The organism is Bradyrhizobium sp. A11 (assembly GCF_042077125.1).
GTDB lineage: Bacteria > Pseudomonadota > Alphaproteobacteria > Rhizobiales > Xanthobacteraceae > Bradyrhizobium > Bradyrhizobium japonicum_B.
This window is the reverse complement of record NZ_CP149509.1, coordinates 3078295-3193637: the sequence shown is the minus strand read 5'-3', so window position 1 is coordinate 3193637 and position 115343 is coordinate 3078295. Positions and strand designations below refer to the sequence as shown.

The window sequence follows — 115343 nt, the reverse complement described above, 5'->3', positions numbered from 1 at the left end:
CACGGGCAAGCTCAGCCGACGAGATATGGTTCTTGCGGGCAATGCTGGCGAGCGTGTCGCCGCGATTGACGAAATGAGTGCTCGGCGGCGCGGCCATGACGGCAACCGGTTTCGCAGCGGGAGCTGCCGCGACCGGAGTTGACGCAGGCGCCGGCGCAGCGGCCGTCGCCGGATGCGGAATGATCAGTTGCTGGCCGGGCGACAGCGCGCGCGGGCCCTTGTAGCCGTTGGCGGCCAGGATCGCCTGCGGCGTGACGCGATAGCGCTTGGCGAGCACCTCGAGCGTATCGCTGGTGCCGACGATGATCTTGGTCCCGCCAGCCGGCTGGGCAGCCGCGACCGAGCGCGGCGGCACGGTGGCCGTGGTCTCCAGATGCGGCTGCGCCGGCGGCGCGTAGGAGCTGACGCCACGCCCGCCTCCGGACACCCCGCCACCTGCCGCGACGGGATAGGATTGCGGGGCGGAGACCGCCGGGGGCGGCAAGGGCTGCGACTGATAGGCGCCGGCCTGGGTCTGCGGCCGCGCATATTGCGGCAGCTCGCGCTGCGGCGGCGGGGCCTGCTGCACCGTACCGGTCGCTTCGGAGGAGAAGGGATTGGAGAAATTCGACTGGGACAGTCGCGACGACATGTCGGCGCTGCACCCTGCGAAGCTGAAGGAGATCAGCGCCAGCACCGCGACCTGCGGTACGCGGCGCGAGTAAAGCAACTCGGCGACAGCGGACATGGTTACTCACTCGTACGCAACAGAACTGGTGTTTTAAGTAAACACGCGCCGAGTAAATAACGGCTTAACCCTCCCAATAAGATGTTGGCCGCACAGCCGATCCGGAAATCTACAGCTCCCGCGCCACCCCGGGCAGCGCCGGCACGAAGCGGACATCGACCAGTTCCTTGCGCTCGATCCCGGCCGCGCTGCGGGTCAGGCGGATCAGCGTCTGCACGCCCTGATGCGGGCCGACCGGCGCGATCAGGATGCCGCCAACCTCCAGCCGCTCGACCAGATTCTCCGGGATCTGCTCCATCGCGGCGGTGACGATGATGCGATCGAACGGGCCGATATTGGGCGGCAGGTTGAGGCCGTCGCCAAGCATCACCTCGACATTGTGACAGCCGAGCTTTTCGAGCCGGGCGCGCGCGGTGTCCGCAAGCCTGCGATAGCGCTCGACCGTCAGGACCTGGCCGGCGAGCCGCGACAGCACGGCGGCCTGATAGCCGGAACCGGTGCCGATCTCGAGCACCCGGTGCTGCTTCTGGAGCTGCAGCTGCTCGGTCATGTAGGCCACGACGAAGGGCTGGCTGATAGTCTGGCCGCAGGCGATCGGCAGCGCGCTGTCCCGGTAGGCGCCGACGCGGTCGGCCTCGTCGACGAATTGCTCGCGCGGCACCTCCTCCATGGTTCGCAGCACCGCCTGATCGCTGATGCCCCGACGCCTCAGCGTGAGCTGAAACATCATCTTTTCCGGCGGGTGCTGATGGGAGGTCATTGCCTGCTTGTACTGTCTTGGCCGGCCCGGCGGGCTCGAGCCCGGGCAGGAGAATCCATGTTCCTGCTCAGGAACTCGTGATAGCCTTCCTCTAGAGCATTTAACCACAGATTGGATTGCCGCGGACGAGCTGCGATGACCATTTTCAGGTATCCGTTGGCCGAAACGCGCATTGCGTCAATTCGCGTTATCTGCGAACGTTTTCGGCAATGGGCAAGGACTCAACCATGACCGCGACAGGGCTTTCCGGCCGCTCTGTATTCCTCGTCGAGGACGAGGTGATGATCAGGATGATGGTAGCGGATATGCTCGAGGAGCTCGGCTACAAGGTCGCAGCCGAGGCGGGCGACATCACCGAGGCCATGCGGCTCGCCGAGGCGACCGAGTTCGACATCGCCATTCTCGACGTCAACGTCAACGGCAAGGTCATCTCGCCGGTCGCCGACGTGATCAAGGCCAAGGGCTGCCCGTTCATCTTCGCCACCGGCTACGGCTCCTCCGGCCTGCCCGAGCAATACCGCGACCGGCCGGCGCTCCAGAAGCCGTTTCAGCTCGACGCGCTCGGCAAGACCATCGAAGCCGCGCTCCGCGGCGAATAGGCGCTATTTCAGCATCGCGCTGAGCTCTTCCGAAAACGCCTCATTGGTGCGATCGAGCCTCAGCGGCGTAACCGAGACGTAGCGCTCGCGCAGCGCCGCCAGATCGGTGCCGTCGGCCGGCGTGTCCATCATCGCGGCGCGCTCGAAGCCGATCCAGAAATAGGGATTGCCGCGGCCGTCCTTGCGCTCGTCGACTCGCAGGAAACCGAGATTGCGCTTGCCCTGGCGGGTGACGCGGATGCCGAGCACTTCCTCCGGCGCGCAGGACGGGAAGTTGACGTTGATGACGGTGTCCTTCGGAACGCCGGCGGCAATCACCTTGCGCAGGATGTCGGGACCGAACTTGCGTGCGGTGTCCCACGGCGGGCGCTCGCGGGTCTCGAGGCTGAACTCCTGCGACAGCGCGAACGACGGCAGGCCCAGGATGGTCCCCTCCAGCGCGCCGGCGATGGTGCCGGAATAGACCACGTCCTCGGCCACGTTGCGGCCCTTGTTGACCCCGGACAGCACGACGTCGGGCAGCTTGGGTCCAAGGATATGGCGCGCGCCCATGATGACGCAGTCGGTCGGCGTGCCGCGCACGGCAAAATGCCGGGGTCCGACCTCGCGCAGGCGCAACGGATCGTTCAACGACAGCGAATGCGACACGCCGGACTGGTCGAGCTCGGGCGCCACCACCCAGACGTCGTCGGACAGCGCGCGCGCGATCTCCTCGACGATCTTGAGGCCGGGGGCATGGATGCCGTCGTCATTGGTGCAGAGAATGCGCATGCGAAAGGTTCGATTCCGAAAAAGGGGGTCTGAGCCGTCTTATCCGGCTGGGGGCGATCAGGCAAACCGGGCGATTGCGGTCCGGCGGCAGGTTCCCGGCCGGGGCCCGTCAGCGGCGGATGCGCCATTGCGGCAGGAAGCGCGCCAGCCGGCCTTCCGCCCGCAGCTGCATCGCCGGTACGGCCGGGCTCACGACGGGGGCCTCGATCACGCCGAGCGCCTTCAGCTGCGCGACCAGCGGGTCGGACGCCGGCTCCTGCGGAAAGCGTTCGCGCGCCACCGTCAGCGCCTTGTCGAAATCGGCTGCATTCACGCCGGGCTTGGCCCGGCGGCTTTGCACGAGTTGGTCGTCCCAGAGCCGCGCGATCTCGATGTCGAGCACGCCGCGCAGGCGCTGATCGATCGCCTGGATGCCGGCCCCCGTCACCGCCCATTGTCGGCCGACCCAGAAAATGTCGCGGTGCAAGGCCATGAAGCGGAGGGTTCGCGTTGTCGAGGGGCCGGCAGGATAACCGGCCGCCCGGTCTTCGCAACGCGATTCTCGTCATGCCGCGTCTTCTTGACGCGAACCGGTATCCACTTCGCTCGAAAACGCTTTAGTCGCGCGCGATCACCTTCATCCCGCCCATATAAGGCTGGAGCACGTCGGGGACCGCAATCGAGCCGTCCTCCTGCTGATAGGTCTCCATCACGGCGATCAGCGCGCGGCCGACCGCGGTGCCGGAGCCGTTCAGCGTGTGCACGAAGCGCGGCTTGCCGTCGGGGCCGCGCGAGCGCGCATCCATCCGCCGCGCCTGGAAGTCGCCGCAGACCGAGCAGCTGGAGATCTCGCGAAACATGCCGCCCTCGCCCTGCCCGGGCATCCAGACCTCGATGTCATAGGTTTTTTGCGCCGAGAAGCCCATGTCCCCTGCGCACAGCGTCATCACGCGATAATGCAGGTCGAGCTTCTGCAGCACCTGCTCGGCGCAGGACAGCATCCGCTCCAGCTCGTCCCTGCTCACTTCCGGCGTCGTGATCGAGACCAGCTCGACCTTGGTGAACTGGTGCTGGCGGATCATGCCGCGCGTGTCGCGCCCGGCAGCCCCCGCCTCCGCGCGGAAGCACGGCGTCAGCGCGGTGAGCCGCATCGGCAGCAGCTTCTCGTCGAGGATGGATTCGCGCGCGAGGTTGGTGAGCGAGACTTCGGCGGTCGGAATGAGGCCGAGGCGCTCGGTCCTCAGCCGCTCCTGATCGGGCGCAACGAGAAGCTCGCCCTTGACCGCCCAGAACTGATCGTCCTCGAACTTCGGCAATTGTCCGGTGCCGAACATCACTTCGTTGCGCACCAGCAGCGGCGGATTGATCTCGGTGTAGCCGTGCTCGGTGGTGTGCAGGTCGAGCATGAACTGGCCGATCGCACGTTCGAGCCGCGCGAGGCCCTTCTTCAGCACGACGAAGCGCGCGCCGGAGAGCTTGGCCGCCGCCTCGAAATCCATGTAGCCGAGCGCGGTGCCGAGATCATCATGCAGCTTCGGCGTGAAGCTGTAATTGCGCTTGTTGCCGAACACATGGCGCTGCACGTTGCCGTGCTCGTCGACACCGTCGGGCACCTCGTCGAACGGAATGTTCGGGATCGCCGCCAGCTCTTTGGTCAGCTCGTCGTCGGCGGCCTTCGCGGCGGCTTCAAGCTCAGGCATCGTGGTCTTGAGCTCGGCGACCTCGGCCATCAGCTTGGCGGCGCGCGCCTCGTCCTTGGCCTTCTTGGCGTCACCGATCTCCTTGGACGCCGCGTTGCGCCGCGCCTGCGCCTGCTCGGAGGCGAGGATCGCAGCACGGCGCTTCTCGTCGATCGCCAGCAGCGAGCCCGACATCGGCTTCAAACCGCGCCGGGCGAGGCCGGCGTCGAAGGCTTGCGGATTGTCGCGGATCGATTTGATGTCGTGCATGGCTGTCTTCCCGTCATGGCCGGGTTTATCCCGGCCATCCACGTGTCTGCCGCCTTAGACCAAGTCGTGGATGCCCGGGTCAAGCCCGGGCATGACGAATCATGGGCCGAGCAGCGCGATGATAGAGCGAAAGCGCCCCTACTCCGCCGGATTGGCCGGCGTCGACACGTCGGTGCCGGTGGCCGCTTGCGAGGCCGCGGCCTTTCTCTCCACCATGCCGACCGCGATGATCGAGCCCTCGTAGAGCGCCATCAGCGGAAACGCCAGGGAGCACTGGCTGAGCACGTCGGGCGGCGTCAACACGGCGGCGATCACGAAGGCGAGGACGATGAAATAGCGGCGCTTCTCGCGCAGCATTTTCGAGCTGACGATGCCGATCCGCCCGAGCAGCGTCAGGATCACCGGAAGCTGGAAGGCGATGCCGAAGGCGAAGATCAGCGACATCATCAGCGACAGATATTCGCCGACCTTGGGCAGCAGCTGGATCTGCGCGGTCTCGTCGCCGCCGGCCTGCTGCATGCCGAGCGAGAAGCGGACCAGCATCGGCAGCACGACGAAATAGACCAGCGCAGCGCCGAGCACGAAGAAGAACGGGGTCGCGACCAGATACGGCAGGAAAGCCTGCTTCTCGTGCTTGTAGAGGCCGGGCGCGACGAACTTGTAGATCTGGGTCGCGATGATCGGGAACGAGATGAAGCCGGCCCCGAACAATGCGAGCTTGAGCTGGGTGATGAAATATTCCAGCAGCGCCGTGTAGATGAACTTGGAGTTCTCGGGGCCCGCGATCCACACGAACGGCCAGACCAGCACGTTGTAGATCTGCTTGGCGAAGAAGAAGCAGAAGATGAATGCTATGCCGAAGCCGAGCAGCGCCTTGATCAGCCGCGAGCGCAGCTCGATCAGATGGTCCATCAGCGGGGCTTTGCTGGCCTCGATATCGGCGTCGGTCATGACGCTTTGGCGTCCTTGATCGCTTCGGACGGGGCGGTGTCCTGCGCCACCTTTGCCTGCTCGACCTCACGGGTGATCACAAGCGGCTCGCTGGCTGCCGCATGCGCCTCGGCTTCCATGAAGGTTGCGGGCGTCGGCGCTTCCGGCGTGGTCGGCACTGCCGGCGCTTCACTTGAAGTCGGCGGCGCTTCACTCGAAGTTGCCGGCGGTTCGACAGCATTCGTCGTGGACGTCTCGGCCGGCTTGTCCAGCGCATCGACGCGCAGCGCGTCGCTGACGTCCTTCTGGAGCGAGGTCAGCGGATTGAATCCGGTGGCGGCTTCCTTGACCTCGTCGAAGCTCTTCTTGAGGTCGGCCATCTCGGCCTCGCGCATCGCTTCCTGAAACTGGCCCTGGAATTCGGCGGCCATCTTGCGCGCCTTGCCCATCCATTGTCCGACCATGCGCAGCACGCCCGGCAGCTCTTTCGGGCCGATGGCGATCAGGGCCACGACCCCGATCAGGACCAGTTCACTCCACCCGATGTCGAACATGAGGTCTTCCGTTCACGCGAAGCCGCAACCGGCCCAATCCCTTGCGCGCAGGATCGGGGCCGCCCTACCCACGTCTCGCGTGCTGCTCTCGGCTCAGACGGCCTTGCTGCCGACGTCGGTCCGCGCCGCGGTCGGAGCACCATTGTGCTCGATGGACTTGGCCGGCTCGGGCTTGTCGGCGGACTTGTCGTCGTCCTGCATGCCCTTCTTGAAGGCCTTGATGCCCTGCGCCACGTCGCCCATCAGGTCCGAAATCTTCCCGCGGCCGAACAGCAGCAGGACCACTGCGATCACCAGGATCCAGTGCCAAATGCTGAGTGAACCCATCCTGCAACCCTCCAAACGCGCATGGCCGGGGACCCGGCCGATCTTCACCGAAACCTAGGCTCGGCAGGCCGCAAAAACAAGGACCTAGGCAGCGCCAATTCGCTGTGAGCGCTACGTAATCTTGCTAGTGTTAACCGGTCGCAGGGGGCCCGTCAGCGGACGGTACGTCAGTCCTCGTTGCCGCCTTTGCTGCCGCCCTCGCCGTGTTCCTCATTGCCGGCTTCCGCGGTCGTTTCCGCAGTCTCGGGCTCGACCGCTGGCGCCAGCGCCAGATCGAGCTCGTCGCCCGGTTCCAGCGGATCCTCGTCCTCGCGCAGCGTCGGATCGTCGGACGGCGTCGGCACGCTGAATCCGGTCGGCAGGCGCGAATCCAGCAGGCCCGTGCCTTTCAGCTCCTCCAGGCCCGGCAGATCGCCGAGCTGTTCCAGGGTGAACTGCGACAGGAAGTCCTCGGTGGTTCCAAAGGTCAGCGGACGACCGGGCGTCTTGCGCCGGCCGCGCGGCTTGATCCAGCCGGTCTCCAGCAGCACGTCGAGCGTGCCCTTCGAGGTGACGACGCCGCGGATCTCCTCGATCTCGGCGCGCGTCACAGGTTGGTGATAGGCGATGATCGCCAGCACCTCGATCGCCGCGCGCGACAGGCGCCGGGTCTCGGTGCTCTCCCGCGTCATCAGCCAGGCGAGATCGCCGGCCGTGCGGAAGGTCCATTTGTTGGCGACGCGGACGAGATTCACCCCGCGCAAGGAATAGTCGGCCTGGAGCTGTTCCAGCGCGGCCTTGACGTCGACGCCCTCGGGCATGCGCTTGGCCAGCGTCGCGGTGTCCAGCGGTTCACTCGAAGCGAACAGCAGCGCTTCCAGCAGCCGCAATTCCTCGGGACGTGCCTGGGATTCGTTCTCCATCGGCTCGGCCTCTTCTACCCGCACTTCAGCCAGGCTTGCCATGGCAGATTCTCCTTCTTGCACTTAAGCGACCGGCGCATCAGGCGCAGGAGCTGCATCCGGGACCGGTTTCGGGCGCCCCTTCCGGAAATAGATGGGCGCAAACGCCTCTTTCTGATTCAGTTCCAGCTGACCTTCGCGCACCAGTTCCAGGGCGGCGGCAAAGCTCGAGGCGAACACCGTCGCGCGCTGGGTGGGATCGGCGACATGCCGGATCAGAAAATCATCCAGCACGCCCCAATCGTCCTGCTCGTTGAGGCTGCCGACCAGCCGCTCCAGCGTGGCGCGTGCTTCGGCGAGCGACCACACGGTGCGCTTGGCCAGATGCACGCTCGCCAGCACGCGCGATTGGCGCTGCGAGGCATAGGCGGTGAGCAGATCGTACAGCGTTGCGGTGTATTTCGGATGCTTGATCTCGGCGATCTGCTCGGGCTCGCCGCGCGGGAAGATGTCGCGCTGCAATTGCGGCCTGTTCATCAGCCGGTTGGCGGCTTCGCGAATGGCCTCCAGCCGGCGCAGGCGGTTGGCGAGCGCGGTCGCCATCTGCTCGGCGCTCGGGCCCTCCGCGCTCGGCGGCTCCGGCAGCAGCAGGCGCGACTTCAGGAAGGCGAGCCACGCCGCCATGACGAGATAATCGGCGGCAAGCTCGAGCCGGATCTTTCGCGCGGCTTCGATGAAATGAAGATATTGGTCGGCCAAGGCCAGGATGGAGATCTTGGCGAGGTCGACCTTCTGCTGCCGCGCCAGCGCGAGCAGCAGGTCGAGCGGGCCCTCATAGCCCTCGACGTCCACCACCAACGCCGGCTCACCCTCGGCAAGCTCTGCGGGCCGCCCGGTCTCGAACGATAGAATTTCTGCGGTCATGCGGATGCCGTGGTTGTCCGTGCGATCAATGCGTCCAGCTCTGCGCGTGCGGCCTCGCGGTCGAGCGGCTGCGGCGTCTTGCGCGCGCCGAGGGCGGCATTCGCCCGCTCCAGCGCCCGGCCGGACAGCACGGGCGTCTCACCGGCGACCGCACGCATCTCATCGATATTGCCGTTGCAATGCAGGGCCACATCGCAGCCGGCCGCGAAGATGGCGCGGGTCCGTTCGGCGATAGTCCCCGACAGCGCGTTCATCGACACGTCATCACTCATCAACAAACCCTGGAACCCGATTGCGCCGCGAATCACGTCAGCAATCATTGTCGCAGATGTCGTCGCCGGATGGGCGGGGTCGACCGCGCTAAACACAACATGTGCAGTCATGGCCATCGGCAGGTCCGACAGCGGCTTGAATGCCGCGAAGTCGGTCCGTTCCAGCTCGTCCCTCGGCGTATCCACCGTCGGCAGCTTGAAATGGGTGTCCGCAGTGGCGCGGCCATGGCCGGGAATGTGCTTGAGGACCGGCAGCACGCCACCCTGCTCCAGCCCTTCGGTGACGGCGCGCGCGATCGCCGCGACCTTGGCCGGTTCGGTGCCATAGGCCCGGTTCCCGATGACGGCATCGGCGCCCGCGACCGGCACGTCGGCCAGCGGCAGGCAATCCACGGTAATGCCGAGATCGGCCAGATCAGCGGCAATCAGGCGGGCGGACAGGCGCGCCGCCGTGAGCCCGAGGGCCGAATCAGTGTCGTACAAGGTCGAGAACACGGCGCCCGGCGGATAGACCGGCCAGTGCGGCGGACCGAGCCGCTGCACCCGTCCGCCCTCCTGGTCGATCAGGACGGGCGCGTCGGCAACCCCGACCGCGCTGCGCAATTCTGCAACCAATGCAGCAACTTGAGCTGGGGTGGCGACATTGCGCTTGAACAGGATGAAGCCCCACGGGCGCTGCTCGCGGATAAACTCCCGCTCGACGGCGGTCAGTTCCGTTCCGGATACGCCGGTAATGAAGGCCCGCGTGCTCATAACGGCCGATTAACCCTGACCCGCGAGGGGGTCAAGGAAACGGCCGTTAATTCCTCTGGACGAAGCAGGCGGACAGGCCGGCGGACTTCAGGCTGTTGCAGGCATGCGTCGCCTCCTCCGCCGAGGCGTAGGGACCAGCGAAGGCGCGGTAGACGACGCCCTTGCCCTTGTCGGTCAGGTCGACGCGCTTGATCACCGGCGAGCGCGAGCCGAGCACGCTGCCATACTTGCTCTGAAGCACGCGGTAGGACGCGGCGGCGCTTTCCTCGCTCTGCTGCGAGGAGACCTGCACGATGTAACCACCGCCGCTGCCGGCGGGCGCGATCTGGGTCGGAGTGGTCGCCGCCATCCGCTGCGGCGGCTCGGCGGCCGGCGCCGATTGCGGGGCCAGCGACATCGGCTGATTGGCGCTGGCATTGGCTGAGGTCGGCGGACTGCGCGGCGCGGCCGGTGCGGGCGCGGCAACAGGCTTCGGCGCAGCCGCGGGCTTGGCAGCGGCCGATTGCGGCGCGGCGCTGTCGGTCTGATCGCCCTTCACGGCGACGGTCCTGATCGGGCGCGGCGAATTGTTCGGCAGTGTGCCGTTGCTTGCGCCCGGCGGCGGCACTGCGGACGGCGACACGCTCGCGACCGATGGCGGGTTCGCATTCTGGTTCAGCGGCGGGAACACGACGCGGGGACCGCCTGCCTTGGCGTTGACGTCCACCGGCGCCTCTTCGCGCGGCACGATCTTCTCGGTGCCATCGCCGATCGCCATGCGATCCGGCACCTTGGCCGAGGAATCCGTCGGCGCAGGCACGATCTTGGTTGGCGTGTTGTCCGCCTTGATGATCGGCGGCTCGCCGCTGCGGGACGAGCCGATGTAGGTCTTGTAGGCGAAGGCAGCGCCAGTGCCGACCACGGCCAGCGCCAGGATGGCCGCGACCGTCATCATGCCGCCGCGCTGCTTCTTGGGCTCGTCGAGCTCCTCCTCCGGATACTCGCTCTGGTACGCGTAAGGATCGTCCGGATAGGCCGGCTCACGCTGATAGTCCTGCTCGCCCGCCTCGAGCCGGCCATACAGCGCATCGTCGTAGCGCGATGGATCGGGCTGCTGATACGCTTGCTGCTCGTAGGCCTGATCCTGCGGCTGGTAAGCCGGCCCCTGATGGGCGTGATCCTGATAGGCGTGATCTTGATAGGCTTGCGGCTGACGAAGTTCAGGCTCCGGCACCGCGGGCGGGGCCGAATAGCGATGCAACGGATGAACCGGATTGACGGTGACCGGATAGTCGGGCTCCGCGGGTGCCGGCTGCGGCTGCACATTGGCGCGCCGCATCCATGAGGGCGGTCCGGGCGGCGCAGGCTCGGCATAGTCCTGCCGATCATCGTCCTGCCGGTAATCGTCGTCCTGATAGCTCTGGGCGGGCGGGGATACTGCCGGCGGACGCGCACCGGGCCGCGCCTGCGCGGCGAAAGGATCGGTCTGTCCGATCAGGCGGGCGAGTTCAGCCAAGGGATCGCTGTCCGCCTTCCCATGCTGATCGCCACCGCGACCATAGTCATCGGAAGGAAACGGTCTGTCCTGATATCGTTCGGCCATCGTGATGATGCGTCCCTTCGGGAAAGCCGCGCGCCCCTCGACCAAGGCACGGCTTTCGACCCACAAGGCTTTCAACCAAGTCTAAGCGATCCGGCTTCTGCCGGTTACCCCCGAATTCCCCTTAAGTAGTTCGCCCCAAACTACCGCATCTCGTTCGGAGCATGGACGCCGAGGATGGCGAGGCCCGATGCCAGAACCGAGACGACGCCCTGGACCATGGCCAGCCGCGCCTTTGTTAGAACTGCATCATTATTGATAATGAAGCGTAAATAGGGCAAATCGCGCCCCTTCGTCCAAAGTGCATGAAATTCGCTGGCTAAATCATAGAGATAAAAGGCAATTCGGTGCGGCTCGTGGGCCGCTGCGGCGGCTTCGAGCATACGAGGATATATTGCGAGGCGCTTGAGAAGTTCAAGCTCGACCGGATCCGATAACCGTTCCACCGCCGACTCACTGAGCCAGGCGATTCGTTCGTCGGTCGCCTCGGGAAGCTCCGGGAACATTTCGGCCCGCGCGTTGCGGAAGATCGAGTGGCCGCGGGCGTGACCGTACTGAACGTAGAACACCGGGTTGTCGCGCGACTGCTCCATGACCTTGGCGAGGTCGAAGTCGAGCACCGCGTCGTTCTTGCGATAGAGCATCATGAAGCGGACGGCGTCCTGGCCGACTTCATCCACCACCTCACGCAAGGTGACGAAGTCCCCGCTCCGCTTCGACATTTTGACCGGCTCGCCATTCCGCAGCAGCTTGACGAGCTGGACGATCTTGACGTCGAGCGAGCCCTTGCCCGACGTCGTCGCCTTCACCGCCGCCTGCATGCGCTTGATGTAGCCGCCATGATCGGCGCCCCAGACGTCGATCATCTCGGCAAAACCACGGTCGAACTTGTTCTTGTGGTAGGCGATGTCGGAGGCGAAATAAGTGTAGGAACCGTCCGACTTGATCAGCGGACGATCGACGTCGTCGCCGTAAGCGGTCGCCCTGAACAGCAACTGCTCGCGGTCTTCCCAGTCCTCGACCGGGGCGCCCTTCGGCGGCGGCAGGCGGCCTTCGTAGATGTCGCCCTTGGCCTTGAGGAAATCGATGGTCTCGGCAACCTTGTTGTTGCCGCCCTCGATCAGCGAGCGCTCCGAGAAGAACACGTCGTGGCGGATGTTGAGGGCGGCGAGATCGTCCTTGATCTCATCCATCATCATCGCGATCGCCTTGGCGCGGACCGTCGGCAGCCACCCGGCCTCGCTCACCGCGAGGAGCTTGTCGCCGTGCTCCGTCGCAAGCGCCTGTCCGACCGGCTTGAGGTAGTCGCCAGGATAGAGCCCTTCCGGGATCGCGCCGATGTCCTCGCCGAGCGCCTCGCGATAGCGCAGGAAGGCGGAGCGCGCGAGCACGTCGACCTGGGCGCCGGCGTCGTTGATGTAATATTCGCGCGTGACGTCGTGGCCGGCGAACTGGAGCAGGCTCGCCAGCGCGTCGCCGAACACGGCGCCACGGCAATGGCCGACATGCATCGGCCCGGTCGGGTTGGCCGAGACGTATTCGATGTTCACCTTGGAGCCGCCGCGGACGCGGCCGTAATCGGCGGCCTCGCGCAGCACCGTCCGCAGCGCCTCGGCCCAGGCGGCCGGCCTCAAGGTCAGATTGATGAAGCCGGGACCTGCGACGTCGACCTTGGCGATCAGCGCGTCCCCCCGAAGCCGCTCTGCGATCTGCTCGGCGAGATCGCGCGGCTTTGCCCTGGCCTCTTTCGCCAGCACCATGGCAGCGTTGGTCGCCATGTCGCCATGGGTGGCATCGCGCGGCGGCTCGACCACCACGCGCGCGAAATCGATGCCCTCGGGCCAGCCTGCGTCCTTCGCAAGCGCGCGGCAGGCGGCGTGCACGCGTGCGAGCACGTCGGCGAACAAATGCAGTGCTGAGGATGTGTCGGGCATGGCCGCCGCCTAACGCAAATCCGGGGTCGAGTCAAAGAGCCGCTGGTGCTCGGTCAGGGCGAAACGGTCGGTCATTCCGGCAATGAAATTGCCGATCCGGCGCGCCCGGTCGCCCTCATTGTCCGTCTCGGCCCCGAGCAGCCATTCCGGCGGCAGTTCGCCAGGGGATTGCAGGTATTTCGCGAACAGGTCGAACAGGATCTCCTCGGCCTCCCCCATCACCCGCATCACCCGCTTGTGGCGGTACATGTGCTGGTAGAGAAAGGCCTTGATGGCGGCCTCTTCCTCCGCGACCTCGGCTGGGAACGCGACCAGGGCCCGGCTCTGCTGGCGGACGTCCTGGGCCGATTGCGGCTTCACCGCGGCAAGGTTGTTCTGCGCCTGCGCGAATACCGCGCCGATCAGATGCGAGATCAGCTCGCGCACCAGCTCGGCGCCGCGCCTGAAGTCTTCGAGGTCAGGGTAATGCGCGGAGGTCTCGGCGATGATCTCCGCCGTGAGCGGCATCACCTTGAGATCGTCGAGATGGAATAGCCCGGCGCGCAGGCCATCGTCGATGTCGTGGGCGTCATAGGCGATGTCGTCGGCGATGGCGGCGACCTGTGCCTCCAGCGAGGCGAAGCTCCACAATTCGAGATCGTAGGTCCTGACGTAGTCGGCGATGCCGACGGGAATGCCGTGCTCGCGATAGCGCCCGACCGGCGCGCCGCTGCGATCGGTCAGCGGACCGTTGTGCTTGACGATGCCCTCCAGCGATTCCCAGGTCAGGTTGAGCCCGTCGAACTCGGGATAGCGGTGCTCCAGCGAAGCGACGACGCGGAGCGTCTGGGCATTGTGGTCGAAGCCGCCGAACTGCTTCAGGCAGGCATCCAGCGCCCGCTCCCCGGCATGGCCGAACGGGGGATGACCGAGATCGTGGGCAAGGGCCAGGGTTTCGGTGAGGTCCTCGTCGAGGCCAAGCTGCCGCGCCAGTGCGCGAGCGATCTGCGCCACCTCCAGCGAGTGGGTTAGCCTCGTGCGGTAATGGTCCCCCTCGTGGAACACAAACACCTGGGTCTTGTACTTCAGGCGGCGGAACGCGGTGGAATGGATCACCCGGTCGCAATCCCGCCGGAACGGGCTGCGGGTCCGGCTCGGCGGCTCCGCGACCCGCCGGCCGCGGCTGCGGTCGGGATCGCAGGCATAGGGCGCGCGGGGAGCTGCCATTCCGACGGACACGACGAATTTAGTCCCTATCCATTTGATTCTGCGTATCCTTGCACTTAACTATGCCGGACGCGGGATACCAAATGAAATGGGTATCACGCGGGACGACCGGACTATCGGAGACCGACAATGACCACTGCCGTGACCATCAGCGATCGGGCCGCACGCCGGATCGGGGAGATCCTCAAGGGCGAAGGCTCTGGCGCGATGCTGCGCATCTCGGTCGAGGGCGGCGGCTGCTCGGGCTTCCAGTACAAGTTCGACATCGACCGTGCCCGGACCGACGATGATCTCGTGATCGAGCAGGACAATGCGGTGGTGCTGGTCGATTCCGCCTCACAGCCGTTCCTGGCGGGATCGCAGGTCGATTTCGTCGATGACCTGATCGGCGCCTCGTTCCGCGTCAACAATCCGAACGCCACCGCGTCCTGCGGCTGCGGCACCAGCTTCTCGGTCTGACTGGCTACGCGCCGGTCGCCTGCCTCTCCTCGTCCGTCCACTCCATCTCCATCGGCATCAGGTCCGGCTGGAGCGGCGCGTCGTCCGACATCACGTAGCCATCAAGCGCGCGCAGCAGGGCCGCGACCAGCGCCGGCTTGCGCAGCGGTTTGGCGAGGAAGTCCGACATGCCGGCCTCGCGGCAGATCCTGACATCCTCGGGGAAAGCGTTCGCGGTCAGCGCGACGATCGGAAGGCTTGCGAAGCGCCCGCCCTGCGCGCGGATCGCACGGGTGGCGGCAAGCCCGTCCATGTCGGGCATGCGCACATCCATCAGCACGACGTCGTAATTGCCCTCGGATGCCGCCGCGACGGCCTCGGCGCCATCGGTGACGACCCGCAGCTCGACGTCGAAGGCCCCTAGCATCTTGCTCACGACCATGCGGTTGACCGCATCGTCCTCCGCGACCAGCACCTTTAGCGGCCGATCGAGGCCGGCGATGCGGGCCTTGAGCACGTCGGCCTCGTCGCGCTCCGACGTTTGGTCGGATGCCTGCGCCTGGCTCCAGGGCAGCACCAGCGTGAAACGGAAGGTCGAGCCCTGCCCCGGCGTCGAGGTGACGCCGATGGTGCCGCCCATCTGCTCGATGATGCGCCGGGAGATCGCCAGGCCAAGGCCGGTGCCGCCGAAGCGGCGGCTGATCGAGGCATCGGCCTGCGCGAAGTCGCTGAAGAGCTGGCCGAGCTTTTCGGGGGCGATGCCGATGCCGCTGTCGGTCACCGCCCATTCCACGGTCGCGAGCAGGTCGCGGCGCGCCTGACAGGTCGCAGAGATCGTCACCTCGCCTTCGTCGGTGAACTTCACCGCGTTCGATGCGAGGTTGAGCAGCACCTGGCGAATGCGCGCGACGTCGCCGCGCAGCGTCGGCGGCAGGTTCGGATCGAGCTCGAGCCTGATTGCCAAATCCTTGCTCTTGCCGTTGCTCTTGACGCTCGCGCGCGCGACGTTGGCGACGGTCTCGACCAGCATCTGCGGGGTGAAATCGATCGCCTCGAACTGGAAGCGCCCCGCCTCGAGCTTGGACAGGTCGAGGATGTCGTTGAGGATGCGCTGGAGATTGTCGCCGGATTCGCGGATCGTGCTGACCGCCTCGCGCTGCTCCGGATCGAGCTTGGTCTCGAGCAGCATGCTGGCAAGCCCGAGCACGCCGTTCATGGGGGTGCGGATCTCGTGGCTCATCACCGCGAGGAAATCGGACTTGGCACGGCTCTCGGCCTCGGCCTTTTCCGCGCGCCAGCGCTCGGTCACGTCGCGTCCGAAGCCGCGATAGCCGAGGAACTGGCCCTCGCGGTCATAGGCCGGCTTCGCGGTCAGCGACCACAGCCGCGCCTCGCCGCCGGCGACGACCTTGAGGTTCATCTCGTGCAGCGGCTCGTTCTGCTCCATCAGGCCGACGACGTTGTAGGCCGCGCTCTTGTCCTCGGGGCAGAGCATGTCGAGCACGTCGGCGAAATACGCCCCCTTCAGCAGCGGCAGCGGCACCTGCGCGACGTCGGCGAAGCGGTCGGGCACATCGACCAGGCGCCCTTCGGCATCAGTCTGCCACAGCCAGTCGCTGGCGTTCGCCTGAAAATCCTTCAGCAGCAGCGAGATGATCTCGGTTTGCCGCTCCAGCTCGAGCTGGGCCTTGAGATTGCCGAGGAAGAGATTGCCCTGCGAGACGATGTTGCGCGCCATGAAGAATGCGAACAGCAGCAGGAACACCGCCGTCACCAGATAGGGCCCGGTGCCGCACAGCAGCAGCGCGCCGGCGCAGGCGACCGTCATGGTGGCGAGATAGACGAGGCCGGCGCGCGGGAAGGTCGAGAGCGTGAAGGCGCCGCCGGACATCATCCCGACCATCAGGCAGGCCAGGATCAGCTGGCTGGTCGGCTCGATACGGCTGAACAGAGCGAGCGGCAGCGCGCCCCAGATCGCGGCGAGGAAAAAGGCCTGCCGCAGCATCTGCCGCGCGGCGCGCGGCGAGGCCTCCTGCGGCGGGTTCTGATGCGATTTCCGCCATGAGCGCACCGCGAGCGAGGCGGTGGTGGCGAGCGTCAGACCCCAGATCGCGAGGAAATCGTTCCAGCCGCGGCCCCAGAACAGGATCAGCACGATGGCGACGTTCAGCATCGTCACCGCCATCGTCACCGGGATCAGCCGCGTCACGGCATCGATCTGCTTGGCGCGGATGCGGGCGATCTCGCGCTCGCTGAGACCGGCGGTCAGTCCATCCTCGATCTCGAAGCCGCCGAGCCAATACAGGAAGGCGCCGATCAGCCCGTCACGCAGCGCAGTTCGCTTCATCGACTTTGTCCGGCCAGCCCATCCGAGGAACCTGTTGACGATCAATGGCCTGCCGCCCGCTTAAGCCGGGTTAATTTTGTGGGAGATTTTGCGGCGTCCTTGACGGCCGCGTTTGCAGTTTGTTCTAACCATGGCCCCTGCCCGGAGCCCGCCGACATGACCATCAGAGTTGCCACCTGGAACGTGAACTCGGTCCGGCAGCGGATCGACCTGCTGCTGACCTGGCTGAGGGAGTGCCAGCCGGACATCGTCTGCCTCCAGGAGATCAAATGCGTCGACGAGGCCTTTCCGCGGCTGGAGATCGAGGCGCTCGGCTATAACGTGGTCACGCACGGGCAGAAGACCTTCAACGGCGTCGCCCTGCTCTCCAAGCTCCGTTTCGACGAGACCAAGTCGGGGCTTGCCGGCGACGACGAGGATGCTCATGCCCGCTTCCTCGAAGGCGTGGTGACGCTCAAGTCGGGCGTGCTGCGCATCGCCTGCCTCTATCTGCCCAACGGCAACCCGGTCGGGACCGAGAAATATCCCTACAAGCTCAAATGGATGTCGCGGCTTCTTGACTATTCGAAGGAGCGCCTCAAGACCGAGGAGCCGCTGATCCTCGCCGGCGACTTCAACGTCATCCCGAACGCCCGCGACGTGCACAATCCGGCCGCCTGGACCGAGGACGCCCTGTTCAAGACCGAGACGCGGGAGAGCTTCCAGTCCCTGCTCGGCCTCGGCCTGACCGACGCCTTGCGGGCAGTCACCGACGAGGGCGGGCTGTACACCTTCTGGGACTACCAGGCCGGGGCCTGGCAGAAGAACCAGGGGCTGCGGATCGACCATCTGCTGCTGTCGCCGCAGGCCAGCGACAAGCTCGCCAATGTCGGGATCGACAGCTATGTGCGCGGCTGGGAGAAGCCGTCGGATCACGTGCCGGTGTGGGCGGATCTGGATCTGGAGGCGGCGTGACGCACGCCGAGATGCCGCACCTGCGTAGGGTGGGCAAAGCGAAGCGTGCCCACCACCTGTTCCGATCATAACGAGATCGTGGGCACGGCGCTTTGCTTTGCGCCTTTGCCCACCCTACGGGACCGTGACTACTCCCTGCGCCCCTGCACCCACTGCTCCAGCATTTGCAGGGCCATGGCGCGGTCGTCGTCGGAGGCCTTGGCGAAGGCGCGGTTGTAGCTTTCCTTGATCCAGGTCTCTTCCGTGCCCGCGCTGTCACGGGCCAGGGTCAGCCACATCAGGCCGCGGGCAGCCTGCCGCGGCAGACGGTCGCCGTTGAACAGCATCTGGCCGAGCAGCGCCTGCGCCTGGTGCTGGCCCTTCTGCGCGGCGAGACCGAGCCAGCGCGCGCCGTAGCGGAAATCCTCGCGCGAGGCGTCCGGTGTCTTCAGATACAGCCGGGCAAGATCGTATTGCGCGTCGGCATTGCCGAAATAGGACGCCGCATAGGAGAACATCTCCCGCGCCCGCTCCGGATCCGACTTGATCTTCGAGTTCGGGATGCCGCTGAGATAGTAACGGCCGAGCGCGACGAAGGCATTGGCCACGATCTGCGCCTGCGGCGCCGACGGGCTGTCCTCGGCATGCGCGTTAGCGATCCGGCTGAAATATTCGAAGGCGCGCAGATCGTCCTGGGCGACGCCGTCGCCGTTGGCGTACATGCGGCCAAGCTTCCACTGCGCGATGGGGTGGCCGCCCTCCGCCGCATATTGCAGCGCACTGAGCGAGGTCTCCTGCGGCACGGCCGCGGCGCGATCTTGCCGCGCACCGTCGCCGCGGTTCCCGGCAAGTTGGTCACGACCGGAATGGTCGCGTCCTTCGGGTTGACCGGAGCGCCGTCGAAGGCAAGCGCCGGCGCGGCCAGCGCACTAGCCCCCAACACAAACGCAACTATGGCACGCCTAGATGTCCGCATAGCACTGTTTCTCGTGCGCGCCGCCCGGATGGGTCACTGCCCCCCCGACCGCTGGTCCAACCTGCTGAGCATACTTCCAGAGCGCACCCGACGTGTGGTTAGTCGCGCGAGCGCTCCATTTGGTCTTGCGCCGGGCGAGCTCGGCGTCGCTCAATTTTACGTTAAGGGTACCGGCGACCGCGTCGATCTCGATGATGTCGCCGTCCTCGAGCAGCCCGATCGGGCCGCCGATGGCGGCTTCCGGGCCGACATGGCCGATGCAGAAGCCGCGGGTGGCGCCGGAGAAGCGGCCGTCGGTGATGAGCGCGATCTTGCCGCCCATGCCCTGGCCGGTCAGCGCCGCGGTGGTCTGGAGCATTTCCCGCATGCCGGGGCCGCCCTTGGGCCCCTCGTAGCGGATCACGATGACTTCGCCTTCGCGGTAGGTGCGGTTCTGGACCGCCTCGAACGCATCCTCCTCACGGTCGAAGCACCTGGCCGGACCGGTGAACCTGAGGTTGGACATTCCCGCGACTTTCACGATCGCACCTTCTGGCGCCAAATTGCCCTTCAGACCGACCACACCGCCTGTCACGGTGATGGGCTTGTCTGCCGGGTGCACCACGTCCTGGTGCGGATTCCACTTCACGCTCTTGAGGTTTTCGGCGATCGTGCGGCCCGTGACGGTAAGGCAATCACCGTGCAGGAAGCCGTTGTCGAGCAGCGTCTTCATCAGAAGCGGTATGCCACCTACTTCAAACATGTCTTTGGCGACATAACGGCCGCCCGGCTTCAAATCCGCGACATATGGTGTCTTTTTGAAGATTTCGGCGACGTCGAATAAGTCGAACTTGATGCCGCACTCATGAGCGATCGCCGGCAGGTGCAGCGCAGCATTGGTCGAGCCGCCGGAGGCCGCGACCACGGCAGCCGCGTTCTCCAATGCCTTGCGGGTAACGATGTCGCGCGGCCGGATGTTGGACGCGATCAGGTCCATGATTTTCTCGCCCGCGGTCATGCAGAACGCGTCGCGGATTTCATACGGTGCCGGGGCACCGGCCGAGTAAGGCAGGGCGAGGCCGATCGCCTCGGAGACGGTCGCCATGGTGTTGGCGGTGAACTGCGCGCCGCAGGCGCCCGCCGAGGGGCACGCCACGCGCTCGATCTCGTCGAGGTCCTCGTCCGACATGGCACCGACCGAGTGCTTGCCGACCGCCTCGAACATGTCCTGCACGGTGACCTGCTGCCCACGGAACGTGCCGGGCAGGATCGAGCCGCCATAGATGAAGATCGAGGGCACGTTGAGACGGACCATCGCCATCATCATGCCGGGCAGCGACTTGTCGCAGCCGGCGAGCCCGACCAGGGCGTCATAGGCATGGCCGCGAACGGTGAGTTCGACGGAATCGGCGATGCATTCGCGCGACGGCAGCGACGAGCGCATGCCGTCATGGCCCATGGCGATGCCGTCGGTCACGGTGATGGTGCAGAACTCGCGCGGGGTGCCGCCGGCCGACGCCACGCCCTTCTTCACCGCCTGAGCCTGGCGCATCAGCGCGATGTTGCAGGGTGCAGCTTCATTCCAGCAGGACGCGACGCCGACGAAGGGCTGGTGGATCTGCTCGGTGGTCAGACCCATTGCGTAGAAATAGGACCGGTGCGGCGCGCGCGCAGGGCCTTCCGTCACGTGACGGCTCGGCAGCTTCTGCTTGTCAATCTTCGTGCGCATCGCAAACCAGTTTCCCCGGTCGACCCTTTCAGACCCGAAAAATCAGAGCCAAGATTTGAATCGACCTTGGGATTTTCCGGCGCCCCTTGGGACCGCCGCTGCCCTTCAAAAACTTAGAGTGATTTTATTCATGTTCGGGTGTGGCCAAAAAGCGGCGGTGATGCGAACCACCGGCGATGACGGTTAAATCCGGAATGAGTGTTGCGTGGACGGCACATTCGTTACCAGGAAGACACGGGTCGGCATACTTGGATACCTCGCAAGGAAGGCGATCCACAACCTCTGATTTCAAAACTCGGGAGGCGCGCCAGCGTGGCGCTGAATGACAGAAACAGACACAAAGTGAGTCGGCCTCTATCGCTCCGCCGTGTCCCGGACAAGCCGCAACGCGCAAGCGTTGCGGCGCAGAGCCGGGACCCAGAGCGACACGGTCCAATGCGGCGACATGAGATCTTCAAGAGGACACGCCTTCGCAGCCTCGCAGCTCAAATTCGCCCGAGCTTTGCTCGCGTCTCCACCCTCAAATCCAAGAGGGCACAGGGAAGGCCGGGTGCTGACAACGCACCCGCGGTCCGCTGCGCAAAATGCACACGCAGAAGAACCGCACAGCAGCATACAGGTGGTGCCGATCACTCGGCCTTCCCTGCGCGGTGGTCGGACGGCTTATGCCGTGCTCTCCCGGGAGCCGAACTTTCCTTCTGGCCTCCCTCGCCCCGCGAATTGGATGATGCAGTCTGCCCGGTTAGGCTCGCTCGCACCTCCGCGGAAGCTTGACCGTAGCAACGACGGCCAGGACCACACGGTTTTGCCGTACACACGGCCCGCCATGTCGCCGCAGTATTCCCAGGCCCAGTCGACGAAGCCGGAAACTTACGAGCGAGACGAAGCCTAGCAGCGCCGTTCGTCTGCACGCGGTTACGGACTCACAGGGACTACCCGCCCTGCCCGCACCTCTCGTGCCGACGCTGCCGCGTCCACCGCAAGCCCGGCTCGCGATCAAGACGACCTCGAGATCGCCCCTCCTGGATGAGCCGGGATGGGCGACACATACGCCATTTCCGAATTTCGGTAAAGTGGAATCTTTTCACGCGGGTGGATTGACAGGGCGCGACACAGGTCACCTGGCCCGCTCCGTCATCCCGTGAGCATGTGAATCCATTCGCCTTCCGCGATTCCTGCGTCTGTGCGTCCAAGTCAGAACGTGGCGCCGGCCTTGAGCAGATAGGTACGGCCGGGCAGCGGATAGGCACTGAAGCGGCCGTCCGTGAAGGTGCTGGCGATGGCGTAGTCGTAGTAGAGCGCATTCAGCAAATTGTTGACGCCGAAGGACCAGAAGTAGCGCTCAACCTGGCCGCTGAGCTTGAGGTCGATCGTGCCGCCGGCCGGGATCGGCTTCTGGGTGCCCGCCTGGTCGTTGTCCATGCGCCGCTCGCTCCAGAAGCGCGCGGTGGCATCGAGCACCAGGTAGTTCTGCCAGATGTTCCAGCTGACACCCGCACTCGCCGTATAGCGCGACACCAGCGGCACGTCGTTGCCGGCCCAGGCGCCTTCGCGGAAGACCGCGCGGGTATAGGTCACGCCGGAGCGCAGCAGCAGGGCGTCGTTGACGCGATAGGACAGACTGGTCTCCGAGCCGTAGCGCCGAGTCGGGTCGAGATTGGTGTTGTAGAACAGGACCGGGTTGAAATGGACCTCGTTGGTGAGGTCCATCAGATAGAGACTGCTCTGCAGCTGCAGACCGCCGCCCTTGATGCGCAGACCGCCCTCGATGTCCTGCGAGGTCTGGGTCTTGAGCTGGAACGTTTGCGGGATCGCGGCGAAAGTCAGGGGATCGAAGGACGGCCCCGAGGACAGGCGCTCGTCGACGTCAGGCGTGCGGAACGCGCGCGCGGCGCGAGCGAACAGCGAGACCACGTCGTTGAGACGATGCTCGGCTCCGAGATGCAGCGCGTATTGGGTCTCGTCGTTCGTCAGCGGCAGCGCACCGATATCGGCGTTGAACGGCGCCGCCGCGTCGAAATTGTCGCGTGCCGCAAGACGGACGTTCTGCATCCGCACGCCGTAGGAGACGTCGGTCGTGGGCAGCACGCCCAATGTGTGCTGGAAATAACCTGCGACCGTCTGCTGCCTCAGGTCGTAATTGTGCCAGGCGGCGAGCCCCTGCCCGGCGCCGCGGTTCTGCTCGAAGCTCGCATCGTAATAATCGATGCCGGTCAGCAGCTGCGACGGCAGGCCGAGCAGCAGGCTCTTCACGCTGAGCCGCGGCGTGATCGACCAATTCGTCAGTTGGGACTCGACATAAGTCGAGGTGAAGAAGGCCGGAACCGGCGTCGGGCTGGAGAAGAACGCACTCTGCTGCTTCTTGTCGCGCACACCGCCGTCGACGATGAGATCGACGCCATTGACCAGGGTCCTGGTAAACCCGGCCGTCGCGCTGAAGCCCTGCTGGTTGGCGGCATTGAACGGCGTGCTGGTGCCTCGGCGGTTGGTCCTGAGCTCGTCGAGGCCGATCGAGGGATCGACGGTGCGGCCGCCCGGCAGCCGCAGTTCCTGATTGTCGCCGGTGACGGTGAGAAACGCGCTCAGGCCTGGCGTGGTGTAGTTGAGATTGCCGACGCCGTTTTGCTGGGAATAGCGATTGTTGTCGCGATAGCCGTCGGTCCTGACGGCATTGCCGTAGAACGAGGTCGACCATGGCCCGGAATTGAGCGCGGTCGAGACGTTGCCGAGTTTGGTGTTGAACGAGCCGAAGCCGGCCTCGATGCGCGCAGTCACGGGCGGTCCGCCGGCGCCGGTCTTGGTGACGATGTTGATCACGCCGCCGACCGCGTTGTCGCCGTAGAGCACCGCGCCGGAATTGCCGCGCGTGATCTCGATGCGCTCGATGGAATTGAGCGGGATGGTGGAGAGGTCCACCTGCGCCATGTCGACGTCGTTGAGCCGCCGGCCGTTGACCAGCACCAGCGTGTTGGCGGTGGCAAAGGCGCCGAAGCCGCGCAGGTCCACGCTGGTCTTGGCGCCGATCTGGCCGCCATAGAACGTCGTGATCTGGGCTCCCGGCACCTGCGTGGCGATGATCTCGGCAAGCGCCTGCGACGGCGAATGCGCGATATCCGCGGCCGTGATCACGGTCGTGGCGGCCCCGACGATACCGCCGCCGCCGGCGACAGCCTCCGAGCCCGAGCCGGATGAGCCGGTGCCATCGCCTGGCGGCGCAACGTTCGCGGTGCGTCGCGGCCGCGTCGCCTCGCCCTCACCGGTCGCCCTCGCCCGCGTGCGGTTCTGATCGGCGGGCTTGCTCACCTCGATCGGCGGCAATTGCTCGGCAAGCCCCTGCTGGGCGAAGGCGGAGGATAGATCGAGCGAATGGAGCGAGACGGACGCGAGCAGGCCGGCGCTGAGGCGCCGGGCGGCAGAAACGAGACGGGACATTGTTGTAACCTCGGTATGACGTCAGTGGCACGTCACAGCGAACGAGGTTTCACGGCAGAGCGGCGGACTGCTCCGATGAAGCCAATGTCTGTACTCCCCGACCGACATCTTCGCGTGTGACCACGGCTGACGGCAGGTCTCCTGGCTCGCGGGTCGTGACCTTGCGTCGCCTTCCCAGGACCGAGATTCCCAGTGGCACAGGACGAAAGATTCACCGCTTACAGTTGCGGGGGCAGCCGTGGCGTTGGCATAGATCCCGGCATTGGGACATCCCGCACCACATTCCCTTTTGATCTCCGTGAGGAGAACCGTCGCCGGCCATTTACGTGTCGCCCCGGCAGCGTGTCAATCGACCGTTGGGCGGCGCTCAGGTCCGTCCGCGCGGACGTTGCGCCTGGGCCCAGGCGGCCGTGACATCGCGTGGCGGAACATCGACGCGCTTGACCGGGGTCAGTTCGCCGGAGGCCGAGACGATCGCGGTTTCCTCGCGGCGGCAGCGCGTGCAGACGAACCCGACCTCATGCGGAGACGCCGACCAGCTCGACCGCTTCACATTGGCGGCCATCGGCCAGGCCTCGCAATGCGAGCACGACACCAGAAATCGACCGGGATCGAGCATACCCATTTCCATCGGACTCCACGTCCTGCCGCCTCTTCAATGATTAACCCAAGTGAATCGTTCCGGTGCCCAAGCACCGCCGGTTGCGCGAGGCAGCTCCGGGGCAGCCGTCAGCGCGCGCCCTTGAGGGTGCAGGAGGTCGAGCAGGTGACGGTCGTGCCGCGATCGCATGCCTTGCAGGCGTTGACGCACTGGTTCATGTCGCGGGGATTGTAGCTGTAGTTCCGCAAGGGACAGGGCGGCGTCGAGCCGGTGATGTCCTGCTCCTGATCGCAGGCCGCCGTCATGAGCGCGATGATGATCACGGCAACGAGGCGCATGGGATGCCCCTGTCAGGCATGGCAAACAGGCATGGCAAATCACGTTCACGGGATACGCTGCATTGCAACGAACCCCGGCCTTCCCACCACGGGCATCACCTATCAGCGACGCCCGCATGCCATCAGGATGCGCGCCAAACCTTAAGAACGGATTGCAGCCGGCCTCAGGCCGCAGCCTCGGTCGCGATCGCCTGCCGCATGTCGACCGCCAACTGACGGTATTGCTCCGAAAGCTTCAGATAGAACTCGCGCTTGCTGCCATCGGTGGCGAGCTTGGCGATCAGCTCGCATTCGGCGGTGAGCGTCTCAAACCGTTCCAGCCTGTCCTGAAGTTCTGGCATCGGCGTGTCCCCATCAAACGCCTCAAGGACATTCAACCTAAGCCCGGGAAATAGGTCACGGCGAACATCGTTATCGAGCAGAAGCAATTTTTCCGGTGCGGGCAGCCTATTTGCTGTCGAGCCGCCAGGCACCGTCCCATGCCTCGTCGGGCGGGCTCGCCTCGAGCTGCGCGATGCGGCCGAGCATCGTGCGCGAGGGCCCGTCACCGGGAACGGCTTCGAGGGCCGCGTTGAATGCAGCGCGCGCCGCATCGAAGCGCCTGATACGATAGGCGGCAAGCGCCTCGGCATAGTGCGTGCGCAGGCTGGCTTGCGCATCGGTGAGCGCGCCCGCCCTCGCCATCACCTCGAAGATCGGCTGCGGCGCGCTCTGGCCGGCGACCGCCAGGCGATCGATCTCGCGCAGCTCGAGCCGCGATCCGATCGCCTCTGCGGTGGCCTGCGAGATTAGGATGCGGGTGCCGTAGACCTTGTTGACCGCTTCCAGCCGCGAGGCCAGGTTCACGGCATCGCCCATCACGGTGAAGCTCATCATCAGCTCGGAGCCGATGCTGCCGGTCAGCACCTCGCCGGTGGCGATGCCGATCCGCAAATCGCACGGCGCGGGCATGGCGCGGATGCCGAGCAGGTCGGGCAGCTGCCGCTGGAGCGCGGGCACCTGATCGGCCATCTCGATCGCCGCAATGCCGGCCAGGAGGGCCTGCTCGTCGTCCTCGATGAAGGGCGGCCCCCAATAGGACATGATGGCATCGCCGATATACTTGTCGATGATGCCGCGATTGTTCCTGACGGGTGCGGACATCACCGTGAAATAGTGGTTCATCACCTTGACGAGGCCGCGCGGCGTCATCCCCTCGCTCATCGAGGTGAAGCCGCTCATGTCGCAGAACATGATGGTCATGACCCGGCGCTCGCCGTCGATCGCGACCTCCGGCCGGTCGATCAGCCCCTGCACCACCTTGGGATCGATGTAGCGGCCAAAGGTCTCGCGGATGCGCTCGTTGTGCCGGAGCTGCTCGGTCATGCGGTTGAAGGCCGCGGCGAGCTCGCCGATCTCGTCCTGGGTGGAGACGGTGATGGTCTTGTCGAAGCGGCCTGCCTCGACCTCGCGGGTGCCGGCGAGCAGCAGCCGCACCGGGCGGGTGATGCCGCTGGACACCATCAGCGCAAAGACGAAGCCGACGACAGCCGCGAGCAGCGTCACCAGGCCCGAGACGACGATCGCCTGATGCTGGCGGCCGATCACCTGCGACGTCGAGAAGAAGACCTGCGTCAGCATGTCGGCGCGGATCGCATCGACCTTGCGGTTGAACTGGTCGCGCACCACGTCGATGTGCTCCAGCGTGCCGCGGGCCTCCGTCATCTGCCTGGCATCGACCTGCTTGAGCAGCTTCGCATGGTCCTCGTTCAGGTCGCGGCGCAGCTCGGTGACGGCGGTCTCGATGCGGATATCGATCCGTCCCAGCGCGGCATTGTCGGAATAGGTCCTGGGGTCGTCGATGATCGCGTTGATGAGCTTGCGTGCGGCCTCGGCGCCCTCCTCGATCTTGCGGTCGGATTCCTCGAAATCGCGAAGCCGCGCCGCATAGGCCTGCTCGTCCGATGGCGCCTCCATCTTGGTCATGACCATCCGCCGCAGCGCCAGCGCGCGCTCCAGCGAGTGGATGTTGGCGCGGGCCAGATGGCTGTAGGCCGGGATGTAGCGATTGGTCAGCTCGTCCAGCAGGATGCCGACCTGGCTCGACATCACCATCGACAGGATCGAGGTGACCAGCATCAGGACGATCAGTCCGAGGGCGATGCCGACGATCTTGTGCCGGATCGACTGGTTGAAAATCGGCATAGGTGCGGGCAAAGGCCAAAAGGATGGAAGGAGGGAACTCCATACACCCATCCGGCTACGGGAACACGCGCAATCTGGTTCCTTCCGGCGCCTTGAACCGCCCTCACCGTCGCGCAGGCCCGGATCGTTAACAAAGATTAAAGGGGCCAGCGCCTCAGTTCCCGGAGTTCCCGCAGCACATCCGTATTTCGCCGCATTGTTGCGACAGCGTGAGGAATGCAAGACGATGCCGTGGCATCGTATCCGGTATCTTGATTCTCAAGGCGCATGTCGTCGCGGACCTTGGTTTGTGGTGGTTTCGCAGGGGGACCATGGAATGAACCAGTGCCTACGCTCGCTCGCGTGTGTCGTTGCCGTGGCCGCATTGGCTCTCGTTCCCACCGGGCTGGCGGCAAAAAGCAGTCACAGATCGTCCACGCCGAAGAAGACGCATGAGGCGAAAGCCGGCAAGCAGCGTCACGCCGCGGCGAAGTCCTCGGCGAAGTCGCGCCACGGCAAGCATGCCGAAGCCAAGCGCAAGTCGAAGACCATCGACAAGCCTTCCAGCAAACCGGCGTTGCCGCCGCTGACCGGCGACCTCGCCGCGCTGAAGGACGTGATCGACCTCACGCGCAAGGGCAAGGGCGAGGATGCCAGCGCGGCGCGCGAGCGCATTGCCGATCCCGCCGGGCAGAAGCTCGCGGACTGGTTCATGCTGCGCCATTCCGAGAGCACGGCGAATTTCAAGCGCTACGCCGCGTTCCTCGCGGCCAATCCGGACTGGCCGAGCCGCACGCTGCTGCGCCGCCGTGCCGAGGCGCGGCTGTGGCAGGAGAAGAGCGACGCGGCCACCGTGCACAAATTCACCATGGACAGGCCGATCAGCGCCAAGGGCAAGTTCGCGCTCGCCCGCGTGCTGCGCGCTGAAGGCGATACCGACCGGGCCGCGCATCTGGTGCGCGAGGCCTGGCGCACGGACGAATTGTCCGAGCGCAGCGAGCAGGATTCCTACGACGCGTTCGGAGATCTCCTCACCGCGGACGATCATCGCGCCCGCATGGACAAGCGGCTCGGTGCCAAGGACTACGCGGCTGCGCGGCGCGCCGCGAAACGGCTCGGCGAGGACGCGCTCGCGATCGTCAAGGCCTGCGCAGCCGTAACCGGCAAGGCCAGCAAGGCCAAGGATTATCTCGAGGACGTGCCGGGCGAAGCGCGGCGCGATCTCGGCTATGTGCTATGCCGCGCCCAATGGCATCTCCAGAACGATCGCATCGACGATGCCGCCGAGGTGATCCTGGCCGCCGCGCCCGAGACCATGGCGGCGCAGGACACCGATGCCTGGTGGCGCGAGCGGCGCATGCTTGCACGCAAGCTGCTCGACCAGGGCAAGTTCAAAACCGCCTATGACGTGGTGCGCACGGCCGCGGTGCCGGACAAGGAAGTCTATCGCGTCGACTATCATTTCATGTGCGGCTGGATCGCGTTGCGCTTTCTCGATGATCCCAGGACGGCGATGGTGCACTTCGTCACGGTCGACGAGGGCTCGGCCAATCCGATCGCGCTGTCGCGCGCCCATTACTGGCGCGGCCGCGCCGCCGAGGCGATGGGTGCCGTGGCCGATGCGCGCATGAGCTATCGGGCGGCCTCGCGCTATCCGACCGCCTATTACGGCCAGCTGGCGCGCGCCAAGCTCGGCCTCGACCGCGTCGAGCTGCGAGCGCCCGCGCATGTCCTGGCCGCCGCCGATACGCCGCCCGCGGACGAGCGCGTGCGCGCCGCCGACATGCTCTACGGCATCGGCGAGCGCGACCTGGTGTTCTATTACGCCGAGGACTTTGCCAAGGAGAGCACCGACGTCGCCGCGCTCGAAGCGCTGGGCGAGCTCGCCCGGCGTCGCAACGATGCCCGCGTGATGCTGGAGGTCGGCAAGACGGCGCTGGCGCGCGGGCTCGCGCTCGACCATTACGCCTTTCCCACCATCGGTATCCCCGAGCACAAGCAGGTCGCGCCCGCGATCGATACCAGCGTGATCTATTCGGTGGCGCGCACCGAGAGCTCGTTCGAGCAGCGCGACAAGTCGCATGCCAACGCGGTCGGGCTGATGCAGGTGACGCCGGTAGCGGGACGCGACACCGCAAAGCGCTTCGGCCTGACTTACGATTGGGACAGGATGGTCTCCGATCCCGTCTACAACACGCAGATGGGCGCCGCCGAGCTCAGCGCGCTGTTCTCGGAATATCGCGGCAACCAGATCATGACCTTCGCCGGCTACAATGCCGGCCGCGGCCGCGTTCGCGACTGGGTGCAGGCGCGTGGCGACCCCCGGGATCCCAAGGTCGACCCGGTCGACTGGGTCGAGCGCATCCCGCTGTCGGAGACGCGCAACTACGTCCAGCGCGTGATCGAGAACGTGCTGGTCTATCGCGCGCGGTTCGAGGATAGCAGCATGGTCGCCGGCAAGAGCGACGAACGCGTCGTGACGCACGAGGCCGGAGCAACGGCACCCGTAGCGGCCGCAGCGCCCGCTCCCTAGTCGACGCCGCCGGGGCTGGACACGGGCGCCTGCAAGGTTGCGTCGCTGCGGCTTCCACGCGAGTGCAGTCGCGCAGCTAGATCTCTCCTCCTTCCGTTGCGATCCGATCGCGACCGTCCAAGTGGGCGCCGGTCGAGGCTCTTGCGAAGGTCCAGATAAATATCGTGCAGCTCCAGCACGAGACGGCAGTCATGACCGCCAACATCTCGATGATGTTGCCGGCGACGACCTCGAGGCTCGCCGTGGCCGGCTCTGTCAGCCACCCCGACCAATACATCGACCTCCTCACGAGTTCGCCTCGCCGGTAGCAATCGTGGTCACAGTAACGGAGCTTTGTCTGCACATGCCGGACATAGCCGGACCGGATCGACCGCGAGCAGGTGCTGCAGGTGGCCGGGCACGACGGCGGCTCGTGATTGACCACCACGAATTTCATGAAGCCGCCCTCACGTCATTTGTCGCGAGCGCCTGGCAGAACAGCGCGTAGCACTGATAGTCGCAGTAAGGCAGACGGGTAGCGATCTCGCGGAGATAGCTGCCGCCGATCGGCTCGCAGCACTGCATGCACCAGGTCTGCCGGAACGGGGTACGTTCGTTTACGAGCACGAACGCGAATCTCATGTGGCACCTCCCAAGGCGAAGCAGTAAACGCTGTCCAACGGAGACAGTGCGGGTGGTGGAGCGCAAAGATGGTTTCGGCCGTCCGGATTATCCCTGTTTCGCTCCACCTTTTGGGGTGGGACCAGAATGTATCTCCCGTCCTCCCGGCGCCGTGCATAGATCAGGCCGTCGATGTATTTGATATCGGTCGGATAGCAGTCAGCGCTGTTGCAGCAACTGACGCTCGGATTGTCCGGCATGTGCCAGGTCGAATAGAATTGTTCGTGCAGCGCCTGGTCCTGGGGTGGGTGCTGGCGATGGACGGCACCCTGTCCAATCTCCTGTGCTTGGACCGCAGTGGAGCCGAGGAGAATCATCGAGCACAAGAGCTTGCATGAGCGCTTCAACGCACGGGCTCCCGAGTCAGTCCTTCGGAACGAGGTCAGTTCTCCAATTCGCCTCAGGCAACCTGAGCCCGGAACAACCACCGGCGGTCGCGTTCGCGGCGGGTGCGGAAGCGATCGACACACTTCTTGGAACAGAGCGCGGTGCGCCAGGAATAGTAGCGGATCAGACCGAATTTGCCGCCGCACACGGCACAGCCATTGACCGAAGAGCAACGTTCGGACTCGGATAGGCGACGCTCAGGAAGTTGCGACGTATCGCACATTGTTCTCTCCCTCTCTTGCTTGCGCCAGTCGTTCCCTCGACTTCATGCGGGCCGTGAATTGCAGCGACGCGGCTGTCGAGAAATGAAGGTGCCCGTTCTTGGGTGTCGACACTCCCGATGGTCACGAGACTAGGTCCCCGGTACGATGCGCTCAATTGTACGGAGGTAAATGTGCAGCATGACTTGGAATGGAGCAGCTATACCTAGGTTTGCCCGGTAGTTGCGGGGACCAACGGCTTATTCCCGTTCAACGAGACGACGCACGATGCGCGCCTTGCACGGGCACCGCGAAAAAAATCGGCCTGGAACGGCTTGCTTGGCGCGTCGGAGTGCATCCTCCCGCGCGCAGTCGTTCAAAGGCGAAACGCCCCTCCCTGCCCCCCACTTTGGCCGGAATTGCTCCTCTCGCGGCAACGTGCTCTACTCGTGTGCACGCAGAGAGCGCCGGGAGCGTCTGCGATGAAGTCGGGCCGGGCAGCAACGTTCGGAAAGTCAGCCGCGCAATTCCTCATCGGCTGCGTCAGGCAGGTTGTCGCTGCCAGGCCTCGCACCGAGCCTGACGCTGGTCTGCTCGAGGCGGTCAAGCCGTGGCAGCAGGTCTTCGAACACAACCCGGTCATGTACTTCATGGTCGATCGGGCCGGAACCGTGATCAACGTGAACAGTTTCGGCGCGGCACAGCTGGGCTATACGGCCGCGGAATTGATCGGCCGATCGGTGATGGATGTCTTCTTCGAGGAAGATCGCGACTTCGTCCGATCGTGTGTCGCGCTATGCCTTAAGACCATTGATCAGTCACACACCTGGGAAATCCGGAAGGTTCGCAAGGACGGCTCGGTGCTATGGGTGCGTGAGAACGCCAAGGCCATGTTGCGGGCCGATGGCGAGCCGCTCGTGCTGGTGGCCTGCGAGAACATCACCGAGCGAAAGGAAGCGGAGAATGCACTGCGACAGAGCGAGGCTTACCTCGCGCAGGCGCAGGAATTGAGCCACACCGGGAGTTTCGGCTGGAGCGCCGCAACCGGCGAGATCACCTGGTCCAAGGAAACCTATCGCATCTTCCAATTCGAGGAGGGAACCAAGCCAAAGATCCCGCGCATGCTCGAGCGCATCCATCCCGAGGACCGGCCTGCGGTGCTCCAGACCACGGGTCGGGCGGCACGCGAGTGCAAGGATTACGATCACGAGTACCGACTGGTGATGGGCGACGGCTCGATCAAGTACGTCCGCGCGGTGGCCCGGGCGGCGCGGGATGCCAGCGGTCAGGTCGAATTCGTCGGGTCGGTGTCCGATATCACGGCGACCAAAGAGGCCGAGCGCAGGCTGCGTGACAGCGAGCAGCGCTTTCGCGATTATGCCGAAACCGCCTCCGACTGGTTCTGGGAGACGGGACCCGACCATCGCGTGACCCAGATATCGGAACACTCCGATACCATCACCGCGCCTGCGGGATTGATCGGACTGACGCGGTGGGACATTGCTCCGGACGCCGCTCTCGAGCCCGAGAAGTGGCAAGAACATCGCGCGGCGCTCGACGCTCACGTTCCATTCCGCGACCTCGTGTATCGCAGCAAGGATCGCAACGGCCAGCCGATCTATGTCCGGACCAGCGGCAAGCCGCTCTTCGGCGCCGACGGCACTTTTCTCGGATATCGTGGCGTCTGCACCGACGTGACCGCCGCCATCCGTGCCGATCAGGCGGAAGCGGCGCTGCGCAAGGCTCAAGCCGAACTCGCCCACGTGACGCGCGTTACGACACTGGGCGAACTGACCGCTTCGATTGCGCACGAGATCAACCAGCCGCTCGCCGCAGTGATAGCCAATGCTGACGCGTGCCTCGGCTGGCTGCAGCGCAGTCCGCCCGATCTCAAGGCGGCGCGCCGCTCCGTGGAGTGGATCATCGAGGACGGCACGCGTGCCAGCGACGTGATCCGCCGGGTTCGGGCGCTCGCCAAGCGGACCGAGGTCGAGATGGCTCCGCTCGACGTCAACGGCGTCGTGCGGGAGGCGGTCGCGCTCGTTCAGCGCGAGATGGCCAGTCACGCAGTGTCGATTCGAATGGAGCTGTCGTCGGCGCTGCCCAAGATCGTTGGCGATCGCATCCAATTGCAGCAGGTTCTGATCAACCTGATCATGAACGGGATCGAGGCCATGGAAGGCGTCAATGATCGCCCGCGCGAGCTGGCGATCCGTTCGGCAGCGAGCGGTGACGGCGCGATGCTGCTCAGCGTTTCCGACTGCGGCGTCGGCGTCTGTGAGCAGTCGATAGACCGCCTGTTCACGCCGTTCTTCACCACGAAATCGTCCGGCATGGGCATGGGGCTGTCGATCTGTCGCTCCATCATCGAAGCCCATGGCGGACGGCTTTCCGCCGCACCGAACCAAGGGCGCGGCGCGACCTTTCAGATCACCCTGCCGCTTGATCGAGAGGAAACGTCGTGACCGAGCGCGCGGGGCATTCCCCTCAGCAGGAGGACGGCGATGAGCCAATCGTCTTCGTGGTCGACGATGACGCTTCCATGCGCCGGGCGCTCACCAATCTTTTCGAGTCGGTCGGCCTCAAGGTCGAGGCATTCGGCTCGGCGCCGCAACTCCTTCAGGCGAAGCCGCCGGAAGTCCCCAGCTGCCTGGTGCTCGACATCCGCCTGCCTGGAGTCAGCGGCCTTGATCTCCAGGCCGATCTTGCCAAGGCAAATATCCACACGCCCATCATCTTCATTACCGGTCATGGCGATATTCCCATGACCGTTCGAGCGATGAAGAGCGGCGCGATCGATTTCCTGACGAAGCCGGTGCGCGACCAGGATATTCTGGACGCAGTCCAGGCCGCGATCGAGCGAGATCGCAAACGGCGCGACCTCAACAAGACCGTCTCCACGCTCAGATCACGCTTCGAGTCACTGTCCTCGCGGGAGCGGGACGTCTTGTCGCTGGTGACGTCCGGCCTGATGAACAAGCAGGTCGCCGCCAAACTCGGATTGGCGGAAATCACCGTCAAGATCTATCGCGGCCAGATCATGCGCAAGATGGGCGCGAAGTCGCTGGCAGACCTCGTGAGAATGAGCGAGGCGCTCGGAATCGGGCCGAACAAGTCCGACGTACAAACCTAAGTATGAGTTTCCAACGGTGACTGGCCGGTCCACCCTGGTTTGATGTCGGGCCATAGCGGCGGCGAGCGCAATCCCGGACGAGGAGCGGACGTCTTGTCAGCGGCTTCGGTCATTTCGGTGCTGGACGACGACCCTTACGTTCGGGCTGCGATCAACAATCTCCTGGAGTCGCGCGGGTACGTCGTCCGCACGTTCGCCTCAACCGAGGAGTTCTTGAGGTCGACCGATTCGAATGACACCTCATGCGTGATCGCCGACGTGCAGATGCCGCCGATAGACGGGATTGATCTCTTGACGCAGATGCGCGCGCAGGGTTCGGCTCCGCCGTTTATCTTCATCACAGCTTTCCCGGACGAGAGCGTTCGTGCGCGTGCGCTAAAAGCGGGCGCAACGTGTTTTCTCGCCAAGCCCTTCGCCGCCTCGGATCTGATGCAATGCCTGGACCATGCGCTGGCAGCAGGTCGCGAAAACCTGGAGTGATCGCCCGGCCGTGAGCGCCGGCGCGTGACAACAGCACCGCCCGCTTCAATCCACCTTGATGTTCGCCGCCTTGATGATCGGCCACCATTTTGCGATCTCGGCCTTCTGACGGGTGCCGAGCGCTTCGGGCGCGAGCTGGTCCTTCGGTGTCATCTCCAGTCCCTGGTTCTCCAGCTGCTTCCGCACGGCGGGATCGTTCAGCGCATCGACGGCCGCGGCGTTGAGCTTTGCTACGATCTCCTTCGGCGTGCCCTTCGGAACCCACATGCCCGACCACAGCGTCATATTGAAGCCCTTCAGGCCCGCCTCCTCCACGGTCGGGATCTCCGGCGCCGAGGCCAGGCGCTTGCTGTCGGTGATGCCGTAGGCGCGGATGGTGCCGGCGCGAACCTGACCGATCGAGTTGGAGGCCTGGTCGACCATGATGTCGATCTGGCCGGCGATCAGGTCGTTCAGCGCGGGCGCGGTGCCGCGATACGGCACGTATTGCAGCTTGACGCCGGAGACGCTTTCCAAATAGACGCCGGCGATGTGGCTGCCGGAGCCGGCGCCGGCGGTTCCCGCCGTCGGCGCAGAGCTACGCGATTTCAGCCACTCGATCAGCTCCTTCAGCGACGTCGCGGGCACCGCATTCTTGCTGACGACCATCATCGGATTGCTCGGCAGCAGCACCACCGGCTCGAGGTCGGCGACGAGATCGAATTTGAGCTTGTAGACGGCGCCGTTGGCGACGTGGGTGCCGAGATGGCCGAACGAGATGGTGTAGCCATCCGGCGGCGACTGCACGGCGCGGCCGACGCCGATCGAGCCGCCGGCGCCGGTGACGTTCTCGATCACCACGGGCTGGCCGAGCGGCACCCGCATGCGCTCGGCAAGCACGCGCGCCATTGCATCGGACGGTCCGCCCGCCGCGAATGGCACGATGATGGTGATCGGACGGGTGGGATAGTCATCGGCGCGCGCGGCGCCGACAGCAGCGAGAACAGCAACCAGCGCAGCCCAGACGGCCTTCGTCATTGTCTTCTCCCCAGCGATGTCTTTGTTGTTTTGGCCCTCTGCCCGCGTACGGGAAGAGGGATCGTGCGTAGCCTATCCCGCGCTAGAACTGCGCGTAATCGATCGGCTTGTGGCGGTCGAGCGTGCGGGTGACCGGCGGCAGCGGATATTTCAGGCCGGTGGCGCAGTTGAACAGCATGACGCGGTCCCCCTTCGAGACGCGGCCGTCGGCAAGGCTCTCCTTGTAGGCGGCGTAGGTGGCGGCGCCCTCGGGACAGAGCAGCAGCCCCTCCTCGCGCGCGACCTCGTTCAGCGCCGCCGAGATCTTGTCGTCGTCGACCGCGATGGCAAAGCCCTTGCTCTCGCGCACCGCGCGCAGGATCAGGAAATCGCCGATCGCCTGCGGCACGCGGATGCCGGAGGCGATGGTGTGGGCGTCCTCCCAGCGCGTCGCGTGCTCGGTGCCGGCCTCAAAGGCCCGCACCATCGGCGCGCAACCGGAGGCCTGCACCGCGACCATGCGCGGACGCTTTGAGCCGATGAAGCCGATCTTCTCCAGCTCGTCGAACGCCTTCCACATGCCGATCAGGCCGGTGCCGCCGCCGGTCGGATAGAAGATCACGTCCGGCACGTCCCAGCCGAGCTGCTCGGCGAGCTCGAGGCCCATCGTCTTCTTGCCCTCGATACGGTACGGCTCCTTCAGCGTCGAGGTGTCGAACCAGCCGACCTTGGCCTTGCCTTCGCCAACGATCTTGCCGCAATCATCGATATAGCCGTTGACGCGGTAGACGGTGGCGCCCTGGAGCTCGATCTCGCTGACGTTCACCTCGGGCGTGTCGGCCGGGCAGAAGATCGTGGTCTTGATGCCGCAGCTCGTGGCGTAGGCCGCCAGCGCCGCGCCGGCATTGCCGTTGGTCGGCATCGCCATGTGCTTGATGCCGAGCGCCTTGCCCATCGACACCGCCATGACGAGGCCGCGCGCCTTGAACGAGCCGGTCGGCAGCCGTCCCTCGTCCTTGACGATGATCTCGCCGCCGCCGAGCTTCTTAGCCAATTTGGGCAGCCGGATCAGCGGCGTCGTGACCTCGCCGAGCGAGACGATGTCCTGGCACTTGCGCACCGGCAAGAGCTCGCGGTAGCGCCACATGTCGCCCGGCCGCTGCGCGAGGGCGTCCTTGGTCAGCGCCTTCGTCACGCCTGCAAGATCGTAGCGCACCAGCAGCGGCTTGCCGGCCTTGGAGAGATTATGGACCTGGTCGGCGGCGTAGTGATCGCCCTCCATCGCGCATTCGAGATGGGTGACGAAGGTCGGGCGTTCGATGGTGAGGTTGTCGTTGTCGTGCATGCTGCTTCTTTCTTCTTGCTTGTTCAAACCGCTCTTTCCACGCGCCATTGCGAGGAGCTCTTGCGACGAAGCAATCCAGACTCTTTCCGCGGAGGCGGTCTGGATTGCTTCGCTTCGCTCGCAATGACGGCAGTCGTCATATGTTCAACACCCGTCCATACGCATCGAGCACGGCTTCCTTCATCATCTCCGACAGGGTCGGATGCGGGAACACGGTGTGCATCAGCTCCTCTTCCGTCGTCTCCAAATTCATGGCGACGACGTAACCCTGGATCAGCTCGGTGACCTCCGCGCCCACCATGTGGGCACCGAGCAACTGGCCGGTCTTCTTGTCGAAGATGACCTTGACGAGGCCCTGGTCCTCGCCGAGCGCGATGGCCTTGCCGTTGCCGACGAAGGGGAAGCGGCCGACGCGGATCTCGCGGCCGTTCTCCTTGGCCTTGGCTTCCGTCAAGCCAACGGACGCCACCTGCGGATGGCAATAGGTGCAGCCCGGGATCAGATTCTTGTCCATGGGATGCGGGTTGAGGCCCTTGATCGCCTCGACGCAGATCACGCCCTCATGCTCGGCCTTGTGAGCCAGCATGGGCGGACCCGCGACGTCGCCGATAGCGTAGATGCCAGGAACGTTGGTCTTGCCGTAGCCGTCGACGACGATGATGCCGCGGTCGGTCTTCACCCCGAGCTTTTCGAGGCCGAGATTCTCGATATTGCCGACGACGCCGACCGCCGAGATCACGCGCTCGAACTCGGTCGTGACGGGCTTGCCCTTGCCGTCGTCGATGGTGGCGAGGACGCTGTCGGCCTTCTTCTCGAGCTTGGTCACCTTGGTCGAGGACATGATCTTGATGCCCTGCTTCTCCAGCCGCTTGCGCGCAAGGCCTGCGATCTCGGCATCCTCGACGGGCAGGATCTGCGGCAGCACCTCGACCACGGTGACATCGCTTCCCATGGTGTGGAAGAACGAGGCGAACTCGATTCCGATCGCGCCGGAGCCGACCACCAGCAGCGACTTCGGCATCCGCTCGGGCACCATCGCCTCGAAATAGGTCCAGACCAGCTTCTTGTCGGGCTCGAGCCCCGGCAGCACGCGCGGCCGTGCGCCGGTCGCGACGATGATGTGCTTGGCCTGATAGCTCCCCTCGCCCAGCGCTCCCTTCGGCGCCTCGACGTCGGACTTCTTTACGGTGACCTTGCCGGGCGCGTCGATCGAGGCGGCGCCCCAGATCACGCTGACCTTGTTCTTCTTCATCAGGAAGCCGACACCGTCGTTCAACCGCTTGGAGACGCCGCGCGAGCGCTGCACCACGGCTTTCGGATCGAACGAGATCTTCTCTGCCGACAGGCCATAATCCTTGGCGTGCTGCATGTAGTGATAGATCTCGGCCGAACGCAGCAGCGCCTTGGTCGGGATGCAGCCCCAGTTCAGGCAGATGCCGCCGAGATAGGACTTTTCCACAATCGCCGTCTTGAAGCCGAGCTGCGCGGCGCGGATCGCGGTGACGTAGCCGCCGGGACCGGAGCCGATGATGATGACGTCGAAGGATGTGTCGGCCATGGCGGCTCCCGTTCAACTCAAAAGGCGCCGCGGGCGCGGCGCTTGAAGACAATCAATCTGACCAGCCATTCAATGATCCCGATCAGGACCAGAATGGCCAGCGCGCTCAACACGATCGGTTGAGCGATGTTCCGCGACAGCTGCTCCCCCGAGAAGAAAGCGGACCGAAGAAAATCGAGCCCGATCGGATTGAGCGCGACGACGGCGCCGAGCAGCAGAGATATCCATGGCCAGCGGGTCCGGACATGCAAGCTCGCCCCCTCTGCCGCCGCGTCAGACCATCATCATCACAGGGTTTTCGATCAGCTGCTTGAACGCGCCGATCAGCTCGGCGCCGAGCGCACCGTCGATGGCGCGGTGATCGCAGGACAAGGTCACGCTCATCATGTGCGCGATCTCGATCTTGCCGCCGCGCACGACGGGACGCTCCTCGCTGGTGCCGACCGCCAGGATGGTCGCATGCGGCGGGTTGATGACGGCGGTGAAGTGGCTGATGCCGTACATGCCGAGGTTGGAGACGGCGGTGGTGCCGCCCTGGTATTCCTCGGGCTTCAATTTGCGCGAGCGTGCGCGCGCGGCAAAATCCTTCATCTCGTTGGAGATGGTGGAGAGCGTCTTTGTTTCGGCCTTGCGGATGATCGGCGTGATCAAGCCGCCGGGCATCGCGACGGCAACGCCGACGTCGGAATGATGGTGCTTGACCATGCCGCTTTCGGTCCAGCTCACGTTGCAGTTCGGGATCTTCTGCAGCGCCACCGCCATCGCCTTGATGACGAAGTCGTTGACCGAGATCTTGTAGAGCGGCTTCTTCTCCTTGTCCTTCGGCGCGGCGGCGTTGATCTCCTCGCGGGCAGCGAGCAGCTTGCCGATGTCGCAGTCGATGGTGAGGTAGAAGTGCGGGACGTTCTGGATCGAGGCGGTCAGGCGCTGCGCGATGGTGCGGCGCATTCCGTCATGCGGGACGATCTCGTAGGAGCCCGGCTCGAACAGCGACAGGATCTGCTTGTCCGACATGGTGGGCGCGATCGACGGCGCGCCCGACGGGGTTGCGGCGGGTGCCTTGAGACCCTTGCCCGATTTGGCCTGCTCGACGTCGCGTGCGACCACGCGGCCGTGCGGACCGGTGCCGGTGACCATGCCGACGTCGATGCCGGCTTCCTTGGCGAGGCGCCGCGCCAGCGGAGATGAGAACACGCGGCCGCCATGGCCGTTCGCCTGCGCGGCCGGAGCTGCGGCCTGCGGCGCGGGTGCCGCGGCAGGCGGCGGAGCGGCCTTGGGCGCGGCTGGTGCGGGCGCGGGAGCTGGCGCAGCAGCAGGAGCTTCAGCGGGCTTCTCCGCTTTCGGCGGCGCGGCCGAAGCGCTCGGCTTGGCGCTGCCTGCCGCCTTCACGTCCTCGCCCTCGCCGGCAAGGACCGCGATCACATCGTTGACCGGGACGTCCTGCGTGCCCTCGGGCACCAGGATCTTCGCGATCGTGCCCTCGTCGATGGCCTCGACCTCCATGGTCGCCTTGTCGGTCTCGATCTCGGCGATGACGTCGCCGGACTTGACCTTGTCGCCTTCCTTCTTCAGCCACTTGGCGAGGTTGCCCTTCTCCATCGTCGGCGAGAGAGCGGGCATCAGGATGTTGATGGGCATGCTGACCTCAAGAAGAACTTTGCAAAACGTCGTCTTTCGACAGCGAAGACGACCAGGTTTAGTTGCCGATGTCGCCCTGCCACAGGCGCTCATTGGCAGGGATGGAACGCCAATTCTTCATCATGGTGATGGAGCGGTCGTCGGCAAGGTCGATCCAGGGGATACCGAACTTGTCGAGGATGTCCTTGGAGCCCTCGAAGGTGACGGATTCGCCGATCACCACCAGCTTGACCTTGAACAGCCCGAGCGCACCCGCGCACATCGAGCACGGCGACAGCGTGGTGTACATGACGGTGTCATGGAACGAGATCGCGCCGGCCTCGCGCAAGCAGCTCATCTCGCCGTGCAGGATCGGATTGTTCTCCTGCACGCGGTTGTTGTGGCCGCGGGCGATGATCTTGTTGTCGCGCGTCAGCACCGCGCCGATCGGCAGGCCGCCCTGCGCGATCGAAGCCTCCGCCTCGCGGATCGCCTCGAGCATGAAATCGAAATGAAAGGGCTCGATCGCCATGGTCAGTGTCCCTTGCCGCGCGGCGTCGTCGTGCCGGTGTCGGTGGGACGCTCGATCTCGGCCTGGAACATCTCGAGGATCCGGTTCAGCGCGTCCTCTTCGGTATATTCGCTCTCGCGCGCATAGGCGCGCGCGGCATGGCGGGCGAGATCGACGAGCAGGAGACCCCACATGTCGGGCTCCTCGAAGGCGCGCTGGAACGCCATCGACAGCCCGCCGTCCAGCACGAACACGCGCAGGATCTCGACCGCATCGTCGCGGGCCATGACGTCGGGCGGCAGTGGCTGCTCCTTGGGGCCCGCCATGGTCTACCTGTAGCAGACGGCTTTGGCGGCCTCGACGACCTCGGCCGCCGACGGCAGCGCGAGCTTCTCCAGATTCGCCGCATACGGCATCGGCACGTCCTTGCCCGAGACGCGCGTCACCGGCGCATCCAGATAATCGAAGGCGTTCTCCATGATGCGCGCGGCGATCTCGGCGCCGACGCCGCTCTGGGCCCAGCCCTCTTCCACCGTCACCGCACGCCCGGTCTTCTTCACCGAGTTGATGATGGTCTCGGTGTCCATCGGGCGCAGCGTACGCAGGTCGATCACCTCGGCTTCGATGCCGTCCTTGGCCAGCTCGTCGGCGGCCTTCAGCGCATAGGTCATGCCGTTCGACCAGGCGATGATCGTGACATGGCTGCCGGCGCGCACGATGCGCGCCTTGCCGATGGGGATGATGAAATCATCCAGCTTGGGGACTTCGCCGGTGTGGCCGTAGAGCACCTCGTTCTCGAGGAAGATCACCGGATTGGGATCGCGGATCGCGGCCTTGAGCAGGCCCTTGGCATCGGCGGCCGAATACGGCGCGACGACCTTGAGCCCGGGAACGTGCGAGTACCAGGCCGAGTAATCCTGGCTGTGCTGGGCCGCGACGCGGGCGGCCGCACCGTTGGGGCCGCGGAACACGATCGAGCAGCCCATCTGGCCGCCGGACATGTAGAGCGTCTTGGCGGCGGAGTTGATGATCTGGTCGATCGCCTGCATGGCGAAGTTGAAGGTCATGAACTCGACGATCGGCTTCAGGCCGGCCATCGCGGCACCGACGCCGACGCCGGCAAAGCCGTGCTCGGTGATCGGCGTATCGATCACGCGCTTGGCCCCGAATTCCTGGAGCAGCCCTTGGGTGACTTTGTAGGCGCCCTGATATTCGGCGACCTCCTCGCCCATCACGAACACGTCGGCATCGCGGCGCATCTCTTCGGCCATCGCATCGCGCAAGGCTTCGCGGATGGTCTGCGTGATCATCTCGGTGCCCGCGGGCACTTCCGGATCGGGTTCGGCAACGGCCTGCGGCGCCGGCGCAGCCTTGGGCTGAGGCGCCTTGGGCTGAGGCGCCTCGGACTTGGCGGCGGCGGGCGGTGCGGACTCCGCCGCTTTCTCCTGCTTCGCCGGCGCGGACGCCTTGGCGAGATCGGCCGCGCTCTCGCCGTCGGCGAGAATGGTCGCGATCGGCGTGTTCACCGCGACGTCGGCGGTGCCCTCGGGGATCAGGATCTTGCCGAGCGTGCCCTCGTCGGTCGCCTCGACCTCCATGGTGGCCTTGTCGGTCTCGATCTCGGCGATCACGTCACCCGACTTGATCGCTTCGCCCTCTTTCTTCAGCCATTTGGCGAGGTTGCCCTTCTCCATCGTGGGCGACAACGCGGGCATCAGCACTTGAATTGGCATATCTTCTCCAAGGAAAGCTTGCGCGCGTTCAGCGGTAGACGTCGGTCCAGAGCTCGGCGGCATCCGGCTCGGGATCATGCTGGGCGAAATCGGCGGAGGCGTTGACGATGTCGCGCACCTCGGCGTCGATCGCCTTGAGGTCGGCCTCGCTGACCTTGGCGGCCAACAGGCGGTTGCGCACCTGCTCGATCGGGTCCTGGTCGTGGCGGACCTTCTCGACCTCCTCGCGTGTGCGGTATTTTGCAGGATCGGACATCGAGTGCCCGCGGTAGCGATAGGTCTGCATCTCCAGGATGAAGGGCCCCTTGCCGGCGCGGCACCAGGCCGCCGCCTCCTCGCCCGCGGCCTTGACGGCGCGAACGTCCATGCCGTCGATCTGTTTGCCGGGGATGTTGAAGGACGCGCCGCGCTTGGAGAAATCCTGCTGCGCCGAGGCGCGCGACACCGAGGTGCCCATGGCGTAGCGGTTGTTCTCGATGACGTAGATCACCGGCAGCTTCCAGAGCTCCGCCATGTTGAAGCTCTCGTAGACCTGGCCCTGGTTGGCCGCGCCGTCGCCGAAATAGGTGACGCTGACATTGTCGTTGCCGCGATAATGATTGGCGAAGGCGAGGCCCGTGCCGAGCGAGACCTGGGCGCCGACGATGCCGTGGCCGCCGTAAAAATGCTTCTCCTTGCTGAACATGTGCATGGAGCCGCCCTTGCCCTTGGAATAGCCGCCGCGGCGTCCCGTGAGCTCGGCCATGACGCCGTTGGCGTCCATGCCGGTAGCAAGCATGTGGCCGTGATCGCGATAGCCGGTGATGACCTGATCGCCCTCCTTCAGGGCCATCTGCATGCCGACCACCACGGCCTCCTGGCCGATATAGAGGTGGCAGAAGCCGCCGATCGCGCCCATGCCGTAGAGCTGGCCGGCCTTTTCCTCGAACCTGCGGATCAGGAGCATGTCGCGGAGCGCCTTGAGCTCCTGCTCCCTCGTGAATTCCGGAGGCGAACCGCCGTCGGTCTTGTCCTGTGGAGGGCTTGCGGCGGCTTTCTTGGGTGCGGCCATAGGAATTCCGGGTCAGAGAAAACTTGTGCCCTCTCTAACCCAACTCAAACGCCCTTGGAAAGCACCGCGGCAGCATGCCACGACTTTCATTATGCCGCACTGCAACGTGGTCGAAATATTGGAAAATCTTTGGCGCCGATCGGGCAACAAACCTACGCGTCACGAGGCGGCGCTATAACCAGCTCAAGAACTATGCACCATGCCGATCCCAGTCGTCGAAGTGGACGGCGCCGGACATGGCGCCGCCCTCTCCGCATTCCCGATCAGAAGAAGCCGAGCTTCTTCGGGCTGTAGCTGACCAGGAGGTTCTTGGTCTGCTGATAATGATCGAGCATCATCTTGTGGGTCTCGCGACCGACGCCCGACTGCTTGTAGCCACCGAACGCCGCGTGGGCGGGATAGGCGTGGTAGCAATTGGTCCAGACCCGGCCGGCCTGGATCGCCCGGCCGAAGCGGTAGCAGCGGTTGGCATCGCGGCTCCAGACGCCGGCCCCGAGGCCGTAGAGCGTGTCGTTGGCGATCTCGAGCGCCTCGTCGTCGGTCTTGAAGGTCGTGACCGAGACCACGGGGCCGAAGATCTCTTCCTGGAAGATCCGCATCTTGTTGTGGCCCTCGAACACGGTCGGCTTGACGTAGAAGCCGCCGGCGAGATCGCCTCCGAGCTCGGCCCGTCCGCCGCCCGCGAGCACCTTGGCGCCCTCCTGCTTGCCGATGTCGATATAGGACAGGATCTTCGCCAGCTGCTCGCCCGATGCCTGCGCGCCGATCATGGTGGTGGCATCGCGCGGATCGCCCTGCGTGATCGCAGCGACGCGCTTCAAGGCCCGCTCCATGAAGCGGTCATAGATGTCGGCATGGATCAGCGCGCGGCTCGGACAGGTGCAGACCTCGCCCTGGTTCAGCGCGAACATAACGAAGCCCTCGATCGCCTTGTCGAAGAAATCGTCGTCCTCGGCGGTGACGTCCTTGAAGAAGATGTTGGGCGACTTGCCGCCGAGCTCCAGCGTGACGGGAATGAGGTTCTGGCTGGCGTACTGCATGATCAGCCGGCCCGTCGTGGTCTCGCCGGTGAAGGCGATCTTGGCGATGCGCGGGCTCGAGGCCAGCGGCTTGCCGGCCTCGAGGCCGAAGCCGTTGACGATGTTGAGGACGCCCGGCGGCAGGATGTCGGCGATGATCTCGGCCCAGACCATGATCGAGGCCGGGGTCTGCTCGGCCGGCTTCAGCACCACGCAATTGCCGGCGGCGAGCGCGGGCGCGAGCTTCCAGCAGGCCATCAGCAGCGGGAAGTTCCAGGGGATGATCTGGCCGACCACGCCGAGTGGCTCGTGGAAATGATAGGCGATGGTGTCGTGGTCGATCTCGCCGATCGAGCCTTCCTGGGCGCGCACCACGCCGGCGAAATAGCGGAAATGGTCGATCGCCAGCGGCAGGTCGGCGGCGCGGGTCTCACGGATCGGCTTGCCGTTGTCCCAGGTCTCGGCGATGGCGAGACGCTCCAGATTCTCTTCCATGCGATCGGCGATCCGGTTCAGGACCGCGGCGCGCTCGGCGACGCTGGTGCGGCCCCAGGCCGCCTTGGCGGCATGCGCCGCATCGAGGGCCGCCTCGACGTCCTGCGCGTCGGAGCGCGCGATCTTGCAGACGACCTGACCGGTCACCGGCGAGGCGTTGTCGAAATATTTGCCGGAGATCGGCGCGACGAACTTGCCGCCGATGAAGTTGTCATAGCGTTCGGCGAAGGGAACTTTGGTCACGCTGAGGAATTCCACCTTGTTCATTGATCACTCCCGTTGATTGCTGTTTGCGCAATTCGTCGCGTGTTCACGACTTGCGCCGACGATGTCGCGGGAGGGGTTCGCTGTCAGCCAGGGGGAAAGCGATGGCGGAGCGGACTTGTCGCAGTTCTGCGACAGGTCATGGACGCGGCGTCATCATCGTGTCCAGGACAAGCTGCAACGCGTCAGCGTTGCTGCGCAGAGCCGGGACCCATATGTGGACGGCCCCCGTGGCACAAGAGCTTTGTAAGGTTTGATCGGATCGCTTGCATCCATATGTCCGGCCTGTTGATGCGGCGTGTTGAACCGCGGGCCAAGATGGTTTTCGCGACGCGAGTTCCAATCAGAAGGGCGGTCTTGTTCGACCACTGGGTCCCACGGATTTGCTCGCATCTCGGAACGATCGATCGCACCATCTCCTCTGCTCTTGCAGCTCCGGTTCGGCCGGTGGGCGAGCCCGCCGGTCGGCCGAATCTCAACTACGCGGCGGCGGCCACTTCGGCATCGCTTTTGGCATCGAACCGCGCGCGGTCATAATCCTCTCCCGTCGCCATCAGCTTCCAGGCGATGCGTGCAGTCTTGTTGGCCAGCGCCACGGCTGCCTGCTTCGGCGTCTTGCGCTGGAGTAGGTCGAGCAGCCAGCGCGATCCACGACGGCGCTTCCCGGTCGCTTGCTTGACGACCGCGGTCGCCCCGACCACAAGAAGTTGACGTAATCTCTCGTCGCCGGCTCGGGTTATCTTGCCGAGCCTGGTCTTTCCTGCGGTGGAATGGTCTTTGGGCGTCAGGCCGAGCCAGGCTGCGAACAATCGTCCCGAACGGAAGGCGTGCGGATCAGGCGCCTTCATCACCAGCGCGGCCGCCGTCACCGGGCCGACCCCCGGGATCTGCGCCAATCGCCGGCTCGTGGCATCGGCCCGGTGCCAGGCCCGCAGCTTGGCCTCGATCGCCTTCAGCTCGGTCTGCACCTGGTCGTATTGCCGAGCAAGCATCACAAAAAGCTCGCGGGCCAGCACGGGCACACGTTCGTCCCGCTCGATCGCGGCCAGAAACGCAGCGAGCTTGTCCAGCCCCTTGGCCTCGGTCAGACCGAACTCCGCCGCATGACCGCGGATCGTGTTGGAGAGTTGCGTGCGACGCCCGACCAATTGCTCGCGGACGCCAAGCAGCATCAGTGCGGCCTGCTGCTCCGCCGTCTTTACAGGCACATACCGCATCCGCGGCCGGCTCGACGCCTCGCAAAGTCCCTCCGCATCGCGTCCGTCGTTCTTGTTGCGCGGCACGTAGGGCTTCACCAGTTGCGGCGCAATCAGCTTGACCGTGTGTCCCAGCCTGCCGAGCTCCCGTGCCAAGTGGTGAGCAGCCCCGCAAGCCTCAATCGCAATCACCGTCGGCGGCAGCTTAGTGAAAAACTCCAGCATCGCCTTGCGGGTCAGCCGCTTGCGCAGCACCACCTGCTCGGATGCATCAACCCCATGCAGTTGAAAAATATGCTTCGACGTATCCATCCCAATACGGATAATCTGGTTCACGGACGGCTCCTGTGAATGGGTGTCTGACAACCTCATTCTGGCACAACTGATGCCGTAGGGGGCCGTCCACCCCATCAGAGGCGGCACGGGAGGTATGCGGAGACATGGGCCCCGGCTCAGCAGCGCACCACGTCGCAAGGACGACGCGCTGCGCAGCGTCCGGGGCACGAGATCGGAGTTTGCGTAAACCGCAGCTCAGTGGTTCAGCCCGAACCGCTTCAGCTTTCGGTGCAGCGTGGCGCGGCTGATGCCGAGGGCCTTGGCGGCCGCCGAGACATTGCCGCCGGCGCGGAGCAATGCCCGTTGCACCACCGCGCGCTGGCCGCCGGCAAGATGATCGTGCGCGGCGTCGCCGCCGAGCAGATCGGCTGCGGGCATCGGCCGCAATGCCCGGCCGGGGGCGATTCCGAGCGCCGCCCGGGCTGAGCGGGTCGCGCCGATCACGAGATCGTCCGCATCGACCGCGACGAGGCCGCCGCCTTGGCCGTCCGCGGCTTGCGTCAGCACGATGCGGGCATGGGCGAACGCCTTGCGGAACAGATCCGCTTCGATCCGCTTGGCCGCCTCGCCCGCCGCAAGCGCGATCAGGCTGGAGAAGGCGTCGGTGCGGTCGGCGCGGCAGGAGGAGACGTCGAGCACGCCGGCGAGCGCGGCCTCATGGTCGTAGATCGGAACGGCGGTGCAGCTCAGCAGCGTGTTGCGCGCGAAGAAATGCTGGTCGCGGTCGATCGTCAGCGCACGCTGCTCGACGAGGCAGGTGCCAATGCCGTTGGTGCCTTCGTGCTCCTCGCTCCAGAGCGCACCGGTCCACAGGCCCCAGGACTGAAACGTCGCGTCGTCCGCCGGCGTGCCGCGACGGTCGACCGGCACGCCCTCGCCGTCGGCGAGCAGCACGCAGCAACCGCTGGCACCAACGGCCTGATAGAGCCGGTCCATCGCGCCTTGCGCGGCCGCGAGCAGCGGCGCGACGCGCTCGCGCGCCCGGTGCAGCTCGGCTTCGGTCAGCCGCATCGGCGAGGTGCGGCCGCCGGGATCGAGGTGATGCAATCTGGACGAACGGCGCCACGAGGCCACGAGCGCGGATCGTGCCGCCTGGCCTGACGCGATGGCGGCCTCGACACGGGCCGCGTGATGCCGGGGCATTGACCCATTCATCACAGTTTCCTCCGGATGACAGACTAGAACGTGCCGGCGCCACCCGTTTGATCTGCGTCAACTTCGAAAGAGCGCTGCACAAGCCATGAGCCTGCCGCGGTGCCGTCGTCAAGGCGGCCAGCCGTTCCAGACTTACGACCTTCGAAGGAGCATGGCGCCAAAAAGCCGGATCTCGGCAACGGCTTTCGCGACGGTTTCGCAATTCGCGAAAGCGCTACTTCGCCGGGATCATCCGAACGAGATCGCGCGGATTGACGTAGTCGAGCTGGAAGCGCGCCCGCTCGTCCAGCATGTCGGGATCGATCCGCTCGGACCGCAGCAGCGACACCCGCTGCTCGCTCCTGACGCGCTCGCGCTTGAGCTGGGCCAGTTCGCTGGTCAGCGCGATGATCTCCTGGTCGAGCTCCTGGCGGGCGTTGAGGCCGTATTTGCCGGTATAGGCGTTGACGCCGAAATAGCCGACGATGGCGGCCGCCATCGCGTAGAGGGCAAGTCCGGTCAGGATCGATTTCAGGCGCGCGCGGGAGACCATCCTGGGAAGATGGGACAGGTTGGTTAAGGGAGTGCTAATTGCAAGCGGCCCCCGCCCCACCAAACCCTCATGGTGAGGAGGCGCGAAGCGCCGTCTCGAACCATGCAGGCCCGACTGTCCCCGCGGCCATCCTTCGAGACGACCGCTTCGCGGTCTCCTCAGGATGAGGACCTGCGGTGTGGCCGCGGGGATATTTGGCCTCAGCCCTGATGTTTCGCCACATGCGCGGCGAAGGCGTCGATGTATTGCTGCAGCACCGTCTTCAGGGAGTCCTTGGTCAGGCTGCCGTCCGCGCCGAAGGCATCGCCGACGCCATTGAGGTAGATTTCCGGCTGCTGCAGCAGCGGACCGGAGATGCCCGGCAGGATGTTCTGGAGATGCTTGGCCGCGCTGACGCCGCCGAGCGGTCCCGGCGAGTTCGAGATGATGCCGATCGGCTTGCCGAGCAGCGAGCTCTTGCCATAGGGGCGCGAGGCGACGTCGATGGCATTCTTAAGGACGCCCGGGATCGAGCGATTGTATTCGGGGGTGACGAACAGGACGCCGTTCGACTTCTGAAGCTTGTCGCGGAAGGCCAGCCAGTCCGCGGGCGGCGCACCCTCGAGATCCTGATTGAAGAACGAGATGCCGGCCGGCGTGATGACCTCGAGCTTCAGCGAGTCGGGCGCGAGCTTGGCAAGCGCGTTGGCGATCTTCAGCGAAAAGCTTTCCTTGCGCAGGCTGCCGGCGATCGTGACGATGTTGTAGGCCATGAGATGTCCTTGAACCTTGAGGGAGGGTGCCGACAGCACTTAAGCGATCCGGCCTGATGGATGCAAGTGCATGAACCAGCCCGATTTGGAAACGCTGCGTTTCGCGCAAGCAGATGATGGTCCAAACGATCGGGCCGCCAAGCGGCGGCCCCATGCTTGCGCGCAGATGCTGACCCAGCTCAGATCGTCGGATTCCAGGCCGACGGGATCAGGCGATATTTGGCGCCGTCCTTCACGACATGACCGACCGACGGGAAGGTGAAGTGGAAGCCGACCACCGTCGCCTTCTCCGCTGCCGCCATATCGTAGAACTTGTGACGCGTCTGCTGCGCCATCGCTGCGTCCATGTCGAACATGACGTGCCAGTCGGGATTGCGCAGGAAGAATTCCGGGATGTTGGTGACGTCGGACTGGATCAGCACCTTGGCATCGCCCGAGGCAACCGCGAACGAGGTGTGGCCGGGCGTATGGCCCGGCGTTGCGATCGAGGTGATGCCCGGCGCGACCTCCTTGCCCCATTCGTACTTGGTCACCTTGGACTCGATGCCGGCGAAGATTTTCTTCACGTTGGCGAAATTGTTCTTCAGCCCCTGATTGGACTCGGCCTTGGCGGCGTTGTCCTCACTGGTCCAGAACTCCCACTCCTTGGCGGGCACCATGATCTCCGCGTTCGGAAAGGCAAGCGCGCCGTCGGCCAGGCGGACGCCGTTGATGTGGTCGCCGTGCATATGCGACAGCAGCACGACGTCGACGCTCTTGGGGTCGACGCCGGCAGCCTGCATGTTCTGCAACGTGCGGCCGACAGCGCCCTTGCTCGCCTCCAGATTGGCGATGCCGTTGCCGGTATCGATCAGCACCAGCTTGGAGCCGGGATTGATGAGCTGCGGGTTGAACGGGATCGTGACCATGCCTTTCGGCATGTAGGCCGCCTCCCCCGCGGCCAGCGCTTCGTCCTTCGGAATGTTGGCGACGAACTTGTCCGGCATCGGAAAGGTGCGCGCGCCGTCGTTGATCGAGGTGCACTCGAAGCTGCCGACCTTGTAGCGATAGAAGCCCGGCGCCTGCGTTCCGGCCAGCGGTGCTGCGGCCTTGGTGGCGGTCGGTCCAAGCCCGGCCGCGGCAGCCGCACCGAGGGCGGCGGCACCTGCGAGCAGATGACGGCGATTGAGATCGGTCATGGAAGGTCCCCTTCTGAGCGCTTTGCGGTTTTTCCGCTTGCGATGGCGGCGGAATTTAATCTCGCGCTGCGCGCAGAAGGCAAGACCTTTCCTTCGGTGACCTGCCGTCGCAGATCACGATTATTTATTCGGGTTGATGAGGAATTTTTCCCCGGTGGCGCGTTTGGCGTACACGGCGATGTTGGCGGGATCGAGCGCCTCGGAGAGCGACACAACCTTGGTGTAGTGGCTGGCGAATGTGGTCTTGAGCTCGGACGCGACGCGCTGGCGCAGGCGGCCGATCTCGGCCGGACCGATCTTCTGGAGGAACGGCGTCAGCAGCCAGCCGCCGACGCCCCAGGTCAGACCGAACGACCGGCTCAATTCGGTCGGCCGATTGTCGAGGCTGCCGTAGATATAGACCTGCTTGTACACGTTGGAGCCGTAGCGGCTGTATTCCTTCGCGGTCTTGTTGGCCGCGACTTCCATGGCGGTCAGGATCTGGCTGGCCAGCTTGCCGCCGCCGATGGCATCGAACGCGATGGTGGCGCCGGTCTCGACCAGCGCATTGGTGAGATCCTCCGTGAAGCTCGGCGCGCTGGAATCCACGATGTACTTGGCGCCGATCTTGCGCAGGATATCGGCCTGCTCCTTGCTCCTGACGATGTTGACGAGGCCGATGCCGTCCTTGATGCAGATCTTGTTGAGCATCTGGCCGAGATTGGACGCAGCCGCGGTGTGCACGAGCGCCTTGTGGTTCTCGCGCCGCATCGTCTCGGTCATGCCGAGCGCGGTCAGCGGATTGACGAACCAGGACGCGCCGTCGGCGGCCGTGGTGCCCGCCGGCAGCTCCATGACGTCGCGGACCTTCAGCACGCGGTACTGCGTGTACATCGCGCCGCCGATCATCGACACCGTCTTGCCCATCAGGGCTTTCGCCGCGTCCGACGCGCCGGTCCGGATCACCGTGCCGGCGCCCTCGTTGCCGACCGGCAGCGACTGGTCGAGCCGGCCTCCCATCATCCGCATCGCCGCCTCCGGCATCGTCGCGGTGATGACCGGCATCTCCTTGGTGCCGGAGGCCTTGGCGGCCGACATGTCGGCCGGGCCGATCAGGAGGCCGAGATCGGAGGGGTTGATCGGCGTCGCCTCGACGCGGACCACGACTTCGTCGTCGGCCGGCTCCGGCGTCGGGACCTCCACGAGCGACAATTCCAGCTCGCCGCTCTTCTTGAGCAGCGAACGCAGTTGCAATCCCGTCTTGCCGTCGCTCATGTCGATCCTCCCCTGTCCGTCTTTGCGCGGCGCCGGCTTATGCCAGCGCCTTCAGTGCCGCCTTGCCGCCGTACAGCGCCTGCTTGCCGAGCTGCTGCTCGATGCGCAGGAGCTGATTGTATTTGGCGGTGCGGTCGGAACGCGCAAGGGAGCCGGTCTTGATCTGACCGCAATTGGTGGCGACCGCGAGGTCGGCGATGGTGGAATCCTCGGTCTCGCCGGAGCGGTGCGACATCACCGAGGTGTAGCCGGCCTTGTGCGCCATCTCGACGGCGGCGAGCGTCTCGGTCAGCGTGCCGATCTGGTTGACCTTGATCAGGATCGAGTTGGCGCGGCCGGCCTTGATGCCGTCGGCGAGGCGCTTGACATTGGTGACGAACAGGTCGTCGCCGACCAGCTGGCACTTCTTGCCGACGAGGTCGGTGAGCTCCTTCCAACCGTCCATGTCGTCCTCCGACATGCCGTCCTCGATGGTGACGATCGGATAGCGCGAGACGAGGTCAGCCAGGTACTTGGCCTGCTCGGAGATCGAGCGGGTCTTGCCCTCGCCCTCATAGACGTACTTGCCGTCCTTGAAGAACTCGGTCGAGGCGCAGTCGAGGCCGAGCACGATGTCGCTTCCGGCCTTGAAGCCGGCCTTGCCGATCGCGTTCATGACGAAGTCGAGCGCGGCGTCGGCCGACGGCAGGTTCGGCGCAAAGCCGCCCTCGTCGCCGACATTGGTGTTGTGGCCGGCCTTCTTCAATTCGGACTTCAGCGTGTGGAAGACTTCCGCGCCGTAGCGCAAGCCCTCGGCAAAGCTCGAGGCGCCGACCGGCAGGATCATGAATTCCTGGAAGTCGATCGGGTTGTCGGCATGCACGCCGCCATTGATGATGTTCATCATCGGCACCGGCAACAGGCGCGCCGAGGTGCCGCCGACGTAACGGTAGAGCGGAATGTCAAGCGAGTTCGCGGCGGCCTTGGCGCAGGCCAGCGAGACGCCGAGGATGGCATTGGCGCCCAGCCGGCTCTTGTTCGGCGTGCCGTCGAGGTCGATCATGATCTGGTCGATCTGGGCCTGCTGCTCGACGTCGAGGCCGCTGAGGGCCTCGAAGAGCTCGCCGTTGACGGCGCCGACCGCCTTGCTGACGCCCTTGCCGAGATAGCGGGCCTTGTCGCCGTCGCGCAGTTCCACCGCCTCATGGGCGCCCGTCGAGGCGCCGGAGGGCACGGCGGCGCGGCCGAGCGCGCCATCCTCCAGCACGACATCGACCTCGACGGTGGGATTGCCCCGGCTGTCGAGGATTTCGCGGCCGATGATGTCGATAATGGCGGTCATGATGTGCACTTCCGTTCGTTAGGGCTGATCGGTGCCGCGGGTCTTACACGGGCCGCAAGCAAATGTGAACGTTTGGACGGCGGGCTTCGACTGACGCCTGACGCGGCCGCGGCTAAGCTCGCATTCGATTGATCTGCGCGTCCAACCTCAATCTCAACCAGCCGGGGTAACGCCATGAATCGCCGCCAGTTTCTCGTCTCGAGCGCCGCGCTGCTCGCGGCCCGGCCAGCTCTCGCCCAGGAGGGCCCGTTCCGGACGAAATATTTCCCGATCAGTGCCGGCATCGGCCTGCATGATCTGGCCCCCGCCCCCGACGGTTCGGTCTGGTTCACGGCGCAGGGCAAGGGCCTGCTCGGCAGGCTCGATCCCCGGGATGGCCGTTTCAAGACGGTCAGCCTCGGCGAAGGCGCCGCCCCGCATGGCGTGACCATCGGCCCCGACGGTGCGCCCTGGATCACCGAGGGCGGCCAGAACGCGATCGCGCGGGTCGATCCCTCCGATCTCAAGGTCACGCTGTTCCGCCTGCCGGAGAAGTTCGCTGCCGCCAACCTCAACACCGGCGTGTTCGACAAGGAGGGCACCTATTGGTTCACCGGTCAGTCCGGCTATTACGGCCGCCTCGCGCCGAAGTCCGGCGACATGAATGTGTTCAGGGCGCCCAAGGGCGTCGGTCCCTACGGCATCACTGTCACCCCCAAGGGCGATGTCTGGTACGCCTCGCTCGCCGGCAGCCATATCGCCAGGATCGACCGTGCGACCGGCAACGCCAGCGTCGTCGAGCCGCCGACGCCGCGCCAGGGCTCGCGGCGGGTGTGGTCGGATTCGAGGAGCCGGATCTGGGTCAGCGAATGGAATAGCGGCCACGTCTCGGTGCACGATCCCGCCGATGGGTCGTGGAAGACGTGGAAGCTGCCGGGCGAACGCCCCCGCGCCTATGCCGTCTTCGTCGACGACAAGGACAAGGTCTGGCTGACCGACTTTTCCGCCAACGCCATCGTGCGCTTCGATCCCGCTACGGAGACGTTCAACGTCTTCGCCAGCGACAAGGCCAATGCCAATGTGCGCCAGCTCGACGGACGGCCGGGCGAACTGTGGGGCTGCGAGTCCGGCAACGACCGCATCGTCATGATCCAGACGATTGCCGCCGGTTGACGGCGGCGATATTTGCGTCCATCCCGGCATCCTCAAAGGATGCAAGCGATGGCGAAGAAATCCCTCCAGCTCGGCCGTGCGGTCGAGTGGCCGCACACACCGGAAGACGCGCAGCTCGACCGCGTGCCCAATCCGCAAAAGGGCACCGACTACCTGGTGCGCTTCACTGTGCCGGAATTCACCTCGCTCTGTCCGGTCACGGGCCAGCCGGATTTCGCGCATCTGATGATCGACTACGCGCCGGGTGCCTGGCTGCTGGAGTCAAAATCGCTCAAGCTCTACATCGCAAGCTTCCGCAACCACGGCGCCTTTCACGAGGACTGCACCGTGATGATCGGCAAGCGCATCGCGAGCGAGATCAAGCCGAAATTCTTGCGCATCGGCGGCTATTGGTATCCGCGCGGCGGCATTCCGATCGACGTGTTCTGGCAGACCGGCCGCGTGCCCAAGGGCCTGTGGGTGCCAGAACAAGGCGTCGCGCCCTATCGCGGGCGGGGCTGAGAACGAGGTGAGCGGCGTGCGAACTGGTTTCGGCGCGCGGCGCTACTTGGAGACGGATGACCTTTCCCAGGGACGTTTGCCGTTGGCATCTCTGTCCCAGGGACGCGTGGTCGGGGCGTTCTTTTCCTCGGCAGCCGCTTTCGCGCGGTCAGCCTGCACCTGCTCGCGATCCGTCACCGGCGGCTTGGGCTGGGCTTGAGACGTCTGCGCGGCGACGGGAGCCATGGCGAGCAGCGCGGCGATCAGGAACTTTGTCATTCCCGCCTGTAGCACGCTGAAGGTCAGACCGTCCGATTTAGTTGCAGGTTTCCCGCGCGACTTTCGTCAGGTGCACGCGTCGGAGGGGGCCCGCGGCTTGAGCAGCCGGGCACAGACAACGCCCAGCACCACCATGATCCCTGCGCTCGCGAACAGCGTCGGGACCTTGCCGGCGTGCTGTAGCCCGAAGCCATAGGCGAGCGGGCCCACGGTCTGCCCCATGAAGAAGAAGAACGAATGCAGCGACAGCGCGGTGGCGCGCGCCTCGATCGAGAGCTCGCTGGCGAAGACCTGCAGACAGCCATGGGCGATGTAGAAGCCCCATCCCATCACGATGAGATTCAGCGCCTGCACTTCCCAGCGCGGTCCGAACGCGATGGCGACGAGCTGCGAGGCCACCAGCGCCATGCCTGATATCATCATGCCCTTGACGCCGAGCCATGGCAGCAGGCGCGACACCGTCAGCGTGTAGAACAGGCCGCCGACCGCAAAGCCGGCGATGACGATGCCGGCGATCGAGAGCGAGGTCTGGCCGAGCTCGAACAGGAACGAGGCGATGTAGGGAAACAGGCCGAGCACGCAGCAGCCTTCGATGAACACGGCCGAATAGCAGACATAGGCATTCGGGTTGGTGAAGATGGTGCGATAGCCGGCCTTCAGTGCCGACAGGCTCGTCTGCGGCGGGGGCTTGACCCTGGCGCCGCGAAAGCCGGCGGCGACTGCGATCGACGCCACGATCACGAGCGCGCCGAGCACTGCGAGCACGCCGCGCCAGCCGAGGAAATCGCCGATCAGGCCGGAGGCCGAGGCGCCGAGCAGATTGCCGGTCATGGCGCCGGCGAGCGTGCGGCTGATCGCAACCTGGCGCTTCTCGGGCCCGACGAGATCGCTGGTCAGGCTCAGCGCCACCGGAAACACGCCGCCCGAGCCGATGCCGGCAAGGATACGGGTCGCGAACAGAACCGAGAACGAGGTCGCGAATGCGCCCAGGATGTTGGCGAGGCCGAGCAGCGCGAGGCAGAAGATCATCAGCCGCGTCTTGCCGAACAGGTCGGCGGCAGCGCCGATGATCGGCTGGATGATCGAGAAGGTGAAGGCGAACACCGCGGCAAAGCCCGCGGCGGTGGCGATACTGACGTTGAAATCCTCGGCGACGTGCGGCAGCACCGGATCGAGCGCGCGCGCCGACAAGGCCGCGGCGAAGCTTGCGCCCGAGATGACGTAGAGCGCTGTCGGCAAGCCGTGATCCTGCGCCCGCGCCTCGCCTTGCTGCATCAGCGCGGGTTCTTGGCCAGCGCGTCGAACGCCATCAGTCTGGCGATCAGCCCCTCGAACTCGCGCAGCGGCACCATGTTGGGCCCGTCGGAGGGCGCGCGATCAGGATCGGGATGGGTCTCGATGAAGACGCCGGCAACGCCGACCGCGACCGCAGCACGGGCGAGCACCGGCACGAATTCGCGCTCGCCGCCTGACGAGGTCCCCTTCCCGCCCGGCTGCTGCACCGAATGGGTGGCATCGAAGATCACGGGCGCGCCGGTGGTGCGCGCCAGGATCGGGAGCGCGCGCATGTCGGAGACCAGCGTGTTGTAGCCGAACGACACCCCGCGCTCGGTGACGAGCACGTTGGGATTATCAGCACTCGTGATCTTGGTGACGACGTTGGCCATGTCCCACGGCGCCAGGAACTGGCCCTTCTTGACGTTGACGACCTTGCCGGTCGCAGCCGCAGCCAGCAGCAGATCGGTCTGCCGGCACAGGAAGGCGGGAATCTGCAGGATGTCCACGGCCTGCGCGACCTCGGCGCATTGCGTGGCCTCATGCACGTCGGTCAGGACCGGCAGGCCGAGCGAGGCGCGGATTTCGGCGAAGATCGGCAGCGACTGCGAAAGGCCGAGGCCGCGCGCAGCCGAGGCGCTGGTGCGGTTGGCCTTGTCGAACGAGGTCTTGTAGACGAGGCCGATGTTCAGCCGCGCAGCGATCTCCTTCAGCGCGGAGGCGACCTCCAGCGCATGCTGACGGCTTTCGAGCTGGCAGGGTCCGGCAATGATCGAGATCGGCAGATCATTGCCGAATTTGACGCTGCCGATGCTGACGACCGGCGCCGCTGAATGCGAAGAGCTCAAGGCAAATCCCTCGTTTCGGCGCGACCATAGCCGCGATGAGGGTCGGATCAACCCTATTCGGCCCGGACCGTTCGAATATCAGGGTTGCGCCGGAGTTCCCCGCCGCGGCCAGAACTATCGCATCGGAGCGCGAGAGTCTCCACTTCGTCATGCCCGGGCTTGTCCCGGCCATCCACGCCTTGCCACGCGGCACCAAGAACGTGGATGCCCGGGACAAGCCCGGGCATGACGACCTATTGTGACGGTCCAATTGCGACAGCTCGGGGCGCAGCAGGGGTTGCTACTTCACCGCCGAGAATGCGGTCGGCGTCAGGATCTGGCTGACGATGTTGCCGACGATCTGGCCGTCGGCTTCGCTCTCGGCGCGGGCTTTCATCCAGTCGGGATCGGTCATGAACGCGCCCCACTTCTTCTCGCGCTCGGCGAGCGAGTCCCAGGCCAGGAAATAGGTCAGCTCCTGGTTCGATTCACCGATCAGCGTCGTGAAGAATCCGGCCTGCTTGATGCCGTGCTTCTCCCAGATCTTCAGCGTGGCGGTCTCGAACCGCTTCAAGAGCGCCGGCAGCCGGCCGGGCACGCAGCGATAGACGCGCATTTCGTAGATCATTGCAGTTCACTCCCTTTGTTGTTCTTGCGGGGCGGAGTTGTCGCAACAAATTGCGTGCGCGTCAAAGGCGGGCGAGCCGGCTACACCAGCCGGCTCTGCACCATCGCCGCCTGAATGAACGAGGCGAACAGCGGATGCGGCTCGAACGGACGCGACTTCAGCTCGGGGTGGAACTGAACGCCGATGAACCAGGGATGGTCCTCGTACTCGACGATTTCAGGCAGCACGCCGTCGGGCGACAGGCCCGAGAATTTCAGGCCGTGCTGCTCGAGGCGGTCCTTGTAGGCGGTGTTGACCTCGTAGCGATGGCGGTGACGCTCGGAGATCTCGGTGGCGCCGCCATAGACCTGCGAGACCCGGCTGCCGCGGCTCAGTGCCGCTGGGTATGCGCCAAGCCGCATCGTGCCGCCGAGATCGCCGGCCTGTGAGCGCTTCTCGAGCTCGTTGCCGCGCAGCCATTCCGTCATCAGGCCGACCAGCGGCTCCTTGGTCGGGCCGAACTCGGTGGAATTGGCGTCCTCGATGCCGACGAGGTTTCGCGCCGCCTCGATCACCGCCATTTGCATGCCGAAGCAGATGCCGAAATACGGCACGTCGCGCTCGCGCGCGAACTGCGCCGCCTTGATCTTGCCCTCCGCGCCGCGCTGGCCGAATCCACCAGGCACGAGGATGCCGTTGACGTGCTCGAGGAACGGCGCGGGATCTTCCTTCTCGAAGATTTCGCTCTCGATCCAGTCCAGATTGACCTTCACCTTATTGGCGATGCCGCCATGCGAGAGCGCCTCGATCAGCGACTTATACGCATCCTTCATGCCGGTGTATTTGCCGACGATGGCGATGGTGACGTTGCCTTCGGGATTGCGCACGCGCTCGTTGATCTCCTGCCAGCTGCGCAGCTCCGGCGGAATCCGCGAGGCGATGCCGAAGGCGGCGAGCACCTCGTCGTCGAGGCCCGCATTGTGATAGGCCTCGGGCACCGCGTAGATGTTGTCGACGTCGCGCGCCTCGATCACGGCGCTTTCGCGCACGTTGCAGAACAGCCCGAGCTTGCGCCGCTCCTCCTTCGGGATCTCGCGGTCGGTGCGGCAGAGCAGGATGTCCGGCTGGATGCCGATCGAGCGCAGCTCCTTCACCGAGTGCTGCGTCGGCTTGGTCTTCAATTCACCGGCGCTCGGAATGTAGGGCAGCAGCGTCAGATGGATGTAGACGGCGTGATCGCGCGGCAGCTCGTTCTTGAGCTGGCGGATCGCCTCGAAGAACGGCAGGCCCTCGATGTCGCCGACGGTGCCGCCGATCTCGACCAGCACGAAGTCGTAGTCGTCATTGCCGTCGAGGACGAATTCCTTGATTGCGTTGGTGACGTGCGGAACCACCTGGATGGTCGCGCCGAGATAATCGCCGCGGCGCTCCTTGGAGATGATGTCCTGGTAGATGCGCCCGGTCGTGATGTTGTCGGCCTTGGTCGCCGGCCGGCCGGTGAACCGCTCGTAGTGACCGAGATCGAGATCGGTCTCCGCGCCGTCATCGGTCACGAACACTTCGCCGTGCTGGTACGGCGACATCGTTCCGGGATCGAGATTGAGATAGGGGTCGAGCTTGCGGAGGCGGACCTTGTAGCCCCGTGCCTGCAACAGCGCACCGAGTGCCGCTGAAGCCAGACCCTTGCCGAGCGAAGAAACCACGCCGCCGGTGATGAATATGTACCGCGCCATGGGACTTAACCTCTAATCCCCTACATTCGATTCGCCAAAGCGATTCGTATTCCGCCCCAAAGATTCTGCGGGCCTGTGGGTGAGCCAAAACTAAGAGTGGTGACAGTGCCTTGATGGGGATTGTTGATGCAGGACGGTAGCAGCCGCCCTGCATGGCCCCCCTGCTTTATTGCGAGCGCGGCACCTGGGGGCCGGTCGGAGCCGGCGCCTGCTGCTGCTCGTCCGCCTTCTTCAGCGAATCCAGGATGCCGCCGGAGGTCGGCGGCGCGATCGGCGATCCGCCGGCCGGCTGGCCCTGCGACGCCGGCGTGCCGATGATCGACGACGGCGCGCGGCTGTAGCCGGCGTGCCAGGACAGGAACATGCTGGTGAGGAAGAACCCGGCGGCCAGGATCGCGGTGGTTCGCGTCAGCAGGTTCGCGGTACCGCGGCTCGACATGAAGCCCGCGCCGCCGCCCATGCCAAGGCCGCCGCCTTCCGACTTCTGCAGCAGGACGGCGCCGATCATCACGGCGACGATCATGAGATGGATGACGATGACAACGGTCTGCATAGTGCCCTTCCGTCACAAGCGGGCGGCGCCTGACGTCGGCCGATCGCGCTTCGCGGGTTTTCCTGAAGTTGCGCGGTGTTACACGATCGGAGGGGGCATTGCCACCCCCGATCGGGTCCTGTTCAGCGCTTTGGACTTAGCTAGGGGCAGCCCTTGGCAATGGCAAGGAAATCGGCCGCCTTCAGGCTGGCGCCGCCGACCAGGGCTCCGTTAACGTTGCTCACGGCCATCAGCTCGGCCGCATTCGAGGGCTTCACGGAGCCGCCGTAGAGGATGCGCATCCGGCCACCTTCGGCCTTGAACCTGGTGGTCAGGAGTTCCCGAATAAACCCATGAATCTGCTCGACATCCTTGGCCGTGGGGGTCAGGCCGGTGCCGATGGCCCAGACCGGCTCATAGGCCACGACGAGATTCGCGGCGGTCGAGCCATCGGGCAGCGAGCCCGCGAGCTGCCCGCGCAGAATCTCCAGGGTCTGGCCGGCGTCGCGCTGCCCCTGCGTCTCGCCGACGCAGACGATCGCTGTCGCTCCGGCGCGCCAGGCCGCCTCGGCCTTTTGGCGGATCAGGGCATCGCCCTCGCCGTGATCGGCGCGGCGCTCGGAATGGCCGACGATGATGGCGCTCGCCCCCGCATCCACCAGCATTTCCGCGGCAATATCGCCGGTATGCGCGCCGGACGCCTTGGGATGGCAATCCTGGGCCCCGACCGCGACCTTCTTGCCGCGCGCCTTCTCGGCGAAGGCCGCAATCAGGGTCGCGGGCGGGCAGACCAGCAGATCGGCCTTGCCGGTCACCCCGGCCGCGCCGTCGAGCATGGCCTCGAACTCGGCAGCCTGGGCCTTCAGGCCGTTCATTTTCCAATTGCCGGCGATCAGGGGGCGGATGGCGTCGGTCATGTCAATTCCCAGCAAAATGAGGTTTGTGCATGCGCTAGCAGAGGACCTGCCGCAGTTCCAGATTCTTGTTTTGACGCGTTTTCCAGAGGCGAACCGGGGTCCACTTCGCTCGAAAACGCTTTGGGGCTTTTCACCGCAGCCGTAAGCGGTCGCAGGACCCGAGGTTGCGGGGGGAAAGCCGCCACTTTATGATGATGGATCAATTTGGTGACGCGCTTTTGCGGAATCTGCATTAAGACGCGCTCCCGTTCCCCTCCTGCTCAGACAAGTTGGACCAAATGCTTCGAGGAATGCGCAAGGCCTCATCAAACTGGCTCGGCAAGATCATTATGGCCGTGGTGATGGGCGTGTTGATCATCAGTTTCGGCGTTTGGGGCATTGCCGACATCTTCAAAGGCTTCGGGCAGTCCACGGTGGCCAAGGTCGGCGGCACCGAGATTTCGCTCAACGAGTTCCGCCAGATCTATACCGACCGGCTGCAGCAGATCGGCCGCCAGGTCGGCCGCCCGCTGACGCCCGACCAGGCCCGCGCCTTCGGCCTCGACCGCCAGGTGCTGCAGCAGACCATCGCGGAAGCTGCCCTCGACGAGGAGGCGCGCCGGCTCGGGCTCGGTCAGTCCGATGAGCAGATCCGCCAGGTCATCATGAACGACCCCAACTTCAAGGGTGTCGGCGGCAATTTCGATGCGAGCCGCTTCCAGGCCCTGATCCGCAATTTCGGCTATACCGAGCAGCGCTACGTGTCCGAGCAGCGCAAGGTGTCGCTGCGCCGGCAGATCACTGGCACGATCGGGGCCGGCCTCGAGCCGCCGAAGGCCATGGTCGACGTGCTGACGCGCTACCAGAACGAGCAGCGCGCCATTGAATTCGTCAGGCTCGATGCCGCCCAGGCAGGCCAGATCGACGCGCCCTCGCCCGAGGCGCTCGCGGCCTATTTCGAGGATCACAAGGTCCAGTTCCGCGCGCCCGAATATCGCAAGATCGCCTTCGTGGTAGTCTCGCCGGAAGAAATCGGAAAATGGAGTGAAGTCTCGGACGAGGACGCCAGGAAGGTGTTCGAGCAGCGCAAGGACCGGCTCGGCACGCCGGAGAAGCGCCAGATCCAGCAGATCGTGTTCCCGAACGCCGCAGAAGCGCAGGCCGCCCGGGAGCGCCTCGTCGGCGGCATGTCGTTCGAGGACCTCGGCAAGGAACGCGGGCTGAGCGCCTCCGATATCGACCTTGGCCTCGTCAGCAAATCTTCGCTGGATACGGCGGTCGGCGAAGCCGCCTTCGCGCTTCCCGCCGGCGAGATCAGCCAGCCGATCCAGGGCGCGCTCGGCACGTCCATCGTCAAGGTCGACAAGATCGAGCCGGGCAAGGAGGCCGACTACGCCAGCGCGAGCGGCGACATCAAGCGCGAGATCGCGATCGAGCGCGCGCGCGTCAAGGTCAATGATCTCCGCGACAAGATGGAAGACGAGCGCGGCGGCGGCGCCAGCGTGATCGAGGCGGCGCAGAAGCTCGGGCTCACCGCGGTCACCATCGAGGCCGTCGACCGCTCCGGCCGCGCCCCGAACGGCCAGCCGGTCCCCAACATTCCGCCGGGCCTCGACGTGGTGTCGCAGGCCTTCAGCACCGATGTCGGCGTCGACAACGACTCGATCTCGTACAAGGGCGGCTATGTCTGGTACGACGTGCTCGCCATCACGCCCTCGCGCGACCGCAATCTCGACGAAGTCCGCGACCAGGTCGAGGCGCGCTGGCGCCAGGACCAGATCGCGACCAAGCTCAAGGCCAAGGCGAGCGAGATGGTGAAGAAGCTCGAAGCGGGCGGCAAGCTGGCCGATGAAGCCGCCGCCATCGGCGCCAAGGTCGAGACCGCGACCGGCTTCAAGCGCGACGATACGCCTGCCAGCGTGCCTGCAGCAGTGGTGGCGGCCGCCTTCCGCGCCGCCAAGGATGGCGTCGGCCAGACGCCGGTGACCGGCGGCACCGAGGTCATCGTCTTCCGCGTCACCGACATCGTCGATCCCGCGGTCGACGCTGCCTCCGACGCGGTCAAGAAGCTGAAGGAGACCCTCGACCGGGCCCAGACCGAGGAGCAGGTCGCCTCCTACGTCAACAAGCTTGAAACCGACATCGGGACCACCATTAATCAGGCCGCCTTCGCGCAGGTGACCGGCGCGAACCAGTGAGTTGAAAGCACGCGATGGACGACCTGAAATCGATCATTGGAAAAGTGGCGACCGGCGCCAGCCTGTCGCGTGACGAAGCCTCTGCCGCCTTCGACGCCATGATGAGCGGCGAGGCCACGCCCTCGCAGATGGGCGGCCTGTTGATGGCGCTCAGGGTGCGCGGCGAAACCGTGGACGAGATCACCGGCGCGGTTGCGGCGATGCGCTCCAAGATGCTGACCGTGACGGCGCCGCCGGACGCCGTCGACATCGTCGGCACCGGCGGCGACGGCTCCGGCTCGGTCAACGTCTCGACCTGCGCCTCCTTCATCGTCGCGGGCGCCGGCGTGCCGGTGGCCAAGCACGGCAACCGCGCGCTGTCGTCGCGCTCGGGCGCCGCCGACGTGCTGGCCTCGCTCGGGGTCAGGATCGACCTGAAGCCGGAGCAGGTCGGCCGCTGCGTGCGCGAATGCGGCATCGGCTTCATGTTCGCGCCCGCCTACCATCCCGCCATGAAGAACGTCGGCCCGACCCGGGTCGAGCTCGCGACGCGCACGATCTTCAATCTGCTCGGCCCGCTCTCCAATCCGGCCGGCGTGAAGCGGCAGATGGTCGGCGTCTTCTCCAGGCAGTGGGTGCAGCCGCTGGCGCAGGTGCTGAAGAACCTCGGCTCCGAATCCGCATGGGTGGTGCACGGCTCCGATGGTCTCGACGAGATCACCCTCACCGGCCCGACCTTCGTCTCCGCGCTTCACAACGGCGAGATCCGGAATTTCGAGGTGACGCCGGAAGACGCCGGCCTGCCGCGCTGCGAGCCCGGCGCGCTCAGGGGTGGCGATGCCGACGCCAATGCGATCGCGCTGCAAAGCGTGCTCAATGGCAAGCCGAGCGCTTATCGCGACGTGGCCTTGATGAACGCCGCCGCCGCACTGGTCGTGGCCGGGCGCGCCAAGGACCTCAAGGAGGGCGTTGCGATCGGCACCAAGTCGCTCGACAGCGGCGCGGCGAACATGCGCCTGAAGCACCTGATCGCGGTCTCGAACGGCTGAGCCTGACATGTCGGACATCCTGACCAAGATCGAAGCCTACAAGCGCGAGGAGATCGCCGCCGCCAAGCGCGCGCAGCCGCTGTCTTCGGTCGAGGCAAAGGCCAAGGCGCAAGGGGCTCCGCGCGGCTTCGTGCGCGCGATCAAGGCCAAGCACGCCAATGGCGATTACGCGCTGATCGCGGAGGTGAAGAAGGCCTCGCCCTCGAAAGGCCTGATCCGCGCCGATTTCGATCCGCCGCAGCTCGCCAGGGCCTATGAGGCGGGCGGCGCGGCCTGCCTGTCGGTGCTGACCGACGCGCCCTCGTTCCAGGGCCATCTCGACTTCATGGTGGCGGCGCGCGCCGCGACCTCCCTGCCGGTGCTGCGCAAGGATTTCATGTTCGACACCTATCAGGTGGTCGAGGCCCGCGCGCACGGCGCCGATTGCATCCTGATCATCATGGCGGCGCTCGACGATGCCACCGCCCGGGATCTCGAGGACGCAGCGATTGCCCACGGCATGGACGTGCTGATCGAGATCCACGACCGCGCCGAGCTCGACCGGGCGCTGAAACTTCGTTCGCCGATGATCGGGGTCAACAACCGCAATCTTCGCACCTTCGAGACCACGCTCGCGACCAGCGAGACCTTGGCACCGCTGATCCCGGCGGACCGGCTGATGGTCGGCGAGAGCGGCATCTTCACGCCCGCCGATCTCGCCCGGCTCGAGCGCGTCGGCATGTCGACCTTCCTGGTCGGCGAGAGCCTGATGCGGCAGGCCGACGTCACCGCGGCGACGCGCACGCTGCTGGCGCGGCAGACGGGCGCGCGCGCGACCGGTACGCGCTGACATGGCGCGCAAGGCTTCCACGACCAGGACGAGGTCCTTGAAGACAAAGGCCTCGAACACGAAGGCCGGCCCCGCCCTCACCCATATCGGCGCCTCCGGCGAGGCACGCATGGTCGACGTGTCGGACAAACCGGCCACCGAGCGGCTCGCGGTCGCGGAAGGCCGCGTCGTCATGACCAAGGCGACGCTCGACCTGATCGTCTCCGGCAACGCCAAGAAGGGCGACGTGCTCGGCACCGCGCGCATCGCGGGCATCATGGCCGCCAAGCGCACCTCGGAGCTGATCCCGCTGTGCCATCCGCTCGCTCTGTCGAAGGTCATCGTCGACATCGAACCCGACGCAAAGCTGCCGGGCTGCCTCGTCCGCGCCAGCGTCAAGGTGACCGGACCGACCGGCGTGGAGATGGAGGCGCTCACCGCGGTGTCGGTCGCCTGCCTCACCATCTACGACATGATCAAGGCGGTCGAGCGCGGGGTGCGCATCGAAGGCATCCATCTGGTCGAGAAGCTCGGCGGCAAGTCCGGCCATTACCGCGCCTGAAGCGCGCTCGTTTCAGCGACCCGGCTCCCGCGACGCGCATCGCTTGCTTTTGCCTGCGACAATTCATGCTTCGTTAACCTCGCTTCCTAACTTCGCCTCCACACCGTCCCCGTAAACCGACGGGTGTTCTCAGGGCCAGAAGTTGATCCTGAGGTGTGCGCGGCAATGATCGGCATGAAGACGAGATTCGGCAGTCGCTTCTTTGACCAGGCCTTCGTGCGCAGCGGACCGATCCGCTGGCTGGTGGTGGGCGGCACGCTGCTGATCGCGGCCATCGCCATAGGCTCCGTCCTGATGGCGCAGAATTTCCGCGACCGGGCGCTGCGCAACTCCAGCCGCGAGCTGGAAAACACCGTGCTGATGCTTGCCCATCACTTCGACCAGCAATTGCAGGATTTCGCGGTCATCCAGAAAGACTTCGTCGATCACGCCCGTTCGATCGGCATCGCGAGCGTCGCAGACTTCCGCGCGCGCCTCTCCGGTCAGGACGTGCACCGGATGCTGCGTTCGAAGATCGAGGCGCTGCCCTATATCGGCGGCGTCAACATCATCGATGCCGAAGGCAACTTGATCAATTCGTCGACGACGTGGCCGGCTCCCAAGGTCAACGTGGCCGACCGCGCCTATTTTCGCACCTTCAGGTATGATCCCAATTCGCCCGACGTCTTGATCGAGCCATTGCACAGCCGCATCTCCGGTGCCTGGACCGTCTTGGTGGCACGGAGGATCGTCGGGCCCAACGGCGAATTCCTCGGCGTCGTCGGACGCGGAATCGAGCCTGCCAATTTCGAAAGGTTCTTCGCTTCCGTCGCGCTCGGCGAAGGCGCGACGATCTCGATGCTGCATCGCGACGGCACGCTGCTCGCCCGTTATCCCCATTCCAGCGAATTGATGGGACGAAACTTCAAGACCGGTGAGTTCGAACAGCAGCGGGTTTTCGGGCTCGATCATTTCGCCGGCCGTTTCACCAGCCCCATCGACGGCGAAGATCGACTGATCTCCTCGCGCGCATTGCCCAATTTCCCGATCCTGATGATGGCCACCACGACGCGTGCGGCGGCCCTGACCGACTGGCGCGAGCAGATCGTCATGCTGGTCTCGGTCGCCGCCGCCTCCGCACTCGCCATCGCAGGCGTGCTGATCGCGGTCGTGCGCAAGCTGCTGGAGCAGCATCGCGCCTCGCGCGAGCGGCTGACTCTGGAGAAGCAGCGGCTCGACCGCGCCGTCAACAACATGACGCAGGGTCTGCTGCTGTTCGACGCCGAGCAGCGGCTGGTGGTCTGCAACCAGCGCTACATCGAAATGTACGGATTGTCGGGCAAAATCGTGAAGCCCGGCTGCAGTTTTCACGACATCATCGCCCATCGCAAGGCAACCGGCTCGTTCACGGGCGACGTCGACGCCTACGTCGCGCGCGTGCTGAAGGGGATCCATACGCGCAATTCCATGGTGGTCGATACCTCCGACGGCCGCTCCATCCACATCCTCAACGAGCCGCTCGCGGACGGCGGCTGGGTGGCGACCCATGAGGACGTCACCGAGCGCCGCCGCATCGAGGAGCGCATCACCCACCTCGCCCTTTACGACGCACTGACCGATCTGCCCAACCGCGCCATGTTCCACGAGCATCTGCGCAACGAGCTGGCCGCGGCCGGCAATGGCGAAGAGATCGCGGTGCACTATATCGACATCGACGAGTTCAAGGGCGTCAATGACGCACTCGGCCACCTCGTCGGCGACGAATTGTTGAAATCGGTTGCCGCAAGCCTGCGCCGCTGTGCGGGCCCGGCGGATTTCGTGGCGCGGCTCGGCGGCGACGAATTCGCCGTGGTCCAGAGCGCGGTGACGTCACGAGACCAGGTCGACGAGCTCGTCGCGCGGGTGTTCGCGGCCATCCGCACGCCGTTCGACTGCATGGGCCATCATCTCACCACCGACGCCAGCATCGGCATCGCGCTCGCGCCGGAACACGGCACGGTGCTCGACCAGATCCTCAAGAACGCGGACATGGCGATGTACGCCGCCAAGTCCGCCGGACGCCGCACCTATCGGTTCTTCGAGCCGGAGATGGATGCCAAGGTGCGCGAGCGCCGGCAGCTCGAAGGCGACCTGCGCCACGCCATCGCCCAAGGAGGCCTCGAAGGAGGCCTCGAAGTCTATTACCAGCCCTGCCTCAGTCTGAAGGACGACCGCATCACCGGCTGCGAGGCCCTGGTGCGCTGGCGCCATCCCGAGCGCGGCATGGTCTCGCCGGCGGAGTTCATCCCGATCGCCGAAGATACCGGCCTGATCAACGAGATCGGCGAATGGGTGCTGGCGACCGCCTGCCGGGACGCCGTGAGCTGGCCCGACGACATCCGCCTCGCGGTCAACGTCTCGCCGGTGCAATTCAAGAGCGGCACCCTGGCCCTGAAGATCATGGCGGCGCTCGCCGCCTCGAACCTGCCGGCAAGCCGGCTCGAGCTCGAGATCACCGAGGCAGTGCTGATCCGCGACGACGATGCCGCGCTCGCGATCCTGCACCAGCTCCGCGCCATCGGCGTCCGCATCGCGCTCGACGATTTCGGCACCGGTTACTCGTCGCTGAGCTACCTGCACCGCTTCCCGTTCGACAAGATCAAGATCGACCGCTGCTTCGTCGACGACATCGCCGGTCCCGACGGCTCCGCCAGCATCGTCCAGGCCGTCGTCAACCTGGCGGCCGCGCGCCGCATGACCACCACGGCCGAGGGCGTCGAGACCGAGGAGCAGCAGCGCCTGCTGCGTGCGCTCGGCTGCTCCGAGATGCAGGGCTATCTGTTCAGCGCCGCAAAGCCGGCCGACAAGATGCTGGAGCTGTTCGCGCTGCATCGCAGCCGGCTGGCCCAGCGCGAAGGCCGCAGCGGCCGCCGCCGCGAGGCGGGTTAGTGCCGATGCAGCCCGGCGGGCTGCCGATCACCGAGATCGCCCCAAACGAAAACGCCCGGACGTGCGGATGCACTCCCGGGCGATTTCGTTTGTCGCTTCACAAGGACTAGTTCGGCACCGCGCCCTTCGATGCCCGTTTCGCCGCAACGGCGTTCGCCGTGACGCCGTGCAGGAAGTCGTAGGCCGCGTGCAGCGCCTTGTCGTCCTTCTCTTCCGGCGGAACGTAAGACTGTGACCCCGTCTGCTCGCCACCCTCGCCGGCCGACAGATGTCCGCGCATCTGGGACTCCGCCATGGTGTCCATGCGGCCCTTCAGCTCCGGCGGCACGTCCTGCAGGATCTCGATGTCGGGGGCGATGCCCTGGGCCTGGATCGAGCGGCCCGACGGCGTGTAATAGCGCGCCGTGGTCAGCGCCAGCGCGCCGTTGCCGGACCCGAGCGGAATGATGGTCTGCACCGAGCCCTTTCCGAACGAGCGCGTGCCGATGATCGTGGCGCGCTTGTGGTCATGCAGGGCGCCGGCCACGATCTCCGAGGCCGAGGCCGAGCCGCCATTGACCAAGACCACCAGCGGCTTGCCCTTGGTGAGGTCGCCGCCATGGGCGGTGAAGCGCTGCGTCTCCTCCGGACTGCGGCCACGGGTCGAAACGACCTCGCCGCGTTGCAGGAACGCGCTCGACACCGACACCGCCTGATCGAGCAGACCGCCCGGATTGTTGCGCAGGTCCACGACGTAGCCGGTGAGCTTCTCCGGCGACACCTGCTTGGAGATCGAGGCGATCGCCTTCTTCAGGCCGTCGGTGGTCTGCTCGTTGAACGAGGTGATGCGGATATAACCGATGTCGCCGTTCTCGACCCGGAAGCGCACCGGGCGCACATGGATGATCTCGCGCGTGATCGCCACTTCGAGCGGCGCGTCTGCGCCCTTGCGCAGGATGGTGAGCTTGGTCTTGGTGTCGACCGGGCCCTTCATCTTGTTGACGGCCTGCTCGAGCGTCATGCCCTGCACGGCCTCGCCGTCGATCTTGCTGATGAGGTCACCCGACATCAGGCCGGCCTTCGAGGCGGGCGTATCGTCGATCGGCGAGACCACCTTGACGAGGCCGTCCTCCATCGTGACCTCGATGCCGAGGCCGCCGAACTCGCCGGAGGTGGTCTCCTGCATCTCGGTCCAGGCCTTGGCATTCATGTAGCGCGAATGCGGATCGAGCGAGGTCACCATGCCGGTGATTGCGCCCTCGATCAGTTTGGCATTGTCGGGCTTCTCGACATAGCTCGCCTTCACGCGCTCGAACACCGTGCCGAACAAATTGAGCTGGGAATAGGCGTCGTCCGCGCTCGCCGCCGCCCGTGCCGCCCAGACACCGCCGTGCGGACTGGCCACAAGAAGGGTGAGACACGCTCCGGTGAGCGCGCCCAGAGGGAACAGCAGGGATTTCCGCATGGATGGGCTTGCCTTCTTGCTTTGGCGGTTCTTTGAGCTCGTCTCGTGAGACATGGGAGACGCCATGCAATTGGCGATCCAGCTCGCTTCTCACAATACCAATCTGGTTTCTTCAAGGCCGGGATACCACGCCGACGGGTACGCCGCAGAAATCGCTTCGCCCGGACCTAAACTTTTGGCAACGTTGCAGGACTGGCCTACCTGCAAGCGGAATCGTAGGCCGGTCCGCGCCTCGCAGCCATGCAAATCTAGGATAGTTTTGCAGGGCTGGACGGGTTAGGCGATGAGACAAGGGTTCAAATTCTCGGGAGGATAACAATGAACGAAGCACCCGGCATCCGGGCGGAACGGAACGTCGAACTCGGCGCCAGCGACGAGCCGTTCCAGAACCTGCACGAATTCATCCGGAAAGCGCGGGCCAACCTCAACCAGAACGCCTGGGACTACATCGTCGGCGCCGCCGAGACCGAGACCACGATGCGCCGCAACCGCATGGCGCTGGACGAGATCGCTTTTCGCCCCCGGGTGCTGCGCGACGTCCGCAAGGTGGATGGCTCGGTTCAGCAATTCGGCCGCAGGATGCGTCTTCCGGTGGTGCTCGCGCCCGTCGGTGCGCTCGAAATCTTCGATCCGGATGGTGCGGCGAGCGTCGCGCGCGGTGCCGGCAGCTTCGGTGCGGCGCACATGCTGAGCTCGGTGTCCGAGCCCGGCCTGGAGAAGACCGCCGAGGCGGCGCCCGACGCGCTCCGGCTCTACCAGCTCTATGTCCGCGGCGACGATGCTTTCGTCGCCGATGTCGTCAGCCGGAGCGAGAAGAACGGCTACGCCGCGTTCTGCCTGACCGTCGACACCGCCCATTACAGCCGTCGCGAACGTGACATCGCCAAGCGCTATGTTCGCGAAAGCCGCCTGCGCGCCACCGGTGGCGATTACCAGAAGGGTCTGGAGTGGCGGACCGTGAAGATGATCAAGGACAGGTACAAGATCCCGCTGATCCTGAAGGGCATCGCCACCGCCGAGGACGCCCTGATCGCGGTCGATCACGGCGTCGAATGGATCTACGTCTCCAACCATGGCGGCCGCCAGCTCGACCATGGCCGCGGTGCCATGCATGTGCTGCCCGAGATCGTCGAGGCCGTGAAGGGCCGCGCCAAGATCATGGTCGACGGCGGCATCTGTCGCGGCACCGACATCGTCAAGGCGATTGCGGCAGGCGCAGATCTCGTCGGCATCGGCCGGCTGCAATGCTGGGCGCTGGCGGCCTCAGGCGAAGCCGGCATCACGCGGATGCTGGAGCTGTTGGAGGACGAGGTGCTGCGCTGCCTCGGCCTGTTGGGTGCCACCTCGTTTGCCGAGATCGACAAATCCTGCCTGCATCCGGCGACCGCCACCAACGCGCCGAGCGTGTTCAGCGCGTTCCCGCTGTTCGACCACGAGCCTTATCGTTACTGACCTGCGGATTCCTGCCGACCCTGAGGTGAAAAGGACGCAATGACATCGCTCTCTCCCGGCAGCGCGGATGCGCTTCTGTTCGATCTCGGGCGCGTGGTGCTCGACATCGACTTCTCCAAGGCGATCGCCTGCTGGGCGGGGCACGCCGGCTGCCAGCCCGAAAGCATCGTCGCGCGCTATGTGCGCGACGAGGCCTACCGGCTGCACGAGGTCGGCAAGATCAGCGACGCGGACTATTTCGCCTCGTTACGCGCTTCACTGGGCATCGGCATCTCGGACGCCCAGTTCCTGGAGGGCTGGAACGCGATCTTCGCCGGCGAGATGCCTGAGATCGCCGAGCTGTTGCCGCGTGCGGCAAAGCAGATGCCGCTCTACGCCTTCTCCAACACCAATCGGCCGCATGTTGATTATTTCTCGAAGGAATATGCCGATCTGCTCGGCCATTTCCGCGAGTTGTACCTGTCATCCAGCATCGGCCTGCGCAAACCGGACGCAGACGCTTTCGACCATGTCGTCGCGGCGATCGGCGTGCCGGCCGAGCGCATCGTGTTCTTCGACGATCTCGAAGAGAACATCGAGGGCGCGCGGGCGCGCGGATTGACGGCGGTGCACGTGACATCGCCGCGCGACGTCGGGAACGCATTGAAGGCGTTGGGCATTTGATCCCGGCCCCTGATCAGAAGGAGCCCACTGCAAACCGCGTCCGGAACTAAACAAAATCTGTGGAACCCGCCCCCTTTGTGCATTTTTATACAGAGTTCCCGGAACGGAATACCACCCTTCGGACTCATGAGTCCGTTGGGACTTCTACATTGGGACTGATCGACGTGCTGGGCAAAACCTACCTCACCAAGCAAGCCTCTCTGTTGCTTGAGTTCGCCAGAACCACCTCGGATTCCGAGCTTTCCGCCAAGCTGATCAGCAAGGCTGCGGACCTGAAATCGCAGGCCGATCCGCTCCCCGACAAGGACCAAGGCCCCAAACCTCCCGACGTCGCATGGGACATCAGCCCGGACGATCCCACGGCACCTTGAACACATGAGCGGGGCGCGCTGGCCAGCTCAGTGTTGGCCAGGGTCATGCCGGCCGTTTCGCCTTTAGAATCACGTGTGCGAACTTGCACTTGCTCGATCTCGGAGAGCACGCAGGATAGATCATCCTGCGTGCTGCTTTGCCTCGCGTCTGCAGTCAGCTAGAACTCTCGCCGCCCCATTGAACGATGTGCGAGCAGGAGTTTCGCCCGTGGCCCTGATGCCGGTTTCCGACGCCCTTGCTGCGGTGCTGGCAGGTGCAGAGCCGCTGCCTGAACAGATGGTTTCGCTCGACGAGGCCTATCACCGCGTGCTCGCGCATGACGTCGCGGCGCGCCGCACGCAGCCGCCGCAGGCGATGTCGGCGATGGACGGCTACGCCGTGCGCGCGGCCGATGCGGCAACGGTCGATTCCCGGCTGACGGTGATCGGCGAGATCGCAGCCGGCCGTCCTTTCACGAGAGCGGTTGGCGCCGGCGAAGCCGTGCGGATCTTCACCGGCGGCGTCATCCCGGACGGAGCGGACGCGGTCGTGATCCAGGAGGACACTGTCGCGGACGGCAACAGCGTCACCATCAAGGAAGCCGCGATCGCCGGACGGCACGTCCGCCCGGCCGGCGTCGATTTCCGCGAGGGTGACGTGCTCCTGCGCAAGGGAACCCGCCTGACGGAGCGCGATCTCGCGCTTGCAGCGGCGATGAATCATCCCGACCTCGCGGTATGCAGCCGTCCCAAGGTTGCGATCCTCGCCACCGGCGACGAGCTGGTGAGGCCGGGCACCACGCCCGGGCACGGCCAGATCGTCTATTCCAACGGCTACGCCCTGCACGCGCTCGCCCGCAGCGAGGGCGCCGAGACCATCGACCTCGGTGTCGCCGCCGACACGCTGCAGGCCACCTCCGCCGGTATCCGCCGCGCCCGCGAGTGCGGTGCTGACATCCTGATCACGACCGGCGGCGCATCGGTCGGCGACCATGATCTGGTCCAGCAGGCGCTGCGGGGCGAAGGCATCTCGATGGCGTTCTGGAAGATCGCGATCCGGCCCGGCAAGCCGATGATGCACGGACGGCTCGGAGCGATGCGCGTGATCGGCCTGCCCGGCAATCCCGTGTCGTCCTACGTGTGCGCATTCCTGTTCATGGTGCCGTTGATTCGCGCCTTGTCGGGCCGTTCAGTGATTCATCATCGCCGCGAGCGCGCCGTGCTGGGCAAGGATCTCGGCGCCAACGACCAGCGCGAGGATTATCTGCGCGCGCGCCTGGAACTGCGCGACGATGGTGCGCAAGTCGCCGTTCCCGTCAGCCATCAGGATTCCTCTCTGCTTGCGAATCTTGCTGCGGCACAGGTACTTCTCGTGCGCGCACCGTTCGCGCCGAAGGCCGAGGCGGGCAGCCCTTGCGAGGTGCTGCGTCTCCCCGTCTGAGTGCACGGCCACACGCATTCCGCGAGATCGCCGCCGTTCACGGTAAATTAAGCAGTTGCGGAACATGTATCGAACATATAGTGTCCGTTCATGATTTGTTTCGAGCATGTAGCGACTTATCGCTGAACTCATCGTCTCGGAATCGAACGACATCAACCGGGGGACTTTGGTCGAGATGTTAACTCGCAAACAATACGAGCTTCTGAGGTTCATCAGCGAACGTTTGAAGGAAAGCGGTGTGCCGCCCTCCTTCGACGAGATGAAGGATGCGCTCGACCTGCGCTCGAAGTCGGGCATCCACCGCCTGATCACCGCGCTCGAGGAGCGTGGCTTCATCCGCCGCCTGCCCAACCGCGCACGCGCCATCGAAGTGATCAAGCTGCCCGAGCTCCAGGCTGCCGCCGGCGCCCGGCGCGGCTTCACGCCGAGCGTCATCGAGGGCAATCTCGGCAAGGTTCGCACGAGCTCCAGCCCCTCCATGGACGAGGGTGAGCGGCCGGTGGCGGTGCCCGTGATGGGCCGTATCGCGGCCGGCACGCCGATCGAGGCGTTGCAGACCCGCAGCCACACCATCAGCGTGCCGCCCGACATGCTCGGCTCGGGCGAGCACTACGCGCTCGAAGTGCGCGGCGATTCCATGGTGGAAGCCGGCATCCTCGACGGCGACATGGCGCTGATCCAGCGCAACGAGAGCGCCGATACCGGCGACATCGTGGTGGCGCTGATCGACGACGAGGAGGCCACGCTCAAGCGCTTCCGCCGCCGCGGCGCCTCGATCGCACTCGAGCCGGCCAATGCCGCTTATGAGGTGCGCATCCTGCCGCCGAACCGCGTGAAGATTCAGGGCAAGCTGATCGGGCTTTACCGGAAGTACTGATACCGAGCATCAAGCGCCGGGCGCGCTTCGGCAATCGCATTTGAATTTTGCAGAGGTCGTCATGCCCGGGCTTGTCCCGGGCATCCACGTTCATTGTGCTGCGTGGAAGGCGTGGATGGCCGGGACAAGCCCGGCCATGACGCTGTGGAGGCGGCTGGTGACCATCGCCACACGCGATAGCCCTGCGCGTGCCGGCAGCGCCGATACGCCGGCCAAATGCAAGGATGCGATGTTTGTTCCTATCGAATCCGGGAAAGATAATGTGATCGCGCGCTGCGGACGCGAGCCGCAGATTTGCCCATAACCAAGCAGAGCGTTGCAGGCTTCCACTCTGATTGAGGCCTGCGCCTCGACGAGACGCGGGTCGCTATCTTCGCATGAGGAGCACCCGATGTGTGACTACAGCCTGCATGCCGTCGCAACGCGTCCCGCCGAAGTCGGCGAGACGATCGTCACGACAACCTTCCGCGGCACCTCGACGCGCGGCTTCGCCTCCGAAGCCGATCTCTCCGTTGCGGTCTGCCTGCTGCCGGGGACGGAGCTCGCCTTCGCCGACAACGTCCGTTACGACAACCGCTGGATCTGGACGCGCACCGTCAACTCCCGCGTCGGCAAGTTCGGCAAGATCGATCCGCACATTCCCGATCGCCATCACGACGCGATCGAATTTCCTGACGGCAAATACGTGCTGGTGACTCAGCTGGTCGAAGGCCAGCGCGCAACCGTGCTGCAGCTGCCGGTGACGCAGCCGGTCGGCGAGCGCGAGCACAAGCCTGAGATCATCGCCGACAGTCGGCCGCCGGTCACGCGCCTGCCGATCGGCTGATCAAAGCTCAGTCCTCGGCCTGAAGATCGGCCTCCGACGGCGTTGCGTCGCGGACGCGCGGAGCCGCCTTCGGCATGAGGGCTCCTTCGAAATCGCCCTCGCCGGCGACTGCCGGCGACCAGGGGCGGTTTGCACCTCTCGCCTTGACCGCCTCAACCGCAAATCCGTCGCCATGCCGTGTCAACGCCAGCGCGCCCTGGCGAGCGAGCCGCTGCCGATCCACCACCATCGCCGCGCAATCGGGCGGCGCGGGCCGCGACGTCACCACCAGCGCGGCGCGGCTGCAATCGTCCGCCAGCGCTTCGATGCGCGAGGCCAGCGCGACCAGGCGTCCATCGGCGAGCGGCGTCACGCAGCCGGCCTCGTCGCACGACACTCCCTCGGCCAACGTGCTGCTGGCGGCATCGCGCGGATCGGCGTCGGCCGCCAGCCATTCCTTCAGCAGGAAACTGTCCTTGCCCGCCCTGATCAGGTGCAGACGCCCGTCCCCGCCCCGCACCGCGACGCTGGCGCCGTCCCCGGCAATCAGGACATCAGGCTGCCGTGCCGATAGGCCCCAGGCGATGGACGCCAGCAGCACCACGGCACCGCACCAGCGCAAGGGCGTGCGCAACAGACCCATCAGGATGATGCCGAGGCTCGCGGCGATCAGCGGCGCGATGCCGAACGCCGGGATGCGGCCGACCGCGCCCGGCAATGCCGCGACCCAGCGCGAGACCGCGACCATCCAGTCGATGCCCAGGCCCATCAGCCACCAGAACACGCCATCGAGCCCGAACGGCGCTGCGAGCAATCCCAACAGCCCCGCTGGCATCACCAGCACTGAGACCACCGGCATCGCCCCGAGATTAGCGAGCACGCCATAGGGCGTGACGCGATGGAAGTGGAAGGCGGCATAGGGCGTGGTCGCAAGCCCCGCGATCAGCGAGGCCAGGAACAACATCGCGATCTCGCGGCCGCCCCACAGCGCGACGCGTGCGGTCGCCGAATGATCGGGCGCGGCCAGCAGGTTCGGCATGCCGATCTGCACCAGCGCCACCAGACCGAGCGTTGCCGCAAACGACATCTGGAAGCTCGGATGCACCAGTGCCTCCGGCGCGACCGCGAGCACGATCAGCGCCGCCACCGCCAGCGTGCGGAAGGTGATGGCGCGGCGGTCGACCATCACCGCGATCAGCACCACCGCCGTCATGAAGAACGATCGCTGCGTTGCGACCTCGGCACCCGAGAGCAGCAGATAGAACGCGGCGGCCACCAAAGCTGCGGCCGCCGACCATTTCTTGATGGCGAACCCGACGGTGAGGCCCGGGATCAACGCCAGCAGCGCGCGCACCGCGAAGAAAACGACGCCCGCGACCACCGCCATGTGATAGCCGGAGATGGAGAGAACGTGCCCGAGCCCCGAGATGAACATCGCGTCGTTGACGGGCGCGGAGATCGCATCGCGCCGCCCGGTGAGCAGCGCGGTCGCGATCGCGCGGTTGTCGCCCTCGAGCGTCGCGCGGATGCGCGCGTCGATCGCATCGCGCAGGCCTTGCATGAAGGCGGCGTAGCGCAGCCGCAGGCCGCCGGCGTCCGGCGGGGTCGAAGCCGTGATCGCGCCCATCACGAAGCCGGAGGCGCCGATGCCCTGAAAGAACATATCCCGCGAGAAGTCGTAGCTACCCGGGCGCACCGGCGAGAGCGGCGGCATCAGCCGCGCTTTCAACTGAACGAAGCTGCCGACCTCGGGCGCGGTGCCCTTGCGCACCGACAGGCGGACGCGATCGAGCCTGACGTCGCTGCGCTGCGCCTCCATGGCGGTGACGCGCAGCACGAAGCGGTCGGTGCGCTCGCGGATGTCGCGCGTCTCGACGAAGCCCGACAGCGACACGGAATAGAGCGGCTTGGCCAGCACGGTATGGGTGACGCGCGCCGTCTTCCAGGTCGCCCCGGCAAAGCCGGAAGCGACCGCCGCGATCATGAGAGCGGGCGCGAACAGCCGGCTCCGCCGCAGCAGGATCGCGCCGAGCAGCAGTGCGGCCGCCATCGTCGCGACAACCCACAGCACCGGCTCATGATCGGCGGCAAAATAGAGCGCGATGCCGCCGCCAAAGGCGACCGGCACCCACGGCAGCAGGCGTCCGGGACCGGCCTCGGCGCGGGCCCATCCGCGAAGCGTTTCGACAATCGTGGGCCAGATGCCGAAACCCGCCGGCACAAGGCCGCCGGCGGGTGCGGCGCGGCCGACCGGCCACGTCCCGGCAATCCCCTGGGCGCGTACTGGCCGGCCCTGCTCCGCCATTCCCCTGCACCTTACGCGACGCGACTGGCACTGAAGCTACCGGAACGTGCGGCCGGGCGAATAGCGGTACAGATCAGGAACGCGAGAAGGCGCCCCCTACTTTTCCTCTTCCATCGTCACGGCCACCGACGCCTTGGCCGACAGCCGCACCTTGTTGCCCTCGACATCGGCGACGAGGCCCTTGTCGATGAAATGATGGTGGCCCTTGTGGCTGCCCTCGCCGCTGTCCTTCTTGGTCAGCTTGATGCGGTTGCCTTCGACCTTGTCGACCGTGCCGACATGTACGCCGTCGGCGCCGATGACTTCCATATGCTCTGCGATGTTACGCATGGTGGGTTCCTTGTTGAACCCACGCCAACGCAGACGAGGCACGTTCGTTCTCTCTCGGCAATGACGATGCCGTGTGTTTCGCGACGAAAGATGGTGGGCGCGGCGCGCTGCGCCTTTACCCAACCTACGGTACTATAGTCGTCATTCCGGGGCGCGACGAAGTCGCGAGCCCGTAATGACGAAACCGATGGAGCCGCGTCAGATCAGCGGCGCCTGCGACGAGGCGTGGTGATTGACGATCTTCCAGTCGCCGTCCTCGCGGATGATGACCCAGCTCATCTTGACGACCAGATCGTCCCGCTCGCCGGCGAGATCGAACGCGATGGTCGCGGCCATGTTGATCAGGTCCGGGCCGGCCTGCGCTGCGTTCACGTCGGAGAACATGGCGCGCGGCTGGCGCCAGCGCGGCAGGCCGTTGAAATAGTCGGCGACGCCGTCCCTGCCCCGATAGAGCTTCGGATTCGAGCCGAAGAAGAATGCGTTCTTCGCATAGAGCGACGACAGCGCCGCTGCATCGAGCGTCGCGAAGCCGGCGCACCATTTCGCGATGATGGCTGAAGCGATGGCGTCGGCTTCGTTGCTCATCGTGGTCCCTCAGCCCTTCGCCACTTCCTTCGCGAACGTGTCGCGCAGGCCGATGGTGCGCGAGAACACCGGCTTGCCGGGCGTCGAGTCCTTGTCGCGCACGAAATAGCCCTGGCGCTCGAACTGCATCGGCTCGGTCGCATTGCTGTCCGCAACGGAAGCCTCGACCCGCGCATCGGCGAGGATCTCCAGCGAGTTCGGATTGAGATCGGCCGCGAAGTTCGAGGCATCCGGGCTGGGACTAGCGAACAGCTGGTTGTAGATGCGGATTTCCGCAGGCTTCGACGTCGCGGCCGGTAGCCAGTGCATGGTCGCCTTGACCTTGCGGCCGTCGGGCGCGTTGCCGCCCTTGGTCGCGGGATCGTAGCTGCAGCGCAGCTCCACCACCTCGCCCTTGTCGTTCTTGATCACGCCGGTGCACTTGACGAAATAGGCGTAGCGCAGCCGCACCTCGTTGCCCGGCGACAGGCGGAAGAACTTCTTCGGCGGGTTCTCCATGAAGTCGTCCTGCTCGATATAGAGCTCGCGGCCGAACGTGATCTTCCGCGTGCCTGCGCTGGGATCATCCGGGTGATTGATCGCCTCGAGCTCCTCGGTCTGTCCTTCCGGGTAGTTCTCGATCACGACCTTGAGCGGCCTCAAGACCGCCATGCGGCGCTGCGCGGTGCGGTTCAGCTCCTCGCGAATGCAGAACTCCAGCATGCCGACATCGACGACGCTGTTGGCCTTGGCAACGCCGATGCGCTTGACGAACTCGCGCAAGGCCGCCGGCGGCACGCCGCGGCGGCGCATCCCGGCCATGGTCGGCATGCGCGGATCGTCCCAGCCCGCGACATGGCCGTCGCGGACGAGCTGCGTCAGCACGCGCTTGGACAGGAGCGTGTAGGTGAGGTTCAGGCGCGCGAACTCGTACTGATGCGGCTTGGACGGCACCGGCAGCTTCTCGATGAACCAATCGTAGAGCGGCCGGTGGTCCTCGAACTCCAGCGTGCAGATCGAGTGCGTGATGCCTTCGATCGCGTCCGACTGGCCGTGCGCATAATCGTAGCTCGGATAGATGCTCCACTTCGTGCCGGTGCGCGGATGGTGCGCGTGCAGGATGCGGTACAGCACGGGATCGCGCAGGTTGATGTTGCCGGCGGCCATGTCGATCTTGGCCCGCAGCACGCGCGCGCCGTTCGGAAATTCGCCGGCCTTCATGCGCCGGAACAGGTCGAGGTTCTCCTCCACGCTGCGGTCACGGAACGGCGAGTTCTTGCCGGGCTCGGTCAGCGTGCCGCGGGAGACGCGGATCTCCTCCTGGGTCTGGTCGTCGACATAAGCGAGCCCGTCGCGGATCAGCTGCTCGGCCCATTCGTACAGGCGGTCGAAATAGTCGGAGGCGAAGAACAGGTTCTTGCCCCAGTCGAAGCCGAGCCAGCGCACGTCGGCCTGGATGGAATCGATGTATTCCTGCTCTTCCTTGACCGGATTGGTGTCGTCGAAGCGCAGGTGGCAGCGGCCCGGAAACTCCTGGGCGATGCCGAAGTTGAGTGCGATCGACTTGGCGTGGCCGATATGCAGGTAGCCGTTCGGCTCCGGCGGGAACCGGGTCACGATTTCCCTGTACTTGCCCTGATCGAGGTCGGCCTGGATGATGTCACGAATGAAATCGCGCCCAACCTCAGCTGCCACCGGTTCTGTCATTACGAAAATCCTGTCGGGAAATCAGCGGTCCTTCTGCCAAATTCGGGAGGCCGAGCCAAGAGCTTAAGCAGGGCCGGCAGGTCCGCCGTCGGGCTTTAGTTATGCGCCGGTCCTGCTATACACCACCGCTTCCGATGCATAGGCCCTGCCAAGAATGACCGATTCCGTCGTCACCCGCTTCGCCCCCTCGCCGACCGGCTTCCTCCATATCGGCGGCGCCCGCACGGCGCTGTTCAACTGGCTCTATGCGAAGAAGCACGGCGGCAAGATGCTGCTGCGGATCGAGGACACCGACCGCGAGCGCTCCACCGAAGCCGCGATCGGCGCCATTCTCGACGGTCTCAAATGGCTCGAGCTCGGCTGGGACGGCGAGGTCATCTACCAGTTCGCCCGCGCCGCGCGTCACCGCGAGGTCGCCGAGCAGCTGCTCGCCGACGGCAAGGCCTACCGCTGCTACGCCAGTGCCGAGGAGCTCGCCGCGATGCGCGAGAAGGCCCGCGCCGAGGGCCGCACCCGCCTCTATGACGGCATGTGGCGCGACCGCGATCCCGCGAGCGCCCCTGGCGACGTCAAGCCGACCATCCGCTTGCGCGCGCCGCAGACCGGCGAGACCGTGATCGAAGATCAGGTTCAGGGCCGCGTGGTCTGGCAAAACGAGAACCTCGACGACCTCGTCCTGCTGCGCGGCGACGGCAACCCGACCTACATGCTCGCCGTGGTGGTCGACGACCACGACATGGGCGTCACCCATGTGATCCGCGGCGACGACCATCTGATCAACGCCGCGCGCCAGAAGCAGATCTACGATGCGATGGGCTGGGGGCTGCCGAGCATGTCCCACATCCCGCTGATCCACGGTCCGGACGGCTCGAAGCTGTCGAAGCGCCACGGCGCGCTCGGGGTCGATGCCTACCGCGCCATGGGATATCTGCCGGCGGCGCTGCGCAATTACCTCGTCCGGCTCGGCTGGAGCCATGGCGACCAGGAGATCTTCTCGACCGAGGAGATGATCGCCGCGTTCGACCTCGCCAATGTCGGCCGCGCCGCCGCCCGCTTCGATTTCGCCAAGCTGGAAAACCTCAACGGCCACTATATCCGCCACGCCGACGATCAATCGCTCGTGAAGATGTTCGAGGACGTGCTCGACCACGTGCCGGGTCGGGCCGAGCTTAAGGCCAAGTTAAACGACACCACGCGCGCGCAGCTCGCGAAGGCCATGCCGGCCCTGAAGGAGCGCGCCAAGACGTTGATCGAGCTGATCGACGGCGCCTATTTCATCTTCGCCGACCGGCCGCTGGAGCTCGATCCCAAGGCGCAAGCCCTGCTCACGCCGGAAAACCGCAAGCTGATCGGCCAGCTCCATGCGGCGCTGGAGCAGGTCGAGACGTGGAGCGGGACCAGCACCGAAGCCGCGCTGCGCGCCTTTGCCGAGGAAAATAGTCTCAAGCTCGGCGCGGTCGCCCAGCCCTTGCGGGCGGCGCTGACGGGACGGACGACGTCGCCTGGCATATTTGAGGTTTTGGACGTCCTGGGACGCCACGAAAGCCTTGGCCGGCTTAAGGATCAGTCTACGACGTAAGTCGACCATGCGTGCGGCGATCTTGCAGCGCACATAGCAATAATATACCCATCTGCCCCGTACCTTCTGGAACATCCGGCCCGCCCCCAGGACCTGCCTCGGGGGCTCCGGCTCCGGCCCGTTTCACCATACATCGGGGACCTCTGATGGACGCAAAACCAAGCCCAAAGACCGCTACGCTGACGGTCGGAAACAAGAATTACGATCTCCCGATCCACAGCGGCAGCGTCGGGCCTGATGTCATCGATATCGGCAAGCTCTACGGCCAGTCCGGCCTGTTCACCTACGATCCCGGCTTCACCTCCACCGCGAGCTGCCAGTCCAAGATCACCTATATCGACGGCGATGCGGGCGTGCTGGAATACCGTGGCTATCCGATCGAGCAGCTCGCCGAGAACGGTGACTTCCTCGAGACCTGCTATCTCCTGCTCTACGGGAACCTGCCGACCGCCGCGCAGAAGAAGGATTTCGACGACCGCGTGATCCATCACACGATGGTGCACGAGCAGATGGCCCGCTTCTTCCAGGGCTTCCGCCGCGACGCTCATCCGATGGCGATCATGGTGGCCGCAGTCGGGGCGCTCGCCGCGTTCTATCACGACAGCACCGACATCAACGATCCGAAGCAGCGCATGATCGCATCCATGCGCATGATCGCGAAGATCCCGACCCTGGCGGCGATGGCCTACAAGTACACGATCGGCCAGCCCTTCGTGTACCCGAAGAACTCGCTGAAGTTCGCCGAGAACTTCCTGCACATGTGCTTCGCCGTGCCGTGCGAGGACTACAAGATCAACCCGGTGCTCGCCGACGCGCTGGACAAGATCTTCATCCTGCACGCCGACCACGAGCAGAACGCCTCGACCTCGACGGTCCGCATCGCCGGCTCGTCCGGGGCCAACCCGTTCGCCTGCATCGCCGCCGGCATCGCCTGCCTCTGGGGCCCGGCGCATGGCGGCGCCAACGAAGCCGCGCTCGCGATGCTCGCCGAGATCGGCACCGTGGACAAGATTCCCGAATTCATCGCCAAGGTGAAGGACAAGAACTCCGAAGTCCGCCTGATGGGTTTCGGTCACCGCGTCTACAAGAACTACGATCCGCGCGCCAAGCTCATGCAGAAGATGTGTCACGCCGTGCTCAAGGAGACCGGCCATGGCGACGATCCGATGCTGAAGGTGGCGATGGAGCTCGAGAAGATCGCGCTGAGCGACCAGTACTTCATCGACCGCAAGCTCTACCCGAACGTCGACTTCTATTCGGGCATCACGCTGAAGGCGATGGGCTTCCCGGTCTCGATGTTCACCGTGCTGTTCGCGGTCGCCCGCACCGTCGGCTGGATCAGCCAGTGGAGCGAGATGATCGAGGACCCGCAGCAGAAGATCGGCCGCCCCCGTCAGCTCTACACCGGCGTCACCAAGCGCGACTACGTCGCGATGAAGGATCGCAAGTAAGTCCTGAGTAATACGGCTATCGAAACGGCGCCATCGCAAGATGGCGCCGTTTTCGTTTGCGCAGGGGCCGTAGGGTGGGCAAAGGCGCGTAGCGCCGTGCCCACCATCTCCACGTGATAGCCAACAAGTCGTGGGCACGCTTCGCTTGGCCCACCCTACGAGACCCGTACCGCTCATCTTGCTGCCGCGCACAACAACAAGTCCATGGACATGGCGGCAGGCGGCTTGACAGCCGAGCTGCCACGCGCGCATTCTTACACTAAGTAAGAATGACGACAGGGACGGAAATGCCGGAGCAGCCGAGAAGTCGGCGGCAGACGCGCGCTGCCATTTTGACCCATCTGCTTCAGTCGGGCGGCTCGTTCCGTCCGCCGCTGGCCAAGGCCGTGCGCCTGTCGGAAGCGAGCCTGTCGCGCATCCTGTTCGACCTGAAGGCCGAAGGCCTGATCGAGGAGGTGCGGCGCCCTGCCCCTTACGTCGGCGGCCCGACCGGCCTCGTGTCGCTCGACGGCTCGGTCGCCCTCGCAGCCTTCGAGCTGACCGCGCAGCATCTCAGCGTCGGCGTCGGCGGCCTGTCGGGCGAACTGCACTACGCCGAGCGCGTGAAGCTGCCGAAGACGCCGACCGCCGAGACCGTCGGCCAGGCATTTCGCGAAGCCATGACATTGCTGCGCGACTGGATGCGGCGCCGCCGCATCACCCTCGCCCAGATCGGCGTCTCCATTCCAGGCCTCGGCCGTCTCAGCATCTCGGCCAATCCGATCATTCCCTGCGATGTCGCGCGCCTCGGCGAGATGTTCGACGAGACGTTCGCCGGCGTGCCGCTCGAGATCACCAATTCGGTGGTCGCCCACGCCACCTTTCACCGCTGCCGCACCCAGAATTATCCCTTCAGCGACACGCATCTGTTCGTGCTCGTCAGCCACGGCGTTGCCGGCGCCTGGATGGATGATCCGGCGAAGGCCGAGGCGCTGCAACCGATCGAGCTCGGCCACATGGTGTTCGAGCCTGAAGGGCCGCGCTGCCGCTGCGGACATCATGGCTGCGTCGAGGCCTATGCGTCGATTCCGGCCCTGGCCGAGCTTCTCGGCGTTGCCGAAGCCGAGTTGCTTCGACTCGGCAACGAATGGGTGAACACGATTCCGATCTCATCGCGCGTGCGGCAGGAGCTGCGCCGGCGGCTGTTCCGGCTCGGCCTTGCGATCGGCAACACGCTGAACGTGAAACCGTGCGGCGGCGTTGCGATCAGCGGCTGGCCGTCGCTTCTCGCCGCAGACGATCGCAACGCCGTGGTCGAAGGGATCGATGCCTGCCTGCTGGGGGGACGCAAATTGGCGCAGGTGTCCATCGCCTTCGTGCCGCCGTCGACCGGCAACGATCCGCAGGCCGCGCTCGCCTTCGCCGCCTTTTGTCTCGCCAGCCGTGGCGGCATGCCCGCGGCCTCGACGGAGGCGGCCTGACATGCGCTGAAGCAAAATCTGAACGTCCTACACGCGCCGAAACTTCACACCGGGAGGAACTGCCATGCCGATCACCACAACAAGGCGCCGTCTGCTCGCTGGCTCCGTCGCTACGCTCGCAATGCCGGCCTTTGCCCGCGCGCAAGGCGCGGTCAAGCCGCGCCTGACCGCGATCTCGCAATGGTCCGCGGGCAGCGACGGCGCGGCCATCACCGCGCTCGGCAAGAAGTTCGAGGAGAAGGGCGGCGTTTGGCAGCATTCGCCCGTGCCCGGCTTCACCACCGAGATGATGAACAAGCTGCGCGCTCAGATCATGGCTGGCGATCCGCCGGCCTGCTCGCAGCTCAAGGGTCCCGAGATTGCGGCCTGGTCGAAGATCGCCCCGACCGTCGATCTCGACGCCGTCGTCGCCGCCGCCGGTTACGAGAAGGTCGTCGCGCCGGACCTTGCGAAATTGCACAAGCCCGGCGGCAAATGGATCGCATTGCCGCTGCAGATCTACAGCACCAACATGCTGTTCCTGTCCAAGCGCGCCATGGACAAGGCCAAGGCCGACAAGGTCCCGGTCACCTGGGCGGACTTCAACGACCTCGCTGAAAAGATGAAGGCGGGCGGCGTCGCCCATCCGATCGCCAACGGCGGGACCCGCCCGGATGACGGGCAGAAATTCGAGGCCGCCCTGGCCGGCATCAGTCCGCTCGCCTACCGCGCCGCCATCATGAATCTCGAGAAGAAGGCTCTGGAAGGTCCCGAGATCAAGGCTGCGTTCGCGCAGGTGCGCAAGATCGCCGATTGGATGGACCCCAATGTCGGCGCCCAGCACTTCTCGACCAATCTGAAACGCTTCATCGACGGCGACATGGGCATGATGATCATGGGCGGCTGGGCCCAGGGCGTGTTGCGCAACGCCGGCTTCAAGCTCGAGGACTTCATGATTGCGCCAGGTCCCAGCGACAACAGCAAGCCGGTCTTCCTGCTGAATGCCGACGCCTTCATCTTCTGGCAGCGCAAGGAGGCAGACCTTCAGGCCGGCCAGACGCTGATGGCCCAGCTCGTCATGGATCCGGCGATCCAGACCATGTATTCGCAGATCACCGGATCGATCCCCGTGCGCACCGACGTCGATCTGTCCGGCGAAGGCTGGTCGGAGGGTCAACGCACCACCGCAAAGGCCCTGAAGGACGCCATCGCCAGCAATCAGGCCGTCCTCAGCATGGCGCACAACATGGCGCAGGAAAACGGCATGACCGCAGCCATGATCGACGTGATCACCGAGTACGTGAAGAACAGGACGATCAAGCCCGAGCAGGCGGCGACCCGCCTCGCCGAGGCCGTCGAGGGCGCACGTTGAGCAATGCCGCGGCGATAAGACCGGGCCGGCCGGCGCTTCCTGAATGGGTGCGCCGGCTGCCGGAATACCTGATGATCTGGGTGCCGCTGCTGCTCTCCGCGGCACACCTCGTCTCGTTCTCGCTGTGGACGATCTGGATCTCGTTCACGCCCTCCACGCTGATCCCGGTCTCGGGCTGGGTGGGGTTGCGCAACTACACGGCCGTCCTGGCATCGCGGAACTGGCAGATCGCCTTCGACAATCTGCTGCTGTTCGGCATTGCGTTCGTGGTCTTGAGTGCGGCGACCGGCCTCGTTCTTGCGATCCTGCTTGATCAGCGCATTCGCGGCGAGAACGTGCTGCGATCCATCTTCCTCTATCCCCTCGCCGTGTCGTTCGTGGTCACCGGCACGGTCTGGAGCTGGCTGCTCAATCCCGGCCTCGGCATTCAGAAGTTGGTCCACGATCTCGGCTGGACCTCGTTCAAGTTCGACTGGCTGATCGACCGCGACATGGCGATCTGGACCATCGTCGTCGCCGCGATCTGGCAATCTTCCGGATTTGCCATGGCCCTGTTTCTTGCCGGCCTTCGCTCGGTCGATGCCGACATCATCAAGGCCGCGCAGATCGACGGCGCCGGACCGGTCCGGATCTACCGGCGCATCATCCTGCCGTCGCTTTGGCCGATCACCATCACCGTCGTCGTGATCCAGCTGCAGTTCGCGATCTCGACCTTCGACCTCGTCCGCGCCCTCACCAATGGCGGGCCGGGAATTGCGACCCAGCTGCCCGCTTTGGTCGTCTATGACCTCATGTTCCAGCGCAGCCTGCTCGGCCGCGGCGCCGCGGCGGCAGTGCTGATGCTGCTCATCCTTCTCGCGGTGCTCGTGCCCTACGCGGCATGGCGATATCTCCAGCGACGGCGGGCCGTTCATGCGTGAGCGCAGCTTTACCCCGAGCCGGATCTTGATCTATCTCGTCGTTTCACTGATCGCCGCGGCCTGGCTCGCGCCGCTGGTGGTCGTCGTTCTGAACTCGCTGCGGACCAACGAGGAGATCGCTCAGGGTTCGATGATCGGCTGGCCGCAACATCTGGCCTGGAGCAACTACGCCGCCGCCTGGAGCGGCTTCTGCGTGGCCGAGACCTGCTCCGGCATCCGTCCCTACATGCTGAACTCCGCGCTGGTCACGATCCCCGCGACGATCTTCTCGACCTTGCTCGGCGCCATCGCCGGCTACGCGGTGTCGCTCTGGCGCTTTCGCGGCGACAACTGGATCTACGGGATCGTGACCCTCGGCCTTTTCCTGCCCCAGCAGATGCGCCTGCTTCCCTGGACCATCGTGCTGCGCGACATCGGTCTGATCAACACACTGGCCGGCCTCGTGCTGATCCACACCATCCAGGGGCTCTCCTTCACCACGCTGTTCTGCCGCAACTACTACGTCGCCATCCCCCATGAATTGATCAGGGCGGCGCGGATCGACGGCGCCGGCTTCTTCCGCATCTTCTGGCGCATCATCCTGCCGCTCTCGGGGCCGATCCTGATCGTCACGGTGATCTGGCAGTTCACGCATATCTGGAACGAGTTCCTCTATGGCGTGACGTTCACGACCGGCCAGCAGCAGCCGGTCACGGCGGCTCTCATCGCGCTCTCCGCCGCGGTCGCCGACATCCCGCAGCATGGCGTGCAGAGCGCGGCGGTGATCATCGCCGCGCTGCCGACGCTGTTGATCTACCTCCTCGGCGGCAAGTACTTCGTCCGCGGCCTGACTGCCGGGGCCGTGAAATGATGGAGTCGTCATGGCAGCACTGAGCATTCGCGCCCTGTCCAAGCGCTACGCCAATCTGGAGGTGCTGAAGGACATCGCGCTCGACATCGAGAGCGGCGAATTCACCGTGCTGGTCGGACCGTCCGGCTGCGGCAAGTCCACGCTGCTCAACATCGTCGCCGGGCTCGACCGTCCGAGCGCGGGGACGATCGAGATCGGCGGACGCGTCGTCAACGACGTCCCGCCCAAGGACCGCGACATCGCCATGGTGTTCCAGTCCTACGCGCTCTACCCGTCGATGACGGTGCGGCAGAACATCACCTTCGGGATGGAATGCCGTCACGTGCCCAAGGCCGAGCAGGACGCGGCGGTCGCCAATGTCGCAAAGCTGCTTCAGATCGAGACGCTGCTCGGCCGCAAGCCGTCGCAGCTCTCCGGCGGCCAGCGCCAGCGCGTCGCGATGGGGCGCGCGCTGGTCCGGGATCCCCTGCTCTTCCTGTTCGACGAGCCGCTCTCCAATCTCGACGCCAAGCTGCGCGTGGAGATGCGGATGGAGATCAAGCGCCTGCACCAGCGCATCGGCGCCACCATCGTCTATGTCACCCACGACCAGATCGAGGCCATGACGATGGCGACGCGGATCGCCGTGATGCATCAGGGCTGCGTGCAGCAGTTCGCCGACCCCGATACCGTGTACCGCTATCCCGCCAATCTGTTCGTCGCGCGCTTCATGGGCTCGCCCCCGATGAACACGCTGCCGGCACGGCTCGAAGCCGAAAATGACGGGCTGGTGGTCGTGATCGGCGCGGGCCGGCCGGACCAGATCCGCCTCCGCCTGAGCGGCTATGACGGCGCAGCTTCCTTTGTCGGACGCGACGTGGTGTTCGGCATCAGACCGGAATGCATCGCCGAGGGCAGCCGCGTGTTTTCGAACGATGCGCCCGTCCTCGTCGAGGCGCCGGTGGACATGGTCGAGCCGACCGGCGCCGAGACGATGGTGTCGCTGCGGCTCGGCGGCGAGCCGGCGATGGCGCGCATCTCGCCCGATATCCGGCCCGCGCCGGGCACGTCCGCCTCTTTCGCGCTCGACACCCGCCGCATTTGCCTGTTCGACCCCAAGACGGAGCGACTGATCGTATGACCAAGACGAGCTATGCCGGCCTCGCCGACCGCGTGGTGCTGATCACCGGCGGTGCCAGCGGCATCGGTGCCGCCTTCGTGCGCGCCTTCGCCGCCCAGCGCGCCCGGGTCGCGTTCCTCGATATCGATGCAGCGGCCGGCAAGGTGCTGGCCGCCGAGGTCGCAGCCGCAAGCGGCACCGCGCCGCTGTTCCTGCCCTGCGATCTCCTGGACATCGAGGCCTTGCGCGCCGCCATGGCCGAGGTCCGGCGATCCCTTGGCGAGGCCGCGGTGCTCGTCAACAACGCCGCCAACGACCAGCGCCAGGTGCTGGCTGAGGTGACGCCCGCCGAGTTCGACTGGATGATCGGCGTCAATTTCAAGCACGTCTTCTTTGCGGCGCAAGCGGTGGTGCCGCAGATGCAGGCGCGCGGCGGCGGCTCCATCATCAACATGTCGTCGATCGCTTGGATGCGCGGTGCGCCGGCGCTGCCGGTCTACGCCGGGGCCAAGGCAGCGATCGTCGGCTTCACCAACTCGCTGGCCCGTTCGGTCGGCCCCGACCGCATCCGCGTCAACGCGATCGCACCCGGCATGGTCGTGACCGAGCGGCAGCGCCGGCTGTGGTATCCGGACGAGAAGGTCATCGCCGAGATCCGCTCGCGCCAGGCCGTTCCGGATGCGGTCACGCCCGAGGACATCGCCAACATGGCGCTGTTCCTCGCCTCCGACGACAGCCAGCGCATCACCGGCCAGTGTTTTCGGGTGGATGCGGGCCTTGCGTAAGCGTGTGCTCATAAAATCGTTCGGGTTCGTCTTGCTCTCCGCGTCAGGCGCCAAGCAGCGCGAACGCATGTCGCTCACCGCTCAATTGGCGCCCTGAGCGCGGCCCACCTGATCCAAGACGTGACGCTCGACAATAGTGATGGACTAGGAAACCTTGGGAGGTTCGCTCGTTTAGGGCCGGAGCACGCCGTGGAGGGCTTCCGTTTAATGAAACGTATCGCTGATCAGTACTTCGCGACAACCGGACCGCCGAAGCGATAATTCACACCCACGCGGCCGATTGCGCCATGCAAATCGAAATCCTTCGTTCTGATGAAGCCCAGCGCACCCGCTACGCTGCCCGCCACCGGCCCAGCGGCTAGCGACGTCGTCCCAAGATCATAATACAAGCCTTCGACCTTTACAGACCAATTGCCTGCGAAGCCCCATTCCACACCAGCACCGGCTGTCCAGCCTACCCTTGTTACGCTTGCGCTTGCTGGAAACGCAAATGGGTTTGGGGAAGTAAGATTCGCAGTCAGTTCAGCGTGCCCATACGCGAGGCCGCCGGTTGCGTAGAGGAGAACGTTGCCAACTGTCGCACCAACTCGGCCTCGCACAGTCCCAAACCAATCCAGCTTTTCGCTGGCCGTATATTGTGCGGCAATCAAGGAAACGGCGCCACTGGCGAATGTGAAGGGACCGTTGATCGTGGTCGACCCCTTGATGTCCGCACCTTGGATGTCGGCCTCAACACCGAGCAACCAGCTCGGCGCAACCTGCCAATTGTAACCGATCTGGACGCCGCCCATCACGCCAGATGCATCAATGGTGCCAGCGGGCACCATTTGGCAAACTGGGCCGTTTCGAACTCCTGCCGGGTCAATGCATCCCGCCCCACCAGAATCTCGATTCCATGCGCCGCCGACGTTTCCACCAACATAAAAGCCAGACCAGCTGTAGTGTGGATCAACCACCACGGGAGCCTTGGTGTAGGTCCGCGCCGGAAGATCGGCAGCGAATGCGGTCGCCGATAGCGCGGCAGTCGCAACCACACTGAGCAAAATCATTTTCATGCTACGAACCTATGTGCCTGGAAAAGCACCGACTAGATTATCGATGATGCCGGGTAGCGTCTGTTACCGAAAAGTAACATCCACTGACCTATCTGCATCAGAGCTGCCTACCTTGGGACCAGACGGTCAGGCCTGCTTTCAAGCTGGTTGGGACCGATCGGAGGGCGAGTGCCGTGGTCCGCTTGGGTCAAATGCCGCCGATCGCGGCCAAGCCAAATAGCTTCCGTTGCGCCATCGCAAGCGGACGCTCGCGAGGCGCGCTCTAGCTTGGTCTCCCGCCCCTGCGCATCGTGGCCAGCACGACGTCGGCCGCCAGCACGCTCGGTGACTTGTTGCCCGTCGACATAATCCGGTCGAGCTGGGCAAAGGCCTCGACCTGCTGCCGCCGCATCGGGGAATCGGTCAGCACGTCCTGGAGCGCGGGCGCCAGCTTCTCCGGCGTGCAGTCTTCCTGAAGATATTCCGGAATGACCTCCCTGCCGATCACGAGATTGGCGAGGATCACCGAGGAGACGCGGATGGCGCGGCGCAGGATGAAAGCCTCGACCGCGCCGACGCGATAGGCCGTCACCATCGGAATGCCCGATAGCGCGAGCTCCAGCGTCACCGTGCCGGATTTGGCCAGCGCCGCATGCGCGATGCGGAAGGCGGCGCGCTTCTCGTTCTCGCCGATCACGATGCTCGGCTTGACCGGCCAGCTTGCGAGGCCCTCGCGGATGGTGGCTTCCAGATGCGGCATGGTCGGCAGCATCAGCTCGAAGGCACAGCCTTCCGCCTGCAGGCGGCCGATCGTTGCGCCGAACACGCCGAGATGATGCCTGACCTCGCTGCGGCGGCTGCCGGGCAGCACCAGCAGCACCGGCGGCTCGCCGTTGCGGCGCGCCTGCTCCTCCGCGTCCGGCCGCAGCGAGGACAATTGCTCGATCAGGGGATGGCCGACATAGCTGCATGGCGGTCCGCCGAGCTTGCGGTATTCCTCCGGCTCGAACGGCAACAGGCCCAGCACATGGTCGACATAGCCGAGCATGGTGCGCGCCCGTCCCGGCCGCCACGCCCAGAGCTGCGGCGAGACGTAATCGACGATCGGAATCGTGGAATTCTTCGCGCGCACGCGGCGGGCAACGCGATGGGTGAAATCGGGGCTGTCGATGATGACGAGTGCGTCCGGCGCTGCCTCCAGCACGGCCTCGGCGGTGTTGCGGATCAACCGCAGGATTTTCGGCAATTGCTGCACCACCGCGGCGAAGCCGACGATCGACAGCTCCTCGATCGGAAACAGCGATTCGAGCCCCTCGCGCGCCATGGTGCGGCCGCCGACGCCGACGAATTCGACGCCGTCGCCGAGGCGCTGGCGTAGCACCTTCATCAAGGCGCTGCCGAGCCGGTCGCCGGATTCCTCGGTGGCGATCAGGCAGATCCTGCGCTTGGGATCGCGCGACTGCTCACGCCGGCAGGCCGATGACGAAGAGATATTTGGCGTTGGCCAGCGCGATCATCGCCTGCGGCTCGGCGGCGATGGTGCTGCCGGCAATGACGGCGATGCCGGCGAGCCCTGCGGCGGCAACACCTTCGAGCGTGCGTGGGCCGATCGTCGGCAGGTCGAAGCGCAGGTCCTGGCCGCTCTTCGGCGCCTTCACCAGCACGCCGCGCCCGGCCGCCGCGCGAATGCGTCCCTCCTCGCGCAGCCGCGCCACGCGCGCGAGCAGCGCGTCGGTGCCCTCGATGTCCTCGACCGCCACCACATGGCCGTCGATCACCACCGCCGCCTGGCCGATGTCGAACGGGCCGAGCGCGGTCAGCACCGCACGGCCCCGCTCGATGTCGGCCTTGCTGTTGTCGTTCGGCCAGGCGCGACTGATGCAACCTTCCGGCATCAGGAGATCCGGGGCGACGTCCTTGATGCCGACCATGCGAAAGCCGTCCTGCTCGAGGAGGCGACCGACGCCGGACAGGAGATGATCGTCGCCGCCGCGAAAGGCGCGGATGACGTTGCCGAGCAGGCGCAGCGTCTTGACGTCGAACCGGATCTCCGCGAGCGAGGGGCGCACCAGGGTGCCGATGAAGATCAGGTCGCGGCAGCCCTCCTCGCGAAACAGCCGCATCGCACGGCCGAGCTGGCCGACCGAGATCCAGCGGTGACGGAATTTCTCGACCCGGGCCGGATCGCAGGCCCCGCGAAGCGGAAACAGCACCGGCGTGATACCGCGGGCGGCGAGCGAGTCGGCAACCGCGAACGGCATGGCGCCGCCGCCGGCGACGATGCCGACCGGCGATGAGACCTGCGAAGCCGCCGATGTCATGCCCGGGGCCATCCCAAGGTCACTTCGCGATGGCGGGAAGGCAGAGCGGGCGTTTGCCCTTGCCGATGAAGTCGAGGATTTCCGCGATCGCCGGATCCTCGCCCGCGAGCGGCCGGGATGCCTCCAACCGCTCGGCGAAGGTACCGGGGCCGTGGAAGAGTTTCTGGTAGAATCCCCGCACCGTCGCCAGCCGCTGCTTGGTGAACTTGCGCCGCTTCATACCGATCAGGTTGAGGCCTTCCAGCACCGCGTATTGGCCGTTGACGAGGCCGAACGGGATGATGTCGTCGCGCACGCCACAGACGCCGCCGACCATGACCTGAGGCCCGATTCGGGTAAACTGGTGCACGGCGGACAGCCCGCCGATGAAGACGAAGTCGCCGATCTCGCAATGACCGCCGAGCGTCGCCGAGGTCGCGAAGATCACGTCATTGCCGACATGGCAGTCATGGCCGACGTGGCTGCAATTCATGAAGTAGCCGCGATCGCCGACCGTGGTGATGCCACCGCCGGCGACGGTGCCGGCGTTCATCGTCACGGATTCCCGGATGGTGCAGCCCGATCCGATCTTGAGCTTCGTCAGCTCGCCCCGGTAGCTGAGCGATTGGGGCGGCGTGCCGAGCGAGGCAAAAGGATAGATGGTGCAATCGTCGCCGATACTCGTCTGCGCCGTGACATGCACATGCCCTATCAGCTTGCAGTTCGCGCCGATCACGACATTCGGGCCGATGATGCAATAGGGCCCGATCTCGGTACCCTCGCCGATCACGGCGCCGTCCGCGACCCGTGCGGTGGGATCAATCCTGCTCATCAAGCAATCTTACTCGTCAGGAAGTTCTGATTATGTGTTGAAGTCATTCGGTTTTCCGGTGGTTACCGCGTCTATGCCCGATCTGTCCAGTGACGTATCATCTCGCCGTGTTTCAAGTATCGGATGAGGCGGCCGTCCCGGTCCGCCCCGGAGTTCATGCGGAGCTTCAACACTCGTGGTCAGGGCCTTGGCACTTCTGCTCGCACAGCTCGCGGCCGCGCCGATCGTATCCGAGACGGTCGAGACCGGCGATCGCCGACCGGTCGACCTCGCGACATTCGAATGCCGCGACATCAATCGCAGCACCGTGCTTCAGCGCGTCTGCTACGACCGCGCGCGGCACGCTCTCGTCGTCGCGACCGGCGGCTCCTATGTGCGCTATTGCGGCGTCGCCGCCGAGACTGTCGACCGCCTGCTCGGCGCGCCGTCCATGGGCCAGTTCTTCAACCGGCACATCCGGCGCGAGGCCGCCGGCGGCCGCTACGATTGCAGCGCCTGAGCCCCCATCCGCCGGCCCGGAGCCGCTCAGTCCGTCAGCATGGCCCCGACATCGGCCTCGGCGACGACGACGCCATTGACCTTGGCATCGCCGTGAAACCACCACATCGCCTTGCGGCGCCCGAGCGAGCGCATGTGATATTCGATGGTGTCACCGGGCAGCACCGGCTTGCGGAACTTGCACTTGTCGATGGTGAGAAAATAGACCGCGCGCGGCTTCTCGGTGCCTTCGACCGACTTGATGCCGATCACGCCGGCGGTCTGCGCCATCGCCTCGATCATCATGACGCCGGGATAGACCGGGCGCTCCGGGAAATGCCCCTGGAAGGCCGGCTCGTTGAAGGTGACGTTCTTGATGCCGATGCCGCTGTAATCGGCGCGGATGTTGATCACGCGATCGATCAGCAGCATCGGAAAGCGGTGCGGCAGGGTCTGGAGGATGGCATTGATATCCACCAGCTCGAACTTCACAGGTGATTCCGCCGTCATTCCCGTCCCTCGTCCTTCGCATCGGCCTTGCTGTCGCGCACCAGGCGCTCCACCGCGATGATCTCCTTGAACCATTGCTTGGTCGGCTTGGCAAAGAAGCCACCCCAGCGCCCGCCCGGCGGGATGTCGTCCTTGACGCCGCTCATCGCGGTGACCTGGGCTCCATCTCCGATCTTGAGGTGGTTGTTGATGCCAACCTTTGCTCCGAGCGCCACGTTGTCGCCGATGGTCAGGCTGCCGGCGAGGCCGATCTGGGCCGCCAGCAGACAGTGCCGGCCAATGGTCACATTGTGGCCGATCTGGACCTGATTGTCGATTTTGGTCCCCTCGCCGATCATGGTGTCACGCAGGCTGCCACGGTCGATCGTGGTCCCGGCGCCGACCTCGACATCGTTCTGGATCAGGACCCGGCCGGTCTGCGGCACCTTCAGATGGCCCTCGGGGCCGAAGAAGATGAAGCCGTAGCCGTCCTGGCCGATCGAGCAGCCGGGATGGATCAGCACGTTGTTGCCGATCAGGGCGCACTGGATCGCGGTCCGGGCCCCGACGTTGCAGTCCCGGCCGATCTTGACCCCGGGACCGATCACCGCCCCGACGCCGACCACGGTGCCGCTGCCGATCTCCACGTCCGGGCCGATCACCGCCAGGGGGTCGACGATCACGCCGTCCTCGAGCCGGGCCGAGGGATCGATGATCGCCGACGGTGCGATACCGTCATTGCCGACCCAGGATTGCGGCCTCAGCGCATCCCCATGCCATTCCCGCGCGATCCTGACGAAGGCCCGGAACGGCTGCGCCACCCGCAGCACGGCCACATGGGCGGGCACCTGGGCCTCGAAGCGCGGGCTGACCAGGCAAGCGCCGGCCTTGGTCGCCTTCAGCTCGTCGGCATATTTGAGGTTGTCGAAGAACGCCAGATGCATCGGGCCCGCTTCGTCGAGCGAAGCAAGGCCGGTGATGACGTGGCCGCCCCTGCCGGGATCGACCAGCTCGGCCTTGGCCAGCGTGGCGATGTCGGCCAGCCCTGAGGCAGGCGGCTTTGTGAAGAAGATCGGCTGCGCCATTCCACCCCGTCGCGGTCCGGCTTCGGCATGAAGCGGTCAGACCGCATCATGCCCCAACTCTTGGAATGGCACGATCCCCTTCGGAAACCGGCTCCACTGATCCGGATCGTGCCGTGCTGATCGAACTAGAACGTGGTGCCGCCGCCGAACCGGAATTCCTGCGTACGGTCGTACTTGCCCTTGCTGAGCGGCACGGCGTAGTCGAAGCGCAGCGGACCGAACGGCGACTGCCAGATCAGGCCGACACCAACCGACGAGCGGATGACCTTGCTGTCGTCATAGACGAGGCCGGTACAGGTCCCCGTCGTTGACGGGTTGATGCTCGACGGGATGCAGCCCGGCGCGTTGACCTCGTTGGTCGTGGTCCAGCTCGTCGGTCCCTTATAGTCGTAGAGGCCGCCGGCATCGGCATAGACCGCGCCCTTCAGACCCACTTCCTTCGGCAGGAACCAGAACGGCATCTGCAGTTCGAGCGAAGCACCCCAGTACTTGGTGCCGCCGAGCGCGTCGCGCGAACCGAACGGGTTCAAGTCACGCGGGCCGATGCCGTTGGGAGCAAAGCCGCGGACCAGGTTCGGACCCATCTGGAAATGGTCGAGCATCCGCAGATCGTCGTTCATCTTGGTCAGAATGCCGCCCTGGAGCCGGACGAGACCGACGATGTCGGACACCAGCGGGGCATAGTACTTTCCGTCCGCCGTGGTCTTCAGATAGGACACGTCGCCGCCGACGCCGGCGAAATCCTGCCGGAAGTCGATGAGCAGACCGTCGGTCGGGTTCTTGTTGTTGTCCAGCGTGTTGTAGGTGAGCGTGTAGCCCAGCGCCGAGGTCAGGGTCTTGCCGTTGGCAAGCTCCCTGCGCACCGGCAGCGAGGCTTCGCCGTCGTTGTAGCAACCGAGGCCATTGGTCGAGCTCAGGTCGATGCCGTTGGCGGCCGCGTAAGCCGGGCTTGGATTGAACGCCCCGCTGGCCGGATTGTTGTTACAATTCGCCAGGTAGCTCGGCAGCGTGATTTCCTGCTGGTAGATCGAGTAGCGCAGCTGCAGCGACAGATCTTCACGCAACGAGAAGCCGAGGCGCGGCGAGAAGCCGAGCGTCTTGGTGCCGTAGGAGATGTAGTTGTTGGCGAGCTGCTGGCGCTGATAGAGGTCGAGGCCGAGCGCGACGCGGTAGTCGAGCAGATAGGGTTCGACGAACGACAGCGAGTAGCCGCGGGCATACTGGCCGTAGGTCACCGCCGCCTTGGCGAACAGGCCGCGGCCGAGCAGATTGCGCTCGGAGACCGAGACTTCGGCCAAAGCGCCGTCGGTGGTGGAGTAACCGCCCGAGATCGAGAAGTCGCCGGTCGATTTCTCTTCCATGTCGACGACCAGGATCACGCGATCGCTCGACGAGCCCGGCTCGGTCGTGATCTTCACGCTCTTGAAGTAGTCGAGGTTCTTCAGGCGCCGCTCGGCACGATCGACCAGGGCGCGGTTGTAGGCATCGCCCTCGGAGATGTCGAACTCGCGGCGAATGACGTAGTCGCGCGTGCGCGTGTTGCCGCGCAGGTTGATGCGCTCGATATAGGTGCGCGGGCCCTCGTCGATGTTGAACACGACGGAGACGGTGTGCGCCTCGAAGTTGCGGTCGCCGCCGGGACGGACCACGGCGAAGGCGTAACCGCGGCGCGAAGCCTCGATCTGCATCTCCTCGACCGATTTTTCGACCGATTCGACGTTGTAGAGCGAGCCGGCATGGACGCGCGAATAGCCGCGCATCGACGATGGATCGAAGTTCGGGATGCTGGAGCGGAAGTCGACCGCGCCGACGCGGTATTGGGCGCCTTCCTCGATCTTGAAGGTGACGTTGAAGCCCTTCTTCTCGGGATCGTATTCGGTGAGCGCGGCTACCACCTGGACGTCGGCGTAGCCGTTCTTGAGATAGAAGCGGCGGATCAGGTCGCGGTCGGCTTCGACGCGGTCGGGATCGTAGACGTCACCGCTGCCGAGGAAGCTCAGCAGGTTCGTCTCGCGCGTCTTGATGACGTCCCGGAGGCGGTAGGACGAGAACGCGTTGTTGCCGACGAACTCGATCGACTTGACGCCGGTCTTGACGCCTTCCTCGACGGTGAAGATGAGATCGACTCGGTTGTTCGGCTGCTCGATGATCTCGGGCGTGACGCGCACGTCGTAGCGGCCGGACCGGCGATAGATCTCGGCGATTCGCAGCGTGTCGGACTGCACCATGGCGCGGGAGAAAGTGCCGCGCGCCTTGGACTGCACCTCAATGGTGAGCTGCTCGTCCTTGATCTTCTTGTTGCCCTCGAAGGCGATCCGGCCGATCACCGGGTTTTCGACCACCGAAACGACGAGCTGGCCGCCGGGACCGCGGTTGATCCTGACGTCCTGGAACAGGCCGGTCTCGATCAGCGCCTTGAGGCCGTCGTCGATGGCGCCTTGATCCAGGCGACCGCCCGGACCCGGCTTGAAATAGGAGCGGATCGTCTCCACCTCGACGCGGCGATTTCCCTGGACGGAAATCGACTGAACGGTCTGAGCGAGCGCAGACGAAGACACAAAAACAGCCCCGACCGGGGCAACCACCGGCGCGCCGAACATGATCAGGGTTGCGAGCAAGCCCCCCCGGAGTCGCAGTCCAAACTTCATCGCGCAACGCGCCCTTATCATTCCGTGCCAGACCCAACCCCAACGCCGGTCCGGAGATTCCCCAAGTCGAGGCCGCTTGTAGCCAATTTCGCCGACGCCGCAAACGGCCGAAAGCGTCGTGATTTCAATTTCATTCCAAGACGTTGCTCAACAGCAACGCCACAAAAAAGCCTCCATCAAGATGCCGCCATCCGCAGGATGTCGTTGTAGGTCGCAAACACCATCAGCATCAGCACCAAGCCGAGCCCGATTCGGAACCCCATCTCCTGGGTGCGCTCGGACAGCGGCCGGCCACGGAGCACTTCCGCCGCGTAGAACATAAGGTGGCCGCCATCGAGCAGCGGGATCGGAAACAGGTTCAGCAGGCCGATCGACACCGACAGCACCGCGCACAGGTTGATCACGAACTGGAACCCGGCGCTGGCCGCCTGCCCCGACATCTTCGCGATTCCCAGGACGCCGCTGACCTCGTTGGGATTGCCTTGCCCCACGAACAGCGAGCCCAGGAACTTGAAGGTGCTGGTGATGATGAACCAGACCTGTTCGACCCCGATCTTGAGTGCCTCGCCGATGCCCACGGGGGCGGTCGAGGCCTCGCCGGCCTGAGCCTTGTGCTCGATGCCGAGCACGCCGAGACGGTGGCTGTTGCCGAACGGATCCTTGCGCTCGAGCAGCGCCGGGGTCGCCGTCAGCGAGACGATGGTACCGTCCCGCTTCACTTGGAAGGCAAGTGCCGAACCCGCGTTCATCGCAACGATTCGCTGCATGTCGGCAAAGCTCTCGATCGGCTTGCCGTCGATCTGGACGACCACGTCCCCGACCTTGAAACCTGCCGCAGCCGCGGCGCCGTCGGCAACGACGCCGTCGACGCGCGCGATCGTGCTCGGCTTGCCGTAATACAGCGCCATGCCGGCGAAGATCAGCGCACCCAAGATGAAGTTGGCGATCGGGCCGGCCGCAACGATTGCGGCGCGCGGGCCGACCTTCTTGTGGTGGAAGCTGCCGGAGCGCTCCTCGGCCGACATGGATGCAAGCGTCTGCGCGGACGGGGTCGAGGCCTCGCTCTCGTCGCCGAAGAACTTGACGTAGCCGCCGAGCGGGATCGCCGACACCTTCCAGCGAGTGCCATGGCGGTCGTTGAAGCCGATCAGCTCGGGGCCGAAACCGAGCGAGAAGGTCAGCACCCGCACGCCTGCCCAGCGCGCGACCAGAAAGTGGCCGAGCTCGTGGAAGAACACGACGATCGTCAGGACGAACAGGAAGGGAACCGCGTAGCCCAGGACCCCATGGCTCAACGTATTGAAACTATGGGTGAAAAAATCGATCATCGAATTCCCTCTTCCAGAGCCGCAAGGCCCTGGTCCGAACCAACTAGGATGCCTTTAAGGCAATTTGAGGCAATAGGGCGGCAGCCCTATTTCGCGCAACATGGTCAACAGAGATTGCATCGTCCGCGGACGTCAGAGGTGCCTGGTTCCCGCTGCGGATCCAGTCGTCCAGCGTCGCCTCCACCAGCCGGGCGATCGCGCCGAACCGGATCTTGCCGGCGATGAACGCGGCGACCGCGACCTCGTTGGCCGCGTTGTAGACCGTGGTCGCCCCCTTCCCGGTCCTGAGCGAATCGAACGCCAGGCGCAGGCCGGGGAAGCGCTCGAAATCGGGCGCCTCGAAGGTCAGCTGACCGATCTTGGCGAGGTCCAGCTTGGCCGCCGGCCCCTTGATCCGGTCCGGCCAGCCGAGGCAATGCGCGATCGGGGTGCGCATGTCGGGCGCGCCGAGCTGGGCCACCACCGAGCAGTCGGAGAATTCGACCATGCCGTGGATGATCGACTGCGGATGAACGAGAACGTCGATTTCCTCGGGCGCGAGCGCGAACAGATAGGACGCCTCGATCACCTCGAGGCCCTTGTTCATCATCGAGGCGGAATCGATCGTGATCTTCTGGCCCATGCTCCAGTTCGGATGCTTCAGGGCCTGCGCGAGGGTCGCCTGCTCGATGTCCGCCGGCTTCCAGGTGCGAAACGGACCGCCCGAGGCCGTGATGATGACGCGGACCAGTTCGTCGCGATTGCCGGAGCTCAGCGCCTGGAACAGCGCATTGTGCTCCGAATCGGCCGGCAGGATGCAGGCGCCCGCCTTGGCGGCACGCTGCATGAAGAAATCACCGGCGCAGACCAGACATTCCTTGTTGGCTAGCGCCACATGCGCGCCGCGATCGACCGCCGCCAGTGCCGGCTTCAATCCGGCAGCGCCGCTCACGGCCGCCATCACCCAACCGGCCGGACGCGCGCCGGCTTCGATCACCGCGCTTTCGCCGGCCCCGCATTCCGTGCTCGTTCCCGCCAGGGCGGCCTTGAGCTCGGCGAATTTGGAGGCGTCGGCAATCGCGACATAGCGCGCGGAAAATTCCTTTGCGAGCTTCGCCAGCGCCGCGACATTGCCGTTCGCCGTCAGCGCTTCGACGCGGTAGCGCTCGGGCGAGGCCCGCAGCAGATCCATCGTGCTGTCGCCGATCGAGCCGGTGGCGCCGAGAACCGTGACGCTGCGGACGGATGACGCCGCAGCCTTGTTGTTTCGCAATGGGACCGCGCTCATATCCTCACCAAACCATAAGACCGCTTCCGGCGCTATGCACACCATGGCGGAGAAAGCCGATAATCCAAGCCGCCAGGATGGCGGCGACAAAGCCGTCCAGGCGGTCCATTAGCCCGCCATGGCCGGGAATTAAGTGACTGGAATCCTTGACACCGAAGCGCCGCTTCACGGCGGATTCGAAGAGATCGCCGAGTTGCGACACCACCGACAGGACGGCACTAACCAGGAGCAGCGGAACTGCCTTGCCGATGCCGCAAGCGGCAAAACCTCCGGCCACCGCAAGGCTCGCCACGAAGCCGCCGAGCGCACCGGACCAGGTCTTCTTCGGGCTCACGCGCGGCCAGAGCTTCGGCCCGCCGATGCTGCGGCCGGCGAAATAGCCGCCGATATCGGTCGCCCACACCCACGAGCAGCACGAACATCAGCGCGGAGAAGCCGTTGACGAGGTCCTTGCGCAGCAGGATCGAGGCCAGCAACGCCGCCGCTGCGTAGGCAAAACCGGTCGCTGCCCAGACGAACTTGCCGCGCGCGATCAGCGTCACGATCGCGCCGCCGACGAGACCGACGACGACGGAGGTCTTGAGCCCGCCAAAAGTCACGGCGGCGCCCATCATGGCGATGACGACCGTCCCCGCCCCGGTCAGCGCGGCCGAGCCTGCGCCGACCACCGTCAGCCATTCCGCGAACAGCCCGATCGAGACGAGGGTCACGAGCAGCGCCCAGAGCCAACCGCCGGCATAAGCGATCGCAATGGCCAGCGGCGCCAGCACCAGCGCTGCGAGGATTCGCATCACCAGATTGCTCGGGGCGGGCTTGGCGCCCACCGGTGCGGAATCGTGTTCGCTCACGAGGCGGTTTTCGCGACCAGGCCGCCGAAACGGCGCTCGCGCCTGGCGAATTCGGCGATCGCGCCTTCGAGCGCCGCCTTGTCGAAGTCGGGCCAGTGGATCGGCACGAACACGAGTTCGCTATAGGCGGCCTGCCACATCAGGAAATTCGACAGGCGCTGCTCCCCGCTGGTGCGGATGATGAGATCGGGATCCGGAATGTCGGGCGCATCGAGATGCGCCCCGAGCGTCTCGGCATCGATCGTGGCCGGATCGCGTTTTCCTTCCGCGACCTCGCGGGCGAGCTTTTGCGCCGCCTTGGCGATCTCCTGCCGCGAGCCGTAGTTGAAGGCGACGACGAGCGTGAGGCGGGAATTGTCGCGTGTCAGCTCCTCGGCCTCGTTGAGCAGCGCGCAGATGTCGCTCTCGAGCCCCTCGCGCTCGCCGATGATGCGGACCTTGACGCCGTCGCGATGCAGGCTCGCCAGGTCGTTGCGGATGAAACGGCGCAGCAGGCCGAAGAGATCGCCGATCTCGCTCGCCGGGCGCGACCAGTTCTCCGACGAGAACGAGAAGATGGTGAGATAGCGGATGCCGAGCTCGTGCGAGGCCCGCACGACGCGGCGCAGCGCCTCGACGCCGCGGCGATGCCCCTCCGCACGCGGCAGGCCGCGCGCGGCCGCCCAACGCCCGTTGCCATCCATGATGATGGCGACATGCGCAGGCGCCTCGGACCTGTCAGGTCCTTCCGTTGCGGGCGCGGCGGCGTTGGACATGAAGGCGATGCCTTAAACGGTGAGGATTTCTTTTTCCTTGGCGGCCAACAACTGGTCGATCTCGGCGATGGTGCCGTCGGTCGCCTTCTGCACCTCGTCGGCGTGACGCTTCTGGTCGTCCTCCGACATCTCGTGATTCTTCTCCAGCTTCTTGAGCACGTCGAGGCCGTCGCGGCGGACGTGGCGCGCGGCGACCTTGGCGGCTTCCGCATATTTGTGCGCGACCTTCACCAATTCCTTGCGCCGCTCCTCGTTCAGCTCGGGAATGCGCAGGCGCAGCACCTGGCCTTCAGTCGCGGGCGACAGGCCGAGATTGGAATCGACGATCGCCTTCTCCACCGCCTTGACCATCGACTTGTCCCAGACCTGCACCGAGATCAGGCGCGGCTCCGGCACGCTGACGGTGGCGAGCTGGTTCAGCGGCATGTGACCGCCATAGGCATCGACCTGCACCGGATCGAGCATCGAGGCGGAGGCGCGGCCCGTCCGCAAGCCGCCGAGCTCGTGCTTGAGCGAGGCGACGGCGCCCTGCATGCGGCGCTTCACTTCGTTGAGGTCGAAATTACCCGTGGGCATCACGTTTCTCCTTCAAAATCCCGGCGACCGCTCCCGCGCCTTCCCTTTCGGGCGCGCCAGACGAGCCTTCAGCCGGCGACGATGGTCCCGTGGCCGACGCCGCGCAGAATCGCGCCGATCGACCCCGGCTCCGCGATCGAGAATACGATGATAGGCAGCGACGTCTCGCGGGCAAGCGCGAAGGCGGTCGCATCCATCACCTTGTAGCCGCCCTCGATCGCCTGCGAATGGGTCAGCCGGTCAAACCGCGTGGCGGCGGGATCCTTCTTCGGATCCGCCGAGTAGACGCCGTCGACATTGGTCGCCTTCAGCACCGCCTGGGCGCCGATCTCCGCGGCGCGCAGCACCGCGGTCGTATCGGTGGTGAAGAACGGATTGCCGGTTCCGCCGCCGAGCAGCACGATGCGGCCTTCGGCGAGATATTTGTGCGCCGCAGTGCGGGTGAACAGCTCGGAAATCTCGGGCATGACGAAGGCCGACAACGTCCGCGCCGGCGTGCCCTTGCGCTCGATCGCCGCCTCCAGCGCGAGGCAGTTCATCATGGTGGCAAGCATGCCCATGGTATCGCCGGTCGGGCGCGACACACCGCGGCTGGAGACCTCGACGCCGCGCACGATGTTGCCGCCGCCGATCACCACCGCAACCTCGGTGCCGAGCTTGCGGGCCGCGATCAGATCGTCGGCAACCCGGTCGACGGTCGGCTGGTCGATGCCAAAGCCCTGCTGTCCCGCGAGATATTCGCCGGACAGCTTGATCACGACGCGACGATAGACCGGATCAGTCATGAGCACTTTTCCTTGTCCGGGCGCCGCTTCCGGCGGCACGCCGGAAGGAACGTTCCGGCGCTTACTTCTTGCCGCTGGCCGCGGCGACCTCGGCCGCGAAGTCGCTTTCCTGCTTCTCGATTCCCTCACCGAGAGCATAGCGCACAAAGCCGGCGATCTTCACGGCGCCGCCGACCTTGCCCTCGGCTTCCTTGACCGCCTGCGCCACCGACTTGCCGGTGTCGTGGATGAAGGCCTGCTCGAGCAGGCAGACTTCCTTGTAATAGGTCTTCAGGCCGGACTCGACGATCTTCTCGATCACGTTCTCGGGCTTGCCCTGCTGGCGATATTTGTCGGCGAGCACGTCCTTCTCGCGCTTGACGACCGCCGGATCGAGACCGGACGGATCGAGCGCGAGCGGGTTGGCGGCGGCGACATGCATCGCGATCTGGCGGCCGAGGCTAGCGAGCTCGTCGGCCTTGCCCGGCGATTCCAGCGCCACGATCACGCCCATCTTGCCGGCGCCGTCGACGACTGCACCGTGGACGTAATGCGCCACGACGCCCTGGCTCACCTCGAGCGAAGCTGCGCGGCGCAGCGTCATGTTCTCGCCGATGGTGGCGATCGCGTCATTGATTGCGGCTTCGACGGTGACGTCACCGACCTTGGCGGCCTTGATCTTCTCGACATCGGCGCCGACGTCGAATGCGACCTGGGCGATCATCTTGACCAGGCCCTGGAACTGACCGTTGCGCGCGACGAAGTCGGTCTCGGAATTGACCTCGACCACGACGCCCTTGGTGCCCTTGGTGAGCGCGCCGATCAGACCTTCGGCGGCGACGCGGCCCGACTTCTTGGCGGCCTTGGACAGGCCCTTCTTGCGCAGCCAATCCTGCGCCGCTTCCATGTTGCCGTCGTTCTCGGTCAGCGCGGCCTTGCAGTCCATCATGCCCGCGCCGGTCGACTCGCGCAGGTCTTTGACCATCGCAGCTGTGATCGTTGCCATCGTTGAAAATCCTTTGTGCCTGCCGGTTCGCCGCGGCGTGGCTTGGAGGCGCCCCGCCGCGGTCCATCTCAGGAATTCGCGTCAACTGAAATGGTGGCCGGATCTCGTCCGGCCAGCCCATCGCTCTCTCGACTATTCCGCTTCCGCGGTCAGCGCCTTGGCCTTGGCCACCCAGGCATCCGCGCGGCTCGGCAGACCGACTTCTTCGCCGATCTTGTGCGCGGTGTCGTGGTCGAGCTCGGCGAGCTGCCAGTAGTGGAAGATGCCGAGGTCGTTGAACTTCTTCTCGATCGTGCCCGACACGCCCGGGAGCTTCTTGAGGTCGTCGGCGGTGCCGCGCGGACCTGCAAGGCCCTGGAAGCCGCTCGACGACGCCGCCGGCAGCTCCTCGGCGACCGGCTGGGCCGAGGCGCCGACGTCGATGCCCGAATCACCCTGGGCACGCGAGATGCCGTCGATCGCCGCACGCGCGATGAGATCGCAATACAGCGAGATGGCGCGGCCGGCATCGTCATTGCCCGGCACCACATAGGTGATGCCCTTCGGGTCCGAATTGGTGTCGACGATCGCGGCGACCGGGATGTTGAGGCGCTGGGCCTCCTGGATCGCGATGTCTTCCTTGTTGGTGTCGATCACGAAGATCAGGTCGGGCAGGCCGCCCATGTCCTTGATGCCGCCGAGCGAGCGGTCGAGCTTGTCGCGCTCGCGCTGAAGCGTCAGGCGCTCCTTCTTGGTGTAGGAGCTGGCATCGCCACCGGCCAGCACGTCGTCGAGGTGACGCAGGCGCTTGATCGAGGCCGAGATCGTCTTCCAGTTGGTCAGCGTGCCGCCGAGCCAGCGCGAATTGACGAAATACTGCGCGCAGCGCTTGGCCGCGTCCGCGACGCCGTCCTGCGCCTGGCGCTTGGTGCCGACGAACAGGATGCGGCCGCCCTTGGCCACCGTGTCGCTGACGGCCTGAAGGGCCTGGTGCAGCATCGGCACGGTCTGGGCGAGATCGACGATGTGGATGTTGTTGCGGGTGCCGAAAATGAACGGAGCCATTTTCGGATTCCAGCGGTGCGACTGGTGACCAAAGTGCACGCCAGCTTCGAGCAGCTGACGCATAGTGAAATCGGGTAGTGCCATCGTTCTGATTCTCCGGTTGGTTCCTCCGGAAACGTGTGAGCAAAACGGAGCGTTCGCCCCGGCTGCCACCGGACGGCCTTGTGAGCCATGTTTCCGTGTGAGATGGCGCGCTATATAGCGCCATTTCGGCCAGAAGCAAGGAAATAAGGCGGCCGTCGCGGCCGCCCGAAAGCTGCGGTCGTCACGCTGCTGCCGATTCCCGGCGCCCTCCTCGACCGGCTAGCACCTCGGCTGGCCGGGCGGGCACGGCTTTGAGGGAGGCCCGGCGGGCCGCGGCGGCGGCGGGGGCGGTGCCGCACGCGGCGGCGTGGCGGCCATCGGCGGCGGCGCTGACCGCGCAACAGGCGGTGGCGGCGGCGCGGGCCGTGCAACCGGAGGCGGAGGTGGCGCCGGCCGCGCCATTGGCGGCGGTGCGGGCCGGGCCACGGGCGGCGCTGGGGCCGGCCGTGCCACGGCCACGGGCGGTGGCGCAGCCCGGAGCGGTGGAGGCGGTGCGACCCGTGGCGGTGGCGGCGGCGTCGGTCTCGCCAGAGCCTGCGGAGGCGGTGGCGGCGCGACGGGCTTGGCGGCCTGCGGCGGCGGACCGGGCCGGCGATCTGGAACTCTCGACGGCTCCCGCGCTGCCACCGGTGGCGGCGGAGGCGCCGCCGGCCTGACCGCGCTCGGGATCCCCGGCCGGCCGGTGGCCGTGCTCGGAGGCGGCAATGCGCCCGGCTGCGGACCGGTCGGCCTGCCCCGCCGGTCAGTCCCGGACGGCGGCTGGTTGGGCGCCGCCGCGTTCGGCTGCGCGGCCTTAATGTTGCCGGCAGGCGGCGTGGTGGTCGCAACGGGTTTGCCGGGGGATGCGGCAGCGCCGGGCGCGCGCCCTGCACCAGCTGGCGGCGGTCCGCCAGGAGTCCCGGGGACCGGCAGCGTGTTCGCCTGCGGCAGTGTGTTTGCCTGTGGCAGCTTGGCTGGTGCTGGTGGCTGCGGCGTCACCGCGGCGTTGCCAGCAGGGGCCGTCGCGGTCGGACTCGGTGCTGCGTTCGGCGCGGCAGCACCGGGCGCGACCGCCGGCCCTGTCGGCGGAGCGCCAGGAGCCGCCGGCGCCGGCAGGGGATTGGCCGGAGGCAGCTTGGCCGCGGCCGGTGGCTGCGCTGTCGTGGTGGGAGCGACATTCGCCGGAGCAGGTGCCGGGATACCCGGCCTTGCCGCCGGCTGGATCGTCGCGCTCGGCGGCATCGGTGCCTTGCCCTGCTGGATCAGCGCGGCGCGCTGCGCGACCGCCTGCGGCACGGCCGGGCCCGCCGGGTTGGCACGGCCGGCAACCGCGGGCGCCAGATTGGCCGGTCCAGACCCCTGCCCCGTAGCCGGCGCAGGTGCCGGCGGGCGATTGATCACCGTGTTGATCACCGTCGTATTGTGGATGTTCTGGTAGATGATGTTGTTCGGCGGCGGCGCGACATAGAGCGGCGGCCGGACGAACACCGGGATCGGCACGAACACCGGCTGCGGCAGCACGAACAGGCCGATCACCGGCAGCGGCGGCGGCAGCACGACGAAATCCGGCGGCGGCGGCGGCAGGTAATAGACCGCCGGCGGCGGTGGCGGCGCGAAGCCGAAATCGGGATCGCTGAAATACAGCACCGGACGATCGACATAGATCACCTCCTCCGGCGGCGGTGGCGGCACGTCGTAGTCCAGCATCGCGAATGTCGGCGGCGGCTCGAGCGGCGCGGTCAGGATCGCGAGGCGGCGCCGGGCATCGCCCGCATGCGGTCCGCGCGGATAGCGGCGCAGATACGACCAATAGGCGTCCGGCGTATCGGCGCGATAGGTCCGTCTCCAGGTGATCGCCTCGCGGCGCGCCGCCACGATCGCCAAGACGCGCTTTGCGAGCGGATCGCCCGGATACGCGGCGAGAAATTCCTCATAGGCCGCCAGCGTGTCGCGCGTGAGCGCGGCGGCATAGGCGTCCTGCACGCCGAGATCGCGGATCGGCTTGCTGCGGATCGTAGCGACCTGGTCGGGTCCGGCCTCCGGCGGCGGCGCGTCGGGCCCGCGCTCGAAGAACGAGAATGGCGCCGAGATCTTCTGCTCGTGCCAGGGCACCTGCGCGCCCTTGCTGGCTTCGTTAACGCGCAGGCGCACACGGTCGAACACCTCCGCCAGCGGCAGGCCGCCGGTGCGGATCATCTCGGCCAGCGACTGCGCATAGATGCCGTACGGCCCCGGCTCCTCCGGCGCGACGGTGCCGGGCGCCGCGTTGAACGCGATCAGCATGTTCGCATCGGGCTCGACCAGCGCCAGACCGCCCGCGATCGGCTGACCGCCCTCGATGAAGGGCTGCGCGCGGGCCGCGTCGAGCACAAGGATGTTGGCCTTGAGCGGAATGGCAGCGAGCTGACGCGCATAATCGCTGATGCGCAGGGCTTCGGTCGGAATGTCGGTATCGCGCGCGATGTTGGAATCGACCGGGATGAAATAGTTCTCGCCGGCAAGCTGCACGCCATAGCCGGCAAGATAGATCATCGCGACGGTTCCCGGCCCGGAGGCCTGGGCCTTCTGGATGAAGTCGCGAAGGCTCTTGCGCAGCGTGTCGCCGTCGAGATCGCGCGCTCCGACGACGTCGAAGCCGGCCGCCTGCAGCGTCTGCGCGATCAGGCCGGCATCGTTCGCGGTGGTCGCCAGCGGCGATTTGGCATAGGCGCCGTTGCCGACCACGAGCGCGATGCGCTTTTCCGGCTGCTGCGCGCGGGCCGCGCCCGGCGCGCCGGCAGCCAGGGCCACGATCGGCAGGAGAAGGCAAATGAAGGCTCTGAAGGTCCCACGCATGGCTCGCCTGCCCGTTATTCTTGTTGAGGTGCCACCACGCATCAGGCGCGCGGCCGGCTGAACGGCGCTTGAACGAAAAGCTCGGATTGAGGCGGTGGCGTGGCCATGCCGCCGCGCGCGTCAGCGCCGCAGCAGCCTCACGGCAACCGCGGCGCAGCCTGGAATACGCGCGAGGCTCGTTCAAGTCCCCAACATGCGATCAGACCGGACAATCGAGCCGGCCGAACGTCTGGCGGCCGGCCTCTCACGGCTAGAGGCGCGGCCGTCTGGCATCCGATGCACTCAGCTCTGGGCCAGCAACTCGACGGCCCCCGTGCTCAGCCGATAGATGCCGCCGACCACCTTGAGCTTGCCCTGCTCGACCGCCGCATTGAGGATCGGCGCGGCCGATTTCAGCTTGGCGACGTTATCGACGACGTTCTGACGGATGGCGTTGTCGAGCGCATTCCCGCTCTGCTGGGCCGCCGTCTTCACCGCCGGTGCGATCGCGGAGATCAGCGTCGGGATGTGCCCGGGCAGCGGCTTGTCGTCCTTCAGCGACTTGATCGTGGCGTCGACGGCACCGCAATTGTCGTGGCCGAGCACCAGGATCAGCGGCGTGCCGAGCACGGCGACGGTGTATTCCATGCTCGCAACGGTCTCATCGCCGGCAAAATTCCCGGCGACGCGGCACACGAACAGATCGCCGCGTCCGCTGTCGAAGGCATATTCGGGCGCGATGCGCGAATCGGCGCAGCTCAGAACGGCCGCGTAGGGATTTTGGCCGCCGACCAGAGCCTCGCGCTCATGCTTGAAATCGTGGCGGCGCGACACGCCCGACACGTAGCGCGAATTGCCCTCCATCAACCGCTTCAGCGCCGCATCGGGCGACAGCACGTTCTGGGGTTTCGGCGGCGCCTTCGCCTCCTTGGCCGACGCCGCCCCGCCAAGCGCAGCAGCTCCGAGCGCGGAAGCGGCGAAGAGCATCATCGAGCGGCGGGAGGGAGCGAGCGATTGATGCGGATTTTCAGAGCATTTGTCACACATGGTTGTTCTTTCTTGGTTGCGCGCCGGGAAGCAACTGATAGCTGTGCCCGGCAGACTTCGAAACCATGCGTGAGCTTGATAGTTAAGCTTTGGTTTGCGGCGATGCAGGCCGCGTCAGATCTGCTGCACGTCCACCACGCCCGCGACCGCCTTGATTGCGCCGGCGATCTGCGGCGAGACCTTGAAGCGGCCGGGCAGCTTCATCTCGACCTCGGTCTCGAGGTCGAGCATCATCACCAGCGAGACCTCGCCGTCGCCGTTTCCGCGCGGCGCGATACCGGGACTGCCGACCTTCGGCGCAGCGCCGTTCGAGGCCGCGATGTCGGGGCCGGCCAGACGCTTGGCGATCGAATCCAGCGGCTTGGTGTCGCGCACGAAAATGCGCAGGCCCTTCTGCGTCTTGGCGGCGGCATCGTCGAGCGGCTCGGCATGCAGCACGCGGGCGCGGACGTCCTCGCCCTGCAGCTCGGCGCCGAGCTGCAGCAGCACGGCGGCGCCCGGCTCCAGCACGTCGCGATATTGCGCGAGGCCTTCGGAGAACAGCACCGCCTCGAAATGGCCGGTGGGATCGGAGAGTCCCATGATGCCCATCTTGTTGCCGGTCTTGGTGCGCCGCTCCATGCGCGAGACCACGGTGGCGGCGACCTTGCCGGCGGTGGCGCCGGTCTTCACCGCGCGCGAGAATTCCGCCCAGCTCTGCACCCGGAGCCGCTTCAGCACGGTGGCGTAATCGTCGAGCGGATGGCCCGACAGGAAGAAGCCGACGGCGTCGTATTCGCGGCGGAGCTTTTCGGCCGGCAGCCAGGGCTCGATCTGCGGCAGCATGATGGTCGGCGCATCCGCCGACATCCCGAACATGTCGTTCTGGCCGATGGTCTCGGCCTGATGCGCGCGCTGGCAGGCGGCCAGGATCGAGTCCGCGCCGGCGAAGACCCGGGCGCGGTTCGGCTCCAGCGTGTCGAAGGCGCCGGCGGCAGCGAGACTTTCGATGATGCGCTTGTTGATCGCGCGCGGATTGACCCGCGCGGCGAAGTCGGCGAGCGAGGTGAACAATCCGCGCTTGGTGCGCTCCTCGATGATCTGCTCGATCGCCTGGATGCCCACGCCCTTGAGCGCTGCTAGCGCATAATAGATGGTCTTGTCGCCGACCTCGAAGGTCGCACCGGAGCGGTTGATGTTCGGCGGCTCGACCTTGATGCCGAGGCGCTGCGCCTCGGAGCGGAATTCGGAGAGCTTGTCGGTGTTGTTGAGATCAAGCGTCATCGACGCCGCGATGAACTCCACCGGGTAATGCGCCTTCATGTAGGCGGTGTGGTAGGACACCAGCGCGTAGGCTGCCGCGTGGCTCTTGTTGAAGCCGTAATCGGCGAACTTCGCCAGCAGCTCGAAGATGGTCTCGGCCTGCCCCTTCGGCACGCCGTTCTTCACCGCGCCGGCGACGAAGATGTCGCGCTGCTTGTCCATCTCGGCGCGGATCTTCTTGCCCATGGCGCGGCGGAGCAGGTCGGCGTCGCCGAGCGAATAGCCCGACATCACCTGGGCGATCTGCATCACCTGTTCCTGGTAGATGATGACGCCGAAGGTCTCCTTCAGGATCGGCTCCAGCACGGGATGCAGGTATTCCGGCTCCTCGTCGCCGTGCTTGCGCGCGCAATAGGTCGGGATGTTCGCCATCGGGCCCGGCCGATACAGCGCCACCAGCGCGATGATGTCCTCGAAACGGTCCGGGCGCATGTCGACCAGCGCGCGACGCATGCCCTGGCTTTCAACCTGGAACACGCCGACCACCTCGCCGCGGGCCAGCATCTGGTAGCTCTCGGCATCGTCGATCGGCAGCGTGGCGAGATCGACGTGGATGTTGCGCGGCTTGAGCAGCTTCACCGCGACGTCGAGGACGGTGAGCGTCTTCAGGCCGAGGAAGTCGAATTTGACGAGGCCGGCCGGCTCGACCCATTTCATGTTGAACTGGGTCACCGGCATGTCGGATTTGGGATCGCGGTAGAGCGGCACGAGCTCGCTCAACGGGCGATCGCCGATCACGATGCCGGCGGCGTGGGTCGAGGCGTGCCGCGTCAGGCCTTCGAGGCGCTGCGCGATGTCGAAGGCGCGCGCCACGATGGGATCTTCGTCACGGAACGCCTGGAGCTTCGGCTCGCTCTCGATCGCGGCCGCAAGGGTCACCGGTGCCGCCGGATTCTGCGGCACCAGCTTGGTCAGCTTATCGACCTGGCCATAGGGCATCTGCAGCACGCGGCCGACGTCGCGCAGCACGCCGCGCGCCTGCAGCGTTCCGAAAGTGATGATCTGCGCGACCTGGTCGCGGCCGTAACGCTCCTGGACGTACCTGATCACCTCGCCGCGGCGGTCCTGGCAGAAGTCGATGTCGAAGTCCGGCATCGAGACGCGTTCGGGATTGAGGAACCGCTCGAACAGCAGGCCGAACTTGATCGGATCGAGGTCGGTGATGGTCAGTGCCCAGGCAACCAGCGAGCCGGCGCCGGAGCCGCGGCCCGGCCCGACCGGAATGCCTTGGCTCTTCGCCCATTTGATGAAGTCGGACACGATCAGGAAGTAGCCCGCGTATTTCATGCGCATGATGACGTCGAGCTCGAACGCCAGGCGCTTGTTGTAGTCCTCTTCGGTGGTGCCCTGCGACAGGCCGTGAACGCGGAGACGGTTGGCGAGCCCCTCCTCCGCCTGGCGCTTCAGCTCGGCGGCCTCCACCGACGCGGCGTCCGAGCTCTGCGCGGCGCCGACGGTGAAGAGCGGCAGGATCGGCTTGCGCGTCATCGGGCGGAAGCAGCATCGCTCTGCGATCTCCACCGTCGAGGCCAGCGCCTCGGGAATGTCGGCGAACAGCACCGCCATCTCGGCGCGCGTCTTGAAACGATGATCGGGCGTGAGCTGCTCGCGCTCGGTCTCGGCGATCAGCCGCCCGCCGGCGATGCAGAGCAGCGCGTCATGCGCCTCGTAATCGTCGGTCGTCGCGAAATAAGGCTCGTTGGTCGCGACCAGGGGCAGGCCCTTGGCGTAGGCGATGTCGATCAAGCCGCTTTCGACCCGCCGCTCCTTCTCGGTGTTGTGACGCTGCAATTCGATGTAGAGGCGATCGCCGAACAGGCCGGCCAGACGCTCGCAGCGCAAGGCGGCGAGCTCGGCATGACCGCCGGCGAGCGCCAGCGAGATCGGCCCGTCCGGTCCGCCCGTCAGCGCGATCAGGCCCTCGGTCTCGCCCTCGAGCCAGTCGAACTTGATGTGGGAGGCATGGGTGTCCGGCGTCTCCAGGAACGCGCGCGAGTTCAGCCGCATCAGGCTGCGATAGCCGCGCTCCTGCGCTGCCAGCAGCACCACGCGCGAGGGCCCCATCGCGTTGCGCGCATTCGGATCCTGATCGCCGAAATCGATCGCCAGCTCGCAGCCGACGATCGGCTGGATGCCGGAGCTCGCCATCTTGTCGGAGAACTCCAGCGCGCCGAACATGTTGTCGGTGTCGGTCAGCGCCAGCGCCGGCTGGTGGTCCTTCTTGGCAAGCTCGGCGAGCTTGGCGATCTTGATCGAGCCCTTGAGCAGCGAATAGGCCGAGTGAACGTGAAGGTGGACAAATCCGGCGCTCGGCATGGTCGCGTGACGGCCTCTTGCAGATGGAATGGAGCGGTCGCCGGCTCCCCAAGGCATCATGCACCCTGCATCTGCCCTCTTTTGCCGACTCGCCTCGCAATGGTGAGGTGCCGCAGCTTCAGAGTCCACGCCCGAGCGGCCAATTGGCCGCGTCGTCCTGCTTTTCCCCAAGGGCCAACGGGACTCCCGCCTTCAAGCGGCGGAATCAGAGCTGCGGTATCACTTGAGCCCAGATCGCGATCATCCCGACGAACAGCGTGATCGACGCCAGTGCGGCGGCCTCTTCGACGAAAACCCTGAACATGTCTCGCTCCCTTGCTAGAACGTATGAAGAACATTGTTCTCATTTTGTTCTGAGGAGTCAAGCGCGCCGGACGACCGCCAAGGTCCATGGTTAACTCGATGAAATGACGCAATAAAAAAGCCCCGGCCAAAAGGCCGGGGCTCTCGACGACCGCTCCCAGGAGAGCGATCGGTCTCAGTAACGGCCGAGCATCGGGCCGCCGAACTTGTAGTTCAGGCGGACGAGGCCCATGTCGACGTCCTGCTTGATGCGGTCGGTTCCCGCGAGGCCGGCGAAGGTGACGTCCTTGTCCGACAGGAAGATATGGTTGTATTCGACGCCAACCGACCAGTTCGGCGCGAAGCCGAACTCGAGACCAGCGCCGACCGTGCCGCCCCAACGGGTCTGGTCGTTCGAGGACAGCAGCGCGCCCGAAGCCGTGCTGTAAACGTCGTACTTGGCGCCGACGACAGCCGCACCGCCCTTGACGTAGAGCAGCACGTTGTTCCAGGCGTAACCGACCTGACCGGTGATCAGGCCGAACGAGTCGATCTTGGTGCGGTTGCGGGTGGCGAACAGTGCGCTGACGTTGTCGCCCGTGAAGTCGGCCCAGTTGCCCTGGCCTTCGAGGCCGAACACGAACTGACCGGACTGCCAGCGATAGCCGATCTGGCCACCGACCGTCCCGCCGGTCGCGTCGTGCGAACCTTCGCGGCCACCACCGACGAGATCCCAGGTGCTGTGCGCGGAACCGCCGCCGCCGTTGATGCCGATGTAGAAACCGCTCCAGTCGTACACCGCAGCGAGCGCCGCCGGCGGAGCCTTGGTGTAAGGCCGCGCCGCGAGGTCAGCAGCCAGCGCCGGCGCAGCCGCGCTCAGCGCGACAAGGCTCACAGCGGCAAGCAACAAATTCTTTCTCATTTGATTCCCGTTCCAGTTTCTTCAGAGGCCCCCGGGCCGTGCCGTCGTCATATCAGCGATCGACAGAATTGCTGTAACCGCGACGACACAGTTGGCGCCAAAGGGCCGCGCTTCATTAATGAAGATTTATCAGCGCGCGCCCGAAACCCTTTGAAACAAGTGTCTTCCCGTTGTTCCAATGTTCGCGACGAGGCATAGGCTGCGGACTCGCGTAACAGCGCCGCGCGCACATTCGCGTGATGGCGAGTTGAAACTGTGCGAACGCGACTGCTCCTCATTGTCGCCACATTTTCGCTCGCACCGCCAACATTTGCATTCATGTTTGAGCGCAAGCGCGCGGCGCGATGCGATATCTCTTCAACCCTCGTCGAGCAGACTGCGAACCTTGGCAGCGAGGTCTTCGATCGCGAAGGGCTTGGACAGCAGATGCTTGCCGGCATCGAGCATGCCGTTGTGGACGATGGCGTTGCGCGTGTAACCGGTGGTGAACAGCACCTTCAGATCCGGGCGTCGCTTCGACAACTCGGTAGCAAGTTCGGCGCCGGTCATGTCGGGCATGACGACGTCGGTAAACAGCAGATCTGGAACGAAACCCTCTTCAATCGTCCTGATCGCTTCCTTGGCACTCGCCGCTTCGACG

Annotated in this window: 101 protein-coding genes, 2 pseudogenes and 1 riboswitch (2 of these 104 only partly in view); of the genes and pseudogenes, 30 read left to right on the top strand and 73 right to left on the bottom strand. The window is 65.6% G+C overall.

The window, feature by feature from the left end:
- Positions 1–727, bottom strand: partial view of a peptidoglycan DD-metalloendopeptidase family protein gene (locus tag WI560_RS14705; protein ID WP_375308558.1) — the 5' portion only. 659 nt of this gene lie to the left of the window's left edge; the window shows 727 of its 1386 coding nt (coding positions 1–727); its start codon is at positions 725–727; its stop codon lies off the left edge, out of view.
- 109 nt (positions 728–836) lie between these two features.
- A complete protein-coding gene (locus WI560_RS14700) occupies positions 837–1487 on the bottom strand; it encodes a protein-L-isoaspartate(D-aspartate) O-methyltransferase (RefSeq protein WP_375308557.1) in 651 nt (216 codons plus the stop codon).
- Between the two features lie 227 nt (positions 1488–1714).
- Here WI560_RS14700 and WI560_RS14695 point away from each other — a divergent pair, with 227 nt between their 5' ends.
- Positions 1715–2086, top strand: a complete 372-nt coding sequence (locus tag WI560_RS14695) for a response regulator (RefSeq protein WP_375308556.1) — start codon at positions 1715–1717, stop codon at positions 2084–2086.
- A 3-nt stretch (positions 2087–2089) separates the two neighbouring features.
- Here the strand turns inward: WI560_RS14695 and surE are convergent, their stop codons facing one another.
- The 12 genes from surE to WI560_RS14635 form a co-directional block, all read right to left on the bottom strand.
- A complete protein-coding gene (surE, locus tag WI560_RS14690; RefSeq protein ID WP_375308555.1) occupies positions 2090–2857 on the bottom strand; it encodes a 5'/3'-nucleotidase SurE in 768 nt (255 codons plus the stop codon).
- 109 nt (positions 2858–2966) lie between these two features.
- A complete protein-coding gene (locus WI560_RS14685; protein WP_375308554.1) occupies positions 2967–3329 on the bottom strand; it encodes a hypothetical protein in 363 nt (120 codons plus the stop codon).
- A 124-nt stretch (positions 3330–3453) separates the two neighbouring features.
- Positions 3454–4785, bottom strand: coding sequence for a serine--tRNA ligase (gene serS / locus WI560_RS14680; RefSeq protein ID WP_375308553.1), 1332 nt, complete (start codon positions 4783–4785; stop codon positions 3454–3456).
- Between the two features lie 138 nt (positions 4786–4923).
- Complete coding sequence (gene tatC, locus WI560_RS14675) at positions 4924–5736, bottom strand: twin-arginine translocase subunit TatC (protein WP_375308552.1); 813 nt, start codon at positions 5734–5736, stop codon at positions 4924–4926.
- Entirely contained in the window at positions 5733–6269 is a 537-nt protein-coding gene (gene tatB / locus WI560_RS14670; RefSeq protein ID WP_375308551.1) for a Sec-independent protein translocase protein TatB, read from the bottom strand. The genes tatC and tatB overlap by 4 nt, the downstream gene beginning before the upstream one ends.
- 93 nt (positions 6270–6362) lie before the next feature.
- Positions 6363–6596: a twin-arginine translocase TatA/TatE family subunit gene (locus tag WI560_RS14665; RefSeq protein WP_375308550.1), complete on the bottom strand. Its 234-nt coding sequence runs from the start codon at positions 6594–6596 to the stop codon at positions 6363–6365.
- A 167-nt stretch (positions 6597–6763) separates the two neighbouring features.
- The gene (gene scpB, locus WI560_RS14660) at positions 6764–7540 is read right to left on the bottom strand and encodes an SMC-Scp complex subunit ScpB (protein ID WP_375308549.1); all 777 of its coding nucleotides are present in this window, start codon (positions 7538–7540) and stop codon (positions 6764–6766) included.
- Between the two features lie 21 nt (positions 7541–7561).
- Complete coding sequence (locus tag WI560_RS14655) at positions 7562–8401, bottom strand: ScpA family protein (protein WP_028136235.1); 840 nt, start codon at positions 8399–8401, stop codon at positions 7562–7564.
- Positions 8398–9426, bottom strand: a complete 1029-nt coding sequence (gene nagZ, locus WI560_RS14650) for a beta-N-acetylhexosaminidase (RefSeq protein WP_375308548.1) — start codon at positions 9424–9426, stop codon at positions 8398–8400. Before nagZ ends, WI560_RS14655 begins: the two co-directional genes overlap by 4 nt.
- 46 nt (positions 9427–9472) lie before the next feature.
- Complete coding sequence (locus tag WI560_RS14645) at positions 9473–11008, bottom strand: SPOR domain-containing protein (protein ID WP_375308547.1); 1536 nt, start codon at positions 11006–11008, stop codon at positions 9473–9475.
- A 140-nt stretch (positions 11009–11148) separates the two neighbouring features.
- Complete coding sequence (gene argS, locus WI560_RS14640; protein WP_375308546.1) at positions 11149–12939, bottom strand: arginine--tRNA ligase; 1791 nt, start codon at positions 12937–12939, stop codon at positions 11149–11151.
- Between the two features lie 9 nt (positions 12940–12948).
- Complete coding sequence (locus WI560_RS14635; RefSeq protein ID WP_375308545.1) at positions 12949–14157, bottom strand: deoxyguanosinetriphosphate triphosphohydrolase; 1209 nt, start codon at positions 14155–14157, stop codon at positions 12949–12951.
- A gap of 117 nt (positions 14158–14274) precedes the next feature.
- On the opposite strand from WI560_RS14635, the gene erpA reads away from it, so the two are divergent.
- Complete coding sequence (gene erpA, locus WI560_RS14630) at positions 14275–14604, top strand: iron-sulfur cluster insertion protein ErpA (RefSeq protein ID WP_024342679.1); 330 nt, start codon at positions 14275–14277, stop codon at positions 14602–14604.
- A 4-nt stretch (positions 14605–14608) separates the two neighbouring features.
- Here the strand turns inward: erpA and WI560_RS14625 are convergent, their stop codons facing one another.
- Complete coding sequence (locus WI560_RS14625; protein WP_375308544.1) at positions 14609–16930, bottom strand: ATP-binding protein; 2322 nt, start codon at positions 16928–16930, stop codon at positions 14609–14611.
- 156 nt (positions 16931–17086) lie between these two features.
- On the opposite strand from WI560_RS14625, the gene xth reads away from it, so the two are divergent.
- A complete protein-coding gene (gene xth / locus WI560_RS14620) occupies positions 17087–17884 on the top strand; it encodes an exodeoxyribonuclease III (protein ID WP_375308543.1) in 798 nt (265 codons plus the stop codon).
- 128 nt (positions 17885–18012) lie between these two features.
- Here the strand turns inward: xth and WI560_RS14615 are convergent.
- From WI560_RS14615 to WI560_RS14585, 7 genes and pseudogenes are all read right to left on the bottom strand, one after another.
- Positions 18013–18839: pseudogene (locus WI560_RS14615) on the bottom strand (tetratricopeptide repeat protein).
- Positions 18826–20547 carry a dihydroxy-acid dehydratase gene (ilvD, locus tag WI560_RS14610; RefSeq protein WP_375308542.1) on the bottom strand — a complete coding sequence of 574 codons (1722 nt, stop codon included), beginning with the start codon at positions 20545–20547 and terminating at the stop codon, positions 18826–18828. The pseudogene WI560_RS14615 and the gene ilvD overlap by 14 nt, the downstream one beginning before the upstream one ends.
- 1194 nt (positions 20548–21741) lie before the next feature.
- Positions 21742–23979 (bottom strand): TonB-dependent receptor, encoded by a 2238-nt coding sequence (locus WI560_RS14605; RefSeq protein WP_375308541.1) that lies wholly within the window; start codon positions 23977–23979, stop codon positions 21742–21744.
- Positions 23980–24092: 113 nt separating this feature from the next.
- Positions 24093–24307, bottom strand: a riboswitch (cobalamin riboswitch).
- A gap of 39 nt (positions 24308–24346) precedes the next feature.
- Positions 24347–24610 (bottom strand): hypothetical protein, encoded by a 264-nt coding sequence (locus WI560_RS14600; RefSeq protein WP_375308540.1) that lies wholly within the window; start codon positions 24608–24610, stop codon positions 24347–24349.
- Positions 24611–24708: 98 nt separating this feature from the next.
- Positions 24709–24918, bottom strand: coding sequence for a hypothetical protein (locus tag WI560_RS14595; RefSeq protein ID WP_375308539.1), 210 nt, complete (start codon positions 24916–24918; stop codon positions 24709–24711).
- A gap of 164 nt (positions 24919–25082) precedes the next feature.
- Positions 25083–25259 carry a hypothetical protein gene (locus WI560_RS14590; RefSeq protein WP_196236021.1) on the bottom strand — a complete coding sequence of 59 codons (177 nt, stop codon included), beginning with the start codon at positions 25257–25259 and terminating at the stop codon, positions 25083–25085.
- 106 nt (positions 25260–25365) lie between these two features.
- Positions 25366–27102 carry an adenylate/guanylate cyclase domain-containing protein gene (locus WI560_RS14585; RefSeq protein ID WP_375308538.1) on the bottom strand — a complete coding sequence of 579 codons (1737 nt, stop codon included), beginning with the start codon at positions 27100–27102 and terminating at the stop codon, positions 25366–25368.
- 316 nt (positions 27103–27418) lie between these two features.
- Here WI560_RS14585 and WI560_RS14580 point away from each other — a divergent pair, with 316 nt between their 5' ends.
- The gene (locus WI560_RS14580) at positions 27419–29614 is read left to right on the top strand and encodes a transglycosylase SLT domain-containing protein (RefSeq protein WP_375308537.1); all 2196 of its coding nucleotides are present in this window, start codon (positions 27419–27421) and stop codon (positions 29612–29614) included.
- A 432-nt stretch (positions 29615–30046) separates the two neighbouring features.
- Here WI560_RS14580 and WI560_RS14575 read toward each other — a convergent pair whose 3' ends face one another.
- Both WI560_RS14575 and WI560_RS14570 read right to left on the bottom strand, forming a co-directional pair.
- Complete coding sequence (locus tag WI560_RS14575) at positions 30047–30235, bottom strand: hypothetical protein (protein ID WP_375308536.1); 189 nt, start codon at positions 30233–30235, stop codon at positions 30047–30049.
- Positions 30236–30674: 439 nt separating this feature from the next.
- On the bottom strand, positions 30675–30884 hold the full coding sequence (locus WI560_RS14570) for a hypothetical protein (protein ID WP_135166656.1): 210 nt from the start codon (positions 30882–30884) through the stop codon (positions 30675–30677).
- A gap of 459 nt (positions 30885–31343) precedes the next feature.
- On the opposite strand from WI560_RS14570, the gene WI560_RS14565 reads away from it, so the two are divergent.
- The 3 genes from WI560_RS14565 to WI560_RS14555 all read left to right on the top strand — a co-directional run bounded on the left by WI560_RS14565 (position 31344) and on the right by WI560_RS14555 (position 34474).
- A complete protein-coding gene (locus WI560_RS14565) occupies positions 31344–33326 on the top strand; it encodes a PAS domain S-box protein (RefSeq protein WP_375308535.1) in 1983 nt (660 codons plus the stop codon).
- Complete coding sequence (locus WI560_RS14560) at positions 33323–33994, top strand: response regulator transcription factor (RefSeq protein ID WP_375308534.1); 672 nt, start codon at positions 33323–33325, stop codon at positions 33992–33994. Before WI560_RS14565 ends, WI560_RS14560 begins: the two co-directional genes overlap by 4 nt.
- Before the next feature lie 93 nt (positions 33995–34087).
- Positions 34088–34474 carry a response regulator transcription factor gene (locus tag WI560_RS14555; RefSeq protein WP_375308533.1) on the top strand — a complete coding sequence of 129 codons (387 nt, stop codon included), beginning with the start codon at positions 34088–34090 and terminating at the stop codon, positions 34472–34474.
- Positions 34475–34519: 45 nt separating this feature from the next.
- Here the strand turns inward: WI560_RS14555 and WI560_RS14550 are convergent, their stop codons facing one another.
- The 17 genes from WI560_RS14550 to eno all read right to left on the bottom strand — a co-directional run bounded on the left by WI560_RS14550 (position 34520) and on the right by eno (position 52787).
- Entirely contained in the window at positions 34520–35491 is a 972-nt protein-coding gene (locus tag WI560_RS14550) for a tripartite tricarboxylate transporter substrate binding protein BugD (RefSeq protein ID WP_375308532.1), read from the bottom strand.
- Positions 35492–35573: 82 nt separating this feature from the next.
- Positions 35574–36815, bottom strand: coding sequence for a threonine synthase (locus WI560_RS14545; RefSeq protein ID WP_375308531.1), 1242 nt, complete (start codon positions 36813–36815; stop codon positions 35574–35576).
- A 136-nt stretch (positions 36816–36951) separates the two neighbouring features.
- Entirely contained in the window at positions 36952–38373 is a 1422-nt protein-coding gene (gene lpdA, locus WI560_RS14540) for a dihydrolipoyl dehydrogenase (protein WP_375308530.1), read from the bottom strand.
- Between the two features lie 17 nt (positions 38374–38390).
- Positions 38391–38624, bottom strand: coding sequence for a hypothetical protein (locus WI560_RS14535; RefSeq protein WP_375308529.1), 234 nt, complete (start codon positions 38622–38624; stop codon positions 38391–38393).
- Positions 38625–38646: 22 nt separating this feature from the next.
- On the bottom strand, positions 38647–40011 hold the full coding sequence (locus WI560_RS14530; RefSeq protein WP_375308528.1) for a pyruvate dehydrogenase complex dihydrolipoamide acetyltransferase: 1365 nt from the start codon (positions 40009–40011) through the stop codon (positions 38647–38649).
- Positions 40012–40069: 58 nt separating this feature from the next.
- The gene (locus tag WI560_RS14525) at positions 40070–40522 is read right to left on the bottom strand and encodes a nucleoside deaminase (protein ID WP_375308527.1); all 453 of its coding nucleotides are present in this window, start codon (positions 40520–40522) and stop codon (positions 40070–40072) included.
- A 2-nt stretch (positions 40523–40524) separates the two neighbouring features.
- Complete coding sequence (locus WI560_RS14520; protein ID WP_028136212.1) at positions 40525–40827, bottom strand: DUF5076 domain-containing protein; 303 nt, start codon at positions 40825–40827, stop codon at positions 40525–40527.
- A gap of 3 nt (positions 40828–40830) precedes the next feature.
- On the bottom strand, positions 40831–42234 hold the full coding sequence (locus WI560_RS14515; protein ID WP_375308526.1) for a pyruvate dehydrogenase complex E1 component subunit beta: 1404 nt from the start codon (positions 42232–42234) through the stop codon (positions 40831–40833).
- Positions 42235–42262: 28 nt separating this feature from the next.
- Entirely contained in the window at positions 42263–43285 is a 1023-nt protein-coding gene (pdhA, locus tag WI560_RS14510; protein WP_028136210.1) for a pyruvate dehydrogenase (acetyl-transferring) E1 component subunit alpha, read from the bottom strand.
- 263 nt (positions 43286–43548) lie between these two features.
- Positions 43549–45066, bottom strand: coding sequence for an aldehyde dehydrogenase (gene adh / locus WI560_RS14505; RefSeq protein ID WP_375308525.1), 1518 nt, complete (start codon positions 45064–45066; stop codon positions 43549–43551).
- A gap of 476 nt (positions 45067–45542) precedes the next feature.
- A complete protein-coding gene (locus tag WI560_RS14500) occupies positions 45543–46595 on the bottom strand; it encodes an IS110 family transposase (RefSeq protein ID WP_375304826.1) in 1053 nt (350 codons plus the stop codon).
- A gap of 195 nt (positions 46596–46790) precedes the next feature.
- A complete protein-coding gene (locus WI560_RS14495) occupies positions 46791–47750 on the bottom strand; it encodes a GAF domain-containing protein (RefSeq protein WP_375308524.1) in 960 nt (319 codons plus the stop codon).
- Between the two features lie 214 nt (positions 47751–47964).
- Positions 47965–48282, bottom strand: a complete 318-nt coding sequence (locus WI560_RS14490; RefSeq protein ID WP_028136207.1) for a septum formation initiator family protein — start codon at positions 48280–48282, stop codon at positions 47965–47967.
- A 200-nt stretch (positions 48283–48482) separates the two neighbouring features.
- Complete coding sequence (locus tag WI560_RS14485) at positions 48483–49034, bottom strand: NADPH-dependent FMN reductase (protein WP_375308523.1); 552 nt, start codon at positions 49032–49034, stop codon at positions 48483–48485.
- Positions 49035–49213: 179 nt separating this feature from the next.
- The gene (locus tag WI560_RS14480; protein ID WP_375308522.1) at positions 49214–50212 is read right to left on the bottom strand and encodes an MBL fold metallo-hydrolase; all 999 of its coding nucleotides are present in this window, start codon (positions 50210–50212) and stop codon (positions 49214–49216) included.
- 120 nt (positions 50213–50332) lie between these two features.
- Entirely contained in the window at positions 50333–51466 is a 1134-nt protein-coding gene (locus tag WI560_RS14475) for a zinc-binding dehydrogenase (protein WP_375308521.1), read from the bottom strand.
- A gap of 37 nt (positions 51467–51503) precedes the next feature.
- Positions 51504–52787: a phosphopyruvate hydratase gene (gene eno, locus WI560_RS14470; protein ID WP_375308520.1), complete on the bottom strand. Its 1284-nt coding sequence runs from the start codon at positions 52785–52787 to the stop codon at positions 51504–51506.
- A gap of 174 nt (positions 52788–52961) precedes the next feature.
- Between eno and WI560_RS14465 the strand changes: the two genes are divergently transcribed.
- A complete protein-coding gene (locus WI560_RS14465; RefSeq protein ID WP_375308519.1) occupies positions 52962–53939 on the top strand; it encodes a lyase in 978 nt (325 codons plus the stop codon).
- A 39-nt stretch (positions 53940–53978) separates the two neighbouring features.
- Positions 53979–54440, top strand: a complete 462-nt coding sequence (queF, locus tag WI560_RS14460; protein WP_257194919.1) for a preQ(1) synthase — start codon at positions 53979–53981, stop codon at positions 54438–54440.
- A gap of 42 nt (positions 54441–54482) precedes the next feature.
- On the opposite strand, the gene WI560_RS14455 is transcribed toward queF, so the two are convergent.
- From WI560_RS14455 to tpiA, 7 genes are all read right to left on the bottom strand, one after another.
- Entirely contained in the window at positions 54483–54698 is a 216-nt protein-coding gene (locus WI560_RS14455) for a hypothetical protein (RefSeq protein ID WP_028136199.1), read from the bottom strand.
- 66 nt (positions 54699–54764) lie between these two features.
- Complete coding sequence (locus tag WI560_RS14450) at positions 54765–55973, bottom strand: MFS transporter (protein WP_375308518.1); 1209 nt, start codon at positions 55971–55973, stop codon at positions 54765–54767.
- Positions 55973–56821, bottom strand: a complete 849-nt coding sequence (gene kdsA / locus WI560_RS14445; protein WP_375308517.1) for a 3-deoxy-8-phosphooctulonate synthase — start codon at positions 56819–56821, stop codon at positions 55973–55975. The genes WI560_RS14450 and kdsA overlap by 1 nt, the downstream gene beginning before the upstream one ends.
- Before the next feature lie 280 nt (positions 56822–57101).
- Positions 57102–57428: an NIPSNAP family protein gene (locus WI560_RS14440; RefSeq protein ID WP_028136196.1), complete on the bottom strand. Its 327-nt coding sequence runs from the start codon at positions 57426–57428 to the stop codon at positions 57102–57104.
- A gap of 80 nt (positions 57429–57508) precedes the next feature.
- Positions 57509–59140, bottom strand: a complete 1632-nt coding sequence (locus tag WI560_RS14435; RefSeq protein WP_028136195.1) for a CTP synthase — start codon at positions 59138–59140, stop codon at positions 57509–57511.
- A 166-nt stretch (positions 59141–59306) separates the two neighbouring features.
- Positions 59307–59693, bottom strand: a complete 387-nt coding sequence (gene secG, locus WI560_RS14430) for a preprotein translocase subunit SecG (RefSeq protein ID WP_028136194.1) — start codon at positions 59691–59693, stop codon at positions 59307–59309.
- 140 nt (positions 59694–59833) lie between these two features.
- Entirely contained in the window at positions 59834–60589 is a 756-nt protein-coding gene (gene tpiA / locus WI560_RS14425) for a triose-phosphate isomerase (RefSeq protein ID WP_257194922.1), read from the bottom strand.
- Between the two features lie 278 nt (positions 60590–60867).
- Here tpiA and WI560_RS14420 point away from each other — a divergent pair, with 278 nt between their 5' ends.
- The 5 genes from WI560_RS14420 to WI560_RS14400 all read left to right on the top strand — a co-directional run bounded on the left by WI560_RS14420 (position 60868) and on the right by WI560_RS14400 (position 68071).
- Complete coding sequence (locus WI560_RS14420; RefSeq protein WP_375308516.1) at positions 60868–62766, top strand: SurA N-terminal domain-containing protein; 1899 nt, start codon at positions 60868–60870, stop codon at positions 62764–62766.
- A 14-nt stretch (positions 62767–62780) separates the two neighbouring features.
- Positions 62781–63794, top strand: a complete 1014-nt coding sequence (trpD, locus tag WI560_RS14415) for an anthranilate phosphoribosyltransferase (RefSeq protein WP_375308515.1) — start codon at positions 62781–62783, stop codon at positions 63792–63794.
- Positions 63795–63801: 7 nt separating this feature from the next.
- The gene (gene trpC / locus WI560_RS14410; RefSeq protein ID WP_375308514.1) at positions 63802–64623 is read left to right on the top strand and encodes an indole-3-glycerol phosphate synthase TrpC; all 822 of its coding nucleotides are present in this window, start codon (positions 63802–63804) and stop codon (positions 64621–64623) included.
- Between the two features lies 1 nt (position 64624).
- On the top strand, positions 64625–65164 hold the full coding sequence (gene moaC / locus WI560_RS14405) for a cyclic pyranopterin monophosphate synthase MoaC (RefSeq protein ID WP_375308513.1): 540 nt from the start codon (positions 64625–64627) through the stop codon (positions 65162–65164).
- Positions 65165–65338: 174 nt separating this feature from the next.
- Entirely contained in the window at positions 65339–68071 is a 2733-nt protein-coding gene (locus WI560_RS14400) for an EAL domain-containing protein (protein ID WP_375308512.1), read from the top strand.
- A 106-nt stretch (positions 68072–68177) separates the two neighbouring features.
- On the opposite strand, the gene WI560_RS14395 is transcribed toward WI560_RS14400, so the two are convergent.
- A complete protein-coding gene (locus WI560_RS14395) occupies positions 68178–69515 on the bottom strand; it encodes a S41 family peptidase (protein ID WP_375308511.1) in 1338 nt (445 codons plus the stop codon).
- A gap of 318 nt (positions 69516–69833) precedes the next feature.
- On the opposite strand from WI560_RS14395, the gene WI560_RS14390 reads away from it, so the two are divergent.
- From WI560_RS14390 to WI560_RS14360, 7 genes are all read left to right on the top strand, one after another.
- Positions 69834–70967 (top strand): alpha-hydroxy acid oxidase, encoded by a 1134-nt coding sequence (locus tag WI560_RS14390; RefSeq protein ID WP_375308510.1) that lies wholly within the window; start codon positions 69834–69836, stop codon positions 70965–70967.
- 39 nt (positions 70968–71006) lie between these two features.
- Positions 71007–71630 (top strand): HAD family hydrolase, encoded by a 624-nt coding sequence (locus WI560_RS14385; protein WP_375308509.1) that lies wholly within the window; start codon positions 71007–71009, stop codon positions 71628–71630.
- Between the two features lie 164 nt (positions 71631–71794).
- Positions 71795–72001, top strand: coding sequence for a hypothetical protein (locus WI560_RS14380; RefSeq protein ID WP_375308842.1), 207 nt, complete (start codon positions 71795–71797; stop codon positions 71999–72001).
- A 208-nt stretch (positions 72002–72209) separates the two neighbouring features.
- Positions 72210–73421 (top strand): gephyrin-like molybdotransferase Glp, encoded by a 1212-nt coding sequence (glp, locus tag WI560_RS14375; protein WP_375308508.1) that lies wholly within the window; start codon positions 72210–72212, stop codon positions 73419–73421.
- A gap of 175 nt (positions 73422–73596) precedes the next feature.
- Positions 73597–74298 carry a transcriptional repressor LexA gene (lexA, locus tag WI560_RS14370; protein WP_375308507.1) on the top strand — a complete coding sequence of 234 codons (702 nt, stop codon included), beginning with the start codon at positions 73597–73599 and terminating at the stop codon, positions 74296–74298.
- 157 nt (positions 74299–74455) lie between these two features.
- On the top strand, positions 74456–74602 hold the full coding sequence (locus WI560_RS14365; RefSeq protein WP_375308506.1) for a hypothetical protein: 147 nt from the start codon (positions 74456–74458) through the stop codon (positions 74600–74602).
- 87 nt (positions 74603–74689) lie between these two features.
- On the top strand, positions 74690–75124 hold the full coding sequence (locus WI560_RS14360) for a hypothetical protein (RefSeq protein ID WP_375308505.1): 435 nt from the start codon (positions 74690–74692) through the stop codon (positions 75122–75124).
- Positions 75125–75131: 7 nt separating this feature from the next.
- Here WI560_RS14360 and WI560_RS14355 read toward each other — a convergent pair whose 3' ends face one another.
- From WI560_RS14355 to WI560_RS14340, 4 genes are all read right to left on the bottom strand, one after another.
- Positions 75132–77408 (bottom strand): ComEC/Rec2 family competence protein, encoded by a 2277-nt coding sequence (locus tag WI560_RS14355; RefSeq protein WP_375308504.1) that lies wholly within the window; start codon positions 77406–77408, stop codon positions 75132–75134.
- A 96-nt stretch (positions 77409–77504) separates the two neighbouring features.
- A complete protein-coding gene (locus tag WI560_RS14350; RefSeq protein WP_375308503.1) occupies positions 77505–77738 on the bottom strand; it encodes a DUF2171 domain-containing protein in 234 nt (77 codons plus the stop codon).
- A gap of 198 nt (positions 77739–77936) precedes the next feature.
- Positions 77937–78323, bottom strand: coding sequence for a nuclear transport factor 2 family protein (locus tag WI560_RS14345; protein WP_375308502.1), 387 nt, complete (start codon positions 78321–78323; stop codon positions 77937–77939).
- 9 nt (positions 78324–78332) lie between these two features.
- Positions 78333–80009: a glutamine--tRNA ligase/YqeY domain fusion protein gene (locus tag WI560_RS14340; protein WP_375308501.1), complete on the bottom strand. Its 1677-nt coding sequence runs from the start codon at positions 80007–80009 to the stop codon at positions 78333–78335.
- Between the two features lie 154 nt (positions 80010–80163).
- On the opposite strand from WI560_RS14340, the gene gltX reads away from it, so the two are divergent.
- The 8 genes from gltX to WI560_RS14300 all read left to right on the top strand — a co-directional run bounded on the left by gltX (position 80164) and on the right by WI560_RS14300 (position 89504).
- Entirely contained in the window at positions 80164–81588 is a 1425-nt protein-coding gene (gene gltX, locus WI560_RS14335) for a glutamate--tRNA ligase (RefSeq protein ID WP_375308500.1), read from the top strand.
- 146 nt (positions 81589–81734) lie between these two features.
- Positions 81735–83039: a citrate synthase gene (gltA, locus tag WI560_RS14330; RefSeq protein WP_028136129.1), complete on the top strand. Its 1305-nt coding sequence runs from the start codon at positions 81735–81737 to the stop codon at positions 83037–83039.
- A gap of 287 nt (positions 83040–83326) precedes the next feature.
- Positions 83327–84499 carry an ROK family transcriptional regulator gene (locus tag WI560_RS14325; protein WP_375308841.1) on the top strand — a complete coding sequence of 391 codons (1173 nt, stop codon included), beginning with the start codon at positions 83327–83329 and terminating at the stop codon, positions 84497–84499.
- Between the two features lie 64 nt (positions 84500–84563).
- Positions 84564–85850 (top strand): ABC transporter substrate-binding protein, encoded by a 1287-nt coding sequence (locus WI560_RS14320; protein WP_375308499.1) that lies wholly within the window; start codon positions 84564–84566, stop codon positions 85848–85850.
- Positions 85847–86770, top strand: coding sequence for a carbohydrate ABC transporter permease (locus tag WI560_RS14315; RefSeq protein ID WP_257179972.1), 924 nt, complete (start codon positions 85847–85849; stop codon positions 86768–86770). Before WI560_RS14320 ends, WI560_RS14315 begins: the two co-directional genes overlap by 4 nt.
- Positions 86763–87620, top strand: coding sequence for a carbohydrate ABC transporter permease (locus WI560_RS14310; protein WP_257179973.1), 858 nt, complete (start codon positions 86763–86765; stop codon positions 87618–87620). The genes WI560_RS14315 and WI560_RS14310 overlap by 8 nt, the downstream gene beginning before the upstream one ends.
- A gap of 10 nt (positions 87621–87630) precedes the next feature.
- Complete coding sequence (locus WI560_RS14305) at positions 87631–88740, top strand: ABC transporter ATP-binding protein (protein WP_375308498.1); 1110 nt, start codon at positions 87631–87633, stop codon at positions 88738–88740.
- Entirely contained in the window at positions 88737–89504 is a 768-nt protein-coding gene (locus tag WI560_RS14300) for an SDR family NAD(P)-dependent oxidoreductase (protein WP_375308497.1), read from the top strand. The genes WI560_RS14305 and WI560_RS14300 overlap by 4 nt, the downstream gene beginning before the upstream one ends.
- Before the next feature lie 224 nt (positions 89505–89728).
- Here WI560_RS14300 and WI560_RS14295 read toward each other — a convergent pair whose 3' ends face one another.
- The 4 genes from WI560_RS14295 to lpxA all read right to left on the bottom strand — a co-directional run bounded on the left by WI560_RS14295 (position 89729) and on the right by lpxA (position 93670).
- The gene (locus WI560_RS14295; protein WP_375308496.1) at positions 89729–90559 is read right to left on the bottom strand and encodes an outer membrane protein; all 831 of its coding nucleotides are present in this window, start codon (positions 90557–90559) and stop codon (positions 89729–89731) included.
- 262 nt (positions 90560–90821) lie between these two features.
- Complete coding sequence (gene lpxB, locus WI560_RS14290; protein WP_375308840.1) at positions 90822–92030, bottom strand: lipid-A-disaccharide synthase; 1209 nt, start codon at positions 92028–92030, stop codon at positions 90822–90824.
- On the bottom strand, positions 92002–92859 hold the full coding sequence (locus WI560_RS14285; RefSeq protein ID WP_375308495.1) for an LpxI family protein: 858 nt from the start codon (positions 92857–92859) through the stop codon (positions 92002–92004). The genes lpxB and WI560_RS14285 overlap by 29 nt, the downstream gene beginning before the upstream one ends.
- A 19-nt stretch (positions 92860–92878) precedes the next feature.
- Positions 92879–93670 (bottom strand): acyl-ACP--UDP-N-acetylglucosamine O-acyltransferase, encoded by a 792-nt coding sequence (gene lpxA / locus WI560_RS14280; RefSeq protein ID WP_375308494.1) that lies wholly within the window; start codon positions 93668–93670, stop codon positions 92879–92881.
- 175 nt (positions 93671–93845) lie between these two features.
- Between lpxA and WI560_RS14275 the strand changes: the two genes are divergently transcribed.
- Positions 93846–94169, top strand: a complete 324-nt coding sequence (locus WI560_RS14275; RefSeq protein ID WP_375308493.1) for a KTSC domain-containing protein — start codon at positions 93846–93848, stop codon at positions 94167–94169.
- 26 nt (positions 94170–94195) lie between these two features.
- Here the strand turns inward: WI560_RS14275 and fabZ are convergent, their stop codons facing one another.
- The 16 genes and pseudogenes from fabZ to WI560_RS14195 all read right to left on the bottom strand — a co-directional run.
- A complete protein-coding gene (gene fabZ / locus WI560_RS14270) occupies positions 94196–94657 on the bottom strand; it encodes a 3-hydroxyacyl-ACP dehydratase FabZ (RefSeq protein ID WP_028136118.1) in 462 nt (153 codons plus the stop codon).
- Positions 94654–95721: a UDP-3-O-(3-hydroxymyristoyl)glucosamine N-acyltransferase gene (gene lpxD / locus WI560_RS14265; RefSeq protein WP_375308492.1), complete on the bottom strand. Its 1068-nt coding sequence runs from the start codon at positions 95719–95721 to the stop codon at positions 94654–94656. The genes fabZ and lpxD overlap by 4 nt, the downstream gene beginning before the upstream one ends.
- 125 nt (positions 95722–95846) lie before the next feature.
- The gene (gene bamA / locus WI560_RS14260; protein WP_375308491.1) at positions 95847–98369 is read right to left on the bottom strand and encodes an outer membrane protein assembly factor BamA; all 2523 of its coding nucleotides are present in this window, start codon (positions 98367–98369) and stop codon (positions 95847–95849) included.
- Between the two features lie 176 nt (positions 98370–98545).
- A complete protein-coding gene (gene rseP / locus WI560_RS14255) occupies positions 98546–99697 on the bottom strand; it encodes an RIP metalloprotease RseP (protein ID WP_375308490.1) in 1152 nt (383 codons plus the stop codon).
- 43 nt (positions 99698–99740) lie between these two features.
- A complete protein-coding gene (gene dxr, locus WI560_RS14250) occupies positions 99741–100964 on the bottom strand; it encodes a 1-deoxy-D-xylulose-5-phosphate reductoisomerase (protein ID WP_375308489.1) in 1224 nt (407 codons plus the stop codon).
- Positions 100965–100968: 4 nt separating this feature from the next.
- Positions 100969–101812 (bottom strand): annotated as a pseudogene (locus WI560_RS14245) (phosphatidate cytidylyltransferase).
- Positions 101809–102567, bottom strand: coding sequence for an isoprenyl transferase (locus WI560_RS14240; RefSeq protein ID WP_126257374.1), 759 nt, complete (start codon positions 102565–102567; stop codon positions 101809–101811). Before WI560_RS14240 ends, WI560_RS14245 begins: the two are co-directional and overlap by 4 nt.
- Positions 102568–102579: 12 nt before the next feature.
- Positions 102580–103143: a ribosome recycling factor gene (frr, locus tag WI560_RS14235; protein ID WP_028136111.1), complete on the bottom strand. Its 564-nt coding sequence runs from the start codon at positions 103141–103143 to the stop codon at positions 102580–102582.
- 68 nt (positions 103144–103211) lie between these two features.
- On the bottom strand, positions 103212–103928 hold the full coding sequence (pyrH, locus tag WI560_RS14230; RefSeq protein ID WP_028136110.1) for a UMP kinase: 717 nt from the start codon (positions 103926–103928) through the stop codon (positions 103212–103214).
- A gap of 61 nt (positions 103929–103989) precedes the next feature.
- Complete coding sequence (tsf, locus tag WI560_RS14225) at positions 103990–104913, bottom strand: translation elongation factor Ts (protein ID WP_375308488.1); 924 nt, start codon at positions 104911–104913, stop codon at positions 103990–103992.
- A gap of 132 nt (positions 104914–105045) precedes the next feature.
- Positions 105046–106041, bottom strand: a complete 996-nt coding sequence (locus WI560_RS14220; protein ID WP_375308487.1) for a 30S ribosomal protein S2 — start codon at positions 106039–106041, stop codon at positions 105046–105048.
- Positions 106042–106260: 219 nt separating this feature from the next.
- Positions 106261–108855 (bottom strand): caspase family protein, encoded by a 2595-nt coding sequence (locus WI560_RS14215; protein ID WP_375308486.1) that lies wholly within the window; start codon positions 108853–108855, stop codon positions 106261–106263.
- 282 nt (positions 108856–109137) lie between these two features.
- Positions 109138–109881, bottom strand: a complete 744-nt coding sequence (locus WI560_RS14210; protein WP_375308485.1) for a carbonic anhydrase — start codon at positions 109879–109881, stop codon at positions 109138–109140.
- 114 nt (positions 109882–109995) lie between these two features.
- Complete coding sequence (gene dnaE, locus WI560_RS14205; protein WP_375308839.1) at positions 109996–113499, bottom strand: DNA polymerase III subunit alpha; 3504 nt, start codon at positions 113497–113499, stop codon at positions 109996–109998.
- Between the two features lie 478 nt (positions 113500–113977).
- Positions 113978–114703: an outer membrane protein gene (locus tag WI560_RS14200; protein ID WP_375308484.1), complete on the bottom strand. Its 726-nt coding sequence runs from the start codon at positions 114701–114703 to the stop codon at positions 113978–113980.
- A gap of 357 nt (positions 114704–115060) precedes the next feature.
- Positions 115061–115343: the 3' end of a GAF domain-containing protein gene (locus WI560_RS14195; protein WP_375308483.1), read on the bottom strand. Its footprint extends 2867 nt past the window's final position; 283 of the gene's 3150 nt are visible here — the last part of the coding sequence; its start codon lies beyond the right edge, outside the window; its stop codon occupies positions 115061–115063.

Excerpts from the sequence above, each read along its gene's own strand:
- WI560_RS14700 (WP_375308557.1), bottom strand. The coding sequence starts at position 1,487 with ATGACCTCCCATCAGCACCCGCCGGAAAAGATGATGTTTCAGCTCACG.
- WI560_RS14695 (WP_375308556.1), top strand. The coding sequence starts at position 1,715 with ATGACCGCGACAGGGCTTTCCGGCCGCTCTGTATTCCTCGTCGAGGAC.
- surE (WP_375308555.1), bottom strand. The coding sequence starts at position 2,857 with ATGCGCATTCTCTGCACCAATGACGACGGCATCCATGCCCCCGGCCTC.
- WI560_RS14685 (WP_375308554.1), bottom strand. The coding sequence starts at position 3,329 with ATGGCCTTGCACCGCGACATTTTCTGGGTCGGCCGACAATGGGCGGTG.
- serS (WP_375308553.1), bottom strand. The coding sequence starts at position 4,785 with ATGCACGACATCAAATCGATCCGCGACAATCCGCAAGCCTTCGACGCC.
- tatC (WP_375308552.1), bottom strand. The coding sequence starts at position 5,736 with ATGACCGACGCCGATATCGAGGCCAGCAAAGCCCCGCTGATGGACCAT.
- tatB (WP_375308551.1), bottom strand. The coding sequence starts at position 6,269 with ATGTTCGACATCGGGTGGAGTGAACTGGTCCTGATCGGGGTCGTGGCC.
- WI560_RS14665 (WP_375308550.1), bottom strand. The coding sequence starts at position 6,596 with ATGGGTTCACTCAGCATTTGGCACTGGATCCTGGTGATCGCAGTGGTC.
- scpB (WP_375308549.1), bottom strand. The coding sequence starts at position 7,540 with ATGGCAAGCCTGGCTGAAGTGCGGGTAGAAGAGGCCGAGCCGATGGAG.
- WI560_RS14655 (WP_028136235.1), bottom strand. The coding sequence starts at position 8,401 with ATGACCGCAGAAATTCTATCGTTCGAGACCGGGCGGCCCGCAGAGCTT.
- nagZ (WP_375308548.1), bottom strand. The coding sequence starts at position 9,426 with ATGAGCACGCGGGCCTTCATTACCGGCGTATCCGGAACGGAACTGACC.
- WI560_RS14645 (WP_375308547.1), bottom strand. The coding sequence starts at position 11,008 with ATGGCCGAACGATATCAGGACAGACCGTTTCCTTCCGATGACTATGGT.
- argS (WP_375308546.1), bottom strand. The coding sequence starts at position 12,939 with ATGCCCGACACATCCTCAGCACTGCATTTGTTCGCCGACGTGCTCGCA.
- erpA (WP_024342679.1), top strand. The coding sequence starts at position 14,275 with ATGACCACTGCCGTGACCATCAGCGATCGGGCCGCACGCCGGATCGGG.
- WI560_RS14625 (WP_375308544.1), bottom strand. The coding sequence starts at position 16,930 with ATGAAGCGAACTGCGCTGCGTGACGGGCTGATCGGCGCCTTCCTGTAT.
- xth (WP_375308543.1), top strand. The coding sequence starts at position 17,087 with ATGACCATCAGAGTTGCCACCTGGAACGTGAACTCGGTCCGGCAGCGG.
- ilvD (WP_375308542.1), bottom strand. The coding sequence starts at position 20,547 with ATGCGCACGAAGATTGACAAGCAGAAGCTGCCGAGCCGTCACGTGACG.
- WI560_RS14605 (WP_375308541.1), bottom strand. The coding sequence starts at position 23,979 with ATGTCCCGTCTCGTTTCTGCCGCCCGGCGCCTCAGCGCCGGCCTGCTC.
- WI560_RS14600 (WP_375308540.1), bottom strand. The coding sequence starts at position 24,610 with ATGGAAATGGGTATGCTCGATCCCGGTCGATTTCTGGTGTCGTGCTCG.
- WI560_RS14595 (WP_375308539.1), bottom strand. The coding sequence starts at position 24,918 with ATGCGCCTCGTTGCCGTGATCATCATCGCGCTCATGACGGCGGCCTGC.
- WI560_RS14590 (WP_196236021.1), bottom strand. The coding sequence starts at position 25,259 with ATGCCAGAACTTCAGGACAGGCTGGAACGGTTTGAGACGCTCACCGCC.
- WI560_RS14585 (WP_375308538.1), bottom strand. The coding sequence starts at position 27,102 with ATGCCGATTTTCAACCAGTCGATCCGGCACAAGATCGTCGGCATCGCC.
- WI560_RS14580 (WP_375308537.1), top strand. The coding sequence starts at position 27,419 with ATGAACCAGTGCCTACGCTCGCTCGCGTGTGTCGTTGCCGTGGCCGCA.
- WI560_RS14575 (WP_375308536.1), bottom strand. The coding sequence starts at position 30,235 with ATGAGATTCGCGTTCGTGCTCGTAAACGAACGTACCCCGTTCCGGCAG.
- WI560_RS14570 (WP_135166656.1), bottom strand. The coding sequence starts at position 30,884 with ATGTGCGATACGTCGCAACTTCCTGAGCGTCGCCTATCCGAGTCCGAA.
- WI560_RS14565 (WP_375308535.1), top strand. The coding sequence starts at position 31,344 with ATGAAGTCGGGCCGGGCAGCAACGTTCGGAAAGTCAGCCGCGCAATTC.
- WI560_RS14550 (WP_375308532.1), bottom strand. The coding sequence starts at position 35,491 with ATGACGAAGGCCGTCTGGGCTGCGCTGGTTGCTGTTCTCGCTGCTGTC.
- WI560_RS14545 (WP_375308531.1), bottom strand. The coding sequence starts at position 36,815 with ATGCACGACAACGACAACCTCACCATCGAACGCCCGACCTTCGTCACC.
- lpdA (WP_375308530.1), bottom strand. The coding sequence starts at position 38,373 with ATGGCCGACACATCCTTCGACGTCATCATCATCGGCTCCGGTCCCGGC.
- WI560_RS14530 (WP_375308528.1), bottom strand. The coding sequence starts at position 40,011 with ATGCCCATCAACATCCTGATGCCCGCTCTCTCGCCGACGATGGAGAAG.
- WI560_RS14525 (WP_375308527.1), bottom strand. The coding sequence starts at position 40,522 with ATGGCGATCGAGCCCTTTCATTTCGATTTCATGCTCGAGGCGATCCGC.
- WI560_RS14520 (WP_028136212.1), bottom strand. The coding sequence starts at position 40,827 with ATGGCGGGCCCCAAGGAGCAGCCACTGCCGCCCGACGTCATGGCCCGC.
- WI560_RS14515 (WP_375308526.1), bottom strand. The coding sequence starts at position 42,234 with ATGCCAATTCAAGTGCTGATGCCCGCGTTGTCGCCCACGATGGAGAAG.
- pdhA (WP_028136210.1), bottom strand. The coding sequence starts at position 43,285 with ATGGCCGCACCCAAGAAAGCCGCCGCAAGCCCTCCACAGGACAAGACC.
- adh (WP_375308525.1), bottom strand. The coding sequence starts at position 45,066 with ATGAACAAGGTGGAATTCCTCAGCGTGACCAAAGTTCCCTTCGCCGAA.
- WI560_RS14495 (WP_375308524.1), bottom strand. The coding sequence starts at position 47,750 with ATGAATGGGTCAATGCCCCGGCATCACGCGGCCCGTGTCGAGGCCGCC.
- WI560_RS14490 (WP_028136207.1), bottom strand. The coding sequence starts at position 48,282 with ATGGTCTCCCGCGCGCGCCTGAAATCGATCCTGACCGGACTTGCCCTC.
- WI560_RS14485 (WP_375308523.1), bottom strand. The coding sequence starts at position 49,034 with ATGGCCTACAACATCGTCACGATCGCCGGCAGCCTGCGCAAGGAAAGC.
- WI560_RS14480 (WP_375308522.1), bottom strand. The coding sequence starts at position 50,212 with ATGACCGATCTCAATCGCCGTCATCTGCTCGCAGGTGCCGCCGCCCTC.
- WI560_RS14475 (WP_375308521.1), bottom strand. The coding sequence starts at position 51,466 with ATGAGCGACGGCAAGACGGGATTGCAACTGCGTTCGCTGCTCAAGAAG.
- eno (WP_375308520.1), bottom strand. The coding sequence starts at position 52,787 with ATGACCGCCATTATCGACATCATCGGCCGCGAAATCCTCGACAGCCGG.
- WI560_RS14465 (WP_375308519.1), top strand. The coding sequence starts at position 52,962 with ATGAATCGCCGCCAGTTTCTCGTCTCGAGCGCCGCGCTGCTCGCGGCC.
- queF (WP_257194919.1), top strand. The coding sequence starts at position 53,979 with ATGCAAGCGATGGCGAAGAAATCCCTCCAGCTCGGCCGTGCGGTCGAG.
- WI560_RS14455 (WP_028136199.1), bottom strand. The coding sequence starts at position 54,698 with ATGACAAAGTTCCTGATCGCCGCGCTGCTCGCCATGGCTCCCGTCGCC.
- WI560_RS14450 (WP_375308518.1), bottom strand. The coding sequence starts at position 55,973 with ATGCAGCAAGGCGAGGCGCGGGCGCAGGATCACGGCTTGCCGACAGCG.
- WI560_RS14440 (WP_028136196.1), bottom strand. The coding sequence starts at position 57,428 with ATGATCTACGAAATGCGCGTCTATCGCTGCGTGCCCGGCCGGCTGCCG.
- WI560_RS14435 (WP_028136195.1), bottom strand. The coding sequence starts at position 59,140 with ATGGCGCGGTACATATTCATCACCGGCGGCGTGGTTTCTTCGCTCGGC.
- secG (WP_028136194.1), bottom strand. The coding sequence starts at position 59,693 with ATGCAGACCGTTGTCATCGTCATCCATCTCATGATCGTCGCCGTGATG.
- tpiA (WP_257194922.1), bottom strand. The coding sequence starts at position 60,589 with ATGACCGACGCCATCCGCCCCCTGATCGCCGGCAATTGGAAAATGAAC.
- WI560_RS14420 (WP_375308516.1), top strand. The coding sequence starts at position 60,868 with ATGCTTCGAGGAATGCGCAAGGCCTCATCAAACTGGCTCGGCAAGATC.
- trpD (WP_375308515.1), top strand. The coding sequence starts at position 62,781 with ATGGACGACCTGAAATCGATCATTGGAAAAGTGGCGACCGGCGCCAGC.
- trpC (WP_375308514.1), top strand. The coding sequence starts at position 63,802 with ATGTCGGACATCCTGACCAAGATCGAAGCCTACAAGCGCGAGGAGATC.
- moaC (WP_375308513.1), top strand. The coding sequence starts at position 64,625 with ATGGCGCGCAAGGCTTCCACGACCAGGACGAGGTCCTTGAAGACAAAG.
- WI560_RS14400 (WP_375308512.1), top strand. The coding sequence starts at position 65,339 with ATGAAGACGAGATTCGGCAGTCGCTTCTTTGACCAGGCCTTCGTGCGC.
- WI560_RS14395 (WP_375308511.1), bottom strand. The coding sequence starts at position 69,515 with ATGCGGAAATCCCTGCTGTTCCCTCTGGGCGCGCTCACCGGAGCGTGT.
- WI560_RS14390 (WP_375308510.1), top strand. The coding sequence starts at position 69,834 with ATGAACGAAGCACCCGGCATCCGGGCGGAACGGAACGTCGAACTCGGC.
- WI560_RS14385 (WP_375308509.1), top strand. The coding sequence starts at position 71,007 with ATGACATCGCTCTCTCCCGGCAGCGCGGATGCGCTTCTGTTCGATCTC.
- lexA (WP_375308507.1), top strand. The coding sequence starts at position 73,597 with ATGTTAACTCGCAAACAATACGAGCTTCTGAGGTTCATCAGCGAACGT.
- WI560_RS14360 (WP_375308505.1), top strand. The coding sequence starts at position 74,690 with ATGTGTGACTACAGCCTGCATGCCGTCGCAACGCGTCCCGCCGAAGTC.
- WI560_RS14355 (WP_375308504.1), bottom strand. The coding sequence starts at position 77,408 with ATGGCGGAGCAGGGCCGGCCAGTACGCGCCCAGGGGATTGCCGGGACG.
- WI560_RS14350 (WP_375308503.1), bottom strand. The coding sequence starts at position 77,738 with ATGCGTAACATCGCAGAGCATATGGAAGTCATCGGCGCCGACGGCGTA.
- WI560_RS14345 (WP_375308502.1), bottom strand. The coding sequence starts at position 78,323 with ATGAGCAACGAAGCCGACGCCATCGCTTCAGCCATCATCGCGAAATGG.
- WI560_RS14340 (WP_375308501.1), bottom strand. The coding sequence starts at position 80,009 with ATGACAGAACCGGTGGCAGCTGAGGTTGGGCGCGATTTCATTCGTGAC.
- gltX (WP_375308500.1), top strand. The coding sequence starts at position 80,164 with ATGACCGATTCCGTCGTCACCCGCTTCGCCCCCTCGCCGACCGGCTTC.
- gltA (WP_028136129.1), top strand. The coding sequence starts at position 81,735 with ATGGACGCAAAACCAAGCCCAAAGACCGCTACGCTGACGGTCGGAAAC.
- WI560_RS14325 (WP_375308841.1), top strand. The coding sequence starts at position 83,327 with ATGCCGGAGCAGCCGAGAAGTCGGCGGCAGACGCGCGCTGCCATTTTG.
- WI560_RS14320 (WP_375308499.1), top strand. The coding sequence starts at position 84,564 with ATGCCGATCACCACAACAAGGCGCCGTCTGCTCGCTGGCTCCGTCGCT.
- WI560_RS14310 (WP_257179973.1), top strand. The coding sequence starts at position 86,763 with ATGCGTGAGCGCAGCTTTACCCCGAGCCGGATCTTGATCTATCTCGTC.
- WI560_RS14305 (WP_375308498.1), top strand. The coding sequence starts at position 87,631 with ATGGCAGCACTGAGCATTCGCGCCCTGTCCAAGCGCTACGCCAATCTG.
- WI560_RS14300 (WP_375308497.1), top strand. The coding sequence starts at position 88,737 with ATGACCAAGACGAGCTATGCCGGCCTCGCCGACCGCGTGGTGCTGATC.
- WI560_RS14295 (WP_375308496.1), bottom strand. The coding sequence starts at position 90,559 with ATGAAAATGATTTTGCTCAGTGTGGTTGCGACTGCCGCGCTATCGGCG.
- WI560_RS14285 (WP_375308495.1), bottom strand. The coding sequence starts at position 92,859 with ATGACATCGGCGGCTTCGCAGGTCTCATCGCCGGTCGGCATCGTCGCC.
- lpxA (WP_375308494.1), bottom strand. The coding sequence starts at position 93,670 with ATGAGCAGGATTGATCCCACCGCACGGGTCGCGGACGGCGCCGTGATC.
- fabZ (WP_028136118.1), bottom strand. The coding sequence starts at position 94,657 with ATGACGGCGGAATCACCTGTGAAGTTCGAGCTGGTGGATATCAATGCC.
- lpxD (WP_375308492.1), bottom strand. The coding sequence starts at position 95,721 with ATGGCGCAGCCGATCTTCTTCACAAAGCCGCCTGCCTCAGGGCTGGCC.
- bamA (WP_375308491.1), bottom strand. The coding sequence starts at position 98,369 with ATGAAGTTTGGACTGCGACTCCGGGGGGGCTTGCTCGCAACCCTGATC.
- rseP (WP_375308490.1), bottom strand. The coding sequence starts at position 99,697 with ATGATCGATTTTTTCACCCATAGTTTCAATACGTTGAGCCATGGGGTC.
- dxr (WP_375308489.1), bottom strand. The coding sequence starts at position 100,964 with ATGAGCGCGGTCCCATTGCGAAACAACAAGGCTGCGGCGTCATCCGTC.
- WI560_RS14240 (WP_126257374.1), bottom strand. The coding sequence starts at position 102,567 with ATGTCCAACGCCGCCGCGCCCGCAACGGAAGGACCTGACAGGTCCGAG.
- frr (WP_028136111.1), bottom strand. The coding sequence starts at position 103,143 with ATGCCCACGGGTAATTTCGACCTCAACGAAGTGAAGCGCCGCATGCAG.
- pyrH (WP_028136110.1), bottom strand. The coding sequence starts at position 103,928 with ATGACTGATCCGGTCTATCGTCGCGTCGTGATCAAGCTGTCCGGCGAA.
- tsf (WP_375308488.1), bottom strand. The coding sequence starts at position 104,913 with ATGGCAACGATCACAGCTGCGATGGTCAAAGACCTGCGCGAGTCGACC.
- WI560_RS14220 (WP_375308487.1), bottom strand. The coding sequence starts at position 106,041 with ATGGCACTACCCGATTTCACTATGCGTCAGCTGCTCGAAGCTGGCGTG.
- WI560_RS14215 (WP_375308486.1), bottom strand. The coding sequence starts at position 108,855 with ATGCGTGGGACCTTCAGAGCCTTCATTTGCCTTCTCCTGCCGATCGTG.
- WI560_RS14210 (WP_375308485.1), bottom strand. The coding sequence starts at position 109,881 with ATGTGTGACAAATGCTCTGAAAATCCGCATCAATCGCTCGCTCCCTCC.
- dnaE (WP_375308839.1), bottom strand. The coding sequence starts at position 113,499 with ATGCCGAGCGCCGGATTTGTCCACCTTCACGTTCACTCGGCCTATTCG.
- WI560_RS14200 (WP_375308484.1), bottom strand. The coding sequence starts at position 114,703 with ATGAGAAAGAATTTGTTGCTTGCCGCTGTGAGCCTTGTCGCGCTGAGC.